79 protein-coding genes and 6 pseudogenes are annotated in these 90674 nt (G+C 71.3%); 41 read left to right on the top strand and 44 right to left on the bottom strand.

What is annotated here, in order from left to right:
* The first annotated feature begins 101 nt into the window (after positions 1–101).
* From H293_RS0107960 to H293_RS57165, 4 genes and pseudogenes are all read left to right on the top strand, one after another.
* Positions 102–770 carry a DUF4097 family beta strand repeat-containing protein gene (locus H293_RS0107960; RefSeq protein WP_020117353.1) on the top strand — a complete coding sequence of 223 codons (669 nt, stop codon included), beginning with the start codon at positions 102–104 and terminating at the stop codon, positions 768–770.
* An 11-nt stretch (positions 771–781) separates the two neighbouring features.
* Positions 782–1357 carry a GtrA family protein gene (locus H293_RS0107955; protein WP_020117352.1) on the top strand — a complete coding sequence of 192 codons (576 nt, stop codon included), beginning with the start codon at positions 782–784 and terminating at the stop codon, positions 1355–1357.
* Between the two features lie 61 nt (positions 1358–1418).
* Positions 1419–1982, top strand: a complete 564-nt coding sequence (locus tag H293_RS0107950; protein ID WP_020117351.1) for a hypothetical protein — start codon at positions 1419–1421, stop codon at positions 1980–1982.
* 45 nt (positions 1983–2027) lie between these two features.
* Positions 2028–2264 (top strand): annotated as a pseudogene (locus H293_RS57165) (erythromycin esterase family protein); the annotation flags it as partial.
* Positions 2265–2489: 225 nt separating this feature from the next.
* Here H293_RS57165 and H293_RS0107940 read toward each other — a convergent pair.
* Entirely contained in the window at positions 2490–3395 is a 906-nt protein-coding gene (locus tag H293_RS0107940; protein WP_028807654.1) for a LysR family transcriptional regulator, read from the bottom strand.
* Between the two features lie 95 nt (positions 3396–3490).
* On the opposite strand from H293_RS0107940, the gene H293_RS0107935 reads away from it, so the two are divergent.
* The 4 genes and pseudogenes from H293_RS0107935 to H293_RS0107925 all read left to right on the top strand — a co-directional run bounded on the left by H293_RS0107935 (position 3491) and on the right by H293_RS0107925 (position 5878).
* Positions 3491–4345 (top strand): alpha/beta fold hydrolase, encoded by an 855-nt coding sequence (locus tag H293_RS0107935; protein ID WP_020117348.1) that lies wholly within the window; start codon positions 3491–3493, stop codon positions 4343–4345.
* Entirely contained in the window at positions 4342–4536 is a 195-nt protein-coding gene (locus tag H293_RS59970; RefSeq protein WP_259294442.1) for a hypothetical protein, read from the top strand. Before H293_RS0107935 ends, H293_RS59970 begins: the two co-directional genes overlap by 4 nt.
* Positions 4458–4988: pseudogene (locus H293_RS59965) on the top strand (LLM class flavin-dependent oxidoreductase); the annotation flags it as partial. The gene H293_RS59970 and the pseudogene H293_RS59965, both read left to right, overlap by 79 nt.
* Before the next feature lie 119 nt (positions 4989–5107).
* Positions 5108–5878 carry a class I SAM-dependent methyltransferase gene (locus H293_RS0107925; RefSeq protein ID WP_028807653.1) on the top strand — a complete coding sequence of 257 codons (771 nt, stop codon included), beginning with the start codon at positions 5108–5110 and terminating at the stop codon, positions 5876–5878.
* Between the two features lie 32 nt (positions 5879–5910).
* Here H293_RS0107925 and H293_RS49225 read toward each other — a convergent pair whose 3' ends face one another.
* The 3 genes from H293_RS49225 to H293_RS0107910 all read right to left on the bottom strand — a co-directional run bounded on the left by H293_RS49225 (position 5911) and on the right by H293_RS0107910 (position 8755).
* Positions 5911–6516, bottom strand: a complete 606-nt coding sequence (locus H293_RS49225; protein ID WP_020117346.1) for an ATP-binding protein — start codon at positions 6514–6516, stop codon at positions 5911–5913.
* A gap of 179 nt (positions 6517–6695) precedes the next feature.
* Positions 6696–7397 carry a GAF and ANTAR domain-containing protein gene (locus H293_RS0107915; protein WP_028807652.1) on the bottom strand — a complete coding sequence of 234 codons (702 nt, stop codon included), beginning with the start codon at positions 7395–7397 and terminating at the stop codon, positions 6696–6698.
* A 365-nt stretch (positions 7398–7762) separates the two neighbouring features.
* The gene (locus tag H293_RS0107910; protein ID WP_020117344.1) at positions 7763–8755 is read right to left on the bottom strand and encodes a zinc-binding dehydrogenase; all 993 of its coding nucleotides are present in this window, start codon (positions 8753–8755) and stop codon (positions 7763–7765) included.
* Positions 8756–8988: 233 nt separating this feature from the next.
* On the opposite strand from H293_RS0107910, the gene H293_RS0107905 reads away from it, so the two are divergent.
* Positions 8989–10746: a protein kinase domain-containing protein gene (locus tag H293_RS0107905; RefSeq protein ID WP_020117343.1), complete on the top strand. Its 1758-nt coding sequence runs from the start codon at positions 8989–8991 to the stop codon at positions 10744–10746.
* Between the two features lie 31 nt (positions 10747–10777).
* Here H293_RS0107905 and H293_RS0107900 read toward each other — a convergent pair whose 3' ends face one another.
* From H293_RS0107900 to H293_RS0107880, 5 genes are all read right to left on the bottom strand, one after another.
* Positions 10778–12292, bottom strand: coding sequence for an FG-GAP repeat protein (locus tag H293_RS0107900; protein WP_020117342.1), 1515 nt, complete (start codon positions 12290–12292; stop codon positions 10778–10780).
* 192 nt (positions 12293–12484) lie between these two features.
* Positions 12485–12910, bottom strand: a complete 426-nt coding sequence (locus H293_RS0107895) for a VOC family protein (RefSeq protein ID WP_020117341.1) — start codon at positions 12908–12910, stop codon at positions 12485–12487.
* Positions 12911–13036: 126 nt separating this feature from the next.
* On the bottom strand, positions 13037–14275 hold the full coding sequence (locus H293_RS49220) for a 4-hydroxybenzoate 3-monooxygenase (protein ID WP_259294440.1): 1239 nt from the start codon (positions 14273–14275) through the stop codon (positions 13037–13039).
* Positions 14276–14379: 104 nt separating this feature from the next.
* Entirely contained in the window at positions 14380–16269 is a 1890-nt protein-coding gene (locus tag H293_RS0107885) for a glycoside hydrolase family 97 protein (RefSeq protein WP_020117339.1), read from the bottom strand.
* A 35-nt stretch (positions 16270–16304) separates the two neighbouring features.
* Positions 16305–18614, bottom strand: a complete 2310-nt coding sequence (locus H293_RS0107880) for a glycosyl hydrolase family 95 catalytic domain-containing protein (protein ID WP_028807649.1) — start codon at positions 18612–18614, stop codon at positions 16305–16307.
* A 290-nt stretch (positions 18615–18904) separates the two neighbouring features.
* On the opposite strand from H293_RS0107880, the gene H293_RS0107875 reads away from it, so the two are divergent.
* Both H293_RS0107875 and H293_RS0107870 read left to right on the top strand, forming a co-directional pair.
* Complete coding sequence (locus H293_RS0107875; RefSeq protein WP_020117337.1) at positions 18905–20092, top strand: acyl-CoA dehydrogenase family protein; 1188 nt, start codon at positions 18905–18907, stop codon at positions 20090–20092.
* A 150-nt stretch (positions 20093–20242) separates the two neighbouring features.
* The gene (locus H293_RS0107870; RefSeq protein ID WP_020117336.1) at positions 20243–20695 is read left to right on the top strand and encodes a DUF5707 domain-containing protein; all 453 of its coding nucleotides are present in this window, start codon (positions 20243–20245) and stop codon (positions 20693–20695) included.
* A 31-nt stretch (positions 20696–20726) separates the two neighbouring features.
* Here the strand turns inward: H293_RS0107870 and H293_RS0107865 are convergent, their stop codons facing one another.
* The gene (locus H293_RS0107865) at positions 20727–21449 is read right to left on the bottom strand and encodes a FadR/GntR family transcriptional regulator (RefSeq protein ID WP_020117335.1); all 723 of its coding nucleotides are present in this window, start codon (positions 21447–21449) and stop codon (positions 20727–20729) included.
* 752 nt (positions 21450–22201) lie between these two features.
* Here H293_RS0107865 and H293_RS0107860 point away from each other — a divergent pair.
* On the top strand, positions 22202–24664 hold the full coding sequence (locus H293_RS0107860) for a SpoIIE family protein phosphatase (protein WP_020117334.1): 2463 nt from the start codon (positions 22202–22204) through the stop codon (positions 24662–24664).
* A 60-nt stretch (positions 24665–24724) separates the two neighbouring features.
* Here the strand turns inward: H293_RS0107860 and H293_RS0107855 are convergent, their stop codons facing one another.
* The 3 genes from H293_RS0107855 to H293_RS0107845 are packed head-to-tail and all read right to left on the bottom strand — an operon-like array spanning position 24725 to position 29149.
* A complete protein-coding gene (locus H293_RS0107855) occupies positions 24725–25993 on the bottom strand; it encodes a CE1 family esterase (protein WP_033415249.1) in 1269 nt (422 codons plus the stop codon).
* 20 nt (positions 25994–26013) lie between these two features.
* The gene (locus tag H293_RS0107850; RefSeq protein WP_028807647.1) at positions 26014–27444 is read right to left on the bottom strand and encodes a glycoside hydrolase family 43 protein; all 1431 of its coding nucleotides are present in this window, start codon (positions 27442–27444) and stop codon (positions 26014–26016) included.
* 58 nt (positions 27445–27502) lie between these two features.
* The gene (locus H293_RS0107845; protein ID WP_020117331.1) at positions 27503–29149 is read right to left on the bottom strand and encodes a glycoside hydrolase family 27 protein; all 1647 of its coding nucleotides are present in this window, start codon (positions 29147–29149) and stop codon (positions 27503–27505) included.
* Positions 29150–29509: 360 nt separating this feature from the next.
* On the opposite strand from H293_RS0107845, the gene H293_RS0107840 reads away from it, so the two are divergent.
* Together H293_RS0107840 and H293_RS0107835 are read left to right on the top strand one after the other, a co-directional pair.
* Complete coding sequence (locus H293_RS0107840; RefSeq protein WP_020117330.1) at positions 29510–31111, top strand: glycoside hydrolase family 43 protein; 1602 nt, start codon at positions 29510–29512, stop codon at positions 31109–31111.
* Positions 31112–31164: 53 nt separating this feature from the next.
* Positions 31165–32181, top strand: a pseudogene (locus H293_RS0107835) (glycoside hydrolase family 10 protein); the annotation flags it as partial.
* A 57-nt stretch (positions 32182–32238) separates the two neighbouring features.
* On the opposite strand, the gene H293_RS0107830 reads toward H293_RS0107835, so the two are convergent.
* From H293_RS0107830 to H293_RS0107780, 11 genes are all read right to left on the bottom strand, one after another.
* Positions 32239–32931, bottom strand: coding sequence for a haloacid dehalogenase type II (locus H293_RS0107830; protein WP_020117328.1), 693 nt, complete (start codon positions 32929–32931; stop codon positions 32239–32241).
* 108 nt (positions 32932–33039) lie between these two features.
* Positions 33040–34038: a type I glyceraldehyde-3-phosphate dehydrogenase gene (gap, locus tag H293_RS0107825; protein ID WP_020117327.1), complete on the bottom strand. Its 999-nt coding sequence runs from the start codon at positions 34036–34038 to the stop codon at positions 33040–33042.
* Positions 34039–34167: 129 nt separating this feature from the next.
* On the bottom strand, positions 34168–35124 hold the full coding sequence (locus H293_RS0107820; RefSeq protein WP_020117326.1) for a GlxA family transcriptional regulator: 957 nt from the start codon (positions 35122–35124) through the stop codon (positions 34168–34170).
* 20 nt (positions 35125–35144) lie between these two features.
* A complete protein-coding gene (locus H293_RS0107815) occupies positions 35145–35573 on the bottom strand; it encodes an OsmC family protein (protein WP_020117325.1) in 429 nt (142 codons plus the stop codon).
* A gap of 38 nt (positions 35574–35611) precedes the next feature.
* Complete coding sequence (locus H293_RS0107810; protein ID WP_020117324.1) at positions 35612–36592, bottom strand: phosphotransferase enzyme family protein; 981 nt, start codon at positions 36590–36592, stop codon at positions 35612–35614.
* A 35-nt stretch (positions 36593–36627) separates the two neighbouring features.
* Positions 36628–38295, bottom strand: coding sequence for a hypothetical protein (locus tag H293_RS0107805; RefSeq protein ID WP_020117323.1), 1668 nt, complete (start codon positions 38293–38295; stop codon positions 36628–36630).
* 171 nt (positions 38296–38466) lie between these two features.
* Positions 38467–39819 carry a cytochrome P450 family protein gene (locus H293_RS0107800; protein WP_020117322.1) on the bottom strand — a complete coding sequence of 451 codons (1353 nt, stop codon included), beginning with the start codon at positions 39817–39819 and terminating at the stop codon, positions 38467–38469.
* A gap of 52 nt (positions 39820–39871) precedes the next feature.
* A complete protein-coding gene (locus tag H293_RS0107795) occupies positions 39872–40480 on the bottom strand; it encodes a GTP-binding protein (RefSeq protein WP_028807646.1) in 609 nt (202 codons plus the stop codon).
* Positions 40452–40829: a DUF742 domain-containing protein gene (locus tag H293_RS0107790; RefSeq protein WP_007386762.1), complete on the bottom strand. Its 378-nt coding sequence runs from the start codon at positions 40827–40829 to the stop codon at positions 40452–40454. The genes H293_RS0107795 and H293_RS0107790 overlap by 29 nt, the downstream gene beginning before the upstream one ends.
* Positions 40826–41227: a roadblock/LC7 domain-containing protein gene (locus H293_RS0107785; RefSeq protein WP_020117320.1), complete on the bottom strand. Its 402-nt coding sequence runs from the start codon at positions 41225–41227 to the stop codon at positions 40826–40828. Before H293_RS0107785 ends, H293_RS0107790 begins: the two co-directional genes overlap by 4 nt.
* Complete coding sequence (locus H293_RS0107780; RefSeq protein WP_020117319.1) at positions 41224–42417, bottom strand: ATP-binding protein; 1194 nt, start codon at positions 42415–42417, stop codon at positions 41224–41226. The genes H293_RS0107785 and H293_RS0107780 overlap by 4 nt, the downstream gene beginning before the upstream one ends.
* Before the next feature lie 373 nt (positions 42418–42790).
* Here H293_RS0107780 and H293_RS0107775 point away from each other — a divergent pair, with 373 nt between their 5' ends.
* Positions 42791–43717 (top strand): GNAT family N-acetyltransferase, encoded by a 927-nt coding sequence (locus H293_RS0107775; RefSeq protein ID WP_020117318.1) that lies wholly within the window; start codon positions 42791–42793, stop codon positions 43715–43717.
* Between the two features lie 69 nt (positions 43718–43786).
* On the top strand, positions 43787–43990 hold the full coding sequence (locus H293_RS61350) for a hypothetical protein (RefSeq protein ID WP_310591869.1): 204 nt from the start codon (positions 43787–43789) through the stop codon (positions 43988–43990).
* Positions 43991–44093: 103 nt separating this feature from the next.
* On the opposite strand, the pseudogene H293_RS61345 reads toward H293_RS61350, so the two are convergent.
* Both H293_RS61345 and H293_RS0107765 read right to left on the bottom strand, forming a co-directional pair.
* A pseudogene (locus H293_RS61345) lies at positions 44094–44645 on the bottom strand (serine hydrolase); the annotation flags it as partial.
* Positions 44646–44887: 242 nt separating this feature from the next.
* Positions 44888–46921 (bottom strand): DUF1996 domain-containing protein, encoded by a 2034-nt coding sequence (locus H293_RS0107765; protein WP_033415312.1) that lies wholly within the window; start codon positions 46919–46921, stop codon positions 44888–44890.
* Positions 46922–47184: 263 nt separating this feature from the next.
* Here H293_RS0107765 and H293_RS0107760 point away from each other — a divergent pair, with 263 nt between their 5' ends.
* The 4 genes from H293_RS0107760 (at position 47185) to H293_RS0107745 (ending at position 50283) form a co-directional block, all read left to right on the top strand.
* Positions 47185–47754 (top strand): 3'-5' exonuclease, encoded by a 570-nt coding sequence (locus tag H293_RS0107760; protein WP_020117315.1) that lies wholly within the window; start codon positions 47185–47187, stop codon positions 47752–47754.
* Positions 47755–48617: 863 nt separating this feature from the next.
* A complete protein-coding gene (locus H293_RS0107755) occupies positions 48618–49292 on the top strand; it encodes a nucleotidyltransferase family protein (RefSeq protein ID WP_020117314.1) in 675 nt (224 codons plus the stop codon).
* Positions 49289–49561 carry a BON domain-containing protein gene (locus tag H293_RS0107750; RefSeq protein ID WP_020117313.1) on the top strand — a complete coding sequence of 91 codons (273 nt, stop codon included), beginning with the start codon at positions 49289–49291 and terminating at the stop codon, positions 49559–49561. The genes H293_RS0107755 and H293_RS0107750 overlap by 4 nt, the downstream gene beginning before the upstream one ends.
* Positions 49558–50283, top strand: a complete 726-nt coding sequence (locus H293_RS0107745) for a metallophosphoesterase family protein (RefSeq protein WP_020117312.1) — start codon at positions 49558–49560, stop codon at positions 50281–50283. Before H293_RS0107750 ends, H293_RS0107745 begins: the two co-directional genes overlap by 4 nt.
* Positions 50284–50331: 48 nt before the next feature.
* Here the strand turns inward: H293_RS0107745 and H293_RS0107740 are convergent, their stop codons facing one another.
* A complete protein-coding gene (locus tag H293_RS0107740; protein ID WP_020117311.1) occupies positions 50332–51522 on the bottom strand; it encodes an amidohydrolase in 1191 nt (396 codons plus the stop codon).
* A 138-nt stretch (positions 51523–51660) separates the two neighbouring features.
* On the opposite strand from H293_RS0107740, the pseudogene H293_RS0107735 reads away from it, so the two are divergent.
* From H293_RS0107735 to H293_RS0107725, 3 genes and pseudogenes are all read left to right on the top strand, one after another.
* Positions 51661–51876: pseudogene (locus tag H293_RS0107735) on the top strand (hypothetical protein); the annotation flags it as partial.
* A 14-nt stretch (positions 51877–51890) separates the two neighbouring features.
* Entirely contained in the window at positions 51891–52340 is a 450-nt protein-coding gene (locus H293_RS0107730) for a hypothetical protein (protein ID WP_020117309.1), read from the top strand.
* Between the two features lie 52 nt (positions 52341–52392).
* Positions 52393–52956, top strand: coding sequence for a hemerythrin domain-containing protein (locus H293_RS0107725; protein ID WP_020117308.1), 564 nt, complete (start codon positions 52393–52395; stop codon positions 52954–52956).
* A gap of 26 nt (positions 52957–52982) precedes the next feature.
* Here the strand turns inward: H293_RS0107725 and H293_RS0107720 are convergent, their stop codons facing one another.
* Positions 52983–53507 (bottom strand): hypothetical protein, encoded by a 525-nt coding sequence (locus H293_RS0107720; RefSeq protein ID WP_028807645.1) that lies wholly within the window; start codon positions 53505–53507, stop codon positions 52983–52985.
* A gap of 125 nt (positions 53508–53632) precedes the next feature.
* Positions 53633–54427, bottom strand: coding sequence for a maleylpyruvate isomerase family mycothiol-dependent enzyme (locus H293_RS0107715; RefSeq protein ID WP_020117306.1), 795 nt, complete (start codon positions 54425–54427; stop codon positions 53633–53635).
* 76 nt (positions 54428–54503) lie between these two features.
* Between H293_RS0107715 and H293_RS0107710 the strand changes: the two genes are divergently transcribed.
* Complete coding sequence (locus H293_RS0107710) at positions 54504–55136, top strand: lipoprotein (protein ID WP_028807644.1); 633 nt, start codon at positions 54504–54506, stop codon at positions 55134–55136.
* A gap of 15 nt (positions 55137–55151) precedes the next feature.
* On the opposite strand, the gene H293_RS0107705 is transcribed toward H293_RS0107710, so the two are convergent.
* The 6 genes from H293_RS0107705 to H293_RS0107680 all read right to left on the bottom strand — a co-directional run bounded on the left by H293_RS0107705 (position 55152) and on the right by H293_RS0107680 (position 61223).
* The gene (locus H293_RS0107705) at positions 55152–55790 is read right to left on the bottom strand and encodes an SRPBCC family protein (protein WP_020117304.1); all 639 of its coding nucleotides are present in this window, start codon (positions 55788–55790) and stop codon (positions 55152–55154) included.
* Complete coding sequence (locus H293_RS0107700) at positions 55783–56145, bottom strand: ArsR/SmtB family transcription factor (protein ID WP_020117303.1); 363 nt, start codon at positions 56143–56145, stop codon at positions 55783–55785. Before H293_RS0107700 ends, H293_RS0107705 begins: the two co-directional genes overlap by 8 nt.
* Before the next feature lie 91 nt (positions 56146–56236).
* Complete coding sequence (locus tag H293_RS0107695; protein WP_020117302.1) at positions 56237–58039, bottom strand: acyl-CoA dehydrogenase family protein; 1803 nt, start codon at positions 58037–58039, stop codon at positions 56237–56239.
* 358 nt (positions 58040–58397) lie between these two features.
* Entirely contained in the window at positions 58398–59543 is a 1146-nt protein-coding gene (locus tag H293_RS0107690; RefSeq protein WP_020117301.1) for a DSD1 family PLP-dependent enzyme, read from the bottom strand.
* Positions 59544–59596: 53 nt separating this feature from the next.
* On the bottom strand, positions 59597–60571 hold the full coding sequence (locus tag H293_RS0107685; protein WP_020117300.1) for an ornithine cyclodeaminase family protein: 975 nt from the start codon (positions 60569–60571) through the stop codon (positions 59597–59599).
* A gap of 10 nt (positions 60572–60581) precedes the next feature.
* Entirely contained in the window at positions 60582–61223 is a 642-nt protein-coding gene (locus H293_RS0107680; protein WP_020117299.1) for a helix-turn-helix transcriptional regulator, read from the bottom strand.
* A 187-nt stretch (positions 61224–61410) separates the two neighbouring features.
* On the opposite strand from H293_RS0107680, the gene H293_RS59960 reads away from it, so the two are divergent.
* The 4 genes from H293_RS59960 to H293_RS0107660 all read left to right on the top strand — a co-directional run bounded on the left by H293_RS59960 (position 61411) and on the right by H293_RS0107660 (position 70191).
* Positions 61411–64521, top strand: a complete 3111-nt coding sequence (locus H293_RS59960) for a SpoIIE family protein phosphatase (protein WP_020117298.1) — start codon at positions 61411–61413, stop codon at positions 64519–64521.
* A gap of 85 nt (positions 64522–64606) precedes the next feature.
* Entirely contained in the window at positions 64607–67396 is a 2790-nt protein-coding gene (locus tag H293_RS0107670; RefSeq protein WP_259294439.1) for a SpoIIE family protein phosphatase, read from the top strand.
* Between the two features lie 133 nt (positions 67397–67529).
* On the top strand, positions 67530–68894 hold the full coding sequence (locus H293_RS0107665) for an FAD-dependent oxidoreductase (protein ID WP_020117296.1): 1365 nt from the start codon (positions 67530–67532) through the stop codon (positions 68892–68894).
* A gap of 145 nt (positions 68895–69039) precedes the next feature.
* Positions 69040–70191 carry an FAD-dependent oxidoreductase gene (locus tag H293_RS0107660; RefSeq protein WP_020117295.1) on the top strand — a complete coding sequence of 384 codons (1152 nt, stop codon included), beginning with the start codon at positions 69040–69042 and terminating at the stop codon, positions 70189–70191.
* Here H293_RS0107660 and H293_RS61585 read toward each other — a convergent pair.
* On the bottom strand, positions 70188–70415 hold the full coding sequence (locus H293_RS61585; protein WP_020117294.1) for a hypothetical protein: 228 nt from the start codon (positions 70413–70415) through the stop codon (positions 70188–70190). The genes H293_RS0107660 and H293_RS61585 overlap by 4 nt on opposite strands.
* Positions 70416–70531: 116 nt before the next feature.
* Positions 70532–71506 (bottom strand): ABC transporter substrate-binding protein, encoded by a 975-nt coding sequence (locus H293_RS0107650; protein ID WP_020117293.1) that lies wholly within the window; start codon positions 71504–71506, stop codon positions 70532–70534.
* A 155-nt stretch (positions 71507–71661) separates the two neighbouring features.
* On the opposite strand from H293_RS0107650, the gene H293_RS0107645 reads away from it, so the two are divergent.
* On the top strand, positions 71662–73047 hold the full coding sequence (locus tag H293_RS0107645) for an alpha/beta hydrolase (RefSeq protein ID WP_020117292.1): 1386 nt from the start codon (positions 71662–71664) through the stop codon (positions 73045–73047).
* 10 nt (positions 73048–73057) lie between these two features.
* On the opposite strand, the gene H293_RS0107640 is transcribed toward H293_RS0107645, so the two are convergent.
* Positions 73058–73960, bottom strand: a complete 903-nt coding sequence (locus H293_RS0107640; RefSeq protein ID WP_020117291.1) for a peptidoglycan-binding domain-containing protein — start codon at positions 73958–73960, stop codon at positions 73058–73060.
* 282 nt (positions 73961–74242) lie between these two features.
* Between H293_RS0107640 and H293_RS0107635 the strand changes: the two genes are divergently transcribed.
* The 3 genes from H293_RS0107635 to H293_RS0107625 all read left to right on the top strand — a co-directional run bounded on the left by H293_RS0107635 (position 74243) and on the right by H293_RS0107625 (position 77707).
* Positions 74243–75583, top strand: coding sequence for a jacalin-like lectin (locus tag H293_RS0107635; protein ID WP_020117290.1), 1341 nt, complete (start codon positions 74243–74245; stop codon positions 75581–75583).
* 169 nt (positions 75584–75752) lie between these two features.
* Positions 75753–77129: a glycoside hydrolase family 43 protein gene (locus tag H293_RS0107630; protein ID WP_020117289.1), complete on the top strand. Its 1377-nt coding sequence runs from the start codon at positions 75753–75755 to the stop codon at positions 77127–77129.
* A gap of 83 nt (positions 77130–77212) precedes the next feature.
* Positions 77213–77707 carry a lamin tail domain-containing protein gene (locus tag H293_RS0107625; protein WP_020117288.1) on the top strand — a complete coding sequence of 165 codons (495 nt, stop codon included), beginning with the start codon at positions 77213–77215 and terminating at the stop codon, positions 77705–77707.
* On the opposite strand, the gene H293_RS0107620 is transcribed toward H293_RS0107625, so the two are convergent.
* Both H293_RS0107620 and H293_RS0107615 read right to left on the bottom strand, forming a co-directional pair.
* Positions 77691–78695 (bottom strand): hypothetical protein, encoded by a 1005-nt coding sequence (locus H293_RS0107620; protein ID WP_020117287.1) that lies wholly within the window; start codon positions 78693–78695, stop codon positions 77691–77693. The genes H293_RS0107625 and H293_RS0107620 overlap by 17 nt on opposite strands.
* Positions 78692–79072, bottom strand: a complete 381-nt coding sequence (locus H293_RS0107615) for a PadR family transcriptional regulator (protein ID WP_020117286.1) — start codon at positions 79070–79072, stop codon at positions 78692–78694. The genes H293_RS0107620 and H293_RS0107615 overlap by 4 nt, the downstream gene beginning before the upstream one ends.
* A 347-nt stretch (positions 79073–79419) precedes the next feature.
* Here H293_RS0107615 and H293_RS0107610 point away from each other — a divergent pair, with 347 nt between their 5' ends.
* The gene (locus tag H293_RS0107610; RefSeq protein WP_020117285.1) at positions 79420–80532 is read left to right on the top strand and encodes a hypothetical protein; all 1113 of its coding nucleotides are present in this window, start codon (positions 79420–79422) and stop codon (positions 80530–80532) included.
* On the opposite strand, the gene H293_RS0107605 is transcribed toward H293_RS0107610, so the two are convergent.
* Positions 80525–81184, bottom strand: a complete 660-nt coding sequence (locus H293_RS0107605; RefSeq protein ID WP_020117284.1) for a maleylpyruvate isomerase N-terminal domain-containing protein — start codon at positions 81182–81184, stop codon at positions 80525–80527. The genes H293_RS0107610 and H293_RS0107605 overlap by 8 nt on opposite strands.
* Positions 81185–81295: 111 nt before the next feature.
* Here H293_RS0107605 and H293_RS0107600 point away from each other — a divergent pair, with 111 nt between their 5' ends.
* The 6 genes and pseudogenes from H293_RS0107600 (at position 81296) to tgmB (ending at position 87937) form a co-directional block, all read left to right on the top strand.
* Positions 81296–81880, top strand: a complete 585-nt coding sequence (locus tag H293_RS0107600) for a (2Fe-2S)-binding protein (RefSeq protein WP_028807643.1) — start codon at positions 81296–81298, stop codon at positions 81878–81880.
* Positions 81877–82869: an FAD binding domain-containing protein gene (locus H293_RS0107595; protein ID WP_020117282.1), complete on the top strand. Its 993-nt coding sequence runs from the start codon at positions 81877–81879 to the stop codon at positions 82867–82869. The genes H293_RS0107600 and H293_RS0107595 overlap by 4 nt, the downstream gene beginning before the upstream one ends.
* A gap of 10 nt (positions 82870–82879) precedes the next feature.
* Positions 82880–84991 (top strand): annotated as a pseudogene (locus H293_RS54590) (xanthine dehydrogenase family protein molybdopterin-binding subunit); the annotation flags it as partial.
* Between the two features lie 1313 nt (positions 84992–86304).
* On the top strand, positions 86305–86622 hold the full coding sequence (locus H293_RS0107575; protein ID WP_020117279.1) for a YkvA family protein: 318 nt from the start codon (positions 86305–86307) through the stop codon (positions 86620–86622).
* 132 nt (positions 86623–86754) lie between these two features.
* Positions 86755–86946 (top strand): putative ATP-grasp-modified RiPP, encoded by a 192-nt coding sequence (tgmA, locus tag H293_RS0107570; protein ID WP_020117278.1) that lies wholly within the window; start codon positions 86755–86757, stop codon positions 86944–86946.
* A 16-nt stretch (positions 86947–86962) separates the two neighbouring features.
* A complete protein-coding gene (gene tgmB, locus H293_RS0107565) occupies positions 86963–87937 on the top strand; it encodes an ATP-grasp ribosomal peptide maturase (RefSeq protein WP_020117277.1) in 975 nt (324 codons plus the stop codon).
* Between the two features lie 7 nt (positions 87938–87944).
* Here tgmB and H293_RS0107560 read toward each other — a convergent pair whose 3' ends face one another.
* Both H293_RS0107560 and H293_RS0107555 read right to left on the bottom strand, forming a co-directional pair.
* Positions 87945–88160 (bottom strand): hypothetical protein, encoded by a 216-nt coding sequence (locus tag H293_RS0107560; RefSeq protein WP_020117276.1) that lies wholly within the window; start codon positions 88158–88160, stop codon positions 87945–87947.
* 116 nt (positions 88161–88276) lie between these two features.
* Entirely contained in the window at positions 88277–88732 is a 456-nt protein-coding gene (locus H293_RS0107555) for a hypothetical protein (RefSeq protein ID WP_020117275.1), read from the bottom strand.
* Between the two features lie 179 nt (positions 88733–88911).
* On the opposite strand from H293_RS0107555, the gene H293_RS0107550 reads away from it, so the two are divergent.
* A complete protein-coding gene (locus tag H293_RS0107550; protein ID WP_033415306.1) occupies positions 88912–89886 on the top strand; it encodes a GlxA family transcriptional regulator in 975 nt (324 codons plus the stop codon).
* 24 nt (positions 89887–89910) lie between these two features.
* Here the strand turns inward: H293_RS0107550 and H293_RS0107545 are convergent, their stop codons facing one another.
* A complete protein-coding gene (locus tag H293_RS0107545) occupies positions 89911–90153 on the bottom strand; it encodes a DUF5133 domain-containing protein (protein ID WP_020117273.1) in 243 nt (80 codons plus the stop codon).
* A gap of 174 nt (positions 90154–90327) precedes the next feature.
* Here H293_RS0107545 and H293_RS49210 point away from each other — a divergent pair.
* Positions 90328–90674: hypothetical protein (locus tag H293_RS49210; RefSeq protein WP_020117272.1), on the top strand; the 347-nt coding region annotated here is incomplete at its 3' end.

Below are 90674 nucleotides of genomic sequence, written 5' to 3'. Positions count from 1 at the left end.
CTGCAATGACGGGAGTATCACGCAACGAGTATGTTGCTGGAATCGTGAATGCAACGTAGCTTTTCGTTCATCGGAAACAGCGACGAACGCAGGAGCACCTGATGCAGAAGTTCGACACCCCCGCCCCCGTCACCACCGTCATCGACCTCCCCGCCGGCCGCGTCCAGGTCATCGCCGCCGACCGCGCCGACACCACCGTCGAGATCCGGCCCGCCGACCCCGCCAGGAACCGCGACACCAAGGCCGCCGAGCAGATCGACATCACCCACGGCGACGACGGAGTCCTGCGGATCACCGCCCCGGCCGCCAAGAACCAGTACTTCGGGCCCTCCGGATCCGTCGAGATCACCGTCCAGCTCCCCACCGGCTCACATGTCGAGGCCACAGCGGCCGCCACCGAGTTCCGGGCCGTCGGACGCCTCGGGGACCTCGTCCTCGAAGGCGCCCACGGCCCCGTCAAGATCGACGAGGCCGCGAGCATCCGCCTCACCGCCACCGACAGCGACATCACCGTCGGACGCCTCACCGGACCCGCCGAGATCAGCACCCAGCGCGGCGACATCACCATCGCCGAGGCCCTCACCGGCACCCTCGTGCTCACCACCCAGAAGGGCGACATCACCCTCGCCACCGCCGCCTCCGCCGCCCTGGACGCCGGCACCTCCTACGGCCGCGTCCACAACTCCCTCAAGAACACCGAGGGTTCCGACGCCACCCTGACCATCCGCGCCACCACCACCCACGGCGACATCACCGCCCGCAGCCTCTGAAAGGAACCCTGATGCCGTCGCCGCTCATACAGAAGCCCGAGACGGCAGCCCCGGCCGCCCTGAACCCCGTCGTCTCCTTCCTACGGTTCGTCATCCTGGGAGGCGGCGTCGGGGTTCTCTCCGGCCTCGCGGTGCCGCTGCTGGCCATGACCCTGCCCTGGGCCGTCGCGAACGCGCTGGTCACCGCCGTCTCCACCCTGTTGTGCACCGAACTCCACGCCCACTTCACCTTCGGCACCGGGCGCCGCGCCGGATGGCGGGAGCACGGGCAGTCCGCCGGCTCGGCGACCGCCGCCTACCTCGCCACCACCGCTGCCGTATACGTCCTTCACCTGGTCCGGCCCGCCCCCGGCATCCTGAGCGAACAGATCGTCTACCTGAGCGCCTCCGCCCTCGCAGGGCTGGGCCGCTTCGCCCTCCTGCGCCTCTACGTCTTCGCCATCGCCGTGGAGGGCACGACCCTGAACACCTACGGATTGCGTGTGTCGACGCCTGGCGCGTCGGCACACGCGGGCGGTGTCACACCCGCGTGGGACCGTGGAGGTTTGGACGAACGGCGCGTGGTCGACGCCCGGCTGCCGGCCTGAAAGAACCGGCGATGTCGGCCATGGCGGCCACCGCGCGCCCTGAGCCGAGAAAGGCCGCGTCATGACCGACATCGACACGCAGTTCCTGCGCAGCCTGTTCGACGAGGAAGGCAGTCTGCACACCGCCGGCCGCACCGCCCTGTACCGGCTCTACGGCGTCGAAGGCCTGCTGTACGTAGGCATCTCCACGTGTCCGCTCACACGCGTCCGCACCCACCTGCAGCAGCGGTCCTGGGGGCCCCACGTCATCGGCATACAGATCGACTATCCCCACGACGCGCACGCGGCCGAACGCGAAGCCGTCCACACCGAACGGCCCCTGCACAACGTCGTCTTCAACGGGCAAGCCCCTCCCCCACCACCCGACCGGGCAGCCCGGCTCAGGGCCGAACTCGCCGCGCAGCAACGCCGACTGGAAGAACTCCAGGCCGCCGTACCTCAGTCCGCCACCCACCTGCGCCTCATCCTCCGCGGCATCACCGTGGCACAGACGAAGATCGCCAAGCTCACCAGGGACGCCGAAGAGGCCGAGGCCGCACAGGACCCGTCCGGACGACGGGCCGGACGGGCCGGACGGGCCGGACGGGCCGGACGGGCCGGACGGGCCGGACGGGCCGGGCCGTAAGAGACAGAACGAACGGAGACATCACCGGCAGGCTCAGTCGCGGCCGCGAAGGCGGGCTCCAACGAGCACGCCCTGGACCAGGCCCGCCAGGACGACTACTTCGTCGACCTGCGCACGGCTTCCGCTCCCGCGCTTGCCTGGCTGGACAAGGAGCGCGCCACCTGGAACATCGGGGCCCGGTGGCCCGACCCCGTGCGGTACACGACGGCCCTCGGCCGGGCGCACGACATCCTCACCCACCTGCACGACGTCGAAGCGACCACGTATCTGGGAACCCCCTGACCGCGCGGGGGTCCCTATGATCCGCGGGGGCAACCCCTGATCCGCGGCCTCCCGCAGGCCGCTCGGCCCGGCCGCCCTGGCTCGCCGCCCGGGTGGTGCGGGTTGCGAAACAGGATCTGCCGGACGGAGGGGCTCGTTCCGTACGTCGACGGCCCACTGCGCCTCGCCCCGGTGCGGCGCGGCGGGCGACGGCTCCCGGTCGCGATCGCGGCCAACCGCCCTGCGTCAGGCCCTGGGTGGCGGCGGTGCCAGTGCGGCCGCGACCTCCACGGCGACCTCGACGGCACGGGCGGCGAGCGGTGAGTGGACGCGTCCGGCCTGCCAGTGCAGGTAGATCTCCCGGGGCGGCAGGGAGGGCCGTAGCTCGTGGACACGGAGCCTGTCGTCGGAGGGGACGTCGACACCGCGGACGGCGAGCCAGGGCAGCAGCGCCGAGCCCAGGCCGGCTCGCACCATCGACAACAGGGTGTCGTTGACCGCGCTGCGGAATACGATCTGCGGACGGGCACCGCTCCGGGCGAGTGCCTGCTCCACCAGCGGCTGGTCGCAGGTCAGCGGCCAGGCCACCATCGGTGCGCCGTCGAGCCGGTCCAGCGACACCGGACCGTCGGGGAAGGTGCCGGCGCTCGAAACCAGCAGATACGGATCGTCGAGCAGCTTGCGGTGCTCGACGTCGCCGTCGATGCGGCCGTCGTAGAAGAGCAGGTCGAGGTCACCGATCCGGGGCTGCTCCGGCTCCTCCTCGGACAGCCTGATGTCGCAGCCGGGGTGCTCGGCGCGCAGCCGGCGTACGACCGACGGCAGGATCACGCTGGACACGCTCTGGAAGGTGCCGATGTCGATGCGGCCGTCGCCCGCCTGGAACCGGTCCACGGCGTTGGTCAGTGCCTCCGCCCTCGCCAGCAGGACGCGGCCGTGGTCCAGGACCACGGAGCCCAGGGGGGTGAGCCGGACCCGCCTGGGGCCGCCCGGGCGGTCGAACACCGGACCGCCGACGGCCCGCTCCAGCGCGGCGATCTGTTGGCTCACCGTCGACTGGGTGTATCCCAGACGGACGGCTGCCCGGCCGAACGAACCTTCCTCGACGACGGCGGCCATCGCAGCCAGGTGGCGCAACTCGACGGTGCTCACGCGTCCCACCGTAACGAAGTACATCGCCCTAGGCGATCGAGTCGATCGGAATTCATCGCTTTTCACAATGGAGTCGTGCGCTCTAGCGTCAGAACATGACCTCACCTCACTCGCACGGCGAGCAACTCCTCGGCATCAACGGCGTCGAGCTGTGCACCGAGACCTTCGGAGACCGCGCGGACCCGGCGATCGTGCTGGTCGCCGGGGCGGCCGCCTCGATGCTGTGGTGGGACGCCGACCTGTGTGAACAGCTCGCCGCCCGCGGCCGGTTCGTGGTCCGGTACGACCACCGGGACACCGGTCGCTCGACCTGTTGCCCACCGGGACGACCGGCCTACACGTACCCGGATCTGGTCCTCGATGTGCTCGGTGTCCAGGACGCCTTGGGCATCGAGGCGGCCCATGTGGTCTGTCAGTCGATGTTCGGCGGGGTCGGACTCGTCCTCGGCGTGGACCACCCCGACCGGGTGGCGTCGCTGACGTTCGTCTCGACCTCGACCGGTGCCGACGATCTCCCGCCGCCTTCGAGCGACCTCGCCATGCCGGCCGAGCCGGACCTCTCCGACGAGGCCGCGGTCGTTGACTACGTGGTCGAGGGCGCGAGGGCGTACGCCGGTGGCTCGCCGTACTTCGACGAGACCGTGATCCGGGCATTGGTCGCTCGTGACGTGGCGCGCGCCAGGAACTACTCGTCGACCCTGGTCAACCACTTCGCCATCGAGCCCGAAGGGCCGACACGCGGTGGCTTCGGCGACATCGTGGCGCCTGCGCTCGTGGTCCACGGCGACCACGACCCGCTGTTGCCGCTGCCGCACGGCGAGGCGCTGCGTGACGCGATCCCGGGAGCGGAGCTGCTGGTCCTCAAGGGGGCCGGGCATGATCTGCCGCGTCCGGTGTGGGAGGACTTCGTGCCGGCTCTGGTGCGGCACACGGCCGTAGGTGGCTCGTGAACCGGCTGCGGTCGGCGCTCTGGCCGCCCCTCTTCGACGGCCTCGCCGACCCGCTCGCGGTCGCCCGCATCGCCGCCGACGCGGAGGAAGCGGGGTGGGACGGCTGCTTCGTGTGGGATCAGCTGTGCCGGCGGGAGCCGGTCCGGCAGGTCGCCGACCGTGGATCGCGCTGGCGGCGATCGCGACCGTGACCGAGCGGATCCGGCTCGGCCCGATGGTGACGGCGCTGCCCCGCCGGCGGCCGGCCAAGGTGGCGCGCGAGAGCGCGACACTCGATCGGCTCAGCGAGGGCCGTCTCACTCTCGGCGTGGGCCTCGGCAGCGACCGGTTCGCCGGCGAACTGTCCAGGACCGGCGAGGAGCTCGACGCCCGGCGGCGCGGGCGGATGCTCGACGAGTCCTTGGGTGTCCTGTCCGCCGCCTGGTCCGGCGAGCCGGTACGCCACCGCGGCGAGCACTACACCGTCGACGACATCGCGTTCCTGCCGCGACCGGTGCAGCGACCGGGCGTGCCCGTGTGGGCCGCCGGAATGCCGGGCAACGCCAAGCCGATCCGCCGTGCCGCACGACTCGACGGGTTCTTCCCTGCCAATCTGGAGCACCCGGACCAGCTCGCCGACGTCGTCGGCTCGCTCACCGAACTGCGCCAGGGCCGGATGGCCTCGTACGACATCGCCGTAGGGTTGCCCCTGAATGTCGACCCCGAACCGACACCGCGCGGAGAGTACTCCGCGACGGCCCCGCGGCTTGAGGAGGCCTTCCCGTGTTCGACTACGACTCCGAGCTCGCCCGGCATCACGAGCGACTGCTGGAAGCCCTGGGCGTCCGCCCCGGTGATCGTGTCCTGGACATCGGCTGCGGCACCGGCCGGACCACCCGGGACGCGGCCCGGGCGGCGTCGCCGGGCACCGCGCTCGGCATCGACGTCTCGGGGCCGATGCTGACGCGGGCCCGCCGTGCGGCCGCGGCGGAAGGACTCCGCAATGTCGACTTCGCACAGGGCGACGCCCAGGACCACGCGTTCCCGCCGGAGCACTTCACCTTGGCCGTGAGTCGGTTCGGGACGATGTTCTTCTCCGACCCGGTCGCCGCGTTCGCCAACATCGGGCGGGCCCTGCGTCCCGGTGCGCGCTTCGTGCAGCTGGTCTGGCAGGCCGCCGAACGTCAGGAGTGGCACACCGCGATCCGGGCGGCGCTCTCGCGTGGCCCGGCGGCGTCGGCGTCCGCCCCGGCGGCCCCCGACCCCTTCACGCTGGCCGATCCGCAGGTCACGACCGGCATCCTGACCGCGGCCGGGTTCACCGCGGTGGACGTCGTCGACGTACGCGAGCCCGTCCGTTACGGCCCGGACGCCGAGGGCGCGCTGGCTGCCGTACTCCAGCTGCGCATGGCGAGGGAATGGGTCACCGGTCTCGATGCCGCGAGCGCCGATCGTGCCCGCGACCGGTTGCGCGCGGTTCTCGACGCGCACGACACCGGCGACGGCGTGTGGTTCGACTCCCGCGCCTGGCTGGTCGTCGCGCGCCGGAGTTGACCCTCCGGGCGGGGCCGCCGCCTGGGCATGCGCTACAGGGGTGGGCCGACCGATGAGCGGTGTGCGGTGACCGAGCTGTCGCCGCCGGATCGCGTGCTCCGTCGCCCCCGTGGGTCGACGGAGCCGTGGATGACGCCGTGCGGACCCGCGCCGAGGGAGTCGGCGCTCCCCCTTTCGTCGGGCCGTGTCCGGTCGACGGGCTCCCCGCGGCCGGTGTCGTCACTCGCGACGAGTCGCAGATGAGCGGTGATCTGCTTGCCTCTGCCGCGCGGGGTGACGACGACTTTGTCACTGACCGAGTGCACCAGGTACAGACCGTGACCGCCGACACGGCGGCGGTCGGGCGGCTGGACCACCGGCGCGTCGGGCGAGGTGTCGTGCATGCTGATCGACAGCTCTGTGCCGGTCAGCCGCAGTGTCAGGGTGCAGGGGCCGGGAGCATGCCGCAGAACGTTCGAGATGAGCTCGCTGACGACCAGTTCGGCGTCCGTGACCCGGGACGCCTGGACGGCGGGGCGGTCGCAGCGCGCAGCGTGGGCGAGGACCGCACGCACATCCCGCCGCGCCTGTGCGGCGTGGGCCGTGCCGGGGCCCCAGGCCGCGGCATAGCGCAGTTCGGCATGATCGTCCCTGCCCACCTCGTCTGCCGCTGCTTCATAAGCGGGATGACCATGTGGAGCTCTTTCGTCGCTTTCACCACTCGTGGCTGCTTGTCGCTCCAGCGGCTACCCGGGCTCAGGGCATGTACGCAGACCGTGCGCGGGCGACCGGCAGGTCGCGTCCGCGGGACGAGTGACGCGCCGGGCCGGACGGCGTGTCAGGCCTGGCCGGCGCCGTCCGCGCGGACCCGCTGAGCGACGTCGCGCAACTTGATGTTGTGCTGCTGCGAGATGCGGCGCAGCACGCTGAAGGCGTCGTCCTCGCTCAGCTTGTGCCGTTCCATCAGGATGCCCATGGCCTCGCCGATGGCATGGCGGGTCTTCATGGCGTCCTCGAGCTGGTCGATGGCGCGGGCGTCGGCCAGGGCGACGGCGGCGTGCGAGGCCAGCATCCAGCCGGCGGTCTCGATGTCCTTGCCGAAGGCTCCGGGGCGGCGGGAGTAGAGGTTCAGCGCGCCGAAGTCCTCGTCGTGGGTGTAGAGCAGCACCCCGGTCATACTGCCGATCCCCAGGTCGCGAGCCGCGGCGGCGAACCGCGGCCAGTCCGGCTGCGGCTCGGTGATGTCCGCGATCCGGAACACGCGCTCGCCGTCCCCGCCGTGGGCGCGGGCGGCGAGGTCGAAGCACGGGCCCTCGGCCAGCTCACCCTGCAGCCGGTCGGATGACTCCACCACGTCGCCGCACGAGGACAACGTGACCGCCCGGCCCTTGCGGACCGCGAGGATCCCGGCCGCGTCACAGCCGTCCACGAGCTGCACGGCCGACGCCGCGATCTCGTCCAGCGTGCCCTGCACCGACTCCTGCGCGAGCAACTTCCGCGCGAGCTGGGCCATCGCCTCGGCGAACTCCCGCCATTCCACCGCCACCACCCACCTCCACCGGTGCGGCCACCCTACCGCCGACCCGCTCTCCGTCTCGCACCGAGCCGCCGCAGCACGGTTCACACCGGTCGGTCGGCCCTCCGGCCCGCTTGGCCCCACTCCCGTGCGGAGCGGGCCGTCGCCTCCCGTCAGGGCTGCGGAGAAGGGTGGACCTCACCTGAACGCGGCCTCCCCGGCTCGTTGGCTGAACCGGAGAAGCCTGGCCGGTGCGGCCCCCATGGGTACGCCGCCACGCCCGGCCTGCCCTTCAAGTCCCCACCTCTGCCCGCACTACTCCTGCGCGGCCGGCGCCGGAAGAGGCGGGCGCCTGAGCCGTACGGGAGCCGGCGGGTCGCCGGCCCTCATCAACGATCCTCATGCCGGACCCGGACGACGAGCTTGCCGGTGGCGCGGTCATGTTCCATGTCGTCGTGGGCCCGCGGCACCTGGTCCAGGCCGTCGTAGACCCGGTCCACGGGAAAGGCCAGCCGGCCGGCGGCGACCGCGTCCAGGATCTCCTGGAAGGCATCCCGCGGCAGGTCGGACGCGTCGCCGAAGTATCCCGCGAGGCGTACGCCCCTCGGCAGGTACTCGTTAGGGGAGAAGTCCCGCACCGTCCACTGGTTGGAGAGGCTGCCGCCGAAGCAGCCCGTGCCGTGCACGCGTACCGCGCGCAGGGTGTCGGGCAGGGTCGGCGTGCCGACGAGGTCGAGGGCGGCGTCGACACCGTCCGGGTACAGCTCGCGCACGGCGGGCGCGATCTCGCCGGTGTCGAGCAGCGGGTGGTCGACACCGCGTTCCGCCAGCAGAGCGAGGCGGTCGGCCCGCCGGGTGGTGGACAGCACCGTGGCGCCGCGCCAGGTCGCCAGCGCGGCGGCTGCCAGGCCGACCGAGGAGGTGCCGCCGCGGATCAGCAGGGACTGGCCGGGCTTCAGGTCCAGGCCGACGGTGAGCGAGCCGTAGGCGGTCTGCACCATCTCCGGCAGGGCGCCCAGCACCTCCCAGGGCAGGTCCGTGTCGACGGGGATGACCTGGGACAACGGCACCGAGGTGTACTCGGCGTAGCCGCCGTCGTAGGTGCGCCCCATGTCCCCCATCATCGCGACGACCTTCTGCCCCGGAGCCAGCCCGCTGCCGGCCGGGGCCGCGTCGACGATGCCCGCGGCCTCGATGCCGGGCACCCGGGGAAAGCTGACGCCCTCGCTCACACCCAGGCGGAGCTTCAGCTCCGAGCGGTTCAGGCCGAACGCCTCGACGCGGACACGCACCCAGCCGTCCCTCTCGGGCGGGAGCGGCAGCATGGTCGGCCGCAGGTTGTCCACGGGACCGGGAGCGGAGAGCCGGACGGCGCGCATCATGCGGGGCGAGGACGTCATGAGCCTGCTTTCTACCCGTGACAGGAGAGTCGGTCGGCGGTCGACAACACGTTGCCGTTGCGGGTTCATTCCCGACGCGTCCGGACGATCACTCGTTCGAAAGTGACCCGCGTGACGGAGGTGACCGATTTCCTGAACACATGCGCGAGCTGAGCTACGCTCGTCTCCCGCCGGGGGCGAACTGGCGTGCATCGAATGTGACTTCGGGGGATTTCTTGGCGGGACAGCGGCCGGCGTCGGCGGACGACGCGGCTGCCGCGCTGCGGCAGACCGGTGCCTTACCCCTGCGGCTCGGCGACCCGGGGCGAGTCGGCCCCTACGCGCCGGTGGCGCTGCTCGGCAGTGGCGGCATGGGAAGGGTCTTTCTGGCGCGCCCCGTGGACGACAGCCCGGGTCTGGTCGCGGTGAAGGTGATCAGGCCGGAGTACGCGGAGGATCCCAGGTTCCGGCGCCGCTTCGAGCGCGAGGCAGCCGTACACGCCCGACTTCGCACCCCGCACGCACCCCGACTGTGCGGCACGGGCTTCGAGGACGAGCTGCTGTGGATGGCCACGGAGTACCTCCCGGGCTTCGATCTCGCGGAAGCCGTCAAGGAGTACGGCGCCCTGGAGACGACCGCGGTGTGGCGACTGGTGGCGGAGCTCGGGCAGGCCCTCGCTGCCCTCGCCGTCGAGGAGATCGTGCACCGGGACCTGAAGCCGTCCAACGTGCTGCTGTCCGTCCGCGGCGCGCACGTGATCGACTTCGGGATCTCGAAGGCCGCGGACGCGAGTGCGATCACCGGCACGGGCAACCGGGTGGGGACCCCGGCCTACATGTCCCCCGAGCATCTGAGGGAGGGCCGGTCCGACACGGCCTCGGACGTGTTCTCGCTGGCCGGGACACTGGTCTACGCGGCGACGGGCCGTGCGCCGTTCGGCGACGGCACCGGGGTCGACGTGATGCACCGGGTGGCGTACGAGAACCCCAACCCCGAGGTCGTCGGCGAGATCTCGGCGGCGGACGAGGAGCTCGGTGCCCTGCTGACCGCCTGTCTGGACAAGGAGCCCGCGCGGCGGCCCACCCCGCAGGAGCTGATCGACGCCGCCCGGGTACGCCCGGTGACCGCCACCTGGCCGGACCCCCTGGGTACCAAGGTGCTCGCCCGACAGCGGGCGTACGAGGCGCTGCACCGTCTGCCCGTCGCGGACCTGAGCCGTTTGCGGTCTGCGGGCGACCTGCCGCTGCCCCTGTCAGCGCGTCTACCCCAACCAGCTCCCCTGCCCGTCGCTCCCGATGCGCCGTCGCCCGTGAAGGCTGAGAACGCCCCTCCCCCGCCGGGCCGGTCCGGGGACCCGGCCCGGCACCGCAGGAAGGCGTTACTGGGCGTCGCCGCGGTTCTCACGATCTGTGTCGTGGCCGCGGTGGCGTTGCTGCTCGTCCGTCAGGACCCCCCTGCCGTCGCCTCTCCGAAAGCCGGCGCCACCAGTGCGGACGGCACCGGCCCCCGTGGCGCCTCCGACGGTCCGCTGTCCCCGAGCGTCGGCGGACTGAGCCGCCCGGACGTCGACGGCGCCGCGGTGGAGGACCGCGACCCGACGGCGGGAGCCGCCTCGGCGAAGCCCCGGGCCTCGGGCTCCGCAGGCGACCGGGGCGGCGCCTCCTCGCCCCCCGGTCAGGCTCCGTCCGCCACGCCGTCCGCCACCGCGTCCGCCGACACCCCCTCCGCCGGGACCGACACCGCTCCCTGGCTCTCGGAGTGCACCTACTACGGCGGCAACGGACGCACTCGGCTCGGCGACAGCGGCAAACGCGTCCAGCAGGTGCAGTGCATGCTGACGGAACGCGGATACAGCGTGGGAAGCACCGGCCTGGACGGGGAGTTCGGGTCCGGCACGGAGACCGCGGTCCGGGCCTTCCAGGACGAGCGGGGCCTTGACGCCGACGGCGTCGTGGGGCACGACACCTGGGTCGCGCTGCGCAGCGCCGAGTGAAGGCCCCCGTCCCGCGAGGGATGTGCCCCGCTCACTCGTCGATCACGGCGCCGAAGCGGGCGCCGTGGCCGCTGCCGCCGAGAGCGGCGGCGCCGTAGGAGCGGGACCCGTCGGCGAGCAGTCCGTCGCCGCTCGCGGGCAGCAGCCACACCGCGCCGTCACCGGCGTTCTCGTCGGGCGCCGCCGCCACCAGCTCGGCCCGGCCGTCGCCGTCGGTGTCCACGAGGCGCACCTGGGCGCCCCAGCCGTCACCGGCCTCGGCGGCACCGGGGATGCCCGGGGTGTTCTGGTCGAAGGACTGGGAGCCGGTGCCGGTCACGCCCTCCCGCGAGCCGCGCAGCAACCACACCGCGCCCGCCCCCTGTTCTCCGTCCGCGTCCTCGCCGGGCGCACCGACCGCCACATCGGCGAAGCCGTCACCGTCGACGTCGGCGACGGACAGGTCGTTGCCCCAGGCGTCGTGCTGCTCCCCCGCTCCGGGCACGCCCGGGGAGTTCTGCGACCACCACTGCGGGGCCGTGCCTGGGCCCTCCGTACCGGCGGGACCCTCCCCGCCGCCGTAGTAGACGCCGACCAGGCCGCCGGGGGCGTCGGCGTCACCGGCCGTCTCGTCCACGCCGCTGCGCTGGCCGACGACGAGGTCGTCGTAACCGTCGCCGTTGATGTCGCCGGAGGCGGTGCCCAGGCCGCCGTGCAGGTCGTGCCGGTAGCTCAGGCCCTCGACGCCACCCGCGTAGTAGGCGGACCAGCCCTTGGCGTAGTCGTCGTCAGGGCTGTAGCCCGAGACGACCAGGTCGGCGAAGCCGTCGCGGTCGTAGTCGCCGGTGGTCAGGTAGGCGCTCTGGAGGGTGTGGCCGGTGGCGTGCGGGGTGCCGACCTGGCGCAGGACACCCGCGTGGTAGGTGAAGACGTGCAGGCCCACCTTCTGGTCCAGGACGACGAGTTGGTCGCCGTCGATGTCCCCGGTGAACCGGGCGGCGGCCACCGCGTGTCCGAACCGGGCGCCCTCGGCGGGCTTGGCGGCGGTGAAGGTCGCGGTGCGCTGGGTGTCGAGGCCGTGCGCGGATCCGTAGACGACGGTCACCCGGCCCGCGTCCTCGACGGTGCCCTCGTCCTCGCCGGGCGCGCCGATGACGGCGTCGTCGAAGCCGTCACCGTCCAGGTCGCCGGTCGCGACGGCCTGTCCGAAGCGGTCACCGGTCTCGGAGGTGCCGGGCACGCCCTTGGTCGACTGGCTGACGACCTGGACCTCGCCCTTGGGCACGGTGTTGTTGGTGCCGATGCCGTTGGGGGCGCCGTACTGGACGGTGACGTATCCGGCGCCCTCCTTGCCGTCGACGGTGCCCTCCGAGACGCCGATGAGGAGGTCGCTGTACCCGTCGCCGTCGAAGTCGCTGTTGCGGTCGGCGGCGGAGGTGCCGCCGGGGACGCCGGCGAAGGCGGTCGGCGCGGCCAGGATGCCGGCTCCCGCCAGCAGCAGGAAGGAGGCCGCGGCGACGGCGGCCGAGCCTGCGGTACGCCGGGTGCTGCGCGTGGTGATGCTCATGTCTGGTCCCCCCGTGGGATGCTGACGCTCTGTCAGTCGGCTGGTCCAACCGACTGGTCTCGGCCGCAAGGCGGTCGCAACGCAGGGTTCGACACGACGAGCCGGGAACAAGTTGTGGGGCCCCGGCGTGCTGTGACACGCCAGTGACAACCGTTGCCCGCCCACGACACGCGCCAGGTCCGGGACCCCGGTTCAGCGGACCGGCTCGCCGATGCCGAGCAGGTTGCCCTCGCTGTCACGGAACCAGGCCGCGCGTTCTCCCCGGGCGTGCTTGCTCGGGTAGTTGCCGTCGACGTCGGCGATGCCGTTCTCGGTGCGGAGGCCGGGGACGTCGACCTCCTCGAAGACCACGCCGCGCTGCCGGAGTTGGGAGACGGCCGTCTCGATGTCGTCGACCTGCCATCCCATCTGGGTGAAGGTGCCGGGCGACGACCCGGCCGACTGGAAGAGGGCGAAGTCCGTGCCCCCGCAGCGGTACAGCAGTCCGCCGGGGCGTTCGTCGACGGGCTCAAGACCCAGCTGCTCGGCGTAGAAGCGCCGGGCCCGGTCCAGGTCCTGGGCGGGCAGCCGGGTCGCCACGCGTCCCCGGGCCAGGATGTTCCCCTCGTCTGCGGTCATGCCTCCACTGTGCGCCCTGCGATCCGCGGAGCGTGGGCGGCGGTTCCGGCACGGCGTGGCTCAGGGACCGGTCGGCGGGCGGTGACGGTCCCCCTCTCCGTCGGCTCACCCGCCGCTGGGCGAGCCTCAGGAGAGGTCGCCAAGGACTTCTCGGGGCACCGCGTCCCCGGTCGGGTCCAGTCCCGTCATGAGTTCGGCGAAGGCGCGGGCCGCGGCCGGGGAGTTGAAGAGGCGGTCGAGGCGGGCGCGGGCCAGGTGACGCAGGAAGGGTTCGCGGTCGCCCGCGTCGTGCAGGGTGCGGGTGAGCCAGTGGGAGAACTCCTGGTCGTTCCAGACGCGGCGCAGACAGCGCGCCGAGTAGCCGCGCAGGGCGGACTCGTCGCCTCGGACGAAGTCGCGTACGGCCCGGACGAGGACGTCGGCGTCGTACAGGGCGAGGTTCATGCCCTTGCCGCCCATGGGTGACACGATGTGCGCCGCGTCGCCGACCAGGAAGAGACGGCCGTACTGCATGGGGTCGTGGACGAGGCTGCGGAGCCGGAAGATCTCGCGGTCGGTGATCGGGCCGAAGACCAGGGCGGGATCGCCGAGCCGGGAGCGCAGGGCATCCCGGACGCGGTCGTCGGGCCAGCCGCCGGGGTCGTCGTCGGGCGGGCACTGGAGGTAGTAGCGGCTCGCGTGCGGGCCGCGGGGGAAGTGGGCGGCGAAGCCCTCCCGGCTGGTCGCGAGGAGGGGGTGGGCCGGGGGCGGGGCGTCGGCCAGGACGGTGAGCCAGCCGATGCCGTGGTCGAAGGCGTACGTGGTCAGCACGCCGTCCGGGACGGCCGTACGGCTGACGCCGCGATCGCCGTCGCAGCCGGCGACGAACTCGCAGGTGATCGCGCGGAGCGTGCCGTCAGGTGTGCGGTAGCGGACGGTGGGGCGGTCGCCGGTCAGGTCGTGCAGGGAGACGTCGGCGGCCTCGAAGCGCAGGTCGCCGCCGTTCTCCAGGAACGTCGCGGTGAGTTTCTGCACGAGGATCTGCTGGGGGCACAGACGAGCCGGCGGGCCGTCGGAGCCGTCGCTGTCGGACACCAGCCGGCTGTGGCCGTCCACCCGGAACTCCAGGATGCCGTCGTACGGGACACCGCCGAGGACCCGGTCCGACAGCCCCCAGGAGTCGAACATGCGGACAGCGCGCGTCTCGACGATGCCGGCCCGCTGGCGCTGCGCCACGTGGTCGCGGGAGCGGCGTTCCAGGACGACGCAGTCGATGCCGCTGTGCCGCAGCAGCGTGGCGACGGTCATCCCGGCCGGGCCCGCGCCGATCACCACGACGGTCGTGGACTCGGGAGAGTCCTGCAACTCGCTTGCTGGTACGGCCACTTGGGCACCTCCGGCACCAGCCTAGCGAGGCCCGGCGCACGCCGAGCCGGATTCGATCAGCAGCGTCCTCGCTGATCGAATCCGGCTCCCGGAACGGAGTGCGCTCAGCGCCGGCAGGTGGTGATGCCCGGCCGCCAGGGGCAGGCGAGTCCGGCGAAGCCGCCGTTGGCCACGACGTCGACGGCGAGCGTGTCGCCGCCCCGCAGCACCCGCCGGTCCTGGACGAGACCGTCGGCCCCGTCCCGGATCGTCTCCACCAGCCACCGGCCCGCACCGAGGGACAGCGGCACCTCGGCCGTGCGTGCGGCACCTGCGTAGATCCCGCCCAGGAACCAGCGCGCTCCGCTGCGGCGGGCCAGCACGGCCTCCTGACCGGGTGCGCCCGCCAGGAGTCGGGTGTCGTCCCAGGCCGCGGGGATCTGGTCGAAGTAGCCCCGGGCGAGCGGCCTGGCCTCGTACGACTCCGGGGTGCCCGCCAGCATCTGCAGCCCCGACTCGTAGGCGACGGCGAGGCCGACCTCGGCCGCGTCCGAGTTGGGCCGCAGGCCCACGCGCTGGAACGCCCCCGGTGTGAAGTCCATGGAGCCGATGACGTTGCGGGTGAAGGGCAGCGTGGTGAGGTGGGCGGCGGTGTTGGTGCGCTTCTCCTCGCCCGCGACGCCTTCCAGGGTCATGACCTGCGGCCAGGTGCGCTGGATGCCCTTGGGGATCGTGGAGCCGTGGAAGTCGACCATGAGGTGGTGGGCGGCCGTCTCCGCGAGGATGTTGTCGTACCACTGGAGCATGGGCTGGGCCTCGGAGTTCATGAAGTCGATCTTGACTCCCTTCACGCCCCACTTCTCCAGGGTCGGCAGCCACTGGGCCCGCTCGGCGGGGGTGTCGAGGTCGCGCTGGTGGATCCAGACGATGATGCCGACGCCCTTGGCGCGGGCGTACCGGACGAGTTCCGGCATCCAGCTGTCGGTCTGCCAGTCGGGGTCGGTGACGTCCCACTCCCCCGGCCGGTAGTACCAGCCGGCGTCAACTGCCTCATAGGGCCAGTGGCGTTCGGCCGCGTAGTCGACGTACGCCTTCTGCGCGGCCAGACTCTGACCCGCCTCCCTGCCGCCCGCGAGCCACGTCCACAGGACGGTACCGGGACGCACCCAGGAGCTGTCGCGAACCTTGGACGCGGGAGCGAGGTCGTCCGTGAAGGTGGAGCGGGTGACGGTGGCGAGGTCGCCGGTCACCATGGCCCGCCAGGGGGTGGCGAGAGGGCCGTCGCTCGTCACCCGCTCGTCTGCGAGCTCGACGCGATAGGTGCCGGTGCCCTGGGTGTGGGCGAGGCGGGCGCCGGAGTAGGAGCCGGTGAGGTCGGTCTCGGCGAGCAGCGTGTAGCCGCCGTCGGTCGAGAACAGGGCTTGGTCGGAGTACGCGCCGGTGGGTGCACTGGCGGCGGTGTACTGCGCGAACTGGCCTTCGTTGTCGACCCGGTAGGTGCCGAGCCATGCCTTCGCGTCAGCGGGGAGGTTGAAGGCGGACGCCTCGCCGAGGACGTCACCGGCTCCCGCGGGCAGGACGTAGCGGTAGGCGATGCCGTCCACGGAGGCACGCACGACGAGGTCGAGACGGGCGCCCGCGGCGGTGGCGAAGGACAGGCGGGTCTCGTTCATACGGACCCGGCGGTCCAGCCGCTTGCCTGACTTGGTGCGGTAACGCTCCTCCACCGTACGGTCCTTGCGGTGCAGGAAGCGCAAGTCCTTGGACAGGTCGGCCTGTTCGGTGACGAGGCCGACGGGTGACGCTTCGATGACCGTACGGCCCTCCCGGGACACCGCGAGGCTCAGCGTGCCCGTGGTGTCGTCGAGGGTGACCTGTGCGCGCGGGGCGCGTACTCCCGCGGACAGGGACCAGGACTGGTCGTGCTGTTCTGCTTGTGCGGGTGCTGTGGTGAGGAGTGCGGCCGCCAGCGAGGCGCAGAGTGCGGTGACCGCTGTTCTGATCGGAACTGCCATCGATGTCCTCCGAGTTGTGTTGCCTGTGCCGGCCTTTACGGCAGTCCCCACGCCGGTCCCGGCTCGCTGACGGCGACGGGCGTGATGCTCAGGTCGGGACGGGAGCCGGTGTGGACGAGCACTTCGCGGCCGCGGGGCAGGTCGATGGCGAGGACGCCGTCACCGAGGTCGTGGGTGCGGGCCGCCGTGCCGTCCTCCAGAACCGCGGTGAGGCGGCCGGTGAGGCCGTGCCGGAGCTTGAGGGGTTCGCCCGCCAGGCTCTTGACCCTGATGAAGCGGGTGACTCCCGCCTTGCGGACGGCGCTGACCAGAAAGGCGCCCTGGGTACGGAAGTTGTGCAGGGTGAGGTCCGCCCAGGCGGTCGGGACGGCCGGGAAGACACGGATCACCCCGCCCCAGCTCTGGCAGAACATGTCGTGCAGGGACTGCGAGGCGGACAGCGGGGTCTCGATGACCGGGCCGGCCTCGGTGTAGTGGGTGTTGGCCCGGCAGGGGTAGCGGGTGGTGGGGTCGAAGAACTTGCGGAGGTAGGTGATCGCGGTGTCGCCGTCGCCGGCCATGGCGTACATGGAGGCGGCACCGGTGTAGCTGTAGCCGCGGTGGGCGCCGGTCAGTTCGTGCCAGTGGACGACCGACTTGGTGATGAGGTCCCGGTTCTCGGGCTGGTCCCAGTTGACGAGGTAGAGGGGATAGACCATCAGCAGGTGGGAGTAGTGGCGGTGGGACTGGGAGTAGGGGGTGTCGGCGCCGATCATGAAGCCGTTGGCGTCGACCGAGTACGGCGTGAGCTTGGCCAGCACCTCCTGCCAGCGCGGCTTCAACTCGTCGTCGACACCGAGGAGTTCGGCGGACTCGAGAAGGGTCTGGCAGCCCCAGCGGATCAGGGCCAGGTCGTAGTTGGTGTCCTGCGGCGGGACGACGGGGTACTCGGGCGAGAGAGTGCTGGGCAGGTGGAGCTTGCCGTCGCTGCCCGGGGTGAGGAAGTGCAGGTAGTAATTGATGGCGCGGCGCAGCACGGGGTAGATCGTGTCGCGCAGTAGGGACTGGTCCATGGAGTGCCGGTAGGACAGCCACACGTTGTGCAGGGCCCAGGTGAGGTCGCCGGTCTCTGCTCCGGTGCCGGGTCGGCCGACGCCGCGGTTGGCGAACATGTCGGAGCTGCGGCCGATGCCCGAGCTGTCGGTGCGGTAGGCGGCCGGCACGTTGGCGATGAGCTGTTCCTGGTTCTGGCGCAGGGTGGTGGCCAGGGAGTCGAGCTCCGGATGGTTGAAGGCGTGGATGAGCCAGTACTCCAGTTGGACGTTGAGGTTCCACCAGACCGCGGGCCAGGGTGTGGGCTCCAGCCAGGGTCCGCAGGTGGCCATGACGGGACCGCCCGCGCGGCTGGCGGAGGCGACCTTGTAGAGCTGGATCCAGTGGAAGCTCTGGAGGCGCTGGTCGGGGAACGACACGAAGCTCTTGCGGTAGAACGCGTGCCACCAGCTGGTATGCCGTTGCCTGAGCACGCTGTACGACTTCGCGCGGCTCAGGTTGCGCAGCGAGTCGGCCTCCGCGGCGGTGTCGGACGGGTGGCTGTGACCGACGCTGAGCAGCAGGTCGTGGCCGGTGCGGCGGTGGGCGGTGGCGGTCTGGCCACCGCCGGTGAGGGGCTGGAGCACCTGTTCGGTGCCGTCCGAGGCGGTGCGGGTCGTCCAGGGCGGGTTGGCGGTGTAGCCGGAGGGCGGCGCCTCGCTGATCTTGCGGGGGCTGATGGCTTCTTCGGGGTGGAAGGTCCAGGTGGCCCGTTCACCGCCGTCGGCAGTGACGCGTACGGCGAGAACCTCGTCGTGGATGAGGGCGGCGAGGGTGAGGGTGCCGGCCGTGGTGGTGACGGTGCCGGTGAGTTCGGCGTTCCACAGGCTCAGCCGCCAGTCGACGGAGGTGATGGTGCCGGCCGGTTCGAGGGTGAGGTGGCCGACGGGGAGGCGGCAGGTGCCCCAGCCGCTGCCGAACTCGGGCCGGTGGTCCTGGACTCGGCCGTGCTGGACGGTGAAGCGGATCCGGTTGGCGCCGGGCTCCTGGTAGATCATGCTGCCGAGTTGGCCGTCACCGAGGAACGGGCCCTCGTGCCAGAGGGTGGGCAGCCTGGTCCACAGCAGGTCCTGCGCGCGCAGGAACCCCTCCCAGGCGCTGTCGGCGGTCATCGTGTCGCGAAGCTTCCAGGGGCGTGCGGTGCTCCCCTGCGCAGACGTCGGTGCTGCGGCGTGCGCCGTACCGGGTAACGCGACCGCCGCGGCTCCGCCCAGCGCGGTGCCGAGTACGGCTCTGCGGGGCGGCCGCGGGTGTTTCTCCGGCTGTGAGGTCATCGTCGTCCTCCAGAGCGGGTCCTTGATACATCGGGTGTATCGGGAACCTAAGAGGGGCTTGTGCACCTGTCAATAACCTCAGCACTCCGCGAATTGCCGCAGGGTTAAGCCACATAAGGGGTCATTGGACTGAGATCCGCACGTCAACAGGACCAGACCATCCTCCGTAACCCATCCGATGTATCTTGCCTGACCGCATCAACAGGACGGCCTGAAGGGGGCGTTGACACCCATCGGGTTCGGCGTCACGGTGAGAGTTCTCCCCGCGCATCGGGCTCGGAGGTCTTGTCTTGGCTGGTTCATCCGCACCGAACTCGGACGCCGAACTCGTCGAACGCGTACGGAAACTTCAGCCTCTCATCCGTTCGCACGCCCTGCGCGCGGAGCAGGAACGCCGGGTGACCGGCGAGGTCGTCACCGCCCTCACGGACGCCGGGGTCCATCGCATGAACATCCCCCGCCGGTACGGCGGTTACCAGTCCTCGGCGCGTACGCAGGTCGACGTGCTGAGCGAGGTCTCCGCCGCGTGCGGGTCGACCGGGTTCACGACGCTGATCCAGGCCGGGTGCGCGTTCATCGCGGCGCTCTTCCCGGACGAGGCGCAGGACGAGATCTTCGCCGACCCCGACGTACGGGTCAGCGGCACCCTCGTCCCGAAGGCGAAGGCCCGTCCGGCGGAGGGGGGTTACGTCGTCGACGGCACCTCCCCGTTCGCCACCGGCTGCCAGGACTCCGACTGGCACCTGCTGACCACGGTGTCGGACTCCGGGGACGGCCGCCCACCGGAGCTGCTGTGGACGGCCGTTCCGATGACCCAGCTCGACGTGGTCGACGACTGGCACGTGTCCGGTCTGGCCGGGAGCGGCAGCAACAGTGTCGTGGCCCGTGCCGTCCGTGTCCCGGCCCACCGCGCACTGCCCCTGGGGCCGTTGCTGAGCGGCTCCTTCCCCTCTCGGCTCAACAGCGCCGACCCCTTCTACGGCATGCCCGTCCTCCTGCTGTTCTGCGTCTGGACGGCGGCCGGCGCCCTCGGTCCGGCCAGGGCGGCGCTGGCCGAGTTCGGCGAGCTCATCCACCGGCGGGGCATCACCTACACGTTCTACGAGCATCAGCACGAAGCCCCGCTGACCCATCTGCAGTTCGCCGAGGCCGCGATGAAGATCTCCTGTGCCGAACTGCTCACCGCCGACTTCGTCTCGCTGATCGATGCCCGTGCCGCGGACGGCAACCGGTACACGCCGGAGGAACGCGCTCGGATCCGCGCCCAGAGCGGTTACGTGGCGCGGCTGTGCAAGGAGGCCGTTGATCTGATCGGTTCCGCCTCCGGTGCGTCGTCGCTGCGCCTGGAGGTCCCCGTCCAACGTGCCGTACGGGATCTCAACGCCCTGAATCTGCACTCCTTCGTCAACCCCGCAGCGAATCTGGAGTTGTACGGCAGGGTGTTGTCGGGGCTGGACGCCGGTACGCCGTTCCTCTAGGTGATGCGCGTCGGCACCTGCGACTCCCTTTACTCAGGCCGGAGTTGAGTACACGTGCTCATACCCGGCGCTCGCCGCGCGGCCAGGATGGGTGCACGGCGCCACCGAGAGCGCCGGTGTGATCCAACTGAACCTTTCGGGGGAATCCTCATGTCGCGTCGTATCGTTCTGTCCGCGGTTGCCGGTGTCGTCGTGCTCGGTGGTGCGGGTGCCTTCGCCCTCGCCTACGCCGGGGACCAGTCTCCGACGCTGTCGCACAGCACGGCCCGCTACACCGCTCCCGACGGGGACCGCGCCGGCTCGTTGACCTTCGCCACCGACGTCACGGCGTCCTCCGGTGTCAAGAGCGTGAAGGTGCTGGCCTGGCCGGCGAACTCGTCCTTCGCCAAGCAGGGGCTGACCGCCAAGGACATGGCCGCCGTGGACTCGGCCGTCTGCAAGCCCTCGGGCGGGGACACCGAGCGATGCACCTACAAGGTCACCGTCACCCGCGCCGATGCCGACGACTCCCCGCAGGGTGCGTGGCACGTGGCCGTCCTGGCCACCGCCAAGGACGGCGACACGACGCTGGACACCAAGGCCGCCGACTTCAAGGTGGGCTGAATCCGGACGGCGGCGGGTGAGCGTCCGCTCGTCACTTGTGCGCTGTCGTCTCGACGGGAAGGGATTCGCCTGAGCGCAGGTGCTCCCTCAGCCACTGCTCGGTGTTGCTCACATGCAGCAGCGCGGCGGCCTGGCTGAGGGCGGAGTCCCGAGTGGAGAGCGCCTTGAAGATCGCCTCGTGCTCGGCGAGTGTGCGGCCCGCGGCCTTGTCGTCGATCAGACCACGCCAGATTCGGGCGCGCAGGGTGCGGCCGGAGATACCTTCCAGGAGGGTGAGGAGGGTCTCGTTGCCCGTGGCCGAGACGACGGCGCGGTGGAACGCCGCGTCGTGGGCGTTGAGCTGTGCGACGTCGTCGCGGGCCTCGCGCATGGCGTCCAAGTGCCACTTGACCTCGGCCAGTTGAGCGTCGGAGATCCGAGTGGCGGCAAGGGCCGTGGCCATCGGTTCGAGCAGCCGCCGTACCTCCATGAGGTCCTGCAGCGCGACCGAGTCGCCCTGCAGCAGTTCGACCGCACCGCCGAGTCCCTCCAGGAGCAGGCTCGGCTGCAGGCTGGTCACATAGGTGCCGTCACCCCGCCGGACCTCCAGGACCCGGGCGACGGCCAACGCCTTCACGGCCTCCCGGGCGAGGTTGCGGGACAGGCCCAGCTGGGCGGCCAGCTCCGGCTCCGGCGGGAGCTTCGAGCCCGGCGGCAGCGCACCGGACCGGATCAGCTCACGGATGTCCTCGATGGCCTTGTCCGTCAGAGACACCGCTCACCACTCCCCCCACCGTGCGCCGCGGGCACGTCCGGCCTGATCAGAGCCCGAGTACGGAGAGCACCCCGGAGGCCGAGGGGAGTCTGCCGATCATGGTGTTCCACGTTCCGTCCGACCTGTTCGGGGGTTCGCACGCCTGGGGCGACGTTGATGATACTGGGACGCGTCCGCGGCCCCGCAGGGTGGCGTGGAGAGGGCGCTCGGGGGGGCTGGGCCATGGTGCGGTGTCGTCGGCGTCGCGTACCTCCGGGACAAGGGTGACGGCGCGCCGGTCAGCGGCTGACGCGGACATCCAAAGTCCGGTGACGAAGCCCGTTTCGGCGGCGAGCGCGTCCGCCACTTCAGACACGGCGACTTCGTCCAGAAGCTGCGCACCCGCTACGGGCCCGGCACGACCATCGTCGCGCTGGGCGCCGCCCGGTACGCCGGCCATGTCCAGCAGGTGGTCAGGGCACGCAACGACACCGGCGACAGCCGGGTCCGCTCCTGGTCCCTCGACGACTCGGGCCTGGACTTCGTCGGCTGCGACTGGCACTACTCGGCCCACGACGACCGCCTCATCGCCGATCGGCTCACCTCGTTCGTCGCCGGTCTGCCGACGGGCTGGGGAGGGAGGGAGGCACCCGGTGGGGTCCGGCCCGGGGCGCACCGGCCGAGGCGCCGTCCAGCGGAAGCGGATCTAGGCTGGAATCAGCCGCTGGAAACCAGCCCTGAGGGGCACGGCTGTCCGGACGGAGGCGTCGCGGATGGACATGGCCGACAAGAAGGATGCCCCCGCTGCCGCGCTCGTGGTGGGGCCGGACGGCCTGGTGAGCGGCTGGAGCGAGAGCGGCCGTCTGCTGCTGGGCTGGACGGCTGAGGACGCGGTCGGGCGCCCCCTGACCGACCTGCTGGCCGCTCCCGCGCCACCGGGCTTTCCCGACAGCTTCCCCACCGGTCCGGATCACACGAGTCCCGTTTCCCTGCGGCACCGGGACGGTTCCACGGTGGACGCCGTGGTGACGGCTCACCCATTGGGCGGCACGGAGGGCCGGGCGCTGGGCCATGTGGTGACCCTCCAGCGCTGGGAACGGCGACCCACGATCGCCGACTGGGCCTTCGAGCAGTCCCCCTTCGCTCTCGGCGTCTACGACCCTGAGCTGCGGTTCCTGTGGATCAACGCCTCCTCGGGCCGGGTGATCGCGCACTCCGAGGAACAGGTGCTCGGCAAGAAGTACCGCGAGGTGCTTCCCGAATTCGACCGCTCGCTGTTTCCCGAGAGGGACGACAAGCCGTACACCGACGCGCTCGCACAGGTGGCGAGGACGGGCGAGCCCACGCGGCTGATCACCGTCTTCCAGCCGCGCGGCAGCGACTACGCCAACGCCTGGGCCACCAGCATCTGGCCCGTACGGGATGCCGAGGGCCGGCTCCGCGCGGTCGCCAACTGGGGATTCGACATGAGCGCCGAGTACTGGGCTCGGCAACGCCTGCTCATCCTCAACCAGGCCAGCGGCGGCATCGGCCGGACACTCGACGTGATCGGCACCGCCCAGGAGCTGGCCAGGACCTCGGTGCCGGGATTCACCGACCTCGTCACCGTGGATCTCTTCGACGAGGTGCTGCGCGGGGAGGAACCGCCCTCCCCGGCCACGTTCGCTCCCGGCGACACCCTCACGCTCAGCCGTGCCGCCCGGCACAGCGCGCAGGAGGGCAGCACCGACCTGCCTGCCGGGACGGCGATTCCGGTCAGCCATGCTCGCGACTCCGTCGCCGCCCGCTGCCTGACCACCGGCCGCTCAACGGTCCAGCTCGCCGCCGAACCCAGTCAGGGAGGCGAATGGGCCTTCGGACCCGGGCTCGCCGCCGACCCGGCCCACTGGCCGCCGGGGAATCCGTTGATCGACGAGTCCATCGCCGCGGACGGGCTGACCGGCCGGATCACCGTGCCCCTCCGGGCCCGCGGCGCGCTGCTCGGCGTCGTCGCGTTCTCCCGCACCGACCGGCCCGAGGCCTTCACCGCCGACGACCTGATCCTCGCCGAAGAGCTGACCGCCAAGGCGGCCATCGCGATCGACAACGCCCGCCGGTACTCACGCGAGCGTGCGACGGCACTGACCCTGCAACGCAGCCTGCTGCCGCAGCGACTGCCGAGCCAGGAAGCCCTTGAGGTGGCGTCCGGCTACCTGCCCACCGGGACCGACGCGGAGGTGGGCGGTGACTGGTTCGACGTCATTCCGCTCTCCGGGGCCCGGGTCGGCCTGGTCGTCGGCGATGTGGTCGGCCACGGGCTGCACGCCTCGGCCAGCATGGGCCGGCTGCGCACGGCGGTCCGCACGCTGGCCGACGTGGACCTGCCGCCTGACGAGCTGCTCACCCACCTGGACGACCTGGTCCTCCACCTTGCCAGCGACCTCCAGCCCGCCGGCCCCTTCCAGCCGACCGGCGAGTTCGGGGCCACCTGCCTGTACACCGTCTACGACCCGGTCTCCCGCCACTTCACGCTGGCGAGCGCCGGCCATCCGCTCCCGCTGGTCATCTCCCCGGACGGCACCGAAACCCCGGTGCACGCACAGCCGGGACCGCCCCTCGGCGTCGGTGGGCTGCCTTTCGAGGCGACGGAGATCGAGGTGGCCGAGGGCAGCCTGCTCGCCCTCTACACCGACGGGTTGGTGGAAAGCCGCGAGCGCGACGTCAACCAGGGGGTCACCGAACTGCTGCGGGTCCTGAACCGATCCGCCACCTCGCTGGAGGACCTGTGCGACTCGGTGATGAACGCGCTGCTCCCCGAACGCCGCACCGACGACGCCGCCCTGCTGCTCGCTCGCACTCACGCCCTGGATCCCCAGCACGTCGCTGACTGGGATGTCGAGCCCGACCCCGCGCAGGTGCCACGCGCCAGGAAGTTCGCCCTCGACCAACTGGACGCCTGGGGCCTGGACGAGGCCTCCTTCGTCACCGAGTTGGTGGTCAGCGAGCTGGTCACCAACGCCATCAGATACGGCGCGCCTCCGATCAAGCTGCGGCTGATCCGTGACACCTCCCTGATCTGCGAGGTCTCCGACGCCAGCAACACCGCCCCGCACCTGCGCCGGGCGCGCGCCTTCGACGAGGGCGGCCGGGGCCTGCTCCTCGTCGCCCAGCTCACCCAGGGATGGGGCACCCGGCACACCACCTACGGAAAAACGATCTGGTGCGCGCAGGCCCTCCCCGATCCCGAGCCGCGATGAGACAGGGAGAGCCGCACGCCACTTGCACGGGGGGCGGCCCGACCCGCCTGATCCCTTCGGTCAACTCCCTTCAACGGCACAGGCGGTGCCGTTGAGGGTGTAGGAGGTGGGCACGGCCGTGTCGCCCGTGTGGGTGGCCTGGAAGCCGATGCCCACGGACGTGCCCGGGGCGATGGTGGCGTTGTGGGAGAGGTTCCTGGCCGTCACCTGACCGGAGGTGGGCGAGTAGGCCGCGTTCCAGCCGGACGTGATGGCCTGGCCGCCGGGCAGGGTGAAGACCAGGGACCAGCCGTCGATCGCGGTCGTACCGGTGTTGGTGATGGTGATGTTGGAGGTCAGACCGCTGTTCCACGCGCTGACGGTGTCGGTGACCCGGCAGGTGGCGGTCCCCGGTGACGGGTCGGAGCCCTGGAACTGCGTGAAGAACTTCCACACCTCTCCCGGCAGCCAGGTCCTGCCGCTGTCACCGGGGGCCCCGTCCTGCGGAGCGGCGATGTGCCCCTCGTCGAACGCGGCCCAGGCGACCGGATGCCCGGCCGAGCAGCCCGAGTAGGTGGTGACCCGGTGGGTCAGGCTGCCCTGCGCGGGCTCGGGCGGGTTCTGGGGGGTGCAGCCGTTGTTCCTGACGAACCTGTCGCGCATCGCCCGCCCGCCGGAGATGGCGAGGACGTTGTCCCGGAGGCCGTGCACACCGAGGTAGGCGATGGGCTGCGTTCCGCCGCTGCATCCACTCAACTGCCCGCCGCTCTGGACCGCGACCGCGCGGAAGACCGTCGCGCGAGAACAGGCGAGGGCGTACGACATGGCGGCGCCGTAGCTGAATCCCAGAGCGAAGCGCTGGGTCGTGTCGACGCACAGGTCCGCCTCGATCCGCCGGATCATGTCGTCGACGAAGGTGACGTCCTCGCCGCCGGAGTTGGCCCAGCCGTTGTCGAGGCCTTGGGGCGCTACGAAGATGGCGCTGTTGTTCGCCAGCCGCTGGAGCCCGTAGTAGGCCCAGGTGCCCGTTTCCACGGTGCGGCCCGTGGCGACGTCGGTGGAGGTGCCGCCCCACCAGTGGAACCCGAGGACCAGCCGGTAGCCGCGGTCGCGGTCGTAGCCGTCCGGGACCCGCAGGATGAAGCTCCGGTTCCTGCCGCCGCTCTGGATGGTGTACGTACCGCTCGTCAGGCCGGGTGCCTTGCCGCAGCCGGGGCTCGCGGCAGCGCTGGCGGAGGCCGTGAGCGGGGTGTTCTCGTCCTGGCCGCGGCCCACTGCCGTGCCGCCCATGCTCAGGACGACAAGCACCGCGATCAGGGCGGGCCATAAGACGGATCGTGTCCTTCCCATCGTGCAACTCCCCTTCTTGACTAGTGGGTCGGGGCCGCGGTGGCGCCGGGGCTGAACTGCCACCAGTTCATGTTGAGCAGGTAGCCGCTGCCGCCGCTGAATCGCAGGTAGAGGTCCTGGGTTCCGGTCGCGCCGGTGACCGGGCAGCTGACCGTCGTCCAGGTCTGCCAGCCCCCGGTGTTCGGCACACCGCACCGGCCCACGACGGTTCCGCTCGGGGAGCCGAGGCGCAGTTCGACGGTGCCGCCGCCGCTGCCGGAGGCCACGCGCGCGGTGAAGGAGGACGCGCCAGACCCGAAGGCCACGCCCTTGACCTTGACGTAGTCGCCGTTGTCGATCCAGCCGACGTTCATTCCGCCCTCGCTCGACGGTTCGGTCTCGATCCCGGAACCCCAGGCGATCGTCTCGGCCTCCTGGCGTACGTACGGATTGAGCGTGCCGGCCTGGGGGGCGCCCGCGTTCGTCATGTTGATCGTCGGGATGGTGCCGTCGGCGTTGTAGGAGAACCTCTCCACCGCGACCGAGCGCGTATAGCCGCCTCCGCCCGGGAGCGCGCCGTTGTGGTAGAAGAAGTACGAACTGCCCTTGAAGTCCACGATCCCGGGGTGGTTGGTGAAGCTGCTGCCCTGGGTGGGCATGACGGTCCCGCGGTAGGTCCAGGGCCCGGTCGGGCCGGGTGCCGTGGAGTAGGCGATGAACTCCGAGCAGCACTTGGCCGCGAACACCAGGTAGTACAGACCGTTCCGCTTGTAGACCCAGGGCCCCTCCTCGTACAGCGTGGGGCGGTTGGGGTCGCCGGTGCGGGTGCCGAACCCCGCGGTGGTGAGCGGGATCCTGGTGGGGCTCCCCGAGTAGGAGGTCATGTCGGCGTTCAGCCTGACGTACGTCAGGTTCGGGTTGCCCCAGTACAGGTAGGCCTGGCCGTCGTCGTCGATGAAGACGGTCGGGTCGATCTCACCGTTCTCCACCAGCGGACGGCCGAGGGCGTCCCGGAACGGTCCGGTGGGGCTGTCCGACACCGCCACGCCGATGGCCATCCGGCCGGTCGCCTTGTTCTTCACCGGCACGTACCAGTAGAACCGGCCGTTGCGCTCGACGGTCTGGCCCGCCCAGGCGTCGGCGGACGCCCAGCTGAAGGTGGTCAGGCTGAGCGGGGAGCCGTGGTCGGTCCAGTTGACCATGTCGGCGGTGGACCAGACCCGCCAGTCCTTCATGGTGAAGTAGGTGGAGCCGTCCTCGTCGTGCCCGGTGTAGAGGTAGACCCGTCCGTCATGGACCAGCGGGGCCGGGTCGGCGGTGTAGACGTGCTGGACGATGGGGTTGTCGGCCCGGGCCGCGGTGGGCTGCACCGCGGCGGGGACGACGGCGAACACCAGCAGCAGGCCCACCACCCAGGCGGCAGCCCGGGTGAGCCTCGTACCGGCGGGGGGTAACGGTCGAGCCGTCATCATCGTGGCCTCCGGGGGATGTCGGCTGGTGGGTGGGCTGCCGGCCGGTGCTCGGGGCCCCTCACGTGCGGGTCCACTTCTGGTTGGCCTGGCCGTTGCAGGTCCACAGGACCAGCGGGGTCCCGTTGGCGGTGGCGGCCCCGTTGACGTCGAGGCACAGCCCGGCACGGACGTTGCGGATCGAACCGTCGGAGCCGACGGTCCACTTCTGGTTGTCCTGGCCGTTGCAGGGCCAGGTGATGACCCGGGTGCCGTTGGTGGTGCCCTGGTTGTATGCGTCCAGGCACTTGTCGCCGTAGACGCGGATCTCCCCGCCCGCCCAGGTGGTCCACAGCTGGTTGGCGGCCGTGTGGCAGTCCCAGATCAGGGCCGTGGCCCCGGCGGCGGTGGAGGCGTTGTCCACGTCCAGGCAGCGGCCGGAGGCGTTGCCGCGCAGACGTGAGGTGGTGGCGGCCAGCGGGCTGCCACCGCTCACCCGGAACACGGCCACGCCGTGCGCGGGGACGCTCGCCGAGATCTGCCCGGACGTACTCGACGTGCCGCCGGTCCACAGGTCGGTGAGGGTGAACGGCCCGCCGGACAGGCCGACTTGCGCGGCCGTGGCGGTGACCGTCGCGGTGCCGCCGCCCCGGTTGAACAGGCCCACCGCGACCGAGCCGTCGGACAGCGGTTTGGCGAACACCTCGGTGTCGCCGTCGTCGCGCACCCTGCGCCCCCCCGCGCCCAGCGCGTCCTGGTTCACGGCCAGCAGGCGGGGGTTGCGCAGGATCGCGCTCACGTCGGCGGACATGGTGCGGATGTCGTTACCGGCCATGAGCGGCGCGCTCAGCAGGGCCCACAGCGCGAAGTGGGAGCGGGACTCGGTCAGCGACAGACCGGGGCGGCCGACGACCAGCATGTCGGGGTCGTTCCAGTGCCCCGGACCGGACTGCGCCGCCAGCGGCGCGGTGATGTCCAGGACATTGCCCACACCCATCGGATAGCTGTTGGTGTTGCCGTTCTGCCAGATGTCGAGCAGGTCCTCGGTGGTCCGCCACAGGTCGGCGACCTCGCCCCAGTTGTACGTGGCGCCGGTGATGGCGTGGAAGCTGTTGGGGTTGATGCTGTACACGATCGGCCGCCCGGTGGCACGCAGGGCGTCACGCATCAGCGTGAAGCGCGTGACCTGTTCGTCGCGGGTACCGCTCGACGAACACCAGTCGTACTTGAGGTAGTCGACGCCCCACGAGGCGAACGTGGCGGCGTCCTGCGTCTCGTGCCCCCTGCTGCCCGTCGAGCCCGGATAGGCACCGCTGGTCTGCGCGCAGGTGCGGTCGCCCGGCACCTGGTAGATGCCGAACTTCAGGCCCTTGCCGTGGATGTAGTCGCCGAGGGCCTTCATCCCGCTCGGGAACTTGGTCGGATTGGCCCGCAGGTTGCCCGCCCCGTCACGCTGCGGGTCGAACCAGCAGTCGTCGACCACGACGTACCGGTAGCCGGCGTCCCGCATGCCCGAGGACACCATCGCGTCGGCGGCCTGCCGGACCTGCGCCTCGGTGACCCCGCACCCGAAGCTGTTCCAGCTGTTCCAGCCCAGCGGTGGAGTGAGTGCCGGGCTGCCCGGCGCGGCCGTGGCCGGGGTGTGGATCGCGGCTGTGACGGACGCGGCGACCGTCAGGACGGCGGAAGCGAAGACACGAAGCAGTCGTCTGCCTGTTCGTCTGGACACGGTGGGCTCCTTTCAGGGCGACGCCAGACAGTGGATGACTGGAGTACGCCTGTCGACTCATAGCAGGTACATGACATTCACTGTCGTTCGAAATTTCGGTCTTCTTCCGGACGTCGCCGCCACGGATACTAGGGAGGCTGACGGGGTTGTCAACTACGCCGGTCGTGCCAAATTCTCCTCAACACGGCCCCACCGGGCTCGCAAACGCCGAAACATTTCGGTGTCATCCACGAATCATGCGAGACATATTGACGGGAGCTCTCCACCCCCTACCATCCAGGGTGTCCCCCGGCCGACTAACGTTCGCAATTTCGAACAGGGGTTGGATTTGGAATGGATATGTCATGCTCTCATCAATCCATGGACCGCCGCCGCGCGCTGGCCGCCGGCGCCGGCCTGGTCACCGGCGCCTTCCTGCCTCTGGCCGGAGCCCCCCGGGCCGCCATGGCCGCCGAAGCCGCCGGGACGTACACGAACCCGGTCATCTGGCAGGACTTCGCGGACATCGACATCATCCGCGTCGGCGCCACCTACTACGCCTCGGCCTCGACGATGCACTACTCGCCCGGGGCGCCCGTCCTGCGCTCGTACGACCTGGTGAACTGGGAGATCGCCGGTCACTCGGTACCCGTCCTCGACTTCGGCGCCAAGTACGACCTGAACGGTGCGCGCGGCTACGTCCGGGGCATCTGGGCCTCCTCGCTGGCCTACCGCCCGAGCAACAGGACCTTCTACTGGCTCGGCCAGATCGACTTCGCCAGGACGTACGTCTACACCGCCACCGCCGCCGAGGGGCCGTGGAACCGCCTCACGACCATCAGCACCCCGTACTACGACGCGGGACTGCTCGTCGACACCGACGACACCCTGTACGTGGCGTACGGGAACACCACCATCAGCGTGGCCCAGCTCTCGCCCGACGGACGCAGCCAGGTCCGTACGCAGCAGGTCTTCACCACACCGTCGAGCGTCGGCACCCTTGAGGGCTCCCGCTTCTACAAGATCAACGGGCAGTACTACATCTTCCTGACCCGCCCCGCGAACGGCCAGTACATCCTGAAGTCATCGAGCGGCCCCTTCGGCCCCTACACGATGCGGCAGGTCCTCCTCGACCTGCGCGGGCCGATCCCCGGCGGGGGCGTCCCGCACCAGGGCGGACTGGTCCAGACCCAGGGCGGCGCCTGGTACTACATGGCCTTCGTCGACGCCTACCCCGGCGGCCGGATGCCCGCCCTGGCGCCGGTCACCTGGACCGCGGACGGCTGGCCCGTCGTCCAACTCGTGAACGGCGCCTGGGGCACGTCGTATCCCAGCCCGGCCGTGCCCACCCCGCCCCGCCAGGTCACCCCGATGACCGGCGTCGACACCTTCGACGGTACGAGCCTCAAGCCGAGGTGGGAGTGGAACCACAACCCGGACAACACCAAGTGGTCCGTCGACAACGGACTGACCCTGCGGACCGCGACCGTCACCAACGACCTGTACTGGGCCCGCAACACCCTCACCCACCGCATCCAGGGACCCACCTCCACCGCTACCGTCCAACTCGACTTCTCGACGATGCGGGACGGCGACCGGGCCGGACTCGCGCTGCTGCGTGACTCCTCCGCCTGGATCGGCGTCCGACGCGACGGCGGCGCGACCCGGGTGGCCATGGTCAACGCCGTGACCATGGACGGCAACTGGAACACCACCGGTACCGGCACCGAGGCCGCGAGCGCACCCGTCTCCGGCGGCCGCCTCTGGCTGCGCGCGAGCGCGGACATCCGCCCCGGCTCCGCACGCCCCGGCACCTTCTCCTACAGCACCGACGGCACGAACTTCACCCGCCTCGGCCCTTCCTTCTCGATGGGCAACGACTGGCGGTTCTTCATGGGCTACCGATTCGCCCTCTTCAACTACGCCACCCAGGCACTCGGCGGCTCGGTCCGCGTCCCGCGCTTCGAGCTGTCGACGCCCTGATCCGACCCTCTCGACCACACCACCCAACCCCCCGCACACCATGGAGGACAACCATGAACCCGCTCACGCGGCTCGGCCGTCGCCGAGCCTCGGTGTTAACCCTGCTGGCCGTCGGCGCCCTGGTGACGCCGGCGGCCGCGACCGCCGCACCCGACGCGGTCCGGGCCTCCACTCTGGGCGCCCAAGCGGCCCAGTCCGGACGGTACTTCGGCACCGCGGTGGCCTCCGGAAGGCTGGGCGACGGCACGTACACCGGGATCCTGGACCGCGAGTTCAACTCGGTCACCCCGGAGAACGAGATGAAGTGGGACACGACCGAGCGATCCCGCGGCTCGTTCAACTTCGGCCCCGCCGACCAGATCGTCAACCGCGCGGCCTCCCACGGTCAGCGCATGCGCGGACACACCCTCGTATGGCACAGTCAACTGCCCAGCTGGGTCAGCTCCATCAGGGACGCGAACACCCTGCGCGGCGTGATGAACAACCACATCACCCAGGTGATGAACCACTACAAGGGCCGGATCTACGCCTGGGACGTGGTCAACGAGGCCTTCGCCGACGGAGGCAGCGGCCAGATGCGCAGCTCCGTCTTCCGGGACGTCCTGGGCACCGGCTTCATCGAAGAGGCCTTCCGCACCGCACGCTCCGCCGACCCGGCGGCCAAGCTCTGCTACAACGACTACAGCATCGAGAACTGGAGCGACGCCAAGACCCAGGGTGTCTACCGCATGGTCCGCGACTTCAAGTCCCGGGGTGTGCCCATCGACTGCGTCGGCTTCCAGTCCCACTTCGGCGCCGGCGGCCCGCCGTCGAGCTTCCAGACGACGCTGTCGAACTTCGCCGCGCTCGGCGTGGACGTCCAGATCACCGAACTCGACATCGCGCAGGCGTCCTCAGCCGCGTACGCGAACACGGTGAGGGCCTGCATGAACGTGGCACGCTGCACCGGCATCACCGTCTGGGGCATCCGCGACAGCGACTCCTGGCGCAGCGGTGAGAACCCGCTGCTGTTCGACCGGAACGGGAACAAGAAGGCCGCCTACCAGTCGACGCTCACGACGTTGGGCGGCGCCTGATCGCGCCGAGGCCGGCCTCGACAACGACCTGCCTGCTGACCGTGGCTCCCGTCAGGGCGCCGTCAGGGCGGTGACCAGTTCGGCCAGGCCACCGAATCGGCCGTCGAAGGTGTCACGGCTCGTAGGCGGTTCCCCGACGGGCCGGTGCACGTAGGCGGTCCGCATTCCCGTCGCCTGGGCTCCGCGCAGGTCCCAGGCGTGGGCAGCCACCATGAGCACGCGGTCCGGCGCGCATCCGGCGGCGCCGAGGGCGAGTCGGTAGACCTCGGGCGCCGGTTTGTAGGCGTGGACGGTCTCTGCGGACAGGGCCTGGTGCCAGCGCAGTCCGGCATGGGCGTTGAGTCGTGGAAGAACGGTGCGTGCGGCGTTGGAGAGCCCGAACACGGGGAACCACCGTGACAGCCGTTCGAGACCGGCGACGGAATCGTGCCACGGCGGCAGGCGCTGCCCCGCCATGGCCAAGCGAGCCACGGTCGAAGGATCCGTGCACCCGGCGCGGGCCGCGACCAGGTGCGCGGCCTCCGCGTCGAGAACCGAGCTGTTGACGTACGCGCGCTCCCCTTGGGCGATGCGGCGCCGCTCCCGCTCTCCGTGGCCCTGCCACAGAGCGAGCAGTTCGTCGACGCGCGCCTCGTCGGAGGCGGGCACCGCTTCGCGGATTCCCGCTCGGAGTCCGGCCGGTTCGTCGACGAGGGTGCCGAGGACGTCGAAGACGACGACCTCGATGTCGCGGATCACGGCCATACGGGCTCCCGTTCACACCGATGTCACCTACTCGACCGGTGATGATCCTGTCAGTCAGGATCATCACCGGTCAAGAGGGTCACGCGTGCTGTGCTGGGGCCGAGAGCCTCAGCCGTTGGCCAGGAGCTCCAGCGTGTCGATCACGCGGTTGGAGAAGCCCCACTCGTTGTCGTACCAGGCGACGACCTTCACATGGCGGCCCTCCACGCGGGTCAGGGCCGAGTCGAAGATCGACGAGGCGGGATTGCCCGTGATGTCCGAGGAGACGAGCGGGTCCTCCGAGTACTCCAGGACACCTGCAAGCGGCCCTTCGGCCGCCGTGCGGTACGCCGCCAGTACGTCCTCGCGGGTCACGTCACGGGAGACGGTCGTGTTCAGCTCGACGATGGAGCCGACCGGGACCGGGACGCGGATCGAGTCGCCGGACAGCTTGCCGTCCAGGTTGGGCAGCACGTGGCCGATCGCCTTGGCGGCGCCGGTCGTGGTGGGCACGATGTTGACGCCGGCGGCGCGGGCGCGACGGGCGTCGCGGTGCGGGCCGTCCTGGAGGTTCTGCTCCTGCGTGTAGGCGTGCACGGTCGTCATGAAGCCGTGCTCGATGCCCGCGAGCTCGTCGAGCACCGAGGCGAGGGGCGCGAGCGCGTTGGTCGTGCACGAGGCGTTGGAGACGATCGTGTGCAGGTCCGGGTCGTAGGCGTCGGTGTTGACCCCGTACGCGAGCGTGACGTCGGCGCCGTCCGAGGGTGCGCTGACGAGGACCTTCTTCGCGCCCGCGTCGAGGTGGGCGCGGGCGGCCTTGGCCGAGGTGAACCGCCCCGTGGCCTCCAGCACGATGTCGACGCCGAGTTCGGCCCAGGGAAGCTGCGCCGGTTCGCGCTCGGCGAGCACGGTGATGCGACGGCCGTCGACGACCAGGGTGTTCCCGTCGACGGTCACCGGACGGCCGAGGCGGCCGGCCGTGCTGTCGTAGGCGAGCAGCCTGGCGAGCGTGGCGGGCTCGGTGAGGTCGTTGACGGCGACGACCTCCAGCGCGCTGTCGCGTTCGAGGAGCGCGCGCAGCACATTGCGTCCGATACGGCCGAATCCGTTGATGGCGATGCGAGTCATGAATGGTGTCCCTTCCCTATGCCCACCAGGCTCGCGCGCGGCCGCCCCCGCTGACAGTGGCGCGATCGCCATGGTTCAAAAGGATCGCGCCAAGATCGGCACAGGTACCCACCTGGCCGAAGGGAGGGACTACTCGCCCCGGGTGAAGGTGCGCCGGTACTCGCTCGGCGTCGTCCCCAGGATCCGCTGGAAGTGCGTCCGCAGATTCGCGCCCGTCCCGAGCCCTACGTCGGTGGCGATCTGCTCGACGCTCCGCTCGGAACGCTCCAGCAGCTCGCGGGCCATGTCGATGCGGGCGCGCATCACCCACTGCATCGGCGTGTATCCGGTCTCCTCGACGAAGCGTCGGGAGAACGTGCGCGGCGAGACCGCGGCCTGCCGCGCGAGGAGGTCGAGGGTGAGGGGTTCGTCCAGGCGGTGCAGGGCCCACTCCCGGGTGGCTGCGAAGCGCTCGCCGAGGGGCTCGGGCACGCTGCGCGGCACGTACTGCGCCTGACCGCCACTGCGGTAGGGGGCCGCGACCAGGCGCCGGGCCGCGTGGTTGGACGCGGCCACGCCGAGGTCGCCGCGCAGGACATGCAGGCACAGGTCGATGCCGGAGGCGGCGCCGGCCGAGGTCAGCACGCTGCCCTCGTCCACGAACAGCACGTTCTCGTCGACCCGGACGAGGGGATGCTTCGCCGCGAGTGCCCTCGTGTAGTGCCAGTGGGTCGTGGCGCGCCGGCCGTCGAGCAGACCGGTCGCGGCCAGCGCGAAGGCGCCCGTCGAGATGGCGGCCAGCCGCGCGCCCCTGCTGTGGGCGGCGACCAGCCCCTCGACGACGGATGGCGGCGGATCCTCCCGGTCCGGGAACCGGTAGCCCGGGATGAAGACGAGATCCGCCCAGGCGAGCGCCTCCAGACCGTGGGCGACGTGGTACGACAGCCCGTCCCCACCGCTCACGAGCCCCGGGGCCGCGCCGCACAGCCGTACCTCGTACGGCATGCTCGCGCGCGTGGTGAACACCTGCGCGGGGATGCCGACGTCCAGGGGTTTCGCGCCTTCGAGGACGAGAACGGCGACACGGCGAAGGCGGGAGTCTGACACGGGGACAGGCAACGCGGCGGTCAGGCGTCCTCGACGGTCGCGGTGACCGGCGTGCCGATCTCGACCGTGCGGCTGACCGTGCACAGGCGGTCGTGGGAGGTCTTCACCGCCCGGGGCAGGATCGTGCGGGCCCGGTCCGCGCCCTCGCCGTCCGGGAAGGTGACGGTGAAGGTGACGGCGAGGTCGGTCAGCCGGTTGCCGAGTTCGTCGTTGACCTTGTTGCCGCTCACCTGGACGGAGAAGGAGTCGGGTTCGGCGTGGCGGGTGGTGGCGAGGTCGACGTCCACCGCCGTGCAGCCGCCGAGCGCGGCGAGGAGCAGTTCGACCGGGGTGAACTCGCTGTCGGAGCCGGTGCCGAAGCTGATCGTGCCGCCGCGGGTGTTGGTGGCGACGAAGTGGCCGGTGCTGGTGCGCTCGACGGTGACGGACCGCGCGGAGTTTTCGCTCATGCCGAGGACATTAGTGCCAGGTCGGCGAGGCTCGCAGATCACCACTCGTCCGTCAGCGCCTCCGTCAGCCGGGAGACGGCGGTCAGGTCGGGCAGGCCGCGAAGCTTGGCCACGGCCTCACGGCTCCCGAACGCGCGCTGCTCGGCGGTCACCGTCGGATCGACCGCGCATTCGGCCTGTACGTAGACGTAGTTGAGGTCGGTCGCGATGAGCATCGAGAAGGCGTCCACGCTCTTGACGGCCGCGCGGCCCCCGGCGTCCCGGTAGGCACGCACCAGGCGCCGTGCCGCATCGGCGTCGAAGCGGTTGCCGCCCGACCATACGTGGACAGCACGGGCCAGTTCACGCTCGGCCGAGACGGGCCCGGCGTTGTCCCAGTCCAGCAGGACCGGTCCGTCCGGGCCGACCAGGACGTTCTGCGGACGCATGTCGAGGTGGGAGGTCACCACGTCACCGGGAGACGACGGCGAGACATGCAGGGCCAGCTCTACGGCCGTCGAGGCCACGAACCGGCCCAGTTCCGCTGCCCAGGGCAGACCGGCCCGCTCCACCTTGCCGAGCAGTTCGGCCCAGTCGGACTGCGGGTTGCACCGTTCGTACCAGCCGCTCGGAGTCCCGCTCGCACCCTGGCCCGCCTTGTGCAGGAGGGCGAGCGTACGACCGCACCAGCTCAGGATCTCCGGGTCCGACGGGTCCGACGGGGCGACCGGGGTGCCGTCGACCCAGTCGTACAGCTTCGCCCAGGAGCCCTCGGGGAGCCGTACGACATGGGCGCCGGTGCGGTCGGGCAGGAGACGGGGCGCGGAGACGCCCAGCGTCTCCGCCGCGTCGCGCAGTGCGGCCTCGGCGCCGACGTCCGGCTCGTCCTTCTCGAAGAGCAGCTCCTTCACCGCCCACGCGGTGCCGTTGCCGGACAGTTTCCAGATCTGTCCCAGGGCGCCGCGGGCGACGGGCGTCATCGTCCAGGTTCCCGGGCCGAGTTCATAGGCGTCCGCGATGAATGCGCCCGTGGTCCGCATGCGACTCCCTGCTGCCGTAGGCCGGTTGACGAAGCCTATCCGCAGCAGTCCGGCGCGCCGGTGTCCAGCCGGCAGAAGCAGGACGCCTCGACCGGTACGTCGGCCAGCGCGAGGGCGATCCGCAGTTGCTGGGCGACGATCCGCGCCTCCCCTTCCTTCCTCCCGCGGATCAGGCACTCGTGGAGGCCGTGCAGCGCCCATACGTTGCCCGGGTGCTGGAGCGGACGCGGGAGGGCGTCGTCAAGTCCGAGGTCGGCGCGGTAGACGGCCTCGGCCTCGGCGATACGGCCCTGTTCGAGCAGGAGGGCGCCGTAGGCGTGGCGGGTCGGCTGCATCCAGCCCCAGGGCTCGTCGTAGGGGAGGTTGTCATCCAGTTCGATCGACCGTTCCAGCGCCGCGAAGGCGGTGTCGAACTCTCCCTTACGGTAGGCGAGTTCGCCGTCCAGCATCGCGGAGGCGATCGCCAGGACGTCGGCGCACGTGTTGTTGAAGAGCATCCGGGTCTCGGGGACCTGGGCGACCGCCTCGTGGAACAGCGCGCGCTCGCGTTCGGCCTCGGTGATGCGGCCGAGGGCGGAGCAGGCGACGCCGCGGGCGTAGTGGAGCATCGAGGTCGTCACGCAGTACAGGCGTGGGTCGGTGGGCAACGGGAGGTCCAGGATCTCGGTCCAGCGGCCGAAGCGGATCAGGACGTGGACGCGCATCGCGAGGAAGGCCTCCAGCCAGTCGGCCATGGGCGGGCTCTCGACCCGCAGCAGGTCCTCAGGGATCGACTCCTCCAGCTGCGCGGCGGCCTCCAGGGCCGTCTCCGACTGGCCCAGGAACATCGCGCCGTAGATCTTGAAGTGGTGGTTGTGCGAGCGGTAGAGCGTGTAGAAGTTCATCGCTCCGGCCCGGGCAAGGGCCTTCTCGTCGGCGGCGATCGCGGCGCTGTTGTCCGCCACGACCCGCCGGTAGTCGCCGCACAGCACCTCCAGGTGCGAGGGCATGTGCAGGAGATGCCCGGCGTCGGGCACCAGGCCGCGCAGCCGGTCCGCGACGGGCAGGGCCACTTCGGGTGTGGGCGACATCTCCATGAGGTGGACGTACAGGTGCAGGACACCCGGGTGGGTACGGCCGGTGGTGCCCGCCAGTGACCGTTCCAGCACGGCTCGGGCCTCGTGGGTGCGGGCGCCCGCGGCGGGCTCGCCGGTGCGCAGGTCCCACAGCTGCCAGGGCGTGAGGTTCATCAGCGCGTCCGCGTACAGGGCGGCCACGTCCGCGTCGTCCGGGGCGAGTTCGTGGACGGCGCGCATGCTGTGGGCGTACGGCACGTTCCACACCGCGCAGTCCTCGGCGGGCTTCGCCTGCGGGTAGCGGGAGCGCAGGGCGCCGATCAGGGCCCGCTCCACGTCGGTGGCCCGGAGGGCCGCCTTCGCGTTCGCCGTCTCGACGGCCGTATGGGTGCGTCGCACGGTCCGGGCCAGGTCCCGGTCGTCGAAGAACTCCCAGGGCTTGTTGTAGTTGGGGCCCAGCGCGTAGGCGATGCCCCAGTGGGCCATCGCACAGTCCGGGTCGGCGGCGGCGGCCTTCTCGAAGCAGGCCACGGCCTCCTCGTGATGAAAGGCGTACGTCCACACCAGGCCGCGGTCGAACCAGAGTTGGGCCTCGGCGGAGTCGGTGGTGACGGGTCGGCCGTGGGCGCCGAGGTCGTAGTACTCCATACGCCGCTCCTCGTACTGCGCGCTGTGCTGTACGGGAGTCGATTCTGCCCGGAGACGGGCCTTTCGGGCGCGTGCGCGGCGAACTGTCCCCCGAACGAACGCAGGTGCCGGAGAGGGGACTCGTGAAGCCGTCAGTCCGCTCTCCGGCACCGGCCGGCCGGTGCTAAGCCGTCACACACGGAAGATCTCGAGGAAGCTGCTCCAGAAGCCCTTCTTGGCCGGCTTCTGGGCGGCGGTTGCGGAGACGCGCGCCGCCTGCTGGGGCTGCTGGACGACGGTCGGGCGGGCCGCGGTGGGCACGCCGTACGCCGAGGCCATCCGGGTGGCCGGGGTGGGGCTGAACTGCACGGGAAGGGTGGCCAGGGCGCGGTGGAACGGGCCGGGACGCCACTGCAGTTCCTGGGCCGGGACGCTCAGGAGCAGGTCGGGCAGCGCGTTGAGGATCAGCTCGATGGCCGTGACCGCGATCACCTGGGCCGGGCTCTTGGCCGGGCAGGCGTGCGGTCCCGCACCCCAGGCGAGGTGGGCGCCACGGCTGTGGGCCTGGCCCGAGGAGGCGAGCGCGGGGTCGCTGTTGGCTCCGGCGAAGCTGATGACCAGGGGGGAGTTCGCCTGAACCACCACTCCGCCGAGGTCGACGTCCTGGAGCGGGAAGTGCGTCGCGTAGTTGGCGATGGGCGGGTTGTTGAGCAGGACGTGGTCGAGGGCGTCCTCGATCTGCATGCTCGGCCCGTCCTCGCCGTCCCGGTCCAGGAGCAGGAGCAGGGCGTTGGCGATGAGGTTGCGCTCGGGCTCCACGCCGGCGCCGATCAGCATCACCAGCTGGTCCTTGAGCTCCTCGTCGCTGAGGCCGGCGGAGTGCTGGACGAGCCAGGAGGTGATGTCGTCGCCGGGTTCGCGGCGCTTGAGGGAGACCAGCTCCATGAAGCAGGCGGTGAGTTCGTCGCTGGCTTTCAGCGCGTCCTTGCCGTCGAACATGTCGGCCATCGCGCTGGTGACCCGGTCGCCGATGGCAGCGGGGCAGCCGAAGAGCTTGTTGATCATCAGCAGCGGCAGCAGCTTGGCGTAGTCGTTGATCAGGTCCGCCCGGCCCCGCTCGCTGAACTGGTCGATGAGGTAGGCGGCGATCGGCTCGACGTCGCGGCGGATGCGGGTGACGTTGAGGCGGTCGAGGCTCTCGGTGACCGCCTTGCGCAGCCTGAGGTGCTGGGCGCCGTCGGTGAACAGGCAGTTGGGCCGGTAGGCCATCATCGGCAGGACGGGGCTGTCGAGGGGGACCCGGCCGTCGTTGAGGGCGGTCCAGCGGCGGCCGTCGCGCGCGAACAGGTTGGGGTTCTGCAGCACGCGCAGGGCCGTCTCGTGGTCGACGACCAGGTTGGCGTCCACACCGGGGGCCAGTTCGACCGGGCCGGCCGGGCCGTGCGCCCGGAGGTAGTCGTAGACCTTCTGCGGGTCGGCCGCGAAGGAGTCGTCGTACATGGGGCATCTGGCCGCACCGGCGGCGGCCGTGTCGTGAACGTCCATGTCTGTGTCCTTTGGTGGCCCGGACCGTGCGGTCCGGGCGGGGGGTGGTGGTTCAGGCGGCGCGGTCGAGCAGGTGGCGCACGAGGGCGATCAGGGCGCGGGCGGAGGAGCGCTGGTCGCGGGCGTCGCAGTAGATGACGGGAGTGTCCGGAAGCAGGTCGAGCGCTTCGCGGATCTCGTCCTCCTCGAAGTGGCTGGTCTGCGAGAAGGTGTTGACGGCGATCGCGTACTCGAGGCCGTACTCGTCGATCAGGTCGATGACCGGGAACGTCTCCTCAAGGCGTGAGGGGTCGACCAGGAGCAGGGCGCCGAGCGCGCCGCGCGCCATGTCCTCCCACAGCTGCATGAAGCGCTGCTGTCCGGGGGTGCCGAACAGGTACAGCACCAGCTCGTCGCTCAGGGTCAGCCGGCCGAAGTCCAGCGCCACGGTGGTGGTCGCCTTCTCCGGCGCCCCGCGCAGGTCGTCGACGTGCATGGACGCCTGGGTCATCTTCTCCTCGGTACGCAGAGGAGTGATCTCCGACAGAGACCCGATGAAGGTCGTCTTGCCCACGGCGAAGTGTCCGACCACCAGGATCTTCGCGGCGGTGGTCACCTCGGCGGACACGTAGATGGAGCCGTTCGCCCCGGGGTCAGCCGATGTTGAGGGTTTCGAGTCCATGCAGAACCTTCTCGAGTATCGCTCGGGGAACGTGCTGGGCGGGGGCCGGTTCAGCGCGGCGCAGGAGGTGCCCCTGCTCGAATAAATCGGACAGCAGCAGTCGGGCCACACCGACCGGCAGTCCCAGATGGCCGGCGACTTCGGCGACCGACAGGTAGCCGCCCGAACAGAGCTCCCAGATGGCCCGTACCTCGGGGCCGGCCCCGAGCGGCAGGGTCCGGTCGGGGGCCAGGCACACCAGCGTGTGCAGGGCCAGGTCGTCGTCGGAGGGGAGACGACGACCGCCCGTGATGACGTAGGAGCGGACGAAGTCGCTGGTTACCGGAGCGTCCTCGCCTGGCCAGGTCATGCGTCTACGCCGGTGCTCTGGCGCGGGGTCGCGCTCATCGCCTTGGTCAATGCGCCCACCGTCTTCTGCATCCGGATCGACATGGCCTCCATGTCGACGTCCAGCGCGGTCGATACGGCGAGGTAGGAGCCGCTGCCCCCGGCGATGAGGAAGATCCATCCGCCGTCGAACTCGATCAGTGTCTGCTTCCAGAGGCCCTTGCCGCCCCCCACGAAGGGGGCGACGCTGCGGCACAGGGACTGCAGGGAGCTCATCGCGGCGGCGTTCCGCTCGGCGTCGTCACGGACGATGCCGTCGGACCGCTGCATCAGCAGGCCGTCCGCCGAGACGAGGATGGCGTGACGGGCTCCGCGTACCTCGAGCACGTCGTTCAGCACCCACGACAGGTCGGGATTCACTGGTTCTGAGGTCCTTCCGTGTTGTCCGAGTCCCGCCCGAGCAGGGTTCCGCGAGCGAATGCCTTGAGCCGTGAGGCGGTCTCCTCGCCGGCCGCGTCCAGGTCGGGAACCTCCGCGCCGGGCGTGGCGACCACGGAGACGGCGCCGTTGCGGCGCCGACGGCGCTTGGGCAGGCCTCCGGCCGTCTGTCCGACGACGAGGGAGGCGATCGGGGTGGGCTTGGCCGCCGCGGGCAGGCCCTCGTGGTCGTCGAGTTCGACGGGCGCGGGTGCGGGTGCGGGCACGTCCGCCGTCAGGAGGTTCTCGGGCACCCGGATCACGGCACGCACACCGCCGTAGGGGGAGACGGCGTCGACGGAGACGTGGAATCCGTAGTGGGCGGCGAGCTTCCCGGAGAGGGCGAAGCCGAACTTGGGCGGGTCGCCAAGGCTCGTGATGTCCACGGCCCCGCCGGTGGTCAGCAGGGACGCGGCGCGGGCCTTGGTCTCCTGGTCCATGCCGAGACCGGCGTCGTCGACGATCAGGCAGATCCCGGTGGGGACGGCCTGGATGTTGATCTCGACGGGGGTGCCGGGGGCGCTGTACTTGGTGGCGTTGTCCAGCAGTTCGGCCAGGACCATGGCGACCGGTTCGACCGCCCGGCTGGTGATCGCGACGTTGGCCTGCGCGTGGACCTTGACCCGCTCGAAGTCACGGATCCGCCCCTGGGCGCTGCGGGCGACGTCGTACACCGAGGCGTCCCGGTCACGCCGGCCGAGCCAGCCGCCGCAGAGCACCGAGATGCCCTTGGTACGCCGGCTGAACTGGCTGCCGGTGTGGTCGACCAGCATCAGGTCGGCGAGGACCGCGTGGTCGTCGCCGTACTTCTGCTGGAGTCCGTCGAGCAGGGACAGCTGCTCCTCGGCGAGGGTCGCCAGGGTGCCGACGGCCGACTTCAGGGTTGCCTTGGTCGCCGACTCGGCGTCCTTGCGCACCTCCTCCAGATCCGCGGCGTGCCGTGCGCTCACCGACGAGTAGGTCGTCTGGAGCTCGGCGAGCTGACCTCGCACACTCGCCACGTCGCCGTGCAGTTTGTTGTTGTTCGCGCGGAGCTGGAGGTTGGTTCTCCGTGCGCGCATCACTGCGAATACCGCAGCGATGAGTACCACGAGCAGGACCCACAGGAGTGGATCTTCGAACAATGACGTCATGAGACTCTCTTCAAGTCGCCTCGCGTCGGGAGACTGACCGTGCATGGGACCCCCGGAACCGCCCGCCGCCGTGCGGCGCGGGCCTTACCGGCGGACCAACCGTCACTCCTTCACGATGGGGCCGTTTTGGCTGTCCCCCGTACGCGCGTATGACGCGTCATCAGCCTACTGAAAAGTGTAATGATCTTATCAGTCGTCACAGTGCCAACAGGCGTACCATGCGCCACACTTGACGACTCTCCACAAAGGTCCCGCAAAGGCCCTGCAGGCGTTCATGATCAACAGCCGCAGCCTACCAAGGTCGTGAGAACGCCTTCTCCCCGCTCACGCAAACTCGTTTGCGGCCGTCGCGCCCGCCTCCGACCCTTGCCTCATGCCCTACCTGCTGCGCGCTGCCGCGCCCACCGACGCGCCGGCCGTCACCGAGTTGCTCAATGAGATCGACCGGATCGAGATCGGACGGCCCGAGACCGATCTGCACTCGGTGGAGTCCGATCTGGGCAGGCCCGAGACCGACCTCGACCGCGACTCCTGGCTGGCCTTCGACGGGCCTCGTCTGGTGGCGCACGCCCTGGTGTGGGACGACTCGAAGGGCGAGCGCATCGACGCCGACCACTACGTACTGCCCGACCACCAGCAGGCCGGTGAACTCCTCCTGGAGGCCGTCGAGACCAGGGCGCTCGAAAAGGCCCGGGCGAACGGTGCCTCGAAGGCCGTGCTCCATCTGCACCTGAACGCGGCGCCCACGACCGGCCTGGCGCTGATACGGGCGCGCGGCTGGTCGGTCGTACGCCGCTATCACGTGCTGGAGCGGGCGCTGCGGTCCGGCGTGGACCTGCCGCCCGAGCCGCCCGCGGGCGTTCGGGTGCGGGCCTGCGCCGACGAGGCGGACCGCAAGCAGGCGCACGCCCTCTACCAGGCCGCCTTCGCCGAGCACTTCGACTTCCAGCCGCGCTCGTACGAGCATTGGCTGGCCGACATCCACGCCGACCGGCTCGACTGGTCCCTGGTGTGGCTCGTCTCCACCGAGGACCTCGGGGACGTCGGCTTCCTGATCGCCCGCGACGACCGCGAGGCCATGGGATGGATCCGCAGCCTCGGAGTCGTCCGCGAGGCCCGCGGCCGGGGCCTCGGCGCGCTGCTGCTGCGGCAGGCGTTCGCGGCCTTCGCGGCCCGGGGGCGGGACACCGCGGGACTCGGCGTGGACACCGAGAACGCCACCGGCGCCCCCGCGCTGTACGCACGCAACGGAATGTCGGTCCATTACGCCGTCGACACCTGGGAAATCGTGGTGAGTTGAATTCCCGCGGCAGCGGAAAAACGATTACCGATTCTTTCCGACAGTAATGCGCAGACTAAGTTCTCCTCAATGGCACGCATTCTCCCCAGCTTTTCCGCGTCGGAGGACTGGGTGATCCGAGCGGTGACCGAGAAGGTCGGTGAACGGCGGCCGTCGGGGGTGGCCGCGATCAACTGGGTGTACCCGAGCGTGTCGCCCGTGGGGCCGAGGACGACTCCGCATCGCGTCTCGTACCCGTCCTCCGGGGTGGAGTGCAGCCGCAGGGGTGCGTAGACGAGCTCGCGCAGGAGGTCCTCGTACGGCGTGTGGGCGCCGCCTCCGCCATGAGGGCTACGGCGATGTTGTCCGAGTTCGAGTAGCGGTACTGCGAGCCCGGCTTGAAGAGCAGGGGTTGGTCGGCGACGAAGTCGAGCAGGTGCCGGGAGTCGAAGTGGTGGTGCGGGTCGGCCCGCAGCTCGTTGAGGAACCCGTCGCTGCGGGAGTAGTCCGGCAGGCCGCTTGTGTGCTTGAGAAGTTGACGGAGCGTCACCGACCGCCACGCGGCGGGGAGTCGGGGAAGCCGTTTGCCCAGTGAGGGCCACCGCCCCGCTGAAGGCCTTGGCCGTGCTCGCGATGGGCATGTGGTCGTCGGGGGCGGGCGAGCGACCCGGCGGAGGTCGGCGGCTCCGGCGCGCACGACGCGGGTCCGCTGCTCGGTCCGCAGGACGGCGATGGCTCCGGGTGGCCCGCCGCATTGGTGCACGAAGTCGTCGAGCTGGCGCTGAAGCGTCTGGTCACCCGACGAGTCGGCGGTGGCACCGGCCGTGGTCGGGGCCAGCGCGGCCAGGCAGACCGAGGGCGGACGCCGCTCGCAGGCGGGGTCGGCGCAGAGACATGGGCACTCCCGGAAGGGGGGACGACATGGCCCGTCAAGCCTCACCGGGAGCATTGTCCCGCGGGTATCAGCGGTCGCCCTTGTTCAGCTCGGCTCGCGGATACAACTGCATATCCCGAGGCGGCCGCCGGGGGTACGGTCCGAATTCGGTTTCCAGACCAAGAATTACCACGTCGATCTTGACGTGCCATGTCGGCGGGGGGCCGAGCAGGGGTGGCTGTCCGCCGGTGGAGCTGCGCGGCGGACAGCCACCCCTGCTTATAACTCGTGCTGCTTCCGGCTCGTGCCGGTCGGTGTCACATGGAGCGGCGGCTGGTCCGTCGCAGGAGAACGAAGCCGGAGATCAGGAGGATCGCGCCGAGCGCGGCCGGCCACAACTGGGTGCCGGTCTCGGCGAGGCTGCCCTGGTTGCCCTGAGGTGCCGGCTGTGCGGCGAGCGGGGGCTGGGCGACAGCGCCGGGGGCCTCGGTGGTGGTGTCGTCCTGGGGGGTGGGCTGGGTCGCCTGATCGTTGCCGTTGCCGTTCCCGTTACCGCTTCCGTTACCGGTCCCGCTCTCGCTCTCGCTCTCGCTCTTGGGCGAAGGGGCGGTCGTGCTGTGGGCGGTGGGTGAGCTGTAGGTCTTCGGCTCGTTGTCGGCCGGGGCGGTCGTCTGACCGCCTGCCGGGGCTTCGGCGGTCTGCGTCGGCTGCTGCGGCTCGTCGCTGTTTCCGGGGTTGTCCTGGGAGCCGTTGCCGTTGCCGTTGCCGTTGTCGTTGCCGTTGCCGTTGCCGTCCCCGTTACCCGGGTCCTGGCTGGCGCCCGGGTCCGGGGCGGAGCCGCCACCGTTGTCGCCATTGCCGCCGCCACCGTTGCCGTTGTCGCCGCCACCGTTGTCGCCGCCGCCATTGCCCGGGTCGTCCTGGCCCGTGCCCGCGCCGCACTCACGGCCGTCGTTGATGCAGCCGACCATCTCGTTCATCAGGTTCTCGTCGAAGACGTTGATGAAGTCGCCGTGGTCGGTGACGGGCTTGTGCAGCTGCTCCGGGAAGGAGTCGACCGCGAACAGCGGAGTCGTGCGGCCACCGTCGTTCAGGCTCGGCGCGTCGACGTCGTAGACGATCCGCTGGACCAGCTGCGGAATGGCCTTGAAGCCGTTCGCGCAGGTGCCGTCGTTCTGGGCGAACGCCACGTGGGTGCGGTGGTTGGCGCTGTCGATGTTGCGGCCGTCCCAGCAGCTCTGGAACTTGAACGTGCGCACCACGTCACTGCCCTGCGGGCACAGCGGGTACTTGTCCTTCAGCTGCCGGTCCTCGAACCCGGTGCAGCTCCAGGACGCGTTGGCGTTGGCGGTGCCGTTGACGAAGGCCTTGGCGTCGCCGGTGATGATGCGCAGCAGCCGCGGCATAGCGGTGACCTTGCTGCGGGGGTTGCCCACGAACGTCAGCGTCACTTCCTTGGGGGTGACGATCTGGCCGGCGTTGCCCTCGACACCGCCGCCGGGCTTGTTGGCGTCCTGTTCCTGCGTTCCGTTCTGGAGCCGGATCACGGGCCAGTAGTACGTGGACTTGTCGCCCTGGTCGGCACAGCTCGTCTCGGCGTTCGCCAGGTCCTGGTCGCTCGCGAAGGCGGTGTTGGACTGGTTGCCGATGTAGTCGTGGAAGTGGTGGGCGCCGTTGGAGACACCCGGGGCGACGATGACGTTGTCCGAGTTGAACAGGCCGTTGGCGTTCACACCGCAGCTGGTCACGAAGGTGCCGCGGGAGGCGTCGCCCTGAGCCGGCGGGGCCTGTGCGGCGGGTGGGGCACTGTTGATGTCGGCGTAGTCGGCGGCCACGGGGCCGTTGCCGGCCTGCCCGCCGTTGCCCTGCTGCTGGCCGCCCTGGTCCTGGCCGTCGCCCTGCTGCTGGTCCTGGCTCTGGCCGTCCTGGTTCTGGCCGTCACCCTGCTGCTGGTCCTGACCGCCGTTCTGGTTCTCGGTCTCGCGCAGGGTGCAGTCGGCCATGTCGCCGAGGCCGTCCGGCTTTTCTCCCGTGCGTTCGAGGGCCGCGGTGATGCGCTCGATCGTGGCGGCCCGGTTCTGCTGGAGTGGGTCGACGATACGGCTCTGCGCGGACTCCCGGTCCTGCACCGACGGGTCCTGGAGCTGCTGGTAGGCCTCGGCTATCTGCTGGTCCAGCAGCGCGAGTTCCTTGTCGACGTCCGCCCTCGACCCGTCGGGCACGTTGGTGAGCGTGTCGCCGACGTCCGGGCAGTCGATCGTGACGGCTCCCCACGACGTCTGCTGCGGCGTGCCGCTCTCCGTGGCGGAGGCGTACACATTCACCGCGACCAGGCCACCACCCCCGAGCATCAAGGCCACTGCGGCGAAGGTCGCACGTCGTGCGCCTGTCGGTCGTCTGCGATTACTGCGTCCCACGGATGTACTCCTGCGCGTGTCGGCTCTCCGGGCATGCAAGTCCCCCGCCCCATACGGACGGCGGGCCCCCCGTGTTCAAGCGCCTCGGAAATTCACAGCACTCTCATACGGAACACGGGGTTCCACCACCCCTTCCGAACCTCCGTGCAGGGAAAACGAGATGACTCGCACACATCTGCCCCCCTACGGTTCTCGTCATGAACAGCACGTGCACCAAGCCCCTCCTGAACGTGGTGGACGTCGAAGCCACGTGCTGGCCCGGTTCCCCTCCCCCGCGCGCGGTCTCCGAGATCATCGAGATCGGGCTGACGGTCGTCGACCTGTCGACCGCCGAGCGCGTCGAACGGCACCGGATCCTGGTGCGCCCCGCCCGGTCCGAAGTGAGCGACTTCTGCACGGAGTTGACCGGCCTCACCCAGGACGAGGTCGACGGGGGCCTGTCCTTCGGGGAGGCCTGCCGCCGACTGGCCTCCGAACACGCCTCCGGCGCCCGCCCATGGGCGAGTTGGGGTGACTACGACCGTCACCAGTTCACCCGGCAGTGCGGGGCCACGAGGACGCCGTACCCCTTCGGCCGCCGCCACACCAACGCCAAGGCGGTCTTCACGGAGGTGCACGGCCTGCGCAAGCGCCCCGGGATGGCGCAAGCGCTCGGCATCGCGGGGCTGCCCCTCGAAGGGCGGCATCACCGCGGCGAGGACGACGCGTGGAACATCGCGGCCCTCGTGCTGCATCTGGCGGGGCGGGACGGCTGGCCCTCGGACTGAGCGAGCCCGTCACCGGGCCCGACGGCGGCACTCTCGTCGCGGCGGCCGCCGTGATCACCCACCCGGTCCCCACGCGTTCTCGTCATTGCAGGACCGCGGGTCCTGACGTCTTCTACCTGCCTGGCCGCAAACCCGACCCGGGCAAGAACCTGGACACGGCACTCCTGCGCACTCCGGGCTGTCGCAGCACCGTGCGTCGAGGATCCGCACGGGACCGGGCTGCCTCCATGCCCTGGGCCAGGGTGGCACCCCCCGCGATCTTCATGAATTTCGGCTACCCGGGCCCAGGCCGGAGTTCTGGGCCCGGTCACGCCGGCGCCGACGCCGGCCGGCCAGGCGCCCGGAGCGCTACAACACCCGCTCGCAGCTCTTCTCCAAGGGACTGCCGATGCCCGTGGTGGTCGGCAACCGCGCCCGGCCGCATCTCCCCGGACCGAAATCCGACACTCCCGCCACCGACACCTCCGCCGGTCGAAGTCCGTCCCCCTGCCACCACCAAAGGCTGGCCTCCCCTCGCCGGAGGCCGGCAGCGCCACTTACCGAAGGACGACCGCCCTCAGGCCGCAAACGGCCACATCCACCAGCGGAAAGCCGACTCCTCGCCCACCGAAAGCCGACCCGCCCCCGGTCGACGGCCAACGCCCGCGCCACTCCAAGACCCCGCCGCCTGGCCGCACCCCGACTCATCCACCAGCCCCAGACCGACACCCACGACCCCCAACGCCGACTTACCCCCTGCCCCACCGGCCGAAGGCGACGGCGCGCCGAGCCCGATGTGCCGCCGTGTCGACGGCCGAGCCCCGGGTACTCGGGCCTCGCCGTCCCGGCCCCTCCGGTGTGGGCCGGTCAGGAAGGGGGCACTGATGACGCAGCACGCCGACGACGACGTCGCCCGCCACGGGGGCGCCGCCGGACTGCGACTGGCGACGGGGAGCGCCGCCGACGCGCTCGCCGCGAGCCTGCCCGTCGACCGCAACCAGGCGATCCTGGAGGCGGCCAAGCAGGTCGGCGCGATTCTGAAACGGGAAGGGCACCCGTTCGCACTCGCGGGCAGTGTCGCCGTGTACGCACACGGCGGCGCCCAGAATCTTCAGCACGACGTCGACTTCGCGATCCTCCCCGAGGACGCGCCGTTTGTGGCAGAGACCCTCCGCGAGGCGGGTCTGGAGGTGCGGACCCCTCCGGAGGACTGGCTGCTGAAGGCCGACTGCCTGGGCCAGCAGGTCGACCTGATCTTCGAACTGGCCCATCAGCCCGTCACCAGGGAACTGCTGGGGCGGGCCCACGAACTCTCGGTGGACTCGGTGTTCATGCCCGTGCTGTCCCCGACCGACCTGCTGCACAGCCTGCTGTCCGCGTTCTCCGAGCACCACTGCGACTTCGGGGCCGTCCTGCCGATCGCCCGCGCGCTGCGGGAGAAGGTCGACTGGGACGCCGTACGCCGGGGCTGCGGGGACGCGCCGATGCCGGACGCGTTCTTCTACTTCCTGGAACGGCTGGAGGTCATCGAGCCGCGGAGCGAGGAGGAACGGTCATGAGCAGGTCCGCGCCCGAACGGTCCGAGGAGAACGTCGAGTACCGCGTCGCCCACCTGCGCGACCGGCTCGCCGCGGAGGAACTCGGCGAGCTGGGAGTGCGCGCCGAGGTGCGGGCCGGGGCCGTCGTGGTCACCGGCACCGTGCCGTCCGCGCAGTGCCGGGAGACCGTACTGCGGACCGTCCACGAGGAGCTGGCCGGGCTGTCCGTGCACACCGACGTGGTGGTCGCCGAGACCGCCACGCCCGACCATGCGGAGGAGCTGCCGTGATCCGCGTCGCCGCCGTGGGGGACATCCACATGGGCCCGGAGAGCCAAGGGGTGCTGCGTCCCGCCTTCGAGACCCTGCCGGACTGCGCCGACCTGCTTCTGCTGGCCGGGGACCTCACCCGGCACGGCACGCCGGAGGAAGCCCGGGTGGTGGCCCAGGAGGTACGGGACCTTCCGGTGCCGGTCGTGGCGGTGCTCGGCAACCACGACCACCACGACGAGCAGCCCGAGAAGGTCGCGGCCCTCCTGGAAGACGCCGGTGTGCGGGTCCTCGAGGGCGAGGGGACGATCGTCGAGTGCGGCGGCACCCGCGTGGGTGTCGCCGGCACCAAGGGCTTCGGCGGCGGGTTCGTGGGCCGCAGCGCCGGGGAGTTCGGCGAACCGCTGATGAAGGAGTTCGTACGGTACTCACGGCGCTGCGCGGACGGACTGCGCACCGCGCTGGAGGAACTGGAGCGGCAGGGCTGCGGGACGCGGGTGGCGCTCACCCACTTCTCCCCCGTCGCCGACACACTGGCGGGTGAGCCGCCGGAGATCTATCCGTTCCTCGGCAGTTATCTGCTGGCCGAGGCGATCGACACCGCGGGGGCCGACCTGAGCGTGCACGGACACGCCCACGCGGGCACGGAGCACGGGATGACGGCCGGCGGCGTGCGGGTGCGCAACGTGGCCCAGCCCGTGATCCGGCGGGCGTTCAACGTGTATCACCTGCACGCCGGCTGACGGTTCCTCCGAACACCGACCGGGGGCGCGCACCGGCAGCGGGCCCCCTCAGCCGCGGACGGACGCCCGGTCGTGGTCCTCCCACGCCGCGTCCCGCAGCTCCGGGCGCAACAGGACCTCCACCGCGGTACAGGCCAGCGCCTCCGCCGCCGCGAGCATCACCCGTCGGCCGCGCTCGGATCCGGCCGCGACGGCGAACTCGGGAGTGTGGTCCGAACCGTCCTCCTCCATGATCGCCACGAAGGGGTGGATGGCGGGCACCCGTCCGCTGACGTTGCCGGCGTCGGAGGAGCCCAGGTAGACGCCCGGCGCGGGCGGTGTCATCTCGATGCCCGTTCCTGCCAAGTGCCGGGCGAACCGGGCCGACAGCACCGTGCTGTCCCTGAAGTGCTCGTAGCGCGGCGTGGCCCGTTCCACCGTGACCGTCGTGCCCGTCGCCCGTGCCACGCCCTGGGCGCAGGTCAGCAGCTCCCCCGCCAGGTCCTCCAGGGCGGCCGTGGTCAGCGCGCGCAGCCCGAAGAGACCCTCCGCGTACTCGGGGACGATGTTGGTGGCCTTGCCGCCGTCCGTGACGATGCCCTGCACATGCGAGCCCTCGGGCAGCCTGCGCCCGACCACGGCCAGGGTGTTGAACAGCTGGATGAGCGCGGCGAGCGCGTCGATGCCCTCGGTGGGATTCCCGGTCGGGTGGGCGGCGCGCCCGCGGAACCCGACCCGGTACTGGGCCTGCGCGGTCAGCGGCGCCCACTGCCAGCTGTGCACACCGGGGTGGAACATCAGCGCCGCGTCGACGTCGTCGAACACCCCGGCGTCGGTCTCGGTGACCTTGCCGCCACCGACCTCCTCCGCGGGCGTGCCGATCGCCCACACGGTGCCCGCGTCCCGGTCGAGCACCGCTCGGGCGGCCAGCGCCGCGCCCAAGCCCGCCCCGGCGATCAGATTGTGGCCGCAGGCGTGGCCGAGGCCGGGCAGCGCGTCGTACTCCAGCATCAGGGCCACCGCGGGGCGGGACCTGGTGCCGGAGCGCGCCGTGAACGCGGTGGGCAGGCCGGCGACATCCCGCCGCACCGTGAACCCCGCCCATTCGAGTTCCCCGCACAGCAGGGCGGCCGCCCGGTGCTCCTCGAAGGCGTACTCCGGGTCGCAATGCAGCATCCGCGCCATGTCCCACAGCCGATCCGCCCGTGCGGCCACCTCTCCGCGCACTCGCGCGAGCACCTCGTCCACGGCGTCGGTCACAAAGGCCTCCCCAGAGGTCGTACGGCTGTGTCCTGGTGCGGGTTCCTTCCAACGGCCCCTCTTACACCCGGACACCGTTACCGGCTCCGGGCACGGGTACTCAGGAGCGAGCAGCAGGAGTTGTCAGGGAGGCCGCTCATGAAGGCGGACCGGATCGCGGATCCCTGGGGCGCCCGGACGCCGTACCGGCGCCACGAGGACTGGCCGCCCAGGGTGGACACGTATCTCGCGGAGGGGGTGGAGCCCGGCGCGGTGCGGAGGTGGGTGGGTGCGGCGTCGCTGCTGCACTCAGGCGGTGACGCCATGGACATCGCCGTCGTCGACGGCCGGATGGCGGGCGTACGGGGACGCGAGCCCGGAGGCACGCCATGAAGGACGGCATCGCCCACACCCTGCGCGCCCTGCACCACGGGGAGCGGCAGCTGGCGCGGAGCCTGGTGGCCGTGTCCGAGCGGCACACCGAGGAACACGAGGTCCACCACGTCGCCCGAGACCTCGCCGCCTGGTCGCGCGAGCATGCGGGGCGGCTCGCCGAGCACGCCGCTGCCGAAGGGCTGCGCCTCGACGACGACACGCTCGAACCCACCTCCGGCGAGGGACCTGAAGGTCTGCTTCTCCTCCACGACCTGCGTGCCCTGCACCTGGCCGCCACGGAGAACGCGTTGCACTGGGAGATGCTCGCGCAGGCCGCCCGGGCGACCCGGGACGAACGGCTGCTGGAACCGGCGTCGGCGTGCCACCCGCAGACCCCGCGCCAGATGCGCTGGACCAACACCTTGATCAAACAGTTGTCCCCACAGGCCCTGACAAGCCTGTGACCAGGCGTAGAGAGTGCGGCACAGGGCACCCGGGGGACGGAGGTGAGAGAACATGGGACACGGAGGAAACGTCATCGACGAGCTGGTGACCGATCACCACGAGGTCGAGGAACTGTTCGGGAAGATCGAGGCGCTGGCGCCCGGTGAGAAGAAGCGGAAGGTGTACGCCGACCAGGCCACCATGGAGCTGATCCGGCACTCGGTCGCGGAGGAGGAGTACCTCTACCCGGCGGTACGGGAGCACCTGGTCAACGGGAACACCATGGCCGACCGGGAGATCGAGGACCACTCCAAGGCCGAACAGCTCATGAAGGACCTGGAGCGCTGCGAGGCGGACGACCCCGAGTTCGACCGGCTCATCGGCGAGCTGATGAGCGAGGTCCGCTCGCACATCGCCGAGGAGGAGGAGACCCTCTTCCCGCAGCTGCGTGTCGCGTGCTCGGAGAAGGAGCTGAACGACCTGGGCGAGAAGGTGCGCCGCGCCAAGAAGATGGCGCCGACCCGCCCGCACCCGTCGGCTCCGGACACTCCTCCGGCGAACAAGCTCCTCGCTCCGGGAACCGGCCTGGTCGACCGGCTCCGGGACGCGCTCTCGGGCCGCGGCAAGGAGGACTGAGGTTTCGGGGACGCGGGCGCCCGTTCTCAGGCGGCCAGCGCCTCGTCCGACCCCAGCCGGTCCAGCAGCTCGCCCCGGTGCAGCCCGGCCACTGTTGCGACCAGGTCGGGGTGGCGGAGCAGGGCGGCGGCATTCCGGTCCGTAGCGTCCGGGGCGAGCAGACGGCGGAACGCGGCCGGTGAGCCCGTCGTGTGCTCGCCCTGCGCGAGGCCGGCCACCGCCCGTTCGGCCAGTTCGGGATGGGAGAGCAGACAGGCCGCCCAGCTGGCCACGACCTCGTCCACCCAGGTACGCCAGGCACGGTCCTCGGCGTCCCGGTCGGTGGCGTCCGCGCCGGTGGCCCAGTCGAGGCGGTCGGAGCCGCCCGGACCCGCCATCCCGACGAGCGCGGCGTCCATCGCCGTCGGATAGCGCAGCCAGGCGGCGACCGTCACGGCCTGCCGGGCCTGCACCTCGCACAACGCGGCGGCCAGGGCGCCGCCGGCCGGTGGATAGGCGCGGGTCAGCCAGTGAGCGGTCGCCGCGATGACCGGGGAGAGATCTGCTTGCACTGCCGGGCCGCCCGAGGTGCTGGGGAGAGGGGACTGCGCGAACCGTAGCCCGCGGTCCCGCCGGGACGACATGGCTCCGGCCTCCCCCGGCACGTGGCTTCGGCCACACCTGCCCCTTCGCGCGTCTAGGCCTCCAGCCAGAACCGGGTGCGCCTCAGCCACAGCTCAAGCAGTTCCGAGTCCCCCCGCGTCTCGACACCGGGCGCCGGACGGGCGTAGAGGAACAGGAGCAGGTCAGTGACCGGACCGCACACGCTCACGGCGGCCACGCCGGTCCCGCGCCGCCACACCGGTCGGTCTCCGCCGAGGTCGAGCAGCCACTCCCCCGCGGCTCCCGCGTCGAAGCCCAGGATCCGCCCGTTCCCGAGCAGTTCGGGCACGCCCGGGAGCGGCTCGTAGGCCTCGGGAACGGTGGAGAACTCCAGCCACTCCTCCACGGCGTCCACCGCGAGAGACTCCTCGACCACGAACTCCGCCCCGGTCACGAGTGCCGCGTCGGCCCGGTGCAGCAGGGTCTCGTACGTCATGCGCCGCGCCCAGAACATCGCGGACTGCTGGACCAGGTGCTCGTCGGCGGGAGTCCACACCGGCACGTCGGGCCCGGCCGCGCGCAGGGTGCCGGCCAGCCTCGTGGCGCCCTCGGCGAGCCAGCCGCCGATTGCGGAGTCGTCGAGGCCGGCGTAGGCGGCCGGGTCGTTGACCGGGTCGTCGTCGATCGGCTCGGTGGCCCGGGTCCGTACGATCTCCTCCGCCCAGCGGTGATCGCCACCCACGTGCCGCAGCAGCCGGCCGAGGTCCCAGCCGGGGCAGGTGGGCACCTGAGCGGCCGGGTCGGCGCCCTTGACGTGCCGGGTGAGCAGATCGGTCTGGGCGACGATCGCGTCGCAGTACTCGTCGAAGGTCAACAACGCTTCCCCCATCGCTGCACGATTCGTTATTCGTGCCACCTAACCTGACTCCTTCGAGTACCACCACTGAATGGAGGGAGTCTCGGCCATGCTGGTCAGGGCGGGGAACACATGGCTTCGGATAGCCCATGCGGCGTTGCTGGCGGGTGTGCTGACGGGCTGTTCGGAGGCCGGCGAGGGGGACGACTCCACAGCGTCCGGGCGCCCGTCGGCGACCGCGGAGACTTCCGGCCGGGACCGCTCGACCGCGAGCAGCGGCGGCACCATCGGCGCCGCCGGCTCGGCGTGCGAGCTGCCCGTCACCTTCGACCTCGCCAAGAGCTGGAAGGCCGAGGCGGTGAAGGCGCCGCTGAGCCAGGGGCCCGTCACCCTGGCCTGCGAGATCGACGCCAAACCCGCGGGCAGCATCGGCTTCCTGCGGGTATGGACCGGAAGGTCCGGTGACGCCGACGCCCGGACCGTGCTGGAGGCCTTCGTCGCGGCCGAGGACGGAGTGAGCAAGGAGAAGTACAGCGCGTTCACGTCCGGTGGCCTCTCGGGTACGAAGGTCGAGTACCTCTACGCCAGCGAGCTCCTGGACGAGACGAAGGAGGAGAGCGCCTTCGCCGTCACCACCGCCAATGGGCCGGTGGTGGTGCATCTCGGCGGACTCGACACCGACGAACACGAGGAGATGCTCCCGGCGTACGAGCTGGCGCGGCGCACCCTGCGCGTCGGCTGAGCCGGGGACGGGGCGTCAGGCTTCCGTTCCCGTGTAGAACGCGATCGTCGCGGCCGTCGTCCTCGCCGCCGTCTCCCGGTCCGCGCCGGAGGCGGCGTACGCCTCACCCCATCCCTCGCCCGAGCCGGTGATGAACGCGCTGCCCTCGGGCGTGGTGTGCCAGGTCGCGGCCTCCTCCTTGTCGAGGCCGCCGCCCGCGAGGTGCAGGGCGAGTCCGTAGAGCCCCAGGTCCCAGCCGACTCCGACGGCGCCGGGCCCGAACTGGTCCCAGAAGCCGTCCGGTACGACGGCCACGTGCTCCAGTTCGAGGACCGTGCGCTCCCCGTCCTCGGCGGTCAGGCGCACCTCGACCTCGCTGAAGCCCGGGTCGGGGCCGTACAGCCAGCTCACCCGCAACCGCTCGGGTTCCACGCACTCGAGGATCTCGCCGCCGGCGTTGCCCTCCAGCTGGTAGCGGCCGCCCACCTTGAGCTCGCCGCTGACCGGCATGAACCAGCGGGCGATCCGCTCGGGAGAGGTCACGGCGTCCCACACGTCGGCGACTTCGGCGTCGTACGTACGGCGCAGCAGGACCGTGCGGGCCTCGCCGGCCTCGACCTGCCGGGTGCCGACCCGCCGGTGCATACGGTTGATCGCGTCGGCGATCTCACTCATGCTCGCTCACCTCTCCTTGCATCCTGCGCTCGCGCTTTCCTCGCGCGAGCTCCGTTCCGAGTGCGTCGAGCCGCTGGTCCCAGAAACCCCGGAAGCGCTCCAGCCAGGCATCCACCTCCCGGAGCGGGGCGGCCTCGACGGCGTACAGCCGCCGGTTGCCGTCGGCGCGCACCGAGGCGAAGCCGCTCTCCCGCAGCACTTTCAGATGCTGCGAGACGGCAGGCTGGGAGATCCCGAACTCGTCCCGGATCACGGCACTGACCTCGCCCGACGCCTGCTCGCCCGAGGCGAGCAGTTCCAATATCCGGCGTCGGACCGGATCTCCGAGTACGTCGAACGCGTGCACGTCACCCACTATGCCATCCACCACTTATATAAGCCAAGCCTTAAACAGAGGCGGGCCGCGGACTGCTCCGCGGCCCGGCCTCAGCGCGTGGTGGCGACGGTCACGCCGGCACCACCTCGGATCGCAGCGCCGGATGGCGCTCAGTGATCTCTTCCAACACGGCGAAGGCACCGGTGAGGGTCAGGGCGTGCGGCACCAGTGCGGCGACGGTGGCCTCCAGGACCTCCGGCAGGTACCGGACCTGCTCGGCGGTCAGCCGCTCGTGCGCGAGCAGTTCACCGCTGTGCGCGGCCACGTAACGCAGGGCGAACAGCCGGTGGAGGTGCTCCAGCAGGAGAGCCACCTGCGGGTCGGTCGCCTGCGCCGCCGCGGCAAGGAGTTGCTGCGCGGCCAGCCGGTGGACGTGGGCGTCGACCAGGGACAGCGCCGCGCCGGAGGCGCCGTTCCAGCGGTCGAGGGGCGAGGCGGCCCGTTTCGTGCGCAGCCGGCCACGGGCCCGCCCGTGACGTATTCGCTCCAGGTCGCCCATCAGGTCGTGCAGGTGAGCCGGATCGTGCAGGCTCCGGGTGGCCGGGGGCACGTCGCTGGGGGGCGTCGGGCTGAAGCCGCCCAGCAGCATCTCCCCGGCCGCCTTGACCCAGATGACGGTGTTGTCGCCCTCCGCGGTGATCGTGCCCTCGTTGGCCGCGAGCTGGCCCGCGATCCCGTTGGAGAGCAACAGGCCCTGTGCGCCGCAGCGTTCCCGGCACTCGGTCATCACGGCTCTGGCCTGCCAGGTGATCCAGCCCTTGGCCACCGCCACCAGCCGCTCGGCCTCCTCGCGCTCGCCCTCCGCCGCCTGCGCCCATCGCCGTACGACCTCACGCTGCAGCAAGGTGGCGGCGTAGGTTGTGGCGAGCGCCTCCACCAGCGGGGCGTGGTGGGTGCGATGCGCGAACAGAGGCACCCGCTGCCCGCTGGTCATCCCCGAGGTGACCCGCTGGTGGGCGTGGCGGACGGCGACGGTCAGGGCGTGCCGTGTCACCCCGAGGCTGTAGGCGCTCATGCACAGTTTGCCCATGGTCACGCGGCCGATGGAGCGCAGGAACCGTTTGCGCGGGCTGCCCAGGCAGGAGACGAGCTCGCCCTCGTCCGTAAGCCGACCGTGTTCGCCCTGGAGCATGGCCGTCCGTGGCAACCGCACCCCGTGGAAGGAGGTGGCGCAGTGGTCGACCGGGCTGCTGGCCGTCTGGGGCAGCAACTCGACCTCCACGCCCGGCAGATGACGGCCGTTCCCGTCGGTCAGCGCGGTCAGGAAGAGGAAGACGCCCTGGTCCTTGCCGTCGATCACCAGACGGGCCGCGACCAGGGCGTCCTTCGGGCCGCCGGCCACGGAGGTGTTGGGCATCCACTTGCGGGCTCCCCGCGTCGGGGTGGTGAGCACGAAACCCCCCGTGGCCCGGTCCAGGGTCGCGGTGGTCTCCAACTGGGGGGCGTCGTTGCCGTGCGCCTGCTCGGTGCACAGGAAGGTGCCGATGCGCTCCATCCGCAGATAGGGGCCCAAGTCCCGCCCCTCGTGGTCGTGTTCGAGCAGACTGCCGAGGAACAGGTTGTAGTGGATGCTGGCGAGCGTCGTCATGCCGGCGTCCGCCACCCCGGCCCATTCGTGCAGGGCGCTCAGGGCGATCGGGTCGCGCGCGAGGGCCTGGGGATCGGGCACCGCCGCGTTCACCGTGCGTAGGCGTTGATAGGACAGTTCCGTGCGCTCCTGGTGCGTCAGCCCCTCGTGGTAGGCGAACACGTCGGAGCTGAACAGGCGTCGCCAGGGCTCATGGATCTCCGCCTGCGCGCCGAAGAGGAGGTGCCGGATCGCGGCCGTCTCGGTCAGCGGGGGTGCCGTTACGGGGAGTTGAGAGGTGATCACAGCGGCAACGTAGTCCGAGACACCCTCTGATCACATCATGATCATCACCACGATTGAACACCCGCGCGTGGTGGTAGTTACCCCTTGAACGGCCTCTGTAATACCACAAGTCACGATCTGCACAAGGGTGATTCCCCTCCCACGCGGCACTTTACGCCTGCGCGTCGGAGCGACATCGGTCACGGCCTCGGCGTGTCGCGCCCACGGGGCAGACCGCCTTGCCCCGCCGACTCTTCCAAACACCCTACACAACCGCCCACTTGAGGGAGATGACGGGGACGAGGGGGCATGGGGACCGACGTGACGTGGGGACGACGGGTGGCGAAACGCGCCTCGGCACCTGGACGTGGCAACCGGATCACCACCCGCTGACGCGGCTCCAGAAGGCCTGGACGGCCGGCGCGCCGGCCGTCGTCCGCGTGCCGTCGACGACGTGGTAACCGTGGTGCTGGGCCGCCGTGGCGCAGGCGTGGTTGGGCAGGATGCGCAAGCGGGTGCCGAGGGGCAGCTCGGGCAGGCGGGTGCCGTCGCGGGCGGTGAGGGTGCCGTGTTCCTGGCTGGCGGCGGTCATGACCAGGCCCGGGATCGGATTGCCGGCGAGGTCGGCGACCAGGCCGTATCCCTGGTCCTGCGCCTGGGCCGCGGTGCCGCGGTCGCGGGACATGGCCATCCAGCCACCGTCGGTGAGGATCCAGCCGTACTCGGGGCGGTGTCCGATGACGGTGACGACGACCGACAGGGCGAGGTCCTCGACGCGGCAGACTCCGAGGCCGGCCATTACCAGGTCGAAGAACACGTAGTTGCCCGCGCGCAGTTCGGTGACGCCGGTGAGGTCCTCGGCGGCGTGGGCGGTGGGGGTCGAACCGATGCTGACGGTGGACACGGTCAGGCCCGCCGCGCGCAGTCGCTCGGCCGCGGCGACGGCACTGTCGCGTTCGTTCTCCGCGGCCAGGCGCTGCTCGTCGGCTGTGCGGGCGAAGTAGGACTCGCCGGCGTGGGTCAACACCCCGTCCAGGCAGCCCGCTTCGTGCAGGATGCGGCCGATCTCCGGGAGGCCGGGAGCGTCGGGCGTGAGACCGCCGCGGTGACCGTCGCAGTCGATCTCGATCTGGGTGGGGACGCGAAGTCCGGCCCGGCGGGAGGCCTCGGCCACGAACTCCGCCTGCTCCGCGCTGTCCAGCAGGACGCGCAGGGTGACACCGCGACGCAACAGGGCGACGACACGCGGGAGTTTGTGGGGGTCGATGCCCACGGCGTAGGTGATGTCGGTGTAACCGCCGTCGGCGAACGCCTCCGCCTCGGCCAGGGTGGACACCGTGACCGGGCAAGCCGGGTCGCCTGCGTGCAGGAGGGCGGCGACATCGAGGCTCTTGGCCGTCTTCACATGCGGCCGCAGGGTGACACCGAGCCGCTCGGCCCTGGCCGCCAGCCGCTCGACGTTGCGTCCGACCTTGTGGACGTCGACGACGGCGAACGGCGTGTCGGGATCGGCCAGGGTCCGCACGGCGGCGCCCGCAGCGGTCTGAACAGGGCTCGCAGGACCGGGACTCACGCGGCTCACAGGGAGATGTCCATCTTCTCTAGTAGGGCCAGGCCCAGATACAGGTCCTGCACTCCGATCCCGGAGCTGTCGAAGACCGTGATGTCACTGTCGGCGGTACGGCCTTCCGTCCGACCGGTGAGGACGTCTCCGAGCGGGGTGAGGACCGTGTCCGCGGGGGCGTGCTGACTCTCCCCCATACGGCGGGCCTGCTCGGGCAGGTCGCAGAACACGCGGGCGCGGGCGAACAGTTCGGGCGGGAGTTCACGCTTGCCGGGTGCGTCGGCGCCCATGCAGGACAGATGCGTACCGGGGCGGACCCACGCGGCTTCGAACAACGGCGGGGTGTCGGCCCGTGCGGTGGTGGCGGTGACGATCATGTCGGCCCGTGCGCAGGCTTCCTCGGCGCTAACGGCGCGGGCGTCATGGCCTTGTGCGGCCAGTGCCGCCGCGGTCCGCTCAGCGCGTTCGGCCGTACGTCCCACGACCAGGACCGCGCCGACGGCCCGGATCCGGCTCACGGCCCGCACCTCGTAGGCCGCCTGGTGCCCGGTACCGAAGACCGCGAGAGTGGTGGCGTCCCGACGGGCCAGCAGGTCGACGGCCAGGGCGTCGGCGGCGGCGGTCCGGTAGGCGTTCGCGGTGCCGACCTCCAGAACGGCCCCAAGCCTGCCGGTCGTCTGGTCGAGCAGCAGCAGGGTGGAGTGGTGGCGGGGCAGCCCGTGCTCGGTGTTTCCCGGCCAGTACGTGCCGATCTTCACGCCGGCCTGCCTGTCGGACGCGGACGGCTTGAGGGTGAACCTGTTGCGCGGGTCGGATCCGTGCACGGCGAGCGAGGGAAAGACCGGGCCGTTCACCGTCGCGGCGAAGGCGGCGCGGGCCGCTTCCAGGGCCAGGTCCTCGTCGACGAGCGCGGCGGTCCGCTCCTCGGGGATGTGCAGCAGGGGGCGGGCGGCCGGTGGCGGGCCGGGGTGCGGTCCGGCGGAGGTCATGAGCGGTCCTTCATTTGCTGTAGTTGTAGACGGTCGCCCGGGACACGCCCAGCAGATCCGCGATCGTCTGCGCGGCGTCCCGTGAGTCGAAGTACCCGTCCCGGTGCAGCCGCCGTACGAGCGCCTTCTTGTCCTGTCTGCTCAGCGACCGGGGTGTGGCGGCGCGCTCCGCGGCCAACTCCTCCACCGTCCTGCGCAGTTCGCGCGTGGTGCGGTCCCGCAGGGTCTCCAGGGGCTGTTCGCGGTGCTCGGTGTCCGTGGCCACGAGGTTCGACAGGGCGAGCGTCACGGGTGACAGCACCGACACGTCGAGATTGAGACACAGGGCCGCGATGTACTCACCGGCCTCGTTCTTGATCCCGATGGACGTGCTCTTGGCCGGGCGGCCGTCGGGGAACCGATTCGGATAGTTCTGGAGAACGCTCGGGTACTCCGGATCGGCGATGCGGGCCAGTCCCAGCTCGGTCGCGGAGTCCCCGACCCGGCGGCCGGAGAGGTTGTTCTCGATGGCCCGGATCGCGTGCCGCGGATCCCGCAGGTCGTGCAGGACCACCTCGCACAGGCCCGGAAACATACGGCCGAGCGCGACAGCGATCTTCTCGGCCTCACCGATGAGGTGCTCGTCCGCACCGTCCACGACCTCTTTGACCACCGGCACTCCGCCCGCAAGCTGAATAGACTCAATATCTAGATCTGGAAATTAACCCTAAGAGTCTGCCCGACGGTTGTCCAGCGCGGTGAGCGAGGTGTACATATGAGCCGCCCGGGTGCGGGCCGGTGTCCTTGTGGCGCATTCTTGCTGTGTCGCCCGCGGGACGGTGCACGGACTAGGTAGGCCGATGACTGGGAGCGTCGAGGACCCACACCCGACGGCCGGGCGGCTGACGGCACTGCTGATCGACGCCTCGACGGAGGCGGTCAGTGCGGCCGGCGGCCACGCCGGAGGGGTCTATCTGCGCTCCCGCACGCCCGGACTGCTGCGGCTCGCCGTTCTGTCGGGACTGCCCGGACCGCTGTTCCGCCCGTGGTGGCGGCTGCACGTCGACCGTCCTTTCCCCGTCGCGGACGCCTACCGGCTCGGGGTCCAGGTGGTCCTGCCGAACGCCACCGAGACCATGCGGCGCTACCCGCAGTTCGCCGCCGGGCTGCCGTTCCAGTTCGGCTCGCTCTACGTGCCCGTCATCGGCGGTTCCACGACCTTCGGTGTGCTGACCGTGCTGCGCCCGGCCGTCACCGACGCCGCCGAGGTGCTGGCCGGCCGGGACCGTATGGTGCGCCTCGCCCAGGAGCTGGGCGAGGCGCTGCGGGACCTTGAGGACGGGAAGCCGGACCAGGTCGCCTGGGGGGGCGAGCCGGTCTGTCTGCGGCCGCCGACCGCCTCCGCGTCCGTGGGACGCGCCGGGCGCTTCGCCTGGGACCCCGCGTCGGCCGGCATCACCCTGGACGAGGACCTGCACACCCTCCTGGGTCTGCCGCCCAGCGAGTTCGCCGGCACCGTCGAAGCGTTCGCCGAGGCCGTCGCCCCCAGCGACACGCACCGCATCCTGGCCACCCTGCGGGACACCGCCGCCGGCCGCCCTCCCGCGCTGCCCCTCTACCTGCGGGACAAGGAGGGCGCGCTGCGCCTGCTGGACCTGTGGAACGCCTACGAACCGCCCGCCGCACCCGCGGTCCGGGGCGTCGTCGTGGCCCCGGGCCCCGCCCCCACGGCGGACTCGGCGGCCGACCTGCTGCCCGACGGCGTGTTCTGCGTCGACCGTCTTGGCCTGGTCGTCTACGCGAATCCGCGCGCCGCCGAGCTCCTGGGCCGCCCCCGCGCCGAGCTCGTCGGCCGCGACCTGTGGGAGGCCGTGCCCTGGCTGGCCCGCCCCGACTTCGAGGACCACCTGCGGGCGGCCCTCCTCACACCCGACCCGGTCCACTTCCATCTCGTACGACCACCCACCCGGGAGCCCGAGCCGCGGCCGGCTGCTCAGGACAACGGGGCAATGTGGCCCGCTCAGGGCATGGGATCCCCGTGGTCCGACCGCGAGGGCGCGCCGCCGAGGTCCGACCAGGGCGACGTGCCGGCACGGTCCGATCGCGAGGGCGCGCCACCACGGGGCGGTCGGGAAGACGCGCCACCACGATCCGACCAGAACGACGTACCGCCATGGTCCGACCAAGACGACTCGCCACCATGGTCCGACCAGAACGACGCGCCACCATGGTCCGGCCAAGACGACTCGCCACCGCGGTCCGGTCGGGAGGACATGCCATCGGGATCCGGCCACGACGACGCGCCTCAGCGCTCCGACCAGGACCACGTGCCACCACGATCCGCCAAAGATTCCGGGCCACAGGGCTCCGCTCGCCACGCCGAGTCACCACGGTCCGCCCACAACGCCCCACCACCGCCCTCCAACACCCGGCCACCGCGGACCGCGCCGGAGGCCGGGACACCGCCGGCCGCCCACCACACAGAGCCACCACCCGCACAAGACACCGAGCCACCACCCACCGCCCGGGACGCCGAGCCACCTCCGCCCGCTACTGATGCCCAGCCACCCCCACCCGCACAGGACAACGAGCCCGCCCCGCAGCCGTACGAAGGCGACTGGCTCGCCCTGTCCGTGTATCCCGGTCCCGACCGGCTGACCTGCACGGTCCGGCCCGCGAGCCGGGTGGCGGGCAGCCCCGCGGCGCAGGAGACGGCCGAGGGCGCGAGCCCGCTGGCGCCGCTGTACCGGCCGATCGCGCTGGCCATCGCCCTGACCGAGGCCGCCACCGCCCGGCAGGTGTCCGCCGTCGTGATGCGGGAGCTGCTGCCCGCGTTCGGCGGCCGCCGGCTCGCGATCTACCTGCTTCAGGAGCGACATCTGTACCTGGAGTGGGAGGCCGGCTTCCCCAAGGGCTTCCTCGCGCCCTTCGACGGCGTGGACATGAGCACGCACCTGCCCGGCGTGGAGACCCTCACCACCGGCCGTCCGCTCTTCTTCGACTCGATGGAAGAGCTGACGGCCGCCTACCCGGGCATCGCCCTGGACGCCACCGAGGGCGCCCGGGCCTTCCTGCCACTGATCGCCTCGGGCCGGCCGGTCGGCTCCTGCATCCTCGGCTTCGACCGGCCGCGCAGCTTCAGCACCGAGGAGCGCACGGTGCTCACCGCGCTGGCCGGACTCATCGCCCACGCCATGGAGAAGGCGCAGCGCTACGAGTCGGAGACCGTGCTCGCCCGCGGCCTCCAGCAGGCGCTCCTGCCGCGCCGTCTGTCGGCGCACCCGCAGCTGGAGACGGCCGGGCGCTATCTCCCGGGCACCGCGGGGATGGAGGTCGGCGGGGACTGGTACGACGTCGTCGAGTCCGGCGACGGGCTGGCCCTGGTCATCGGGGACGTCCAGGGCCACGGCGTGCAGGCGGCTGCCACCATGGGCCAGCTGCGCAGCGCGGTCAGGGCGTTCGCGCTCGGCGACCGGCCGCCGGACGAGGTCATGAGCAGCACCAACCATCTGCTCATCGACCTCGATCCCGGCCTGTTCGCCAGTTGCTGCTACATCCGGCTCGACCCCGCCACCGGAGTGGCCAGGGCTGCCCGCGCCGGGCACCCGCCGCCTCTGCTGCGCAGTGCGGACGGCCGCACCCGGGTCCTGGACCTGCCCGGCGGGGTGGTCCTCGGAGTGGCCCCGCGGACCCGCTATCCGGTCACCGAGCTGCGGATGGAACCCGGCGCGATCCTGGCGCTCTACACGGACGGGCTGGTGGAGCGGCCCGGCAGCGACATCGACGAGGGGATCACCGCACTGCGGGTGGCCCTCGCGAAGGCCGGCGCGCCGGTCGCCCGGCCGGGCAGCCGGTTCCTCGCGGGCGTGGCGGACCGGCTCACCGCGACCGCCCGGCACGCCCTGGACCGCCCCGACGACATCGCGCTGCTGCTCGCCACCCGGCGCGCGGCACCGTCCGGCACACCGTGACCAGGGTCTGGCGGGTTTGTTCATGTTCTGTCACACCGCGTGACGCCCCTCGCCTCCCGGGGCGCGGCAGTGTAGACATGAGCACATGGTCCGACTCCTGGGCCGCTTCGGGGGCGGATCGGCCCGTCGCCCCGGCGGTCCCCGCCCACCGCAGACACCCGACCGCGCTCACGACCGGCACGAGGGTCCGCTGAGGGGCAGTTCGCCCACGCGGGCGGAGCGCGACGGGGCCCGGACGCGACGGCGGCCGGGAGCCCTGCGGGCGGTGGTCGGCGGTCGCAGCGTGGCCGGGCAGGTGTTCGTCCTCCAGGTCGTGATCGTCCTGCTGCTGGTCGTGGCCGCGGTGGTGGCCCTGGTGCTCCAGGTGCGGCACGACAGCACCATCGAGGCCCGCAACCGTTCGGTGGCCGTCGCCCAGGCCTTCGCCAACGCCCCCGGCACCGTGGAGGCCCTCAACAGTCCCGATCCCTCGGCGGTGCTCCAACCGCGCGCAGAGGCGGCCCGCAAGGCGACCGACGTGGACTTCATCGTCGTCATGGACACCAACGGCATCCGGTACACGCACCCCAAGCCGGACCGCATCGGCAAGAAGTTCGTCGGGAACATCGCCCCCGCGCTGGCCGGACGGGTGGTGACCGAGGACATCACGGGCACCATCGGACCGCTCGTGCAGGCCGTCGTCCCGATCAAGGACGACGGCAAGGTCGTGGGCCTGGTGTCGGCCGGCATCACCACCGCCAAGGTGGGCGGCACCGCCGACCAGCAGGTGCCGTTGCTCCTGATGGCCGCCGCGGTGGGACTCGCCCTGGCCACGGGGGGCACGGCGCTGGTCAGCCGACGGCTGCTGCGCCAGACGCACGGTCTGGGCCCGCACGAGATGACCCGCATGTACGAGCACCACGACGCGGTGCTGCACGCGGTACGCGAGGGCGTCCTGATCGTCGACGGCGAGGGCCGGCTGCTGCTCGCCAACGACGAGGCCCACCGGCTGCTCGACCTGCCCGCCGACGCCGAGGGCCGGCACGTCCTCGACCTCGGGCTCCCCGCCGACACCGCCGAGCTGCTGGCCTCCGGACGGGTCGCCACCGACGAGGTGCACCGGGTGAAGGACCGCCTCCTGGCGGTCAACCAGCGGCCCACCGACATCCAGGGCGGCCCGCCGGGCAGCGTCGCCACCCTGCGCGACTCGACCGAGCTGCGGGCCCTGTCCGGGCGCGCCGAGGTGGCCCGCGAGCGCCTCGACATGCTGTACGACGCCACGGTGGGCATCGGCACCAGTCTGGACGTGACCCGCACCGCCGAGGAGCTGGCCGAGCTCACCGTGCCGCGGTTCGCGGACTTCACCACCGTCGACCTCTTCGACGCGGTGCTCAGCGGAGGCGAGCCGGAGGCGGCGACCACCCTGCGCCGCGTCGCGCTCAGCGGCATCCGTGAGGACGCCCCGCTGTACAAGGTCGGCGAGCGCATCCCCCTGGTCGAATCCGCTCCCCAGGCCCGCGGCATCAGCAGCGGCCGGGCCGTCCTCGAGTCGCGCCTCGCCGAGGCCACCGGGTGGCGCGCGCAGGACTGGGAGCGCTCCGCCCACGTCATCGAGTACGGCATCCACTCTCTGATCGCGGTCCCCCTGCGGGCCGGCAATGTCGTCCTGGGCACGGTCAGCTTCTGGCGCTCGGACAAGCCCCAGCCCTTCGACACCGAAGAGGTGGCACTCGCCGAGGAGCTCGTCACCCGGGCCGCGGTCTCCATCGACAACGCCCGCCGCTACACCCGCGAGCACACCATGGCGGTGACGCTCCAGCGCAGTCTGCTGCCGCGTCGGCTGCCCGAGCAGAACGCCCTGGACATCGCCTACAAGTACCTGCCCGCGCAGGCCGGGGTGGGCGGCGACTGGTTCGACGTCCTGCCGCTGTCCGGTGCGCGGGTCGCGCTCGTGGTCGGCGACGTCGTGGGCCACGGGCTGCACGCGGCGGCCACGATGGGCAGGCTGCGCACGGCGGTGCACAACTTCTCCGCGCTCGACCTGCCGCCCGACGAACTGCTCGGCCTGCTCGACGAGCTGGTCGCCCGGATCGACCAGGACGAGGCGGAGGAGAGCGGCAACTCCCCCGTCACGGGGGCGACCTGCCTGTACGCCGTCTACGACCCGGTGTCCCGGCTGTGCACCGTCGCCCGCGCCGGCCATCCGCCGCCCGCCCTCATCCACCCCAACGGGAGCGTCGAGTACGCCGACGTGCCCGCAGGGCCCCCGCTCGGCCTCGGCGGCCTGCCGTTCGAGACGGCCGACCTGGAACTCGCCGAGGGCAGCCGCCTGGTGCTCTACACGGACGGCCTGGTGGAGGACCGGGAGCGTGACATCGACGTGGGTCTTGAGCTGCTGCGCACCGCCCTGGAGCAGGCGGGACCCTCGCCCGAGGACACCTGCCGGGCCGTACTGGACGCGCGGCCGCCGTCCCGGGCCAGCGACGACATCGCCCTGATCGTGGCCCGCACCCGGGCGCTCGCGGCCGACCGGATCGCCGAGTGGCAGGTCCCCGCCGACCCGGCCGCCGTCTCGAACGTACGGGCGTCGGTGTCCCGGCAGCTCGCCCGCTGGGGACTGGACGAGCTCGCGTTCACCACGGAGCTGATCCTGAGCGAGCTCGTGACCAACGCGATCCGGTACGGCGGCGACTCCATCCACGTCCGGATGCTGTTCGACCGCACCCTGATCTGCGAGGTGTTCGACACCAGCAGCACCTCACCGCATCTGCGGTACGCGGCCATGACCGACGAGGGCGGCCGCGGACTGTTCCTCGTCGCCCAGCTCAGCGACCGCTGGGGTACCCGGTACACCCCGGCGGGCAAGGTCATCTGGGCCGAACAGGCGCTGCCGTGACGCGAATCGGGGGCTTTCACCACTCATAAGGTGATCTTATGAGCCCATAGATTGGACCCGCGTACCGACTAAGGCTTGCCTTAGCTTAGGCTTCCCCCGAGTTGATCTGCCACCGCTCGAAGGGAACCTGATCATGCCCCGCCCCCTGCGGGTAGCCATCGTCGGAGCCGGCCCCGCCGGGATCTACGCCGCCGACGCGCTGCTCAAGTCCGGTGTGGCCGCCGACCCCGGTGTGTCCATCGACCTCTTCGAGCGGATGCCGGCCCCGTTCGGACTGATCCGTTACGGCGTGGCTCCGGACCACCCCCGGATCAAGGGCATCATCACGGCCCTGCACCAGGTGCTCGACAAGCCGCAGATCCGCCTGTTCGGCAACGTCGACTACCCGACCGACATCAGCCTGGACGACCTGCGCGCGTTCTACGACGCCGTGATCTTCTCCACGGGCGCGACGGCCGACCGCGAGCTGCGCATACCGGGCATCGAGCTCGACGGCTCCTACGGCGCCGCCGACTTCGTCTCCTGGTACGACGGCCACCCGGACGTACCGCGCACCTGGCCCCTGGAGGCAGAGAAGGTCGCCGTCCTCGGCGTCGGCAACGTCGCCCTGGACGTGGCCCGCATCCTGGCCAAGACGGCCGACGAACTCCTGCCGACGGAGATCCCGCCGAACGTCCACGAGGGCCTCAAGGCCAACAAGGCGCTGGAGGTCCACGTCTTCGGCCGCCGCGGCCCGGCGCAGGCGAAGTTCTCCCCGATGGAGCTGCGCGAGCTCGACCACTCCCCCAACATCGAGGTCATCGTCGACCCCGAGGACATCGACTACGACGAGGGCTCGATCGAGACCCGGCGCGGCAACAAGCAGGCCGACATGGTCGCCAAGACCCTGGAGAACTGGGCGATCCGCGATGTCGGCGACCGCCCGCACAAGCTGTTCCTGCACTTCTTCGAGTCGCCCACCGAGATCCTCGGCGAGGACGGCAAGGTCGTCGGCCTGCGCACCGAGCGCACCGCCCTGGACGGCACCGGCAACGTCAAGGGCACCGGCGAGTTCAAGGACTGGGACGTCACCGCGGTCTACCGCGCGGTCGGCTACCTCTCCGACAAGCTGCCCAAGCTGCCCTGGGACATCGACTCGGGCACGGTCCCCGACCAGGGCGGCCGCGTCATGCAGGAGAGCGGCGAGCACCTGCAGTCGACGTACGTCACCGGCTGGATCCGGCGCGGCCCGGTGGGCCTGATCGGCCACACCAAGGGCGACGCCAACGAGACGGTGTCGAACCTCCTGGACGACTTCGCGAACGACCGCCTCCAGACGCCGGGTTCGCCCGAGCCGGAGGCCGTGGACGCGTTCCTCGCCGAGCGGAACGTCCGCTTCACCACCTGGGAGGGCTGGTACAAGCTGGACGCCGCCGAGAAGGCGCTGGGCGAGCCGCAGGGCCGCGAGCGGGTGAAGCTCGTCGAGCGCGAGGACATGCTGCGCGAGAGCGGCGCCTGATCCGCACCTGACGCCGGTCGTGCCGAAGCCCCGCGGGGGCGGTGCGGCCGGCGTCGCGCTGTGCACGGAACCCTCGCCGCCGGCCCGTCGTTGCCTTCGTGTCCGTACGACCGTGCGGGCCGACGCGGGACGAACGGGGTTGGGTGTGGCACGCGTACTGGTCATCGGCGGCGGGATCGCCGGTACGGCGACGGCTCTGGCGCTGCACAAGGCGGGCTTCGAGACCGTCGTGCACGAGGCCCATCCCGACTCGGCCGAGGACATCGGCGCGTTCCTCACCCTGGCGAGCAACGGCATGCGCGCCCTGGCCCAGTTGGACGCCTCCGCGGCGGTCACCGCGATCGGTTTCCCGCTGACCTCGCTGCGGGTCCTGGACGACACGGGCACCGAGCAGGGGCACGCACCCATGGGCGAGGTCTCCGACCCGCCGCTGCGGTACCGGTGCCTGCGCCGCGGCGACCTCAACACCGCACTCCAGGCCGAGGCCCGGCGCCGGGGCGTCCCCGTCCGGCACGGCGCACGGCTCGCCTCCGTCGAGGACGGCCCCGATGGGGTCACCGCGCACTTCACCGACGGCACCACCGCGACCGGCGACCTGCTGATCGGCGCCGACGGCCTCAACTCCGCCGTACGACGGTCGGTCTCCCCCGGGACGCAGCCGTGCTACGCCGGCCAGTACGTCTTCTACGGCTACACGCGCACCGCGTCTCCTCCCGGCACGGACGCGTGCATCACCATGGTCCGCGGCAGCGGGGCCGCGTTCGGCTACGCGGTGTCGCCCGACGGGGAGGCGTACTGGTTCGCCCGGGTGACCGGCGATCCGCTGCCCGCCGAGGAGTTGGCGCAGGGCACGGCCGCCGGCTGGCGCGATCTGCTGCTGCCGCTGCTGCGCAAGGACGCCACACCGGCGGCGGACCTCGTCGCGGCCACCGGCGACGAGCTCCTGGTCACCAACGCCACCGAGCTCCCCACCGGCACCCCGTGGCGCTCCGGACGGACCCTGCTCATCGGTGACGCCGCCCACGCGGCCTCCCCCGCGACCGGCCAGGGCGCCTCGATGGCCCTGGAGGACGCGGTGGTCCTCGCCAAGTCCCTGCGGGACGCACCGGACACGGACAGCGCGCTCGCCCTCTACGAGACGATCCGCCGCCCCCGCGTGGAACACAACATCACCGTCAGCGGCAACATCTCCCGGGGCATCCACACCCCCTCGCCCACCGCCCGCCCCTCCGACGAGGACCTCGCCCGCCTCCTGGCCTGGGACACGGACCTCTGGGCCGAACGGCACCCTCTCTAGGATTTGAGCCCGAACGACCTTCGCCGGACGAAGGAGCCGCCCGCACCCGGCCGGCGATCCATCACCCGGTCCGAGAAAAGGAGCTTGAGCGGGACGAGCCGTCCGCCGGTGGGGTGCCGGGCGCGGCTCAGTAGCCCGCGCGACTCCAGGGTCCGCGAGACCTCGGAGAGCGTGGCACCAAGTGCCGCGGCCTCGCGCAGGGGCTGCGGCAGTTCGTGCTCCAAGGGGAGGAGCGCGGCGAAGGTGCGCCGCCGCGAACTCCTGGGCGGCTCCGAGCCCGCCCGGCGGGCCCAGCGGACGGCGCCCCAAGGCCTGACCCCGGCCCCTGAGCCCGGCCCCCTCAGGAGAACAGCGCCTGGATGTCCGGCTTCTTGCCGCCGAAGATGCCGTCCTTCTCGCCGAGGGCGGCGAGTTTCTCCAGCGAGGCCACGTCGACCTGGGGCGGCCAGCTCGGGAGGATGAGCTTGGTCAGCACATCGCCGCTGATCTTGGTGTAGACGGTGAGGATCTGGCGGGCCTCGTCCGGATGGCCGGTGGCGTACTCCAGCGACTCCGTCATGGCCTCGGTGAACTTCTTCACCAGCTCCGGGTTCTGCTGCGCGATCTTCGTCGAGGTGAACCAGGTCGCGACGGTGAGCTTCGGATCGGTCTCGGCGAACGGCGAGGCGATGACCCGGGCGCCCTGCGCCTTGGCGACCGTCTGGGCCGGCTCGCCCATCCACGCGGCGGCCACGCGACCGCCGTCCAGCGCGGCCGGCATCTGGTCGAAGGGGATCTCGACGAACTTCACCTTCGCCGGATCGCCGCCGTCCTCGCGCACCGACTCGCGGACCGTGGTGTCCCCGATGTTCTGGAGGGTGTTCACCGCGACCGAGCGTCCGGCCAGGTCCTTCGCCGACTTCACCGGGCTGTCCTTCTTCACCAGGACACCGGTGACGTCGGCCCCCACCTTCCCGTTGGAAGCCGCCCCGTTGACCACGGACTTCACGGGAACGCCCTTGGTCTGCGCGAGCATCAGGGACGTGGTGTTGCTGAAGCCGAACTGGAACTGACCGCTCACCACTCCGGGAATGATGGCCGCACCGCCCTGCGCGGTCACCATCTTCAGCTCGATCCCCCGACGGGCGAAGAAGCCCTTCTTCTGCCCCAGATAGAGCGGCGCCACGTCGACGATGGGGATGACACCGACCGTGACCTGCGTCTTCTTTCCTCCGCTCGCGGACGACGTGCCGCCCCCGGAGTCCGACGACCCACATCCTGCGGCGCCCGCGAGGGTCACCACCGCAACGGCAAGTCCGAGCAAGCGCCTTCGCATGGGGCCCTCCTGACGAGGCGACAGAACGCCTCACGACCCGTCCACTGATGTTGTGCACATCATTGACGCCCGCAATGTACACGCCTACTTTCGCCGGTGTCAGTCCCCCCGACCGCAGGAAAAACGGACTGCCCCCAAGGAGCCCACGTCTCGTGATGCACCGCATCCGCACCCGTACGCTCGTCACCGTCGCGGCCCTGCTGTTCGCCGCCCCCCTCGCACCGGCCGCCCACGCTGCCGAGGACGTCCATGTCGAGGGCCGGCTGCCGTCCGGCGCGACCTACCTCATGGACGTACCGGCCGGCTGGAACGGCACGGTCCTCCTCTACAGCCACGGCTACACACCGCCCGGCGTCCCCAACCCCGCCCGCAACGCACCCGACGACACGACGAAGTCCCTTCTCCTGAAGGAGGGTTACGCGCTCATCGGGTCCTCGTACGCCACCACCGGCTGGGCCGTCACCGAGGCCGTGCCGGACCAGCTCGCCACCCTCGACACCTTCACCGCCCGCTTCGGCCGCGCCGGCCGCACCATCGCCTGGGGCACGTCCTATGGCGGGCTCGTCACGACCGCCCTCGCGGAACGCCACGCGTCCCGCCTCGCCGGTTCGCTGTCGATGTGCGGGCTGGTCCAGGGCGGTGTCGCCAACTGGAACAGCACGCTGGACCCGGTGTTCGCGCTGAAGACGCTCCTCGCGCCCGGATCCGAGATCCGGCTGACCGGGCTGCCGAGCCCGGCCGCCGCGGCCCAGGCCTCCGACGCCATGACGGCCGTCCTCACCGAGGCCCAGCAGACCGCCGACGGACGGGCCAGGATCGCGCTCGCCGCGGCCCTGCACAACATCGCCGGCTGGAACGACCCTTCCCAGCCCCGGCCCGCGCCCACCGACCGGGACGCCCAGCAGTCGAACCAGTACCAGGCCGTCGTCGGGCTGGTGAAGTTCCCCGCGTTCGTCTGGCGCCAGGAGGCCGAGTCCCGGGCGGGCGGCACCATGTCGTGGAACACCGGGGTCGACTACCACGCCATGCTCCGCAACTCCCCCTACCTCAAGGAGGTCAAGGAGCTGTACGCCGAGGCCGGCCTCTCCCTGAAGTCCGATCTCCACGCCCTCGACAGGGCTCCGCGCGCCCGCGCCGACACGAACGCCGTCGACTGGATGAGCCGTACGAGCTCCTTCACCGGGCGCCTCACCAAGCCCCAGCTGAACATCCACACCACCGGCGACGCCCTGATCCCGGTGCAGTCCGAGAGCGCGTACCGCCGGGCCGCCACCGCCGCGGGCTCGGCTCCGCTGCTGCGGCAGCGCTATGTCGACAACGCGGGCCACTGCACCTTCAGCCCCGGCGAGCAGATCGCCGCCCTGCACACACTGGAGGACCGGATCAGGAGCGGCCACTGGCTCGGCAGTGACCCAGCCGCGCTCAACTCCCGTGCCACCGCAGCCGACCCGGCCTCACCGGCCCGCTATCTCCCCTACTCGCCGACCGCCTACCCCCGCCCCTACGACCGGGCACACCCGGCCGACGGGCACCGGATGTAGCCCGCGACCGTCACGGCTCCGAGGTCTCGGACTCCAGCGACGCGCGCGTCGCCCTGCCGTAGACGCCGGAGTCGTCCCGCAGGACGAAGCGGGTGAACTGGTAGGTGCGCACGGCACTCTGGACCTGCTGGTCGAAGTCGCCGTCGGCCTCTCCGGCGTAGAGGCCGACCTGCCGTAGCCGGAGCTGGAGTTCGGCGACCTCGGGCCCGTGGTCCCCGAGGCTGAGCACGGGAGGCTGACCGTTCGACACGGTCGGGCCGGGGGCCACCGTGACGGTGGCGGCGGCGCTGGACGGGGCCCCGACCGGAGTGGTGGTGCCCGTAGGTGACGCGCTGTCACTGGGCCGCGCGCTCGGTGAGGAGGAGGGCGGTGCGGACGACTGTGTCGAGGACGTCGTAGGAGAAGAAGCGGTGACGGACGGGCCGCTCGACGACGGCGGGGCCTCCGGCACGCCCGCGCGTACGCCGCCGGCCGCGGAACCGTCCCGTGAAGGTCCGTCGTAGGTGAAGAGTCCGCCGAGGAATCCGCCCGTGACGAGGACGGCGACGGCCGCTCCCGTCCCGGCGAGGAGCACCGTCCGCCGCCGACGATCCGGGGCGATGTCGGCCGGGGACGCCACGGCCGGCTGCCCGATGGGCTCCAGTCCCGCGTCTACCCCGACCGAGGTGTCAGCGGCCAAGTCCCTTGCAAGAGCAGGCAGTTCTGGTTCTTCGGCCGAGTCGGCCGGTTCCTCGCCGACCTCCACGAAGGGCCGGATGCGCACCGGGTCGAAGTCCTCCGCCGCGGCCGCCTCGGCCGTACGGGACTCGCGGTGGGCCTCGGAGGCGCGGTGCGCGCAGGCGCAGGAGGGGGTGCCGTCCGCCGCCCTGGGCGCCCCGCACTCCGGGCAGACGAGGACTGGTGGTTCACTCACGCGCGTTCCCTCTCCCTACGATCTTCATATCGTAGACAGATATGCCGCGCGGAAATTCCACAACTTGTATCCCTCGGAAACCGCGGCACCCACAGGGCTGAGATTCAGCCACCGTGTGTGACATTGAGTTGAACGGTGGCGGTTGCGGGGCCCCAACGACCCTTCAGGCGAAGGGCACTTGACGATCCGGCGGCGCACAAGACCGCGACAACGAGGGGTAACCAGCGGTAACTTCTGTCCCGCCCCGCCCCTCCAACCGCGCCTCCCCAGGAGACACTCCCCATGCGCAGACTCCTCGCCGCCCTGGCGGCGACCACCGCCGTGCTCGGCGGACTCACCGCGGCCGCCCCGTCCGCCACGGCCGCCGACTCGGGCACCTTCAACGTCCTCAGCTACAACGTGGCCGGCCTGCCCGAGGCCATCTCCAGCGCACCGACGCCCCGCGAGTCGAGCACCACGGCGATCGGCCAGCGGATCGCGCCGTACGACATCGTCCACGTCGAGGAGGACTTCAACTACCACGCCTTCCTCTACGCGGCCGACACGAACCACGCCTACCGCACCCCCACCAGCGGCGGCGCCGGCATCGGCAGCGGCCTGAACACGCTGTCCAAAATCCCCTACGACGCCGACGACTTCGAGCGGGTGCGCTGGAACTCCTGCCAGGTGGACTCGGGCGACTGCCTCACCCCCAAGGGCTTCACCTTCATACGCGAACGCCTCGCCGAGGGCGTCTACGTCGACTTCTACAACCTGCACACCAACGCGGGCACCAACGACGGGGACCTCGCCTCACGCGCGGACAACCTCAACCAGCTCACCGCGTTCATCAAGACCCACTCGGCCGGCAACGCCGTCGTGGTCATGGGCGACACCAACACCCGCTACACCCGCTCCGGCGACACCATCGCCGAGTTCGCCGCCGCCAACGGCCTGACCGACCCCTGGGTCCAGCTGATCCGCGGCGGCACCCCGCCCGCCAAGGGCAGCGACGCCCTGGTCTGCGACCAGACCGGCACCACCGTGCCCAACACCTGCGAGGTCGTCGACAAGGTCCTCTACCGCGGCAGCAAGCTGGTTTCCCTCAACGCCACCTCGTACAACAACGAGCACGCCAAGTTCCTCACCAGCGACAACCTGATGCTCTCCGACCACGACCCGATCACCGTCGGATTCACCTGGTCGCGCAACTCCGCCTACCAGCTCAGCGACCAGTACGGCGGCCCGCACGGCGACTACTACAACGACATCACCAACGTCCCCGCCGGCGCCCGTGCCACCACCATCGGGCTGCGCAGCGGTTCCCGCGTCGACCAGATGAACCTCACCCTGGCGAACGGCACCACGCTCGCCCACGGCGGGACCGGCGGCACCGCGTCGTCCCTGACCCTGGGCAGCGGGGAGTACGTGACCACGGCCCAGCTCTGCCAGGCCGAGTACAACGGCCACACGCGGATCTTCTACGCCAAGTTCACCACCAGCCTCGGCCGCACCCTGGCCGGCGGCACCACCACCGCCGACTGCGTGACCCGCACCGCCCCCTCCGGCTGGCAGATCGCCGGATTCCACGGGCGCTCGGGAGACGCGGTCGACAAGATCGGCTTCATCTACACCCAGCGCTGACCCACCTGACCCGGGGCGCTCCCCCGCGCCCCGGGTGCACAGGAATCACAAAAGAGTGACAGGACGATTGACGCGCTCATGGCCAGGCCCTACTTTCTGATCGATTTACCGAACCACGTTCGAAATACCGGCCATTGAGGTGCCCCCGCACGCCACCTTGGAGAGCACAATGAGCGCAAACCCCCACCTGTCCCGCCGCGGCCTCCTGGGCATGACGGCCGCCGTGCCGCTCGCCCTGGCCCTCGGCGCGGGCACCGCGCAGGCCGCCGACTCGGCGTACGCGATGGTCTACTTCACCGAGTCGACCAAGCTCGGCGACGGCACCGACTACGGCCTCCACCTGGCCGTGAGCCCCGACGGACTCAACTGGACCCCGCTCAACCAGAACAACCCCCTGGTCACCCCCACCGCCGGCGCCCTCGGCCTGCGCGACCCGTTCCTGATGCGCAAGCAGGACGGCACCTTCGTCGTCCTCGCCACCGACCTCAAGGGGACCGACTGGAACTACAACAGCCAGTACATCCACGTCTGGGACTCCGCCGACCTGCGCACCTTCACCGGCTACCGGCGCCTGAAGCTGCACGACATGACGACCCACAGCTGGGCACCCGAGGCGTTCTGGGACGCGGGCCGGGGCCAGTACGCGGTCATCTACTCCGCGGTGAACTCCAGCGGCCACAACGTGATCATGGTCAACTACACCGGCGACTTCGTCACCGCCTCGGCCCCGCAGGTCTTCTTCGACCCCGGCTACGACGTGATCGACGGCGACATGGCCGTGGGCGTGAACGGCTACAACTACCTCTTCTTCAAGAAGAACCAGACCCTGGTGAGCGCCCGATCCACCACCCTGAATCCGGGCAGCTTCACCGAATACAGCGCGGGCGTGGCCCACGGCGGCACCGAGGCCCCCACCGTGGTCAAGTCCCTCACCTCCGGCGCCTGGTGGCTGTGGGGGGACACCTACACCCCCAACGGCGTCTTCTACGCCTGGCAGTCGAGCAGCCCCGCCTCCGGCACCTGGACCGCCCTGGACCAGAAGACCTACACCCAGCCGGTCAACTCCAAGCACTGCGGCATCGCCACGATCACCACGGCCGAGTACGACAACCTGCTCGCGAAGTGGGGCGCGCCGGCCTGGAACCGGCTCAAGTCCTACAACTACCCGGCCCGTTACGTCCGCCACTCCGACTACGTGGGCCGCATCGACGAGTACCCCGTCGAGCCGTACAAGGACTCCCTGTGGACCCTCGTGCCGGGCCTCGCCGACAGCTCCGGCGTGTCCTTCCGGTCGGTCAACTACCCGGACCGCTATCTGCGGCACTACAACTACCAGCTCCGGCTCGACATCAACGACGGCACCTCGACCTTCGCCGGTGACGCGACCTTCTACCGCACGGCGGGCCTCGCGGACGCGAGCTGGGCCTCGTTCCGCTCGTACAACAACCCCACCCGCTATATCCGGCACTCCGACTACGTCCTGCGCATCGACCCGGTCTCCACGACCACCGAGAAGCAGGACGCCACATTCCGGGTAGGTTACTGATTCACCCGAAAAGCCCCCCTGTGACTGCGCGTTTGTATACGCTCCAGGTCGTCTTCACCAGACCTTCACAGGGGGGCTTTTCCATGCGCAGAGGACACATAGCCGCCGTCGCGGCCGCCGCGGGCGCGCTGACCGTGCTGGCCACGATCCCGGCCCACGCCGCCGAGTACTCGTCGGCGCTGAAGATCAAGGGCGTCCAGTACGACGCCCCGGGCCGGGACTCCAACAGCTGCGCCACCGGCAACACCGACGAGGAGTACCTGACGATCAAGAACTACTCGCGGACCGCGACGGTGAACCTCAAGGGGTACGTCGTCAAGGACGCCACCGGCAACAAGTTCACGTTCACGAAGAACCACACGCTCCAGCCCGGCGACTATGTGAAGCTGCGCGGCGGCCGCGGCACCGACTCCGACGCGCACAACGTCGTGTACCGCAACAACTGCAACTTCATCTGGAACAACGACAAGGACACGATCTACCTCTACAAGCCCTCGGGCGCGCACGCCGACACCCACGCGTACACCGCGAGCGCCAACGACCGGGACGGCAACGGGTACATCACGTACCACGGCTGAGCAGGTCACGTCCGCTCACGACGGCCAGCGCGGCGGTCAATGCGACCAGGGCCGCCGCCTGGGTCAGGACGCCCACGCGCAGCGCCCCGGGCAGGAGGTCGAGCCACGGGTAGACCGCGGTGATCCGGACCACCAGGAGGAGCAGACCCAGCGCCGCGAGGGCGGCGGCCTCGGCGGCGGGGACGCGGTTCTCGCCGCGGGCGCGGTACAGCAGCCAGGCGAGGGCCGTCACCAGGTAGCACGTCACGAGGGCCCAGACGGTGTCGACCCCGCCGGGCAGTGCCACGATCGAGCCGCCCATCAGCACACAGCAGGCGGCGAAGACCAGGCCGGGCGCGCCCGCGGGCAGAGCCGCCGGGGGCGCGTCTCGGTGGTGGGCCGCGCAGAGCGCCAGCGCGGAAGCCCAGGCCAGCACGGCGGCCGCGACGACGTAGGCCGAGTCCGAGGGGGCGAAGTCGCGGGCCCAGAGATCCACCAGCGGAAAGAGCGTCGGCAGGGCCGCGACGAGCGCCGACACCTGGGCGAGGCGGCGGTGATCGCGCAGCAGGGCGAAGTAGGCGACCGTCCACAGCAGCGGGAGGAACCACTGGGCGACCGCGCCGGCACCGGCCCACACTCCGTGGCCGGTGAAACCGTCCGTGAACAGGGCCCACTGGCTTCCGCCACGGGTCGACGCCCAGGTCAGTCCGAGGACCCGGTCGACCACGGCGGACGCCGCCTGGAGCAGGACGGCGAAGAGGGCGAAGAGGCGGACGGCCGAGCCGAGTACGGCGTAGCGGCGGGGAGTGCCGCCCGCGCCGAGCCTGCTGCGCACGGCCAGCGCGACGATGCTCGCCACCTCGCCGAGGGTGGGCCGGCTCTGCTCCTGGGTCTCCTGGTCGACGTCCCAGAGGTAGGTCTCGACCATCTCCTCCTCCCGCTCGCGCCGGTAATAGGCGGGCAGCAGGCGCAGAACGGCGCGGTAACGGGATTCGAGCAGCGTCGTCATGCCAGACCTCCGGCGAGTCCGGGCCGCGTGGCGGGCTTGTCGGTCGTTCCAGGAGCACTTGCGGGGCTACGGCGTCCCTCCGCGATCCGCTTCTTCGCGGCGCTCGCTCCGGCGGCCAGCCGCTCCGCCTCGGCGGTCAGGGCCGCGGTCCCCTCGTCGGTGAGGCGGTAGTAGCGCCGGAGTCTGCCCTGCTGCACCTCCTCGCGGTCCAGCACGATCAGTGCGTCGGCGGTGAGCCGGTCCAGTACGCCGTAGAGGGTGCCGACGCGCATCTGCACGGCCCCCTCGGAGAGTTCCTCGACCTCGCGCAGGATGCCGTAGCCGTGCCGCGGCTGATCGGCGAGGGCGGTCAGAACGAAGAACGCCGCCTGTGTCATGTTCCTCGGTGCCATGAACACGAATATATCGGCTCCCGATATATTCAGCCAGCCGAATCGCGGAGGCGGTGGGAGACGAACAGGGCCCGCCCCAATGCGGATGGCGGGCGGGCCCTGTTCGAGAGGTCATTTTGGCGTGCCGGGTCGCGAACCGGGCACGAGTGAACCGCGGCCGCTCGGTGCGAAGCGTGTGCGCCCCGTGTGCGCGGGGCAGATCAAGCTGAGCGTCCCGTGTCGGCGGACGCCCATGCCGCACATGTCCGCCTGCCGGACCCGCCTGGTCCGCACGGGCCGCCGACGACGATACTTGGCCCTGGCACGCACCACTCCTTCTCACAGATGGACCCATGTCAAGCACTCCCACGGCAGACCCCACGGCACCCTCCACCGTCTGGCTGGCCCGCGGCCGCCATCTCGGATCCGACGCGGCCGATGTCCTGCGCCGGAACCTGGAGCTACTGAAGGAGAGCGCGGCCCTCGACGACTTCCAGGAACCGTCCGAGACCGGGGACACCCCGGAGCGGATCTTCGAGGCCCGCTGGCGGGTCGCAGACGAGGTGACCGTCCGGGCCCGGCTCTCCCTCGCCCCCGTGTCGAGCGGCGGACAGGAGTGGGTACTGGCGGCCGAGGCGGAGCAGCCGTGGGATCTGCGGTGGCCGTCGCCCGCGACCATGTTCTGGCCCGACAGCGGGGACGTCTTCTGGGACCGTGACGCCGCCACGGGGCTGCGGCTCAGGGACCTGAGCGTGCTGCCCGAGGAGGACAAGGACGTACGGCGGGTGCTGCGGCAGGCCGTGCGCGGCAGCTGGGCGGTGCATGTCGTCGTCCACGAGGCCATGACCACCGATCAGCGCGGCCGGCGCCCGCTGGCGGACATGATGCCGCCGGGTCTGCGCCACCGGATCGTCGAGCACCGGGCGCTCCCGCACCAGCTGCGGGTCCTGAACTGGGCCGTGAAGGAGTTCGGCGTGGAGGTGCCGCGCGGCGGTGCCGTGGTGCTGCCCGGGACGCCGGTGCCGCCCGGCTACGACGGCCAGGACTTCGCCGTACGCAGCGTGTTCCTCGACGGTTCGGATCCCACCGAGCTGATCGCGACCGTGACACGCTACGCGGCGATGCCCAAGCCGCTGCCGGAGGGCGGCGAGGCGGCGGTGACCGCGCTGCGGGAGCAGTGGCAGCTGCTGACGCCGGCGGAGGAGCTCGAACGCGAGCGCGCGCTGGTGGCGATGTACGCCGAGGCGCTGGAAGCCATGACGAAGTCCCGGGACCTGTACCGGGAGGCCGCCGAGCGGGCGAACGAGGCGCTGGCGATCTACCGCGAGAACGCCCCGGCACCGGAGCCCCGGACGGACCCGGAGGCCACCTCGCCGTTGCAGCAGCTGTCGAAGACGTTCGGGCGCTGGAAGGGCACCCTGCGGCCCCCGGCCCGCGACGAGGACCAGGACCGGCAGATCAGCTGAAGAGCGGGAAACGGTCCGCGTCCGCCCCGAGGGCGAGCCGTTCGGGCTCCGTGAGCGGTGTGCGTCCGGTGGCCGCGCGGGCGTAGTGCTCGTCGCTCCAGTCCAGCGGGACGGGCTCGCCGAGGAGCCCGTCCAGGGTGGCGCGCACCGCGGCCAGGCCCGCGGCGGACGGGCCGGGGGCCTCCGGCAGGTCGACGACGAGGTCGAGGTGGTGGACGGTGGCCTCGACCGCGAGGGTGAGCATCAGGTCTCCGGCCGTCAGCACATGTCCCTGCGTGGAGACCGGCAGCTCCGGAGGGGTGTCCGCGACAGCGTGCACGGTGGCCGCGGTGGTCTCCAGATACAGCTCGCGCAGCTGGCGGAAGTCGGGGAACATGCTGGCGCTCACCCGGTTCCAGCGCCTTCCGTTCGCCGCGCCGACGGGGTCCGGCGCCCAGTCCCGCCAGTAGGTCACCGCGTCCCGGTCGGGCGGTCCGGCCGCGGGCGTGTGCAGGGCGACCAGGGCCCGCTGGGCGTCCCCGGCACAGTGGAAGACCAGATCGCGCACGGCCCAGCCGGTGCAGCCGGTGGGCCGCCAGGACGCCTCGTCGCCGAGAGGGCGTACGACGGCCGCGAAGGACTCGTAGGCGGCGCGCAGCACGTCGGCGTTCATGGTGCCAGCCTAGGCGGGACGATTTCCCGGCGTGACAGGAGGTGTCGGAGGGCCGACCGTGGATACGCGGTGGGGACAGCACTTCGATTCGTCCGGAAGGTCACCTTCATCATGAGCGGCGAGAACAGCGACAGTGCCACCTGCTCCGGGACGACGCTCACGGTCAACGGCAAACCCCACACCCTACTGGTCGACCACCGGCGCGTCCTGCTCGACGTACTGCGCGAGGACCTGGACCTGTGGGGTGCCAGGAAGGGCTGCGACCACGGCCAGTGCGGGGCCTGCACGGTCCTGGTGGACGGGCGCCGGGTCAACAGCTGTCTGCTGCTCGCGGTCGCCCTGGACGGCAGCGAGGTGCGTACTGTCGAGGGCCTAGGCGGCGACGGGGATGAGCTGCATCCCCTCCAGCAGGCCTTCCTGGACCGTGACGCCTTCCAGTGCGGCTACTGCACCCCGGGCCAGCTCTGCTCGGTTCTCGGCATGCTCGACGAGGCGGCGGCGGGCCACCCCTCGCGCGTCACCGGCGACACGCCCGACGGCGGTCCCGAAACCGGCCGCCCCGCACCGGACCGTTCCGCATCCGGCGGTCCCGTACCGCTGGACCGGGACGAGATCCGCGAACGGCTCAACGGCAACCTGTGCCGCTGCGGCGCCTATCCACGCATCGTCGACGCTGTCGAGGACGTGATCCGGTGAAGACCTTCGACTACGTACGGGCCGGCAGCCCCGAAGAGGCGGCGGAGCTCTTCGCCGCCCGGCCCGGCGCCCGCTACCTCGGCGGCGGCACCAACCTGGTCGACCTGATGAAGCTCGGCGTCGAACGGCCTGACGTGCTCGTCGACGTCAGCCGGCTGCCTTTGGACGAGGTCGAGGAGCTGCCGGACGGCGCACTGCGCGTCGGCGCGACGGTCCGCAACAGCGACCTGGCGGCCCATCCGGCCGTCCGCGCCCGCTACCCCGCCCTCTCCCAGGCCCTGCTGGCGGGCGCCTCGGGCCAGCTGCGCAACGCGGCCACCACGGCCGGCAACCTGCTCCAGCGCACCCGCTGCCCCTACTTCCAGGACGTCTCCAAACCGTGCAACAAGCGGGCGCCGGGCAGCGGTTGCGGCGCACGCGAGGGCGTGCACCGGGACCACGCGGTACTCGGACACTCCCCTCAGTGCATCGCCACGCACCCCTCCGACATGGCGGTGGCGCTCGCCGCGCTGGACGCCCAAGTCGAGGTGTACGGCACGGAGGGCGCCCGGAGCCTGCCCGTGGCCGACTTCCACCGGCTGCCGGGGGCACATCCGGAGCGGGACACCGAGCTCCGCCCCGGCGAACTCGTCACCGGGGTGCTGCTACCGGCGGCCCCGGCCGGGCTGCCGTCCGCCTATCGCAAGGCCAGGGACCGGGCGTCGTACTCCTTCGCCCTCGCCTCGGTCGCCGCCGTGGTGCGGGTGACGGACGGGGTGGTCGACCATGCCGGGATCGCCTTCGGGGCGCTGGCGCACCGCCCGTGGCGGGCCCGCCGGGCCGAGCAGGCGCTGGTGGGCGCCGCGCCCACGGCGGCCGCGTTCGAACACGCGATCGACCTGGAACTCTCCGCCGCCGAGCCGTTGCGGGACAACGCCTTCAAAGTGCCCCTGGCGCGCTCGCTCGCCCTGGACGTCCTGACCCGGCTCACCGCGGCCGCCAGGACCTGAGGAGGACGCCATGGACGCCATCACCCGGGGCACGGCCGCCCCTGCCTCCTCGCCCGCGCTGGGCGCTTCCGTCGAGCGCCGCGAAGGGCGGGAGAAGGTCACCGGCACCGCCCGCTACGCAGCCGAACAGCCCTGTCCCGGCCGTACGCACGCCTGGCCGGTGCCCGCCTCGATCGCCCGGGGCCGGGTCACCGGCATCGATACCTCGGCCGCCCTGGAGGTGCCCGGGGTCCTGGCCGTGCTCACCCACGAGAACGCGCCGGAACTGTCCGAGCCGGACGACGCCACGCTCGCCGTGCTGCGCGACTCCCGTGTCCCGCACCGCGGTTGGTTCGTCGCCCTGGTGGTGGGCGAGACCCTGGAGGCCGCCCGCGCGGGTGCCGCCGCCGTCCGCGTCGACTACTCCGTCGAGGACCACGACGTCACTCTGACCGTCACACACCCCGACGTGTACGCGCCCGAGGAGGCCAACGACGGATACCCGGGAACCCGTGAACACGGCGACCCCGAGGGCGCGTTCGCGTCCGCCCCGGTCCGGATCGACACCGACTACCGGGTGCCCCCGCTGCACAACCACCCGATGGAACCGCACGCGACGACGGCCGAGTGGCGCGACGGCCGGCTCACTGTGCACACCTCCACCCAGGGCGCCACGACCGTACGCACCGTCCTGGCCGGCCTGTTCGGCATCCCGGAGGATCATGTCACCGTCCGCGCCGAGCACGTGGGCGGCGGGTTCGGGTCCAAGGGCACGCCCCGTCCCGACGTGGTGCTCGCCGCGATGGCGGCCCGGCACACCGGACGGCCGGTCACCCTGGCGTTCCCCCGCCGCTTCATGCCCGCCGTCGTCGGACACCGCGCCCCCACCCTGCACCGGCTGCGCCTCGGGGCCCACCCCGACGGACGGCTCGCCTCCCTGATCCACGAGGTCACCACCCACACCTCGCGCGTCAAGGAGTTCGTGGAGCAGGCCGCGGTGCCCGCACGCGTGATGTACGCCGCCCCCGACTCCCGTACGGCGCACCGCGTGGTGCCCCTCGACGTGCCCACCCCGTCCTGGATGCGGGCCCCAGGCGAGGCGCCCGGTATGTACGCGCTGGAGTCGGCCATGGACGAGCTGGCCACCGAACTGGGCATGGATCCTGTGGAGTTGAGGGTTGTCAACGAGCCGGACACCGAACCCGACAGCGGCAAACCCTTCAGCAGCAGGCACCTGGTCGAGTGTCTGCGCGAGGGCGCCCGGCGCTTCGGCTGGGCCGGGCGGGACCCGCGACCGCGCTCCCGCGCCGAGGGCCCGCTGCTGGTGGGCTCGGGGGTGGCGGCCGCCACGTATCCCGTGCTGGTCCATCCGTCCACGGCGGCGGCGCGGGCCCTGCCCGACGGGACCTTCCTGGTAGGGATCAACGCCGCCGACATCGGCACGGGTGCCCGGACCGTACTCGCGCAGATCGCCGCGGACGCGCTCGGTGTGCCCGTGGACCGGGTGCGGACCGAGGTGGGCAGCAGCGACCTGCCCGCAGCCTCACTGGCCGGCGGCTCGTCAGGCACCGCCTCCTGGGGCTGGGCGGTGCACAAGGCCTGCGTCCGGCTCGCGGAGCGCCTGGCCGAAGGGCCGCTGCCCGCGGAGGGGATCGAGGTGCGCGCCGACACGGCCGGCCAGGCCGACGCCGACAGCCCCTTCGCCCGGCACGCCTTCGGCGCCCACTTCGCGGAGGTCGCCGTCGACACGGTCACCGGTGAGACCCGGGTCCGCCGTCTGCTGGGCGTGTATGCCGCCGGACACATCCTCAACTCCCGTACGGCGCGCTCCCAGTTCGTCGGCGGCATGACCATGGGGCTCGGCATGGCGCTCACCGAGGGCAGCACCATGGACGCCGCGTTCGGGGACTTCGCCGAATCCGACCTGGCCGCGTACCACGTGCCCACGCACGCCGACGTCCCCGACATCGAGGCGCACTGGATCGACGAGGACGACACCCGCCTCAACCCCATGGGCAGCAAGGGCATCGGCGAGATCGGCATCGTGGGGACGGCCTCCGCGATCGGCAACGCCGTCTTCCACGCGACCGGCGTGCGCCTGCGCGAGCTGCCCCTCACACCGGACCGCGTACTGAGCGGCCTCCGCCGGAGGGGCGGCTCCTGGGCCGGAGGGGCGGCTCCTGGGCCGGAGGGGCGGCTCCTGGGCCGGAGGGGCGGCTCCTGGGCTAGGGGGCCAGCGGGGCGTCGGCCGCCTTTCGGATGGCCTCCGCCGTCCGCCGTTCCGCCAGGACGCGTTCCGGCGACGGAGGCGTGGCGAGCTGCACCACGAGGGCGGTCAGTGCGGCCAGCGACGCGCACACGGCCACCGTCCCCACGAGCCAGGCCGGCGCCAACGGCAGCTCCAGGACCCGGGAGAGCCCGGCCGAGCGGAACCGCCCGTCGAGCAACTGACCCGCGGCCACCGCCGCCGGTACGGCGACCGCGAGGGCCAGGACCGGAACGACGGGGCGGATCAGCAGCAGGGCGAGCAGGACGCACAGGACCGACACCCCGAGCGCGAACCCGTACACCTGCATGGATGCCCCGTCCCGGTGCGCGGGGAAGCACACGACACCGCAGACCAGCAGGGCCAGGGCGGCGATCCTGCTCGGCCAGGCCGGTGCCCTTCGGATCGGCCACGACGCGGGCGGATGCGGTGGCGGGGCCGGATAGCCGTCCGCCCCCGGCCTCTCCGGTTCGGGCCGCCCCTCCTCCTCGTACAACTCGTGCTCCTCGAACAGCGGCTGCGGGGGTTCCTCCGTGGCCAGGCGTCCGATGAGCTCGACGAGTTCCTCGACGGGCCTGCCGGTCGCTGCCGCGCGCACCGCCTCCTGCCCGCAGTGGGGCCGCAGTTCGGACCGGTTCAGCAGGGCGACCAGACGGGTCACGTCCTCGACGGGACGGGACTCGGCGGCGGCCCGGATCGCCTCGTCGGCGCTGTCCGCGTCCCGCGGCGGCCGGGTCAGCAGGGAGACGAGCCGGGTGACGTCCTCCACAGACCGGTCCACGCCGACGGCACGGAGGGCCGCGACGGTGGCCTGCGCGTACTCGGGAGACTGTTCCAGCAGGGTGATCAGGTGGACGACGTCCTCCAGGGGACGGTCGGCCACGGCGGCACGCACCAGGTCGCCGACGGGATCGCCGTACGACCGGTCCATCGGTATGGCGGGTTCGTTCGGGTGAGCTGCTGTCGGGCCGGTGGTCATGCTCTGCTCCAGACAAAGAGTGCGGTCACTCCTACGCGCCCCCGTCGTGCGACCGCGACATTGCGATGACCCATTCGTAAGCGGGTACCCGACGGCGTGCCACTCGGATGGGCCACGGGTGTGAGGGCGGCCCCGGTGAGCCATAGGGCGACCGGATGCGGGAATCCGTCACAGAGCGGGCCGTTCGGCGCCCGGAGGAGGAGGTCGGCCCGTGGATTCGACCACAGCACTGATCGTCGTCGTCGTGGTGCTCGCGGCGCTGGCGCTGGCGGTGGCCGTGGGGCTGCTCGTACGGCTCGTGAGAACCCGCCGCGGTCTGCGGCGGGCGGGACTTCCCACCGGGCCCCGCTGGGTCTTCTGGGGTGCCCTGTTGTACTTCGTCCTGCCCACCGATCTGGTGCCGGATCCGGTGTACCTCGATGACATCGGTGTCCTGCTGCTCGCCCTGCGCACTCTGCGCGGTTCCCCTTCCGACCGGGCCGCCCTGCGGCTCGACGAGCGGGACCCGGAGGCCTTCCGCCGACCCTGATTACGCAGGGTAAGGAAACCAATCACTCGTTCGATTCGTATAAGTCTCTGGAGGCCGAAGGAAGTCGGCTGACCTGACGGCGTCGTGGGGTGGCGTCCGTCCGGGAGAGGCAGTACCGGCGAGGGAGAGACGATGCAACCGTTCGCGCTCAACTACGCACGTCCGGCAGCGACGTTGGAGGCGACCACTCCGTACGCCTACGACTCCGGCATGCAGTTGAACGTGCTCAGGGACGGCCGGGTCGCGGCCCGCGACCACGCGCTGATGAGGGAACTGGGGACCACCACGAGCACGGCGGGCTCCAAGACACACTTCGACGACTGAACACGGCCGACTGTCGATGACCGTGTTGATTCTTACCTGCGAAGAGGACGTGACGGCCGACATGGTCGTGGTGCACCTCAACGCCACGGGGGTACCGGTGGTCCGGCTCGACCCGGCCGACCTGACCGACGGGGTCGCGCTGTCCGGGGAGTACGTGCACGGCGGCTTCCGCGGCCACCTGTCGGCCGGCGGCCGGCTGGTGGGCATCTCCGGGCTGCGCTCGATCTGGGTCCGCCGCCCCGGCATCCCCGCGGCGCGGGCGGCCGCGCCCTCGGAGTGGCTGACCGAGGAGTCCGCCCAGGCGCTGTACGGCATGCTCCGGGGCAGTGACGCCCGCTGGATGAACCACCCGGACGCGGCCCGCCGGGCCCGTCACAAGCCCTGGCAGCTGCGGCTCGCCCAGCGCTGCGGCCTGCCCGTCCCGGCCACGATCGTGACAACGTTCCCGCAGGCCGCCCGGGAGTTCGCCGAGCGCTATCCCGACCTGGTGGTCAAGCCGGTCTCCGGGGCGCACCCGCAGGACCCGCCGCGGGCGGTGCCGACCAGCCGGGTCGCCCCGGACGCCGATTTCGCGGCCGTCGCGTTCGGGCCGACCCTGCTGCAACGGCGGGTGGCCAAACGGGCCGACATACGCCTGACCGTCGTGGGCGAGACGATGCTGGCCGCCCGGAAGGCAGCAGGCGCCGAGGACGAGGTGGACGTCCGTTTCGCCCCCTCCACCTCTCCGTGGCAGCCCGCCGACGTCCCGCCACGGGTGGCCGCGGCCGTCCGGGACTATCTTCGGGCGGCCGAACTGGCTTACGGGGCCTTCGACTTCGCCGAGGACGGCGACGGGACCTGGTGGTTCCTGGAATGCAACCAGTCGGGGCAGTTCGGCTTCGTGGAGGTGGAGACGGGCCAGCCGATCGCGCGCAGCATCGCGGAATGGCTGGCCCGGCCCGGTCCGGACCCGCGCTCCCGTGCCAACGGCGCCGACACCGCGGTGTCCTGAGACCGGATCAGTAGGGCCGCGGGGCTGCGGGCGGCAGGGCGGGCACCCATCCCTGCCCGGGCGAGGCCGGGCGCTCGGGGACGGGCGGGGGCATGAAGGACTGCAGCGGCCGCATGACGTACTCCAGTTCCCTGCGTACGCGCTCGGCCTCCCTGCGGGCTAGAGCGGGGACGTCGCCGCGCTCGGCGACGAGTCGGTCGTAGATGGGGGAATCCTGGAACACCCGTCAACGCGCCTTTCGTTTTCGCGGGCCCACGCGCATGGGCACGGCTGACGAGTCTAGGCGCCTCCACGTACCGACGTGCGAATTCCGAGTCGGGCTTGACGGCCCGCGGGGAGTCATGCGCCGGTGGTGGACCCCGGACGGACGATCATCAGGACGGTCACGGTCGCCCACAGAAGGTTGAAAATGCCCGTGAACATGGCCAGTTGGGCGGTGGCGCGGTGTTCGACGCTCCCGTGTCCGGTCAGCTCCTCGAGGAGTTCGCCCTGCCGTGGAAGGACGAAGGCGGCGAGAACTCCCGCGGCCGCGGCCGTCAGAGCCATGGACGTGGTCAACCAGGCGTCGCCCAGGACGCCCATCGCGGCTCCGGTGGCGATACCGAGGGCGGGGACCGCGATGCCGATACCCGCGTACACGCGGCAGATGCGGTGCAGCAGCCGTACCGTGCCGACGCCCGCCTCCTCCGCGTGGGCCCGGCGGGCCGCGGGCGGGAACATGCTGGCCGCGACGGTCACCGGTCCCACGGCGACGATGGCGACGAGGACGTGCAGGGCCAGCAGGAACTTGGTCATGGGGTGGCGTGTCCTTCTCGGTGCGGTCGGCGGTGCCCGTCCACGCTAGGTACCCGCCGGGTGATCACACAGGGGCTGAAACGACAGCTTCCAATGGATTCCCGCCAACGCGTCCGACAGGGAGTTCCTCCTGATCCCGGGGTCGTGGCCGTGGCGGGAATCCACCTATCGTGGCGGTCATGCACTCCGTGACGATCCTGGTTCTCGACGACGTGGTGCCGTTCGACATGGCGGCGCCCATGCAGGTGTTCGACTGGACGCGGCTGCCCGACGGCCGCCCCGCCTACCGGGTCCGGCTGTGCGCCGAGTCGCCGGAGGTCCGCGCGGACGGCGGTTTCACCCTGCGGGTCGAGCACGGCCTCGAAGCCCTCAGGGAGGCGGACACGGTCGTCGTGCCGGGGCGCTCCCCGATGGCCGGACCGCCTTCCCCGCGCGTCCTTGCGGCTCTGCGGGAGGCCGCGGCGGCCGGCACCCGGATCGCGTCCGTGTGCGCGGGCGCGTTCGTGCTGGCGGAGGCCGGGCTCCTGGACGGACTGCGCGCCACCACGCACTGGGTGGCCGCGGACGACCTGGCACGCCGCTTCCCCGCCGTCGAGGTCCAGCCGGACGTGCTGTACGTCGACAACGGGCAGATCCTGACCTCCGCGGGTGCGGCCGCGGCCCTCGACATGTGCCTGCACATGATCCGCCGGGACCTGGGCTCGGCGGTCGCCGCGCATGCCGCCCGGATGTCGGTGATGCCACTCGAACGGGAGGGCGGACAGGCCCAGTTCATCGTGTACGACCACCCGCCCGTGCCCCGGGGTTCGACGCTGGAGCCGGTCCTGGAGTGGGTCGAGGACAACCTGGCCCACGAGATCACCCTCGGGGCGATGGCGGCCCGTTCGGGGATGAGCGAGCGCACCTTCAGCCGCCGTTTCCGCGAGCAGACCGGCAGCACCCCGCTGCAGTGGCTGCTGCGGGCCCGGGTACGGCGGGCCCAGTACCTGCTGGAGAACACCGGTCACCCGGTCGAGCGGATCGCGCGGCAGGCGGGGTTCGGCTCCCCCACGGCCTTCAGGGAACGCTTCCGCCGGGTCGTCGGCACTACCCCGCAGGCGTACCGCGCGGCCTTCCACGCGAAGGACACGGTCCCGGCGGCGGCACGCTCCTGACCGCCCGCCGGGTCCGGCGTGGCGTCAACCGGCCAGCGGCAGGCTGCTCTCCCCGTCCGGGTCCGCGCATCCGGCGGCCGGCAGCAGGGCGTCGGCCCTGGCGACCGCTTCTCGGACATCGTCGGTGCCCATCATCACGCACAGTGTGTAACTGACGTCCTCCAGCTCACGAGCCGTCGACGGCCTGTCCCTCTCCGCCTGGGCGATCCTCAGTGACGCATAGCGGGTCAGCAGGGTTCTGACGGCCTTCGGGTCCGGAATGAGCACGAAGCGCCCCTCTCTCGAATTTTTCGCTGCGTATGCCCCCTCCGCACCGGCCCAATCCCATCCGCCGCTCCCCGGCACGCGATTGGCGCAATACCGTGCGGGCGGACCCGCTTCCCCAAGGGCCGCAAACCGTTGAACAAGGGGCATCCCTCGCACAGTGAACGGTATACGCCCATGAACCGCTCCGCAGGTCTCCTCAGCGCCCTCTATCTCGCGACGAGCACCGGACTCGCCTGGACAGCGGTCCTCGCGCTGCGCTCCGGCCCGCCGTGGGCCGTGTGTCTGTTCGCCGCCGCGAGCCTGGTCCCGGTCATCGCCGTCGTGCGCGAGAGCGTGCTCTGCGACCAGCGGCGCGCTCTGGCCGAAACGCGCAGGCGGGCCGCCGTCCCCGAAGGACCGGGCGCGGGAGTCGCCGACGACATCGTCCGCGCCGAACTCGACACCGCGTGCTGCGAACGCTGGTGGACGAGCTGCGGCACCGACCACGACACGACATGCCCCCGCCGCGTGCCCCGAAGCAG

The sequence above is a fragment of the Streptomyces canus 299MFChir4.1 genome, from assembly GCF_000383615.1.
GTDB classification, from domain to species: Bacteria; Actinomycetota; Actinomycetes; order Streptomycetales; family Streptomycetaceae; genus Streptomyces; species Streptomyces canus_C.
The sequence above is the reverse complement of the archived record's forward strand: the minus strand, read 5'-3'. Positions and strand labels throughout refer to the sequence as shown.

Bases quoted from the DNA above. Each gene is read 5' to 3' on its own strand.
- H293_RS0107960 (WP_020117353.1), top strand. From the start codon at position 102: ATGCAGAAGTTCGACACCCCCGCCCCCGTCACCACCGTCATCGACCTC.
- tgmA (WP_020117278.1), top strand. From the start codon at position 86,755: ATGCAACCGTTCGCGCTCAACTACGCACGTCCGGCAGCGACGTTGGAG.
- H293_RS0107630 (WP_020117289.1), top strand. From the start codon at position 75,753: ATGAGCGCAAACCCCCACCTGTCCCGCCGCGGCCTCCTGGGCATGACG.
- H293_RS0107870 (WP_020117336.1), top strand. From the start codon at position 20,243: ATGTCGCGTCGTATCGTTCTGTCCGCGGTTGCCGGTGTCGTCGTGCTC.
- H293_RS0107860 (WP_020117334.1), top strand. From the start codon at position 22,202: ATGGACATGGCCGACAAGAAGGATGCCCCCGCTGCCGCGCTCGTGGTG.
- gap (WP_020117327.1), bottom strand. From the start codon at position 34,038: ATGACTCGCATCGCCATCAACGGATTCGGCCGTATCGGACGCAATGTG.
- H293_RS0107900 (WP_020117342.1), bottom strand. From the start codon at position 12,292: ATGAGCATCACCACGCGCAGCACCCGGCGTACCGCAGGCTCGGCCGCC.
- H293_RS0107830 (WP_020117328.1), bottom strand. From the start codon at position 32,931: ATGGCCGTGATCCGCGACATCGAGGTCGTCGTCTTCGACGTCCTCGGC.
- H293_RS0107650 (WP_020117293.1), bottom strand. From the start codon at position 71,506: ATGCGAAGGCGCTTGCTCGGACTTGCCGTTGCGGTGGTGACCCTCGCG.
- H293_RS0107625 (WP_020117288.1), top strand. From the start codon at position 77,213: ATGCGCAGAGGACACATAGCCGCCGTCGCGGCCGCCGCGGGCGCGCTG.
- H293_RS0107765 (WP_033415312.1), bottom strand. From the start codon at position 46,921: ATGCTCGGGGGTGGTGGCCTGGTCGCGGTGAATGTGTACGCCTCCGCC.
- H293_RS0107670 (WP_259294439.1), top strand. From the start codon at position 64,607: ATGGTCCGACTCCTGGGCCGCTTCGGGGGCGGATCGGCCCGTCGCCCC.
- H293_RS0107780 (WP_020117319.1), bottom strand. From the start codon at position 42,417: ATGACGTCATTGTTCGAAGATCCACTCCTGTGGGTCCTGCTCGTGGTA.
- H293_RS0107955 (WP_020117352.1), top strand. From the start codon at position 782: ATGCCGTCGCCGCTCATACAGAAGCCCGAGACGGCAGCCCCGGCCGCC.
- H293_RS0107775 (WP_020117318.1), top strand. From the start codon at position 42,791: ATGCCCTACCTGCTGCGCGCTGCCGCGCCCACCGACGCGCCGGCCGTC.
- H293_RS0107715 (WP_020117306.1), bottom strand. From the start codon at position 54,427: ATGGGGGAAGCGTTGTTGACCTTCGACGAGTACTGCGACGCGATCGTC.
- H293_RS0107600 (WP_028807643.1), top strand. From the start codon at position 81,296: ATGAGCGGCGAGAACAGCGACAGTGCCACCTGCTCCGGGACGACGCTC.
- H293_RS0107750 (WP_020117313.1), top strand. From the start codon at position 49,289: ATGAGCAGGTCCGCGCCCGAACGGTCCGAGGAGAACGTCGAGTACCGC.
- H293_RS0107800 (WP_020117322.1), bottom strand. From the start codon at position 39,819: ATGGACGTTCACGACACGGCCGCCGCCGGTGCGGCCAGATGCCCCATG.
- H293_RS0107710 (WP_028807644.1), top strand. From the start codon at position 54,504: ATGCTGGTCAGGGCGGGGAACACATGGCTTCGGATAGCCCATGCGGCG.
- tgmB (WP_020117277.1), top strand. From the start codon at position 86,963: ATGACCGTGTTGATTCTTACCTGCGAAGAGGACGTGACGGCCGACATG.
- H293_RS0107885 (WP_020117339.1), bottom strand. From the start codon at position 16,269: ATGGCAGTTCCGATCAGAACAGCGGTCACCGCACTCTGCGCCTCGCTG.
- H293_RS0107605 (WP_020117284.1), bottom strand. From the start codon at position 81,184: ATGAACGCCGACGTGCTGCGCGCCGCCTACGAGTCCTTCGCGGCCGTC.
- H293_RS0107610 (WP_020117285.1), top strand. From the start codon at position 79,420: ATGTCAAGCACTCCCACGGCAGACCCCACGGCACCCTCCACCGTCTGG.
- H293_RS0107805 (WP_020117323.1), bottom strand. From the start codon at position 38,295: ATGGAGTACTACGACCTCGGCGCCCACGGCCGACCCGTCACCACCGAC.
- H293_RS0107795 (WP_028807646.1), bottom strand. From the start codon at position 40,480: ATGGACTCGAAACCCTCAACATCGGCTGACCCCGGGGCGAACGGCTCC.
- H293_RS0107725 (WP_020117308.1), top strand. From the start codon at position 52,393: ATGGGACACGGAGGAAACGTCATCGACGAGCTGGTGACCGATCACCAC.
- H293_RS0107615 (WP_020117286.1), bottom strand. From the start codon at position 79,072: ATGACACAGGCGGCGTTCTTCGTTCTGACCGCCCTCGCCGATCAGCCG.
- H293_RS0107555 (WP_020117275.1), bottom strand. From the start codon at position 88,732: ATGACCAAGTTCCTGCTGGCCCTGCACGTCCTCGTCGCCATCGTCGCC.
- H293_RS0107755 (WP_020117314.1), top strand. From the start codon at position 48,618: ATGACGCAGCACGCCGACGACGACGTCGCCCGCCACGGGGGCGCCGCC.
- H293_RS0107665 (WP_020117296.1), top strand. From the start codon at position 67,530: ATGCCCCGCCCCCTGCGGGTAGCCATCGTCGGAGCCGGCCCCGCCGGG.
- H293_RS0107620 (WP_020117287.1), bottom strand. From the start codon at position 78,695: ATGACGACGCTGCTCGAATCCCGTTACCGCGCCGTTCTGCGCCTGCTG.
- H293_RS0107895 (WP_020117341.1), bottom strand. From the start codon at position 12,910: ATGACCGCAGACGAGGGGAACATCCTGGCCCGGGGACGCGTGGCGACC.
- H293_RS0107855 (WP_033415249.1), bottom strand. From the start codon at position 25,993: ATGGGAAGGACACGATCCGTCTTATGGCCCGCCCTGATCGCGGTGCTT.
- H293_RS0107910 (WP_020117344.1), bottom strand. From the start codon at position 8,755: ATGATGCGCGCCGTCCGGCTCTCCGCTCCCGGTCCCGTGGACAACCTG.
- H293_RS59960 (WP_020117298.1), top strand. From the start codon at position 61,411: ATGACTGGGAGCGTCGAGGACCCACACCCGACGGCCGGGCGGCTGACG.
- H293_RS0107685 (WP_020117300.1), bottom strand. From the start codon at position 60,571: ATGACCTCCGCCGGACCGCACCCCGGCCCGCCACCGGCCGCCCGCCCC.
- H293_RS0107880 (WP_028807649.1), bottom strand. From the start codon at position 18,614: ATGACCTCACAGCCGGAGAAACACCCGCGGCCGCCCCGCAGAGCCGTA.
- H293_RS0107840 (WP_020117330.1), top strand. From the start codon at position 29,510: ATGGACCGCCGCCGCGCGCTGGCCGCCGGCGCCGGCCTGGTCACCGGC.
- H293_RS0107950 (WP_020117351.1), top strand. From the start codon at position 1,419: ATGACCGACATCGACACGCAGTTCCTGCGCAGCCTGTTCGACGAGGAA.
- H293_RS0107935 (WP_020117348.1), top strand. From the start codon at position 3,491: ATGACCTCACCTCACTCGCACGGCGAGCAACTCCTCGGCATCAACGGC.
- H293_RS0107730 (WP_020117309.1), top strand. From the start codon at position 51,891: ATGAAGGACGGCATCGCCCACACCCTGCGCGCCCTGCACCACGGGGAG.
- H293_RS0107815 (WP_020117325.1), bottom strand. From the start codon at position 35,573: ATGAGCGAAAACTCCGCGCGGTCCGTCACCGTCGAGCGCACCAGCACC.
- H293_RS0107760 (WP_020117315.1), top strand. From the start codon at position 47,185: ATGAACAGCACGTGCACCAAGCCCCTCCTGAACGTGGTGGACGTCGAA.
- H293_RS61350 (WP_310591869.1), top strand. From the start codon at position 43,787: ATGGCACGCATTCTCCCCAGCTTTTCCGCGTCGGAGGACTGGGTGATC.
- H293_RS0107550 (WP_033415306.1), top strand. From the start codon at position 88,912: ATGCACTCCGTGACGATCCTGGTTCTCGACGACGTGGTGCCGTTCGAC.
- H293_RS0107705 (WP_020117304.1), bottom strand. From the start codon at position 55,790: ATGAGTGAGATCGCCGACGCGATCAACCGTATGCACCGGCGGGTCGGC.
- H293_RS0107635 (WP_020117290.1), top strand. From the start codon at position 74,243: ATGCGCAGACTCCTCGCCGCCCTGGCGGCGACCACCGCCGTGCTCGGC.
- H293_RS0107790 (WP_007386762.1), bottom strand. From the start codon at position 40,829: ATGACCTGGCCAGGCGAGGACGCTCCGGTAACCAGCGACTTCGTCCGC.
- H293_RS0107850 (WP_028807647.1), bottom strand. From the start codon at position 27,444: ATGATGACGGCTCGACCGTTACCCCCCGCCGGTACGAGGCTCACCCGG.
- H293_RS0107645 (WP_020117292.1), top strand. From the start codon at position 71,662: ATGCACCGCATCCGCACCCGTACGCTCGTCACCGTCGCGGCCCTGCTG.
- H293_RS0107810 (WP_020117324.1), bottom strand. From the start codon at position 36,592: ATGCGGACCACGGGCGCATTCATCGCGGACGCCTATGAACTCGGCCCG.